This is a genomic window from Caballeronia sp. PC1 (genome assembly GCF_021353155.1).
GTDB lineage: Bacteria > Pseudomonadota > Gammaproteobacteria > Burkholderiales > Burkholderiaceae > Caballeronia > Caballeronia cordobensis.
This window is the reverse complement of sequence record NZ_JAJUBH010000003.1, coordinates 1429160-1543708: the sequence shown is the minus strand read 5'-3', so window position 1 is coordinate 1543708 and position 114549 is coordinate 1429160. Positions and strand designations below refer to the sequence as shown.

General features: G+C 64.0%; 111 protein-coding genes (2 of these 111 only partly in view). 32 read left to right on the top strand and 79 right to left on the bottom strand.

From position 1 onward, the window contains the following. The 6 genes from LY284_RS31620 to LY284_RS31595 all read right to left on the bottom strand — a co-directional run. Positions 1–550: the start of a CaiB/BaiF CoA-transferase family protein gene (locus LY284_RS31620; protein WP_233390228.1), read on the bottom strand. Its footprint begins 704 nt before the window's first position; the window shows 550 of its 1254 coding nt (coding positions 1–550); it begins with the start codon at positions 548–550; its stop codon lies beyond the left edge, outside the window. Between the two features lie 63 nt (positions 551–613). After that, on the bottom strand, positions 614–1042 hold the full coding sequence (locus LY284_RS31615; RefSeq protein WP_233390225.1) for a Zn-ribbon domain-containing OB-fold protein: 429 nt from the start codon (positions 1040–1042) through the stop codon (positions 614–616). A gap of 19 nt (positions 1043–1061) precedes the next feature. Then, entirely contained in the window at positions 1062–2273 is a 1212-nt protein-coding gene (locus LY284_RS31610; protein WP_045460732.1) for a thiolase family protein, read from the bottom strand. Positions 2274–2284: 11 nt separating this feature from the next. Then, positions 2285–2782 carry a MaoC/PaaZ C-terminal domain-containing protein gene (locus LY284_RS31605; RefSeq protein ID WP_045460735.1) on the bottom strand — a complete coding sequence of 166 codons (498 nt, stop codon included), beginning with the start codon at positions 2780–2782 and terminating at the stop codon, positions 2285–2287. 57 nt (positions 2783–2839) lie between these two features. After that, the gene (locus LY284_RS31600) at positions 2840–3982 is read right to left on the bottom strand and encodes an acyl-CoA dehydrogenase family protein (protein WP_045460737.1); all 1143 of its coding nucleotides are present in this window, start codon (positions 3980–3982) and stop codon (positions 2840–2842) included. A gap of 244 nt (positions 3983–4226) precedes the next feature. Next, positions 4227–5381: a CaiB/BaiF CoA-transferase family protein gene (locus LY284_RS31595; protein WP_233390223.1), complete on the bottom strand. Its 1155-nt coding sequence runs from the start codon at positions 5379–5381 to the stop codon at positions 4227–4229. 262 nt (positions 5382–5643) lie between these two features. Between LY284_RS31595 and LY284_RS31590 the strand changes: the two genes are divergently transcribed. Together LY284_RS31590 and LY284_RS31585 are read left to right on the top strand one after the other, a co-directional pair. Beyond that, positions 5644–6393, top strand: coding sequence for an electron transfer flavoprotein subunit beta/FixA family protein (locus tag LY284_RS31590; protein ID WP_233390221.1), 750 nt, complete (start codon positions 5644–5646; stop codon positions 6391–6393). Between the two features lie 16 nt (positions 6394–6409). Then, entirely contained in the window at positions 6410–7342 is a 933-nt protein-coding gene (locus LY284_RS31585) for an electron transfer flavoprotein subunit alpha/FixB family protein (protein WP_233390219.1), read from the top strand. Here LY284_RS31585 and LY284_RS31580 read toward each other — a convergent pair. After that, positions 7339–7632 carry a DUF2889 domain-containing protein gene (locus LY284_RS31580; RefSeq protein WP_309243231.1) on the bottom strand — a complete coding sequence of 98 codons (294 nt, stop codon included), beginning with the start codon at positions 7630–7632 and terminating at the stop codon, positions 7339–7341. The two genes, LY284_RS31585 and LY284_RS31580, sit on opposite strands and share 4 nt — an antisense overlap. A 197-nt stretch (positions 7633–7829) precedes the next feature. On the opposite strand from LY284_RS31580, the gene LY284_RS31575 reads away from it, so the two are divergent. Together LY284_RS31575 and LY284_RS31570 are read left to right on the top strand one after the other, a co-directional pair. After that, on the top strand, positions 7830–8621 hold the full coding sequence (locus LY284_RS31575) for an SDR family oxidoreductase (protein WP_233390218.1): 792 nt from the start codon (positions 7830–7832) through the stop codon (positions 8619–8621). Positions 8622–8634: 13 nt separating this feature from the next. Beyond that, positions 8635–9561 carry an alpha/beta hydrolase gene (locus LY284_RS31570; protein ID WP_233390216.1) on the top strand — a complete coding sequence of 309 codons (927 nt, stop codon included), beginning with the start codon at positions 8635–8637 and terminating at the stop codon, positions 9559–9561. 43 nt (positions 9562–9604) lie between these two features. On the opposite strand, the gene LY284_RS31565 is transcribed toward LY284_RS31570, so the two are convergent. After that, complete coding sequence (locus LY284_RS31565; protein ID WP_045460752.1) at positions 9605–9835, bottom strand: hypothetical protein; 231 nt, start codon at positions 9833–9835, stop codon at positions 9605–9607. 363 nt (positions 9836–10198) lie between these two features. Here LY284_RS31565 and LY284_RS31560 point away from each other — a divergent pair, with 363 nt between their 5' ends. Both LY284_RS31560 and LY284_RS31555 read left to right on the top strand, forming a co-directional pair. Continuing rightward, a complete protein-coding gene (locus tag LY284_RS31560) occupies positions 10199–11008 on the top strand; it encodes an enoyl-CoA hydratase/isomerase family protein (protein WP_233390214.1) in 810 nt (269 codons plus the stop codon). 98 nt (positions 11009–11106) lie between these two features. Beyond that, the gene (locus tag LY284_RS31555) at positions 11107–12531 is read left to right on the top strand and encodes an MmgE/PrpD family protein (protein WP_233390211.1); all 1425 of its coding nucleotides are present in this window, start codon (positions 11107–11109) and stop codon (positions 12529–12531) included. Positions 12532–12589: 58 nt separating this feature from the next. Here the strand turns inward: LY284_RS31555 and LY284_RS31550 are convergent, their stop codons facing one another. From LY284_RS31550 to LY284_RS31520, 7 genes are read right to left on the bottom strand one after another with little or no spacing between them, the layout of a single operon-like run. Next, a complete protein-coding gene (locus tag LY284_RS31550; protein ID WP_233390210.1) occupies positions 12590–14284 on the bottom strand; it encodes an electron transfer flavoprotein-ubiquinone oxidoreductase in 1695 nt (564 codons plus the stop codon). An 18-nt stretch (positions 14285–14302) separates the two neighbouring features. Next, positions 14303–15154: a CoA ester lyase gene (locus tag LY284_RS31545; protein WP_233390208.1), complete on the bottom strand. Its 852-nt coding sequence runs from the start codon at positions 15152–15154 to the stop codon at positions 14303–14305. A gap of 3 nt (positions 15155–15157) precedes the next feature. After that, entirely contained in the window at positions 15158–16354 is a 1197-nt protein-coding gene (locus tag LY284_RS31540) for a CaiB/BaiF CoA-transferase family protein (RefSeq protein WP_233390206.1), read from the bottom strand. A gap of 17 nt (positions 16355–16371) precedes the next feature. Then, the gene (locus tag LY284_RS31535) at positions 16372–17220 is read right to left on the bottom strand and encodes a MaoC family dehydratase N-terminal domain-containing protein (RefSeq protein WP_233390203.1); all 849 of its coding nucleotides are present in this window, start codon (positions 17218–17220) and stop codon (positions 16372–16374) included. Positions 17221–17257: 37 nt separating this feature from the next. Continuing rightward, a complete protein-coding gene (locus tag LY284_RS31530; protein WP_233390201.1) occupies positions 17258–18202 on the bottom strand; it encodes an electron transfer flavoprotein subunit alpha/FixB family protein in 945 nt (314 codons plus the stop codon). Between the two features lie 18 nt (positions 18203–18220). Beyond that, positions 18221–18970 (bottom strand): electron transfer flavoprotein subunit beta/FixA family protein, encoded by a 750-nt coding sequence (locus LY284_RS31525; RefSeq protein WP_014252381.1) that lies wholly within the window; start codon positions 18968–18970, stop codon positions 18221–18223. 21 nt (positions 18971–18991) lie between these two features. Further along, positions 18992–20164 carry an acyl-CoA dehydrogenase family protein gene (locus LY284_RS31520; protein ID WP_233390199.1) on the bottom strand — a complete coding sequence of 391 codons (1173 nt, stop codon included), beginning with the start codon at positions 20162–20164 and terminating at the stop codon, positions 18992–18994. A 111-nt stretch (positions 20165–20275) separates the two neighbouring features. Here LY284_RS31520 and LY284_RS31515 point away from each other — a divergent pair, with 111 nt between their 5' ends. After that, positions 20276–21205 carry a LysR substrate-binding domain-containing protein gene (locus tag LY284_RS31515; protein WP_233390197.1) on the top strand — a complete coding sequence of 310 codons (930 nt, stop codon included), beginning with the start codon at positions 20276–20278 and terminating at the stop codon, positions 21203–21205. Positions 21206–21245: 40 nt separating this feature from the next. Here LY284_RS31515 and LY284_RS31510 read toward each other — a convergent pair whose 3' ends face one another. Genes LY284_RS31510 through LY284_RS31485 form a run of 6 tightly spaced genes read right to left on the bottom strand, consistent with a single transcriptional unit; the run spans position 21246 to position 26996 of the window. Then, positions 21246–21932, bottom strand: coding sequence for a nitroreductase family protein (locus LY284_RS31510; protein ID WP_233390195.1), 687 nt, complete (start codon positions 21930–21932; stop codon positions 21246–21248). A gap of 46 nt (positions 21933–21978) precedes the next feature. Beyond that, on the bottom strand, positions 21979–23145 hold the full coding sequence (locus LY284_RS31505; RefSeq protein ID WP_233390193.1) for a CaiB/BaiF CoA-transferase family protein: 1167 nt from the start codon (positions 23143–23145) through the stop codon (positions 21979–21981). Between the two features lie 2 nt (positions 23146–23147). After that, positions 23148–24386 (bottom strand): CaiB/BaiF CoA-transferase family protein, encoded by a 1239-nt coding sequence (locus LY284_RS31500; protein WP_233390190.1) that lies wholly within the window; start codon positions 24384–24386, stop codon positions 23148–23150. A 37-nt stretch (positions 24387–24423) separates the two neighbouring features. Next, positions 24424–25590: an acyl-CoA dehydrogenase family protein gene (locus LY284_RS31495; RefSeq protein WP_077160938.1), complete on the bottom strand. Its 1167-nt coding sequence runs from the start codon at positions 25588–25590 to the stop codon at positions 24424–24426. 27 nt (positions 25591–25617) lie between these two features. Beyond that, positions 25618–26079 (bottom strand): MaoC family dehydratase, encoded by a 462-nt coding sequence (locus tag LY284_RS31490; RefSeq protein WP_053571389.1) that lies wholly within the window; start codon positions 26077–26079, stop codon positions 25618–25620. Between the two features lie 29 nt (positions 26080–26108). After that, positions 26109–26996, bottom strand: coding sequence for a CoA ester lyase (locus LY284_RS31485; protein ID WP_233390188.1), 888 nt, complete (start codon positions 26994–26996; stop codon positions 26109–26111). A 181-nt stretch (positions 26997–27177) separates the two neighbouring features. Here LY284_RS31485 and LY284_RS31480 point away from each other — a divergent pair, with 181 nt between their 5' ends. After that, positions 27178–28722 carry an MFS transporter gene (locus LY284_RS31480; RefSeq protein WP_233390186.1) on the top strand — a complete coding sequence of 515 codons (1545 nt, stop codon included), beginning with the start codon at positions 27178–27180 and terminating at the stop codon, positions 28720–28722. Between the two features lie 40 nt (positions 28723–28762). On the opposite strand, the gene LY284_RS31475 is transcribed toward LY284_RS31480, so the two are convergent. After that, positions 28763–29368, bottom strand: coding sequence for a TetR/AcrR family transcriptional regulator (locus LY284_RS31475; RefSeq protein ID WP_156903276.1), 606 nt, complete (start codon positions 29366–29368; stop codon positions 28763–28765). Between the two features lie 286 nt (positions 29369–29654). Here LY284_RS31475 and LY284_RS31470 point away from each other — a divergent pair, with 286 nt between their 5' ends. Further along, positions 29655–30548, top strand: a complete 894-nt coding sequence (locus tag LY284_RS31470) for an alpha/beta fold hydrolase (protein WP_233390184.1) — start codon at positions 29655–29657, stop codon at positions 30546–30548. Positions 30549–30568: 20 nt separating this feature from the next. Here LY284_RS31470 and LY284_RS31465 read toward each other — a convergent pair whose 3' ends face one another. Both LY284_RS31465 and LY284_RS31460 read right to left on the bottom strand, forming a co-directional pair. Further along, a complete protein-coding gene (locus LY284_RS31465; protein WP_233390182.1) occupies positions 30569–30982 on the bottom strand; it encodes a nuclear transport factor 2 family protein in 414 nt (137 codons plus the stop codon). A 15-nt stretch (positions 30983–30997) separates the two neighbouring features. After that, positions 30998–31267 (bottom strand): hypothetical protein, encoded by a 270-nt coding sequence (locus LY284_RS31460; RefSeq protein WP_233390180.1) that lies wholly within the window; start codon positions 31265–31267, stop codon positions 30998–31000. On the opposite strand from LY284_RS31460, the gene LY284_RS31455 reads away from it, so the two are divergent. Further along, the gene (locus LY284_RS31455; RefSeq protein WP_233390178.1) at positions 31244–32125 is read left to right on the top strand and encodes an alpha/beta fold hydrolase; all 882 of its coding nucleotides are present in this window, start codon (positions 31244–31246) and stop codon (positions 32123–32125) included. The two genes, LY284_RS31460 and LY284_RS31455, sit on opposite strands and share 24 nt — an antisense overlap. A 31-nt stretch (positions 32126–32156) precedes the next feature. Here LY284_RS31455 and LY284_RS31450 read toward each other — a convergent pair whose 3' ends face one another. From LY284_RS31450 to LY284_RS31440, 3 genes are all read right to left on the bottom strand, one after another. Then, complete coding sequence (locus LY284_RS31450; protein ID WP_233390176.1) at positions 32157–33479, bottom strand: aromatic acid/H+ symport family MFS transporter; 1323 nt, start codon at positions 33477–33479, stop codon at positions 32157–32159. Positions 33480–33758: 279 nt separating this feature from the next. Further along, positions 33759–34685 carry a LysR family transcriptional regulator gene (locus LY284_RS31445; RefSeq protein WP_233390174.1) on the bottom strand — a complete coding sequence of 309 codons (927 nt, stop codon included), beginning with the start codon at positions 34683–34685 and terminating at the stop codon, positions 33759–33761. A 71-nt stretch (positions 34686–34756) separates the two neighbouring features. Continuing rightward, a complete protein-coding gene (locus LY284_RS31440) occupies positions 34757–36010 on the bottom strand; it encodes a CaiB/BaiF CoA-transferase family protein (RefSeq protein ID WP_233390173.1) in 1254 nt (417 codons plus the stop codon). Between the two features lie 81 nt (positions 36011–36091). Here LY284_RS31440 and LY284_RS31435 point away from each other — a divergent pair, with 81 nt between their 5' ends. Further along, entirely contained in the window at positions 36092–37036 is a 945-nt protein-coding gene (locus LY284_RS31435) for an SDR family oxidoreductase (protein WP_233390171.1), read from the top strand. Positions 37037–37103: 67 nt separating this feature from the next. Here the strand turns inward: LY284_RS31435 and LY284_RS31430 are convergent, their stop codons facing one another. Continuing rightward, entirely contained in the window at positions 37104–37319 is a 216-nt protein-coding gene (locus tag LY284_RS31430) for a hypothetical protein (protein ID WP_233390169.1), read from the bottom strand. A gap of 287 nt (positions 37320–37606) precedes the next feature. Between LY284_RS31430 and ptsP the strand changes: the two genes are divergently transcribed. Next, positions 37607–40138, top strand: coding sequence for a phosphoenolpyruvate--protein phosphotransferase (ptsP, locus tag LY284_RS31425; protein WP_233390167.1), 2532 nt, complete (start codon positions 37607–37609; stop codon positions 40136–40138). A 24-nt stretch (positions 40139–40162) separates the two neighbouring features. Next, entirely contained in the window at positions 40163–41944 is a 1782-nt protein-coding gene (ptsG, locus tag LY284_RS31420) for a PTS glucose transporter subunit IIBC (protein ID WP_233390165.1), read from the top strand. A gap of 22 nt (positions 41945–41966) precedes the next feature. On the opposite strand, the gene LY284_RS31415 is transcribed toward ptsG, so the two are convergent. After that, positions 41967–43175 (bottom strand): benzoate/H(+) symporter BenE family transporter, encoded by a 1209-nt coding sequence (locus LY284_RS31415; protein WP_233390163.1) that lies wholly within the window; start codon positions 43173–43175, stop codon positions 41967–41969. Positions 43176–43246: 71 nt separating this feature from the next. Further along, the gene (locus tag LY284_RS31410) at positions 43247–44572 is read right to left on the bottom strand and encodes an MFS transporter (protein WP_233390161.1); all 1326 of its coding nucleotides are present in this window, start codon (positions 44570–44572) and stop codon (positions 43247–43249) included. Positions 44573–44929: 357 nt separating this feature from the next. On the opposite strand from LY284_RS31410, the gene LY284_RS31405 reads away from it, so the two are divergent. Continuing rightward, positions 44930–45436 carry a MarR family winged helix-turn-helix transcriptional regulator gene (locus tag LY284_RS31405; protein WP_200826401.1) on the top strand — a complete coding sequence of 169 codons (507 nt, stop codon included), beginning with the start codon at positions 44930–44932 and terminating at the stop codon, positions 45434–45436. Between the two features lie 22 nt (positions 45437–45458). On the opposite strand, the gene LY284_RS31400 is transcribed toward LY284_RS31405, so the two are convergent. The 13 genes from LY284_RS31400 to LY284_RS31340 all read right to left on the bottom strand — a co-directional run bounded on the left by LY284_RS31400 (position 45459) and on the right by LY284_RS31340 (position 59270). After that, on the bottom strand, positions 45459–47054 hold the full coding sequence (locus tag LY284_RS31400; protein WP_233390157.1) for an MFS transporter: 1596 nt from the start codon (positions 47052–47054) through the stop codon (positions 45459–45461). A gap of 31 nt (positions 47055–47085) precedes the next feature. Next, the gene (locus tag LY284_RS31395) at positions 47086–47709 is read right to left on the bottom strand and encodes an N-carbamoylsarcosine amidohydrolase (protein WP_233390156.1); all 624 of its coding nucleotides are present in this window, start codon (positions 47707–47709) and stop codon (positions 47086–47088) included. 17 nt (positions 47710–47726) lie between these two features. Further along, positions 47727–48761 (bottom strand): 2,5-dihydroxypyridine 5,6-dioxygenase, encoded by a 1035-nt coding sequence (locus LY284_RS31390; protein ID WP_233390153.1) that lies wholly within the window; start codon positions 48759–48761, stop codon positions 47727–47729. Continuing rightward, the gene (locus tag LY284_RS31385) at positions 48748–49596 is read right to left on the bottom strand and encodes an alpha/beta fold hydrolase (RefSeq protein WP_233390152.1); all 849 of its coding nucleotides are present in this window, start codon (positions 49594–49596) and stop codon (positions 48748–48750) included. The genes LY284_RS31390 and LY284_RS31385 overlap by 14 nt, the downstream gene beginning before the upstream one ends. Before the next feature lie 13 nt (positions 49597–49609). Continuing rightward, positions 49610–50362: an Asp/Glu racemase gene (locus LY284_RS31380; RefSeq protein WP_233390150.1), complete on the bottom strand. Its 753-nt coding sequence runs from the start codon at positions 50360–50362 to the stop codon at positions 49610–49612. 34 nt (positions 50363–50396) lie between these two features. Continuing rightward, positions 50397–51362, bottom strand: coding sequence for an amidohydrolase family protein (locus LY284_RS31375; RefSeq protein WP_077160955.1), 966 nt, complete (start codon positions 51360–51362; stop codon positions 50397–50399). Positions 51363–51434: 72 nt separating this feature from the next. Beyond that, positions 51435–52625, bottom strand: a complete 1191-nt coding sequence (locus LY284_RS31370) for a 2Fe-2S iron-sulfur cluster-binding protein (RefSeq protein WP_233390148.1) — start codon at positions 52623–52625, stop codon at positions 51435–51437. Between the two features lie 10 nt (positions 52626–52635). Beyond that, entirely contained in the window at positions 52636–53472 is an 837-nt protein-coding gene (locus tag LY284_RS31365; protein ID WP_233390146.1) for a xanthine dehydrogenase family protein subunit M, read from the bottom strand. Then, positions 53469–55874, bottom strand: a complete 2406-nt coding sequence (locus LY284_RS31360; RefSeq protein WP_014252412.1) for a xanthine dehydrogenase family protein molybdopterin-binding subunit — start codon at positions 55872–55874, stop codon at positions 53469–53471. The genes LY284_RS31365 and LY284_RS31360 overlap by 4 nt, the downstream gene beginning before the upstream one ends. Before the next feature lie 31 nt (positions 55875–55905). After that, the gene (locus tag LY284_RS31355) at positions 55906–56415 is read right to left on the bottom strand and encodes an aromatic-ring-hydroxylating dioxygenase subunit beta (protein ID WP_053571411.1); all 510 of its coding nucleotides are present in this window, start codon (positions 56413–56415) and stop codon (positions 55906–55908) included. Beyond that, entirely contained in the window at positions 56416–57708 is a 1293-nt protein-coding gene (locus LY284_RS31350; protein WP_233390144.1) for an aromatic ring-hydroxylating dioxygenase subunit alpha, read from the bottom strand. Further along, positions 57695–58939, bottom strand: coding sequence for an NAD(P)/FAD-dependent oxidoreductase (locus tag LY284_RS31345; protein ID WP_233390142.1), 1245 nt, complete (start codon positions 58937–58939; stop codon positions 57695–57697). Before LY284_RS31345 ends, LY284_RS31350 begins: the two co-directional genes overlap by 14 nt. 25 nt (positions 58940–58964) lie before the next feature. After that, positions 58965–59270: a non-heme iron oxygenase ferredoxin subunit gene (locus tag LY284_RS31340; RefSeq protein ID WP_014252416.1), complete on the bottom strand. Its 306-nt coding sequence runs from the start codon at positions 59268–59270 to the stop codon at positions 58965–58967. Positions 59271–59438: 168 nt separating this feature from the next. On the opposite strand from LY284_RS31340, the gene LY284_RS31335 reads away from it, so the two are divergent. Both LY284_RS31335 and LY284_RS31330 read left to right on the top strand, forming a co-directional pair. Beyond that, positions 59439–60341, top strand: coding sequence for a DMT family transporter (locus LY284_RS31335; protein WP_233390140.1), 903 nt, complete (start codon positions 59439–59441; stop codon positions 60339–60341). A 12-nt stretch (positions 60342–60353) separates the two neighbouring features. Further along, a complete protein-coding gene (locus LY284_RS31330; protein ID WP_233390139.1) occupies positions 60354–61478 on the top strand; it encodes a DSD1 family PLP-dependent enzyme in 1125 nt (374 codons plus the stop codon). On the opposite strand, the gene LY284_RS31325 is transcribed toward LY284_RS31330, so the two are convergent. From LY284_RS31325 to LY284_RS31310, 4 genes are all read right to left on the bottom strand, one after another. Continuing rightward, positions 61466–61741, bottom strand: a complete 276-nt coding sequence (locus tag LY284_RS31325; RefSeq protein WP_014252419.1) for a DUF3325 domain-containing protein — start codon at positions 61739–61741, stop codon at positions 61466–61468. The two genes, LY284_RS31330 and LY284_RS31325, sit on opposite strands and share 13 nt — an antisense overlap. Next, positions 61738–63315, bottom strand: coding sequence for a PepSY domain-containing protein (locus LY284_RS31320; protein WP_233391081.1), 1578 nt, complete (start codon positions 63313–63315; stop codon positions 61738–61740). Before LY284_RS31320 ends, LY284_RS31325 begins: the two co-directional genes overlap by 4 nt. Before the next feature lie 47 nt (positions 63316–63362). Then, entirely contained in the window at positions 63363–63650 is a 288-nt protein-coding gene (locus LY284_RS31315; RefSeq protein ID WP_233390136.1) for a DUF3649 domain-containing protein, read from the bottom strand. A 203-nt stretch (positions 63651–63853) separates the two neighbouring features. Continuing rightward, on the bottom strand, positions 63854–64105 hold the full coding sequence (locus LY284_RS31310; RefSeq protein WP_233390133.1) for a hypothetical protein: 252 nt from the start codon (positions 64103–64105) through the stop codon (positions 63854–63856). A gap of 82 nt (positions 64106–64187) precedes the next feature. Here LY284_RS31310 and LY284_RS31305 point away from each other — a divergent pair, with 82 nt between their 5' ends. The 5 genes from LY284_RS31305 to LY284_RS31285 all read left to right on the top strand — a co-directional run bounded on the left by LY284_RS31305 (position 64188) and on the right by LY284_RS31285 (position 67626). Then, positions 64188–64865 carry a dihydrofolate reductase family protein gene (locus LY284_RS31305; protein WP_233390131.1) on the top strand — a complete coding sequence of 226 codons (678 nt, stop codon included), beginning with the start codon at positions 64188–64190 and terminating at the stop codon, positions 64863–64865. A 71-nt stretch (positions 64866–64936) separates the two neighbouring features. Next, positions 64937–66067: a DUF3182 family protein gene (locus LY284_RS31300; RefSeq protein WP_233390129.1), complete on the top strand. Its 1131-nt coding sequence runs from the start codon at positions 64937–64939 to the stop codon at positions 66065–66067. Further along, positions 66064–66840, top strand: a complete 777-nt coding sequence (locus LY284_RS31295) for a S9 family peptidase (protein WP_233390127.1) — start codon at positions 66064–66066, stop codon at positions 66838–66840. The genes LY284_RS31300 and LY284_RS31295 overlap by 4 nt, the downstream gene beginning before the upstream one ends. 63 nt (positions 66841–66903) lie before the next feature. Beyond that, positions 66904–67446, top strand: coding sequence for a hemerythrin domain-containing protein (locus LY284_RS31290; protein ID WP_233390125.1), 543 nt, complete (start codon positions 66904–66906; stop codon positions 67444–67446). A gap of 36 nt (positions 67447–67482) precedes the next feature. Beyond that, positions 67483–67626: a hypothetical protein gene (locus LY284_RS31285; protein ID WP_233391111.1), complete on the top strand. Its 144-nt coding sequence runs from the start codon at positions 67483–67485 to the stop codon at positions 67624–67626. 32 nt (positions 67627–67658) lie between these two features. On the opposite strand, the gene LY284_RS31280 is transcribed toward LY284_RS31285, so the two are convergent. The 6 genes from LY284_RS31280 to LY284_RS31255 all read right to left on the bottom strand — a co-directional run bounded on the left by LY284_RS31280 (position 67659) and on the right by LY284_RS31255 (position 75226). Further along, positions 67659–67964 carry a hypothetical protein gene (locus LY284_RS31280; RefSeq protein WP_045460887.1) on the bottom strand — a complete coding sequence of 102 codons (306 nt, stop codon included), beginning with the start codon at positions 67962–67964 and terminating at the stop codon, positions 67659–67661. After that, positions 67961–68335, bottom strand: coding sequence for a phage holin family protein (locus tag LY284_RS31275; RefSeq protein WP_014252427.1), 375 nt, complete (start codon positions 68333–68335; stop codon positions 67961–67963). Before LY284_RS31275 ends, LY284_RS31280 begins: the two co-directional genes overlap by 4 nt. A gap of 171 nt (positions 68336–68506) precedes the next feature. Continuing rightward, a complete protein-coding gene (locus tag LY284_RS31270) occupies positions 68507–68938 on the bottom strand; it encodes a DUF3597 domain-containing protein (RefSeq protein WP_233390123.1) in 432 nt (143 codons plus the stop codon). Between the two features lie 55 nt (positions 68939–68993). Next, on the bottom strand, positions 68994–71726 hold the full coding sequence (locus LY284_RS31265; protein ID WP_233390122.1) for an ATP-dependent Clp protease ATP-binding subunit: 2733 nt from the start codon (positions 71724–71726) through the stop codon (positions 68994–68996). An 864-nt stretch (positions 71727–72590) separates the two neighbouring features. Next, positions 72591–73907 (bottom strand): MFS transporter, encoded by a 1317-nt coding sequence (locus LY284_RS31260; RefSeq protein ID WP_233390120.1) that lies wholly within the window; start codon positions 73905–73907, stop codon positions 72591–72593. A gap of 44 nt (positions 73908–73951) precedes the next feature. Beyond that, complete coding sequence (locus LY284_RS31255; RefSeq protein ID WP_233390118.1) at positions 73952–75226, bottom strand: glucarate dehydratase family protein; 1275 nt, start codon at positions 75224–75226, stop codon at positions 73952–73954. 166 nt (positions 75227–75392) lie between these two features. Between LY284_RS31255 and LY284_RS31250 the strand changes: the two genes are divergently transcribed. Next, the gene (locus LY284_RS31250; protein WP_014252432.1) at positions 75393–76097 is read left to right on the top strand and encodes a GntR family transcriptional regulator; all 705 of its coding nucleotides are present in this window, start codon (positions 75393–75395) and stop codon (positions 76095–76097) included. Positions 76098–76103: 6 nt separating this feature from the next. Here LY284_RS31250 and LY284_RS31245 read toward each other — a convergent pair whose 3' ends face one another. The 12 genes from LY284_RS31245 to LY284_RS31190 form a co-directional block, all read right to left on the bottom strand. Next, positions 76104–77366 carry an SRPBCC family protein gene (locus LY284_RS31245; RefSeq protein ID WP_014252433.1) on the bottom strand — a complete coding sequence of 421 codons (1263 nt, stop codon included), beginning with the start codon at positions 77364–77366 and terminating at the stop codon, positions 76104–76106. A 117-nt stretch (positions 77367–77483) separates the two neighbouring features. After that, positions 77484–78410 (bottom strand): LysR substrate-binding domain-containing protein, encoded by a 927-nt coding sequence (locus tag LY284_RS31240; RefSeq protein WP_233390115.1) that lies wholly within the window; start codon positions 78408–78410, stop codon positions 77484–77486. Positions 78411–78417: 7 nt separating this feature from the next. Next, positions 78418–79419 carry a LysR family transcriptional regulator gene (locus LY284_RS31235; RefSeq protein WP_014252435.1) on the bottom strand — a complete coding sequence of 334 codons (1002 nt, stop codon included), beginning with the start codon at positions 79417–79419 and terminating at the stop codon, positions 78418–78420. A gap of 49 nt (positions 79420–79468) precedes the next feature. Beyond that, the gene (locus LY284_RS31230; protein ID WP_233390113.1) at positions 79469–80239 is read right to left on the bottom strand and encodes a pyrroline-5-carboxylate reductase; all 771 of its coding nucleotides are present in this window, start codon (positions 80237–80239) and stop codon (positions 79469–79471) included. A gap of 15 nt (positions 80240–80254) precedes the next feature. Beyond that, a complete protein-coding gene (locus LY284_RS31225; RefSeq protein ID WP_233390111.1) occupies positions 80255–81748 on the bottom strand; it encodes an aldehyde dehydrogenase in 1494 nt (497 codons plus the stop codon). Positions 81749–81765: 17 nt separating this feature from the next. Beyond that, complete coding sequence (locus tag LY284_RS31220; RefSeq protein WP_233390109.1) at positions 81766–83097, bottom strand: FAD-binding oxidoreductase; 1332 nt, start codon at positions 83095–83097, stop codon at positions 81766–81768. 9 nt (positions 83098–83106) lie between these two features. Next, entirely contained in the window at positions 83107–83994 is an 888-nt protein-coding gene (locus tag LY284_RS31215; RefSeq protein WP_233390108.1) for a dihydrodipicolinate synthase family protein, read from the bottom strand. Between the two features lie 55 nt (positions 83995–84049). Next, on the bottom strand, positions 84050–85345 hold the full coding sequence (glyA, locus tag LY284_RS31210) for a serine hydroxymethyltransferase (RefSeq protein ID WP_309243224.1): 1296 nt from the start codon (positions 85343–85345) through the stop codon (positions 84050–84052). Positions 85346–85388: 43 nt separating this feature from the next. After that, entirely contained in the window at positions 85389–86270 is an 882-nt protein-coding gene (locus tag LY284_RS31205) for a glycine betaine ABC transporter substrate-binding protein (protein WP_233390106.1), read from the bottom strand. Between the two features lie 55 nt (positions 86271–86325). Further along, entirely contained in the window at positions 86326–87213 is an 888-nt protein-coding gene (locus tag LY284_RS31200; RefSeq protein ID WP_014252442.1) for a proline/glycine betaine ABC transporter permease, read from the bottom strand. After that, positions 87210–88496 (bottom strand): glycine betaine/L-proline ABC transporter ATP-binding protein, encoded by a 1287-nt coding sequence (locus tag LY284_RS31195; RefSeq protein ID WP_014252443.1) that lies wholly within the window; start codon positions 88494–88496, stop codon positions 87210–87212. Before LY284_RS31195 ends, LY284_RS31200 begins: the two co-directional genes overlap by 4 nt. A gap of 407 nt (positions 88497–88903) precedes the next feature. Beyond that, positions 88904–90658 (bottom strand): cytochrome c biogenesis protein DipZ, encoded by a 1755-nt coding sequence (locus LY284_RS31190; RefSeq protein ID WP_233390104.1) that lies wholly within the window; start codon positions 90656–90658, stop codon positions 88904–88906. A gap of 254 nt (positions 90659–90912) precedes the next feature. Here LY284_RS31190 and LY284_RS31185 point away from each other — a divergent pair, with 254 nt between their 5' ends. Further along, a complete protein-coding gene (locus tag LY284_RS31185; protein ID WP_233390101.1) occupies positions 90913–91491 on the top strand; it encodes a thioredoxin family protein in 579 nt (192 codons plus the stop codon). 64 nt (positions 91492–91555) lie between these two features. Here the strand turns inward: LY284_RS31185 and LY284_RS31180 are convergent, their stop codons facing one another. Next, on the bottom strand, positions 91556–92515 hold the full coding sequence (locus LY284_RS31180; RefSeq protein WP_233390099.1) for a bile acid:sodium symporter family protein: 960 nt from the start codon (positions 92513–92515) through the stop codon (positions 91556–91558). Positions 92516–92843: 328 nt separating this feature from the next. On the opposite strand from LY284_RS31180, the gene LY284_RS31175 reads away from it, so the two are divergent. Both LY284_RS31175 and LY284_RS31170 read left to right on the top strand, forming a co-directional pair. Beyond that, complete coding sequence (locus LY284_RS31175) at positions 92844–93353, top strand: DUF6622 family protein (protein WP_014252447.1); 510 nt, start codon at positions 92844–92846, stop codon at positions 93351–93353. A 153-nt stretch (positions 93354–93506) separates the two neighbouring features. Continuing rightward, the gene (locus LY284_RS31170) at positions 93507–94277 is read left to right on the top strand and encodes a DUF899 domain-containing protein (protein WP_233390097.1); all 771 of its coding nucleotides are present in this window, start codon (positions 93507–93509) and stop codon (positions 94275–94277) included. 4 nt (positions 94278–94281) lie between these two features. On the opposite strand, the gene LY284_RS31165 is transcribed toward LY284_RS31170, so the two are convergent. Continuing rightward, the gene (locus tag LY284_RS31165) at positions 94282–95166 is read right to left on the bottom strand and encodes an alpha/beta fold hydrolase (protein WP_233390096.1); all 885 of its coding nucleotides are present in this window, start codon (positions 95164–95166) and stop codon (positions 94282–94284) included. Positions 95167–95287: 121 nt separating this feature from the next. Here LY284_RS31165 and LY284_RS31160 point away from each other — a divergent pair, with 121 nt between their 5' ends. Beyond that, on the top strand, positions 95288–95650 hold the full coding sequence (locus LY284_RS31160) for a helix-turn-helix transcriptional regulator (RefSeq protein WP_233390094.1): 363 nt from the start codon (positions 95288–95290) through the stop codon (positions 95648–95650). Beyond that, positions 95637–96149, top strand: coding sequence for an SRPBCC domain-containing protein (locus LY284_RS31155; protein ID WP_233390091.1), 513 nt, complete (start codon positions 95637–95639; stop codon positions 96147–96149). The genes LY284_RS31160 and LY284_RS31155 overlap by 14 nt, the downstream gene beginning before the upstream one ends. A gap of 33 nt (positions 96150–96182) precedes the next feature. Here the strand turns inward: LY284_RS31155 and poxB are convergent, their stop codons facing one another. The 6 genes from poxB to LY284_RS31125 all read right to left on the bottom strand — a co-directional run bounded on the left by poxB (position 96183) and on the right by LY284_RS31125 (position 102072). Then, the gene (poxB, locus tag LY284_RS31150; RefSeq protein WP_014252452.1) at positions 96183–97904 is read right to left on the bottom strand and encodes a ubiquinone-dependent pyruvate dehydrogenase; all 1722 of its coding nucleotides are present in this window, start codon (positions 97902–97904) and stop codon (positions 96183–96185) included. Positions 97905–98190: 286 nt separating this feature from the next. Continuing rightward, positions 98191–98988, bottom strand: a complete 798-nt coding sequence (locus LY284_RS31145) for a transporter substrate-binding domain-containing protein (RefSeq protein ID WP_014252453.1) — start codon at positions 98986–98988, stop codon at positions 98191–98193. A gap of 38 nt (positions 98989–99026) precedes the next feature. Further along, positions 99027–99755: an amino acid ABC transporter ATP-binding protein gene (locus tag LY284_RS31140; protein ID WP_014252454.1), complete on the bottom strand. Its 729-nt coding sequence runs from the start codon at positions 99753–99755 to the stop codon at positions 99027–99029. Continuing rightward, positions 99739–100392 carry an amino acid ABC transporter permease gene (locus LY284_RS31135; protein ID WP_014252455.1) on the bottom strand — a complete coding sequence of 218 codons (654 nt, stop codon included), beginning with the start codon at positions 100390–100392 and terminating at the stop codon, positions 99739–99741. The genes LY284_RS31140 and LY284_RS31135 overlap by 17 nt, the downstream gene beginning before the upstream one ends. Then, positions 100389–101135: an amino acid ABC transporter permease gene (locus LY284_RS31130; RefSeq protein WP_014252456.1), complete on the bottom strand. Its 747-nt coding sequence runs from the start codon at positions 101133–101135 to the stop codon at positions 100389–100391. The genes LY284_RS31135 and LY284_RS31130 overlap by 4 nt, the downstream gene beginning before the upstream one ends. Positions 101136–101226: 91 nt before the next feature. After that, positions 101227–102072, bottom strand: a complete 846-nt coding sequence (locus LY284_RS31125; protein ID WP_233390089.1) for an NAD(P)-dependent oxidoreductase — start codon at positions 102070–102072, stop codon at positions 101227–101229. Positions 102073–102217: 145 nt separating this feature from the next. Here LY284_RS31125 and LY284_RS31120 point away from each other — a divergent pair, with 145 nt between their 5' ends. Continuing rightward, complete coding sequence (locus LY284_RS31120) at positions 102218–103006, top strand: FadR/GntR family transcriptional regulator (RefSeq protein WP_233390087.1); 789 nt, start codon at positions 102218–102220, stop codon at positions 103004–103006. 53 nt (positions 103007–103059) lie between these two features. Here LY284_RS31120 and LY284_RS31115 read toward each other — a convergent pair whose 3' ends face one another. The 3 genes from LY284_RS31115 to LY284_RS31105 all read right to left on the bottom strand — a co-directional run bounded on the left by LY284_RS31115 (position 103060) and on the right by LY284_RS31105 (position 106386). Further along, positions 103060–104409, bottom strand: coding sequence for an MFS transporter (locus tag LY284_RS31115; RefSeq protein WP_053571442.1), 1350 nt, complete (start codon positions 104407–104409; stop codon positions 103060–103062). Between the two features lie 232 nt (positions 104410–104641). Beyond that, positions 104642–105559, bottom strand: coding sequence for an SMP-30/gluconolactonase/LRE family protein (locus LY284_RS31110; protein WP_233390085.1), 918 nt, complete (start codon positions 105557–105559; stop codon positions 104642–104644). Further along, a complete protein-coding gene (locus LY284_RS31105; RefSeq protein WP_045460967.1) occupies positions 105556–106386 on the bottom strand; it encodes an NAD(P)-dependent oxidoreductase in 831 nt (276 codons plus the stop codon). The genes LY284_RS31110 and LY284_RS31105 overlap by 4 nt, the downstream gene beginning before the upstream one ends. Before the next feature lie 209 nt (positions 106387–106595). Here LY284_RS31105 and LY284_RS31100 point away from each other — a divergent pair, with 209 nt between their 5' ends. Next, positions 106596–107585: a LacI family DNA-binding transcriptional regulator gene (locus LY284_RS31100; protein ID WP_014252462.1), complete on the top strand. Its 990-nt coding sequence runs from the start codon at positions 106596–106598 to the stop codon at positions 107583–107585. Positions 107586–107654: 69 nt separating this feature from the next. Here the strand turns inward: LY284_RS31100 and LY284_RS31095 are convergent, their stop codons facing one another. Beyond that, the gene (locus LY284_RS31095) at positions 107655–108944 is read right to left on the bottom strand and encodes an MFS transporter (protein ID WP_233390083.1); all 1290 of its coding nucleotides are present in this window, start codon (positions 108942–108944) and stop codon (positions 107655–107657) included. A 357-nt stretch (positions 108945–109301) separates the two neighbouring features. Here LY284_RS31095 and LY284_RS31090 point away from each other — a divergent pair, with 357 nt between their 5' ends. Together LY284_RS31090 and LY284_RS31085 are read left to right on the top strand one after the other, a co-directional pair. Beyond that, positions 109302–110174, top strand: coding sequence for a DMT family transporter (locus LY284_RS31090; RefSeq protein ID WP_233390081.1), 873 nt, complete (start codon positions 109302–109304; stop codon positions 110172–110174). Between the two features lie 85 nt (positions 110175–110259). After that, positions 110260–112215: a methyl-accepting chemotaxis protein gene (locus LY284_RS31085; protein ID WP_233390079.1), complete on the top strand. Its 1956-nt coding sequence runs from the start codon at positions 110260–110262 to the stop codon at positions 112213–112215. 16 nt (positions 112216–112231) lie between these two features. Here the strand turns inward: LY284_RS31085 and LY284_RS31080 are convergent, their stop codons facing one another. Further along, positions 112232–112540 carry a non-heme iron oxygenase ferredoxin subunit gene (locus tag LY284_RS31080; RefSeq protein WP_014252466.1) on the bottom strand — a complete coding sequence of 103 codons (309 nt, stop codon included), beginning with the start codon at positions 112538–112540 and terminating at the stop codon, positions 112232–112234. Between the two features lie 10 nt (positions 112541–112550). Next, positions 112551–113630, bottom strand: a complete 1080-nt coding sequence (locus LY284_RS31075; protein WP_233390077.1) for a fatty acid desaturase family protein — start codon at positions 113628–113630, stop codon at positions 112551–112553. A 145-nt stretch (positions 113631–113775) separates the two neighbouring features. Between LY284_RS31075 and LY284_RS31070 the strand changes: the two genes are divergently transcribed. Then, positions 113776–114549 carry the 5' portion of a LacI family DNA-binding transcriptional regulator gene (locus LY284_RS31070; protein ID WP_233390075.1) on the top strand. Its footprint extends 279 nt past the window's final position, so 774 of the gene's 1053 nt are visible here — the first part of the coding sequence; the start codon lies at positions 113776–113778; its stop codon lies beyond the right edge, outside the window.

Sequence of the window (114549 nt, the reverse complement as noted above, 5' to 3'; positions counted from 1 at the left end):
ACAGCGCCATCGCGACCGCGTTGCTGGTCGCCATGCCGACGACGCGATCCGCGATCGCAGTCGCGACATAGTCCGGCGGGCCGTTCTTCCGGCTTTGCAGCACCGGCATGCCGACCGCGGCCTGAATCAGGTCGTCGTAGGCCGGGCGTGCGGCATAGGGTCCGTTTTGCCCGAACCCGAATGCGCCGCAGTAGATGATGCGGGGGTTGAGCGCGCGCACATCCTCGTAGGCGACGCCCAGCTTCGCCATGGTGTGCGGCCGCATGCTGTAAAGCAGGACGTCGGCCGCTTGCGCCATGCGCTTGAGCGTCGCGATGCCGTCCGGGTGCTTCAGGTCCAGCACGAGGCTGCGCTTGTTGCGGTTGAGATGCAGGAAGATGGGCCCCATACCGGGATGCCGGCTGGGTCCGATGTTGCGCGTGGTGTCGCCGTCGCGCGATTCGATCTTGCACACGTCGGCGCCCATGTCCGCCAGCAACAGCGATGCATACGGGCCCATGAAATTCGACGTGAGGTCGAGTATGCGCACACCGTCGAGTGGTCCGGCCATGTCTCCTCCGTTTTTATGGATGACCGGGCGGCCGCCGCGTTTGCGGCGCGCCGCGCGAGATTCTCAGGATGTCGAAGGAACGAACACCGGCAGCGTCTGTTCACCGCGCTGCACGAAGCGGACTTCGACGCGCTGGCCGATCCGTATCGCTTCGGGCGGCGCGTCGATCTGCGTGAACAGGTAATAGCCCTCGTCCATCCGGACGAAGCCGACCGTGTACGGCGCGATAGCGGCCCACACGGCTGTCGGGCCGCGCACAACCGTGCTGTGCGAATAGATCTCGCCAAGGCCGGACGACTCGGTCCAGCCAAGCGACTTCGCGCCGCAATGCGTGCAGAACGAATGGGCGGGCCAGACGGCTTCGTGGCAAGCGGTGCAGCGCTGGAACGTCAGCTTTTCTTCGGCCAGCGCGTCCCAGTAGGGCTGTGCGTCGAGCAGCCGGTACGGCTGCGGCCAGCTATTCGGTGTATTCGGCGAATGCGTTTCGGTCATGGAAGGTCTCGATCGAAAATCACGTTGCGGACGACAGGAGCAGCACGGCGCCCGCGGCCAGCATCCCGCCCGCGCCCTGCACCAGCACGGTTTGCGGGCGGCGCGCCGGCGCAAGCCCCAACGGCTGCCCGCGCAACTGCCTGACCGCCTCGACCATGCTGTCCATGTTGCACGAGATGCCGGGTTGCCCGAACGACAGCCAGCCGCCGTTCGTATCGGTGGGAAGGTCGCCGTCGACACCCGTGCGCCCTTCGCGATAGAGATCGATGCCACGCCCTTTTTTCGCGAAGCCCAGATCCTCCATCACGATCGGCCCCATGTGCGCGAAGTTCACCGAAATCTGCGCCATGTCGATGTCGGAAGGCGCGAGGCCCGACATCGCGTAGGCCTGCCGTGCCGCCTCGGCGGTGGCCGTGGTCGTGAGGTTCGGGAAAGCGCCGAGGCTGTCGAACCGGCATGCGCGCATGTTCATCCGGTCAGTCAGGTATTCGTGCGTCGTGGCCGACCCGTAACCGAGCAGGTAGACGGGATCGCGTGCGCCGCGCGCATTTTCAGGCGACGTCACGACGAGCGCACCGCCCGTTCCTCCGCCCCACGTCGAGCACATCCAGCGGCGTAGCGGCGTTGCGACATACGGCGACGACAGTACCGTCGCGCGGTCGATCTCGCCGAACTTCGCCTTCGCCGCGTGCGGATGATGGCGGCCCCAGCGCTGGTTCGCGATCGCGACGTCCGCGAGGTCGCTTTCGGCGATGCCGAACTCGTGAAAGTAGCGCTGCGCGGCTTGCGCATAGAGTGCCGGAATCGTCGGGCCGTAGGGAATCTCGAACTGGGGATCGGCGTCGGCTTCCGCGCCCATCGCGACCGCGTCGACGAACAGCTCCGTCGCGTCGCTCTGCAGGCACACCACGTACTCCGCGCGGCCGGCCGCGATCATCTGCGACGCGACCGCGAGCGTCGATGTCAGGCCTGCGCCGTGCATCGTCAGTTCGCTCGTGATCGTCACCGGCATCTGCATGTGCGAGATGAAGATGTTGCTCCACTGGGAACGCTTGTCGGCCCACGGCGAACGGCCCGTGAACACCGCGTCGACCTGGTCTTTGCGGATGCCCGCATCGGCGAGCGCGTTGAGCGTCGCCTCCGCGGCCAACTGCAATGGGTCCTTGCGATTCGCGCGGGATGCATACGCATCGCCCATGCCGATGATCGCCGCAACCGGACGAGGAGTCATGGCAATGCTCCTCAGACCTTGAACTCGGGTTGCGCTTCGGCGATCAGCAAGTCCAGATCCGCGCGCTTGCGCAGCATCAGCAGGCTCCATTCGCTGCGCTGTACGACCTCGCCGCGCTGGTTGTACGCCTGGATCAGCATCGTGCCAACCCCGAACTTCTCGTCCTTCTCTTTCTTCCCGATGATCTCGGCCGTCGCGTACACCGTGTCGCCGATCTTGACCGGATTCAGGAAGCGCATCTTGTCCACGCCGTAGTTCGCCTGGATCGCGGGGCCGAATTGCAGGAGGCCCGAGATCAGCGAGAACGTCAGCATGCCCTGAACGATGCGCTCGCCCCAACGCGTCTTCTCCGCGTACTCCTTGTTCGAGTGAATCTCGATCCAGTTTCCGGTGAACATGCAGAACATCACCACGTCGCTTTCGGTCACCGTGCGGCCGGGTGAGCGAAACTTCTGGCCGACTTCCAGTTCGTCGAGTGGGATGTTGATGCTGTTGTTGATGGCACTCATTACGGTTTCCTTATCAATTGAATTCGAAGGGCGCGTCGTTGGCTCGTTCCCTCGCCGTTACTGGCGCATCGATTTCGCGATGATGGTTCGCTGGATCTGCGAAGTGCCGCCGCCGATGGTCGATTGAATGCTCTCGCGCAGATAGCGCTCCATGTCGGCTTCCGGCAGGTTCGCGTAGCCGCCGAGCACCTGCATGCCGGTGAGCGCGCACTCCTTCAGCGTTTCCGAGCCGTAGAGCTTGGCCATCGATACTTCGCGGCTGCACGGCACATGATTCGCAGCCAGTTGCGCGGCGCGATAGCACAGCAGGCGCGCGGCATCGACCTTGGTCTGACAGTCGGCCAGCATGTGGCGGACGACCTGGAAGTCGTAGAGCTGATGATCGAACTGAATGCGCTCGTGCGCGTAGCGCGTGGCCGTCGCGACGGCCTGCTGCGCATTGCCCGTGTATGCGGCCGCCACCGCGCAGCGTTCGAGCTCCAGATGCTCCGTGATGATCTTCCAGCCCTGGCCTTCGTCGCCGAGCAGCGCGTCGCCCGGCACGCGCACTTCGTCGAGGAAGATTTCGGTCGTGCCGGTGGCATGACGCGAGAGCGTCGGCAGCTTGTTGATCACCATGCCCGGCGTGTCGTTCGGAATCAGCAGCACCGAGAGGCCCTTGTGCTTGTCGTCCGTACTCGTGCGCACCAGCATTGCGATCACGGTGTCTTTCGCCGCCGCGCCGCTGCACCACAGCTTCTGGCCGCTGACGATCCAGTCGCCGTTGCTGTCGCGGCGCGCACGCGTCTTCGTGTTGGCGGCGTCGGAGCCGGCATCGGGTTCGGAGATCGACACCGAGAAGCGAATCTTGCCGTCGATGAACGGCTGCACGTATTGCTTCTTCTGCTGCGGCGTGCCGAACTTGATGATGTTCATCGCGGTGAACGTCGGCACGAGCACCGAGCAAGCGAAGTCGAAACCGAACTTGCCGAGACCTTCGGCCATCAGCGAGTAATCGAAGATGTCGCCGCCCGAACCGCCCTCGGCTTCCGGAATGAGAATGCCGAGCCAGCCTTGCTTCGCGATCATGTCATACGCTTCGTACGGGTAATCGCGATTCATGTCGCACTTGCGCACGTATTCGACCGTGATCTCGTTGTCCATGAACCTGTTCACGGTGTCGAGCCACATCGTTTGCGATTCGTCGAGAAAATTAGCCATTAGTCTGCACTCCAGTTATTGACGTCTGCTGAAGCAGCCGCACGTTCATCGTGAAACGAGCTTAGAGCGTCAAGCGTCACAAACCAACTGACCGTTTCTGAAGTGACGATTCGCGTAATCGAAATCGGCTCGCAACCGGAGGGAGAAAGGATTCGATGCGCGGGGAGCGGAGAACATCCGGTGGAGAAAAAGCAGGCGCGCCCGCATGCGGAGCGGGCGCAAATGACGCGCTGCGGTTACGGCGTCACGCGATCGCGCCGGCCTCGCGCAGCGTGGCGAGTTCGACGGCGGTGAATCCCCAGTCGCCGAGCACTTCGTCGGTATGCTCGCCCGGCAGCGCCGGCCCCGACTGTATCTCGCCGGGCGTCCTGCTGAAACGTGGCGCCGGCGCCGGCTGGACGACGCCATCGCGCTCGACGAACGTCTGCCGCGCGCGCAAATGCGGATGATCCGGCGCTTCCGCGAGCGACATGACCGGCGCGATGCAGACATCGCGTCCCTCGGCGAGCGCGCACCATTCGTCGCGGGTGCGCGTGCGGAAGATCGCGGCAAACCTCGCATGCACCTCCGGCCATCGCGAGCGATCGTGCTGGTCCGGCATCTCTTCTTCGCGCAGACCCAGCATCGACAGCGTATTGCGCCAGAATCGCGCTTCGTTCGAGCCGACGCTCAACCAGCGGCCGTCGCGGGTCTCGTACACGTTGTACCAGGGCGCGCCCGAGTCGAGACGATTGCTGCCGCGCGCGTCCTTCCAGTAACCGCTCGCGAGCATGCCGTAGAACAGCGTCATCAGCGACGCGGAGCCATCGACCATCGCGGCGTCCACGACCTGCCCTTTCCCCGACCGCTTGCTCTCGAGAATCGCCGACACCACGCCGAGCGCGAGATACAGCGAGCCGCCGCCGAAATCGCCCGCCAGGTTCAGCGGAATCACGGGCGGCCCCCCGGCCACGCCGACCGAATGCAGCACGCCGCTCAGCGAGATGTAATTGATGTCGTGGCCCGGCGCGTGCGCGAGCGGGCCATGCTGCCCCCAGCCGGTCATGCGGCCGTAGACGAGCGCGGGGTTCGCCGCGAGGCACGCATCCGGCCCGAGGCCCAGTTTCTCCGCGACGCCCGGGCGGAACCCCTCCACCAGCGCGTCGGCCCGGCCGGCGAGCTTGAGGACCGCCTCGACCGCTTCCTTTCTCTTCAGATCGAGTGCCGCGCTGCGCCGGCCGCGATTGAGGAGATTGAAGCGCGGATCGCCGGGCTGGCCGCCGTCGTAACCCGGCGGGCGGTCGATACGAATGATATCGGCGCCAAGATCCGACAGCAGCATGCAGCAGAACGGCACAGGCCCTACGCCGCCCAGTTCCACGATCCTGATCCCTGCAAGCGGCCCTTTCGCGTGTTGCATCTTGAACGTCTCCATGGAAGTTCGATCAAGCTTACGCGGGTTAGACAGGCAGTCCAATTTCGAAATATCGAACTCGCACTTCGATGCGGTCGAAGCCGCGCATCGGGCATGACGTCGCGGTTGGCGGGCTTCTGAAGTACGGAACCATCGGGCGAGCGGGATTGACGCCACGCCGGCCGAACCGCCACTGTGAATGCCATGCGCAAGCTATGGCCGCTGACCCGGCTTTCGGTCGAATGTTGAAATGGAAAGGAGAGGCAAAGTGAAGGTATTGGTCCCCGTCAAGCGTGTCGTGGACGCGAACGTGAAGGTCGGCGTGAAATCCGATCAGTCCGGCGTCGATATCGGCAGCGTGAAGATGTCGATGAATCCGTTCGATGAAATTGCGGTGGAAGAAGCGGTCCGCCTCAAGGAAGCGGGCGTCGCGACCGAAGTGATCGCGGTGTCGGTCGGTGTCGCGCAAGCGCAGGAAACGCTGCGCACGGCGCTCGCAATCGGCGCGGATCGCGCCATCCTCGTTCAGTCGAACGACGGCGTCGAGCCGCTTGGCGTCGCGAAGGTGCTGAAAGCGCTGGTCGACAAGGAGCAGCCGCAGTTGGTGATTCTCGGCAAACAGGCCATCGACGACGACTCGAACCAGACGGGCCAGATGCTGGCTGCGCTGGCCGGCTTCCCGCAAGCGACGTTCGCATCGAAGGTCACGATCGCCGATGGCCGTGCCACCGTCGCGCGCGAAGTGGACGGCGGCACGGAAACACTGTCGCTGACGCTGCCGGCCGTCGTCACGACCGACCTGCGCCTGAACGAGCCGCGCTACGTGACGCTGCCGAACATCATGAAGGCGAAGAAGAAGCCGCTGGACACCGTGAAGCCGGAAGACCTCGGCGTCGATGTCGCGCCGCGAATCAAGACGCTGAAGGTGGCCGAACCACCGAAGCGCGCGGCGGGCGTGAAGGTGCCGGATGTGAAGACGCTGGTCGACAAGCTGAAGACTGAAGCCAAGGTGCTGTGAGAGGGAGCAGAAAGACATGACGATTCTGGTAATCGCGGAACACGACAACGCGTCGCTCAAGGCCGCGACGCTGAACACGGTTGCGGCGGCCGCAAAGATCGGCGGCGACATTCACGTGCTGGTCGCGGGTCACACTGCGCGGGGCGCGGCGGATGCGGCGGCGAAAATCGCAGGTGTCTCAAGAGTGCTGCTGGCCGACGCGCCACAGCTCGAAGCGGGCCTGGCGGAAAACGTCGAGGCGACCGCTCTGAATATCGCCAAGGACTATACGCACGTCCTCGCGCCGGCGACCGCATACGGCAAGAACATCGCGCCGCGCATCGCGGCGAAGCTGGATGTCGCACAGATCTCCGAAATCACGGCAGTCGTCAGTGCCGATACCTTCGAGCGTCCGATCTATGCGGGCAACGCGATAGCAACGGTTCAGTCGAGCGATCCGATCAAGGTCATCACGGTGCGCGCGACCGGGTTCGATCCGGCCGCGGCCGAAGGCGGGAGCGCAGCGGTCGAGACAATTGCCGCGGCGGCGGACACGGGCACGTCGCAGTTTGTCGGCCGTGAAGTGACGAAGCTGGATCGCCCGGAACTCACCAGCGCGCGCATCATCGTGTCGGGCGGCCGGGGTCTCGGCAGCGGCGAGAACTACACGAAGGTGCTGGAGCCGCTCGCGGACAAGCTGGGCGCAGCGCTGGGCGCATCGCGCGCGGCGGTCGATGCCGGCTACGTGCCTAACGATTATCAGGTCGGCCAGACCGGCAAGATCGTCGCGCCGCAGCTCTACATCGCGGTCGGCATCTCCGGCGCGATCCAGCATCTGGCGGGCATGAAGGATTCGAAGGTGATCGTCGCGATCAACAAGGACGCGGAAGCGCCGATTTTCAGCGTAGCGGATTACGGCGTCGTCGGCGATCTGTTCGCGCTCGTGCCGGAGCTTGCAGGCGAACTCTAGAAGCGCTGGGCCGCAAGCCTGCCAGGCGGCATGCGCTCACGTCTTTCGCGTCGCTCGTTCGCGCCCGGGCAATAAACGAACGGTGTCGCGGGCATCGACGTCGCCACCGCGTGAATCCTGAGCTCGTTATCGACGGTCAGTCTCGCGCACATGTTGTGGTACGGCGAGCCGGCGGGCAGCGTGCCGCGTTCGCGATCCACGCTGTCATACCCCTTCTCGTCGATGATTTCTCCTTCGATATCCCAAAGACCGTCGTCGCGCAGAAAGCCCTTCCAGGACCGGTTGAAAATCGGCGAAGCACGTGCGAGACACGCCCGGGCAAATCGCGCCGAATTTCAAAGTACGGCAAACGCGCGCAATGCGCGTTGACACGCTACGCGCCGGTTAGTCATCGTTGAATACCACAGCGAAGGAAGCGCCATGCCGTATCGGTCACGGATCGGCGGCAGGCGGCCTTCCGGAAGACACCTATTCAGAGGAGAGGTTCATGGATTTGCGCAGAAACGTGCTCGTGGTGGGCGGCGCCGGCGGCATCGGCGCGGCATGCTGCGCCGCGCTCGCATCGGCGTGGAACCCGATCGTGGCTGACCGGGACGAAGAAGCCGCACAACGCGTGGCCGCCGAAACCGGGGGGCGTGCTTATCGGCTCGATGTCGGCGACATCGACGGCATTGAGCCGTGCATCGAGGCCATCGAGCGTGAATGCGGCGACATCGACGGGCTCGTGTTCGCGGCCGGCGTGATCCCGCCCGCGCAGGGCCCGTTGCAGACCGACTTGTCGGCCTGGGACCGGATTATGGACATCAACGCGCGCGGCGCCTATGCAGTCTGCCGCTCGGTCGGGCTGCTCATGGCATCGCGCAGACGCGGCAGCATCGTGATGCTCTCGTCGCTCGCCGGCATGATGCCGACGCCCCATCTCGCCTATGGCCCGTCGAAAGCCGCGATGATCAATCTGGCCGGCGCCCTCGCCGTCTATCTCGGCCGACAGGGCGTTCGCGTGAATGCCGTCTCGCCGGGGCCGGTGCGCACGCCCGTGATCGAAGCCAGCTACGCGCGCGGCGAACGCGATCCCGCCGTGATGGCGCGGCAAACCGCGCTCGGCCGCGTGATCACGCCCGGCGAACTCGCAGGCCCGATCGCGTTCCTGTTGTCCGATGCGGCCTCGGCGATGACCGGCACCAATATCGTCGTGGATGCCGGCGCGACCGCGGCGCTGGGCTGGAACCTGTTCGGCGGTGTGGAGACCGTGCTGGACGGATTGCAATCTCGCCAATAAACAGGACTGCGTCATGAGCCTCGACCTCGAAACCCGCGCGTTCATGGACAAGCTCGCCGCGGCAGCATCGAAGCCGCGTCATCAGATGACGCCGGACGAGGCGCGCGCCGCGTTTGCGCGAATCAGCACGATCCTGTCCCCGGGCGCCGATGTGCGCACCATCGTTCCCCTCGATATCCCCGTCGAGGGCGGCATGCTCCGTGCACGCCTGTTCGTGCCGGACGAAAAACCGCAAGCCCTGCTCGTGTACTTCCACGGCGGCGGCTGGGTCGTCGGTGGCGTCGACGAATTCACGCCGCTCTGCCGGGAGATCGTGGCGGGAGCGGGCGTCGCCGTTGCGCTCGTCGAATACCGGAAGGCGCCGGAGCACCCGTTCCCGGGGCCGGTGCACGATGCATGGCAGGCGACGCAGTGGCTCGCCGCGCAACGGGCCGCGCTGCTCGGCGTCGAATTGCCCGTGCTCGTGGGCGGCGACAGCGCGGGAGCGAATCTCGCAATCGCGGTGACGCTGCTCGCGCGTCGCGCGCGCACCGTGCCGCTCAAAGGTCAGTTGCTCGTCTATCCGGTGACCGACTGCACGTTCGATCGACCGTCGTACATCGCACCGGAGAACCAGCTCCTGACGAGCCGCGAGGTGATGATGTGGTACTGGACTCACTACGCGCCCACCGACGCGGCACGGCAGGCGAGTCTCGCCTCGCCATTGCGGGAAGCCGATCTCTCCGGCTTGCCGGAGGCGATCATCGTCACCGCGGAACACGACGTACTGCGCGACGAGGGTGAAGCGTACGCGCAGCGCCTCGAAGCGGCTGGCGTGCCGGTTCATCATCTTCGTGCACAGGGGCAGATGCATGGTTTTCTGATGATGATCGGCGTGCTGCCCGGCAGCCGCAGCGGGCTCGGTTTCATCTGCGAACGGCTCCGCGGTCTCGTCGCGTAATCGCTACGCCGACGCGCGTTTCGAACGAAAGCGGCGGAGACGGCTACGCGATGCGCATCGTCGCGTGACGCGGCTGCGGCGGGAACACATGCCACGCGCCGTCTTCGTGCTGAAAGAAGCAGATCGCCACGTCGCCCGTCGATGCGCGGGCATCGATCCTCACACACCGTCTACATGCCGTGCGCCGCAGAAAGTGGATGCGAAACGGGATCGCGCCGTTCGGTGTCAGCCAACTTTCGATTGCGTCGCGCAAGGTCTTTCTCGTCACGTTCATCACCTTCTCCTGCTTTCAGCCACCCGCTGCACATGCCTGCGTCATGGTGCTTATCGTGCGACCTGCCGCAATCGGGCGTCAACGGCGCCGAGCGACGCGTTCCGTACTTTGATCAAACTACTCGATAAGTGATTCGGCACCGTGCACGCACACCTTACGAACATATGTTAGATTGAGAATCGAACGGAGGGAGAGGAACGGGAGGCATGCGAAATCCAGGCCAAGTTCCCGGCAGCGCAGATACCAGCGCCCATGAGGGGCAATGATCAAAGTACGGAACAACCGCACCACGCACATTGCACCATTCGATGCCGGCGAGTTCAATGTACGTCGCCACCGTTCAACTCAACTCTGGATTCACGCATGCGATACGAAGACTTTCAGTTCCTTCTGTTCGACCGTCAGGCTGACGGCGTATTGCTCGTCACATTGAACCGTCCGGAGGTCATGAACGCGCCCAACAACAGAATGCACTGGGAACTGACCCAGGTCTGGAGCGTGGCCAACGACGATCCCACGGTGAAGGCGATCGTGGTGACGGGCGCGGGCGAACGCGCGTTTTCGGCGGGCGGCGATCTGTCCGTGGTCGAAGAGATGTCGGCCAGCCAGGAAGCCACCATGCGCGTGATGAAGGAGGCCTCCGACATCGTCTACAACATGCTGGCCTGCGATAAGCCGATTATTTCCGCCATCAACGGGACAGCCGTAGGCGCAGGGCTCGTCGTGGCGCTGCTCGCGGACGTCAGCGTGATGGCGGAAGACGCACGCCTGACCGACGGCCACGCGCGTCTGGGCGTGTCGGCGGGCGACCACGCCGCCATCGTATGGCCGCTGCTCTGCGGCATGGCCAAGGCCAAGTACTACCTCATGACGGCGGATTTCATCGATGGCAAAGAGGCCGAACGTATCGGCCTCGTCACCTTCTGTGCGCCGCGTGCCGACGTGCTCGTCAAATCGCTGGCGATCGCCGCCAATCTGGCGCGCGGCAGCCAGACCGCCATCCGCGCAACCAAGAAGTCGCTGAATAACTGGATGCGCATGGCCGGACCCATTTTCGACAACTCGCTCGCCATGGAGATGCTGTGCTTCCTCGGCGCCGACGTCAAAGAAGGCGTGGCGGCCATGCGCGCCAAGCGGCAGCCGGACTTTCCCTCAGCCCGATTGCCCCGGTAGGCGGCGGCACAGACTGATACGCGGCTTCATGCCGCATTCGCAAATCTAACTAATATTAGTTATTGGAACGGCCCTGACCATTCGACAAGGAGACAGACATGAGCACCAACCGCGAAACGCAAGCTGACTCGCCATCCAACTGCCCTCCGCTGGAGCAGGCCGTCGTGCGCTTCATCCAGACGTTGAGATACGAAGATATCGACGCCTCCGCGCTCGCCGGCGTAAGCAGGCTGATGCGCGACCAGCTCGCATTGCAGATCGGCATCTCGACGATGCCGTGGTCCGGGCAACTGCTGAAATACGCCGTCGCCCAGCAGCGTCCGGGCAAGAGCCGCGTGAGCGCCTCCAGCCTCACCATGAGCGCGCCGGATGCCGCCTTCGTCAACGGCTCATACGGCCACGGTTTCGAGTACGACGACGCGCACGGCCCGAGCTACAGCCATCCGGGCAGTTGCGTCATACCGGCCGCGCTGGCCATCGGCGAGGAACTGGGTTCGTCGCTCGAAGAGGTGATCACCGCGATGGTCGCCGGCTACGAGGTCTATACGCGCATCGGCGTGCTGGCCTCGCCCGATCTTCTGCAGCGGGGCTTTCACCCGCATTGCACGCTGTCCAATCTGGGCGCCGCCGCGGTCGCGGCGAAGCTGCGCGGCTTCGATGCCGAAACCACGCTGCACGCACTCGCGATCGCTTTGAGTCATATGTCGGGCACGACCGAGTACACGTCCACGGGCGGCTCGATCAAACGGATTCACGCGGGCATCGGCACGCGCAACGGCATGGCCGCCGCCGATATGGCCAAGGCCGGCATCACCGGACCGCGCGCGTTCCTGAGCGGCAATAAAGGGTTCTTCCGCACCTTCCTGCAGCGTGCGGCCGGCGATGCCGCCGAGCAGCGCTTTGCAGCGGGCCGGCCGTTCGAGATCGGCACCGTCTGGCTCAAGGCCTACTGCGCCTGCTATTGCACACATGCCTACATCGACGCGCTGCGCCCGTTTGCCGCGCGCCGCGACGAGATCGCCGATGTGCACCTGAAGATCACGCCGCACTTCAACGTCGTGGTCGGGGCGGCCAACGCCAACGCTTACGAGCCGAGGAACATCGAGCACGTTCAATTCAGCTTGCCCATTCAGGCGGCATTCGCGTTGCTCGGCAAGGGCAACGGCTACGCGATCCATCGCGACTACCTGGCTGGCAAGATCGACATGACGCCCGTGATTGCCATGGCGCGCAGCATCCGCATCACCGAAGAGCCAGCGCTGGAAAAGCAATACCCTGGAAAGTTCGTGGCCGACGTGACCGTCACGTTCACGGACGGCAGCGCGGAGCATGTGTTTGTCGAAGACCCGATCGGCACCGATACGAATCCCATGTCCGAACGCGAGCAGGACGAGAAGTTCATGGAGCTCACAGGGGACGTACTGGGAACCGCGCAGGCAAAAAAGCTCCTCGTTACGCTGCGTGAGATAGTCCCGGCGATGAAGGCCGCCGACTTGATGCGCCTGTGCGCTACCGAGCAGTGATCGGGGGCTGAGCCGTCCGGGCGTTGCTCTGCACAGGGCCAAGCAGGGCGGCCCCGATCTACATCCCCGAGTAGTTGGGTCCGCCGCCGCCCTCCGGCGTGACCCAGACGATATTCTGCGTCGGATCCTTGATGTCGCAGGTCTTGCAATGCACGCAGTTTTGCGCGTTGATCTGCAGCCGCTTGCCGCCCTGTCTCTCGTCATCGACGAATTCGTAGACGCCCGCCGGACAGTAGCGCGCCTCGGGACCCGCGTAGCGAGCCAGGTTGACACTCACCGGCACGCCTGCGTCTTTCAACGTCAGATGCGCGGGCTGATTTTCCTCATGATTGGTATTGCTGATGAACACACTGGAAAGACGATCGAAAGTCAGTTTTCCATCCGGCTTGGGGTAGACGACCGGCTCGCATTCGCTGGCTGTCTTCAGGTATGCGTGATCGGGCTTGTCACGACGCAACGTCCAGGGCATACGGCCGCGCAGCACGAGTTGCTCGAAGCCGTTCATCACCGTTCCCGCCACGAGGCCGTACTTGAACCAGTTCTTGAAGTTGCGGTCCTTCTTCAGTTCCGCATGGAGCCAGCTCTTCCCAAAGGCTTCGGGATAGTCTGCAAGCTCGTCGTGCTGGCGGCCTGCCGCCACGGCCGAGTAGGCGGCTTCGGCCGCAAGCATGCCCGTCTTGATGGCGGCGTGGCTGCCCTTGATGCGGCTGACGTTGAGAAAGCCCGCGTCGCAGCCCACCAGCGCGCCGCCCGGAAAGACGAACTTGGGCAAAGCATTGATGCCGCTGGCGTTGATCGCGCGCGCACCGTACGACAAACGCTTCGCCGTGATTTCGCCCTTGTCGTTCTCGAAGTAGCGCCGAATGGCGGGATGGGTTTTCCAGCGCTGGAATTCCTCGAAAGGACTCAGGTACGGGTTCGTATAGCCGAGACCCGTGACGAATCCAACGGCGATCCTGTTGCCCTCCAGATGGTAAAGAAACCCTCCGCCATAGGTCTTGTTGTCCATCGGCCAGCCAGCCGTATGGGCGACGAAGCCAGGCCGATGACGCGCGGGATCGATCTCCCACAATTCCTTGATGCCGATGCCGAAGCTCTGCGGGTCGCGCCCCGCGTCGAGCCCGTAGCGCGCGATGGCCTGCTTGCCCAGATGTCCGCGCGCGCCTTCGGCAAGGATGGTGTACTTCGCGTGCAGTTCCATGCCGCGCTGAAAGTTCTCCGTCGGCTCGCCATCCTTGCCGACGCCCATGTCACCCGTTGCTACGCCCTTGACGGAGCCGTCATCGTTATAGAGCAGTTCCGCCGCGGCGAAGCCGGGAAAGATTTCCACGCCGAGCGACTCGGCCTGTTCCGCAAGCCATTTCGTCAGCGCGCCGAGGCTGATGATGTAGTTGCCGTGGTTGTGAGCGAACGGCGGCAGCAGCATGTTGGGCACGCGCATCGACGATTTCAGGCCGAGAAACACGTAGGCCTCGTCAGTGACAGGCTGGTTCAGCGGCGCGCCCCGCTCTTTCCAGTCCGGGAAGAGTTCGCTCAGCGCTCGCGGATCCATGATCGCGCCCGAGAGGATGTGCGCGCCGGCCTCGGAACCTTTTTCGAGCACCACGACCGAGATATCACCGCCCTTTTCCGCCGCCAGTTGCTTGATGCGGATGGCCGTGGCCAGGCCGCCGGGACCGCCGCCCACGATCGCGACGTCATACTCCATGGATTCGCGTGGGCCGTACTGCGCTAAGAGTTCTTCGCTGTTCATCGTGCCAGGTCTATGACTTTAGTTGCGTGCTGCGGCAATCGCTTCGGCTGCGCGTATCACGGGTAAATCGATCATCCGTCCGTCCAGCGAGAAGGCTTCTCCGCCGCGCTTCGCGGCCTCTTCGAGCACGCGCTCCGCCCAGACCCGCTCGGCCTCGGAATACCCCAGCGCCTCGTTCACGCCGGCCACCTGAGCCGGATGGATGCACAGCTTTCCGCCGAAGCCGAAGGCCCGTGCACGCCGGGCATCCGCCGTCAGACGGCCGGTGTCGCCCGTGTCGGTCGTCACGCCGTCGATGGGAGCCGGCAACCCGGCGCGACGCGCCGCAGCGACAAGGGCGTTGCGCGCGAAGGCAAGTTCCGGCTCCTCCGGCGAGGCGTGCATGCCGAGATCGAGCTGAAAATCCAGATGACCGAAGGCGAGACGCGCTACGTGAGGCTCGTGCGCGAGCGCATCGGCGGCATCGAGTCCGCGCAGCGATTCGATCAGCGCCACGATGCGCGCCGCCTCGCCAAGCTCGTTCGCTACGCCTCGCAGTGCGGCCGGGTCTTCCGACTTGGGTAGCATGACGGCCACGCCCTGCCCGACCCAGTCGCGCAGCAGCGCGATATCGGCACCGTGCCAGGGGGTGCCAGTGGCGTTCACCCGTACCACGGTGCGGGCCAGTTGCGCGGGAGCAAGCTGCGGAAGATGCTGCAGGAGATGCGCGCGCGCGCTGTCCTTGCTGTCCTCGGCCACGGCATCTTCGAGGTCGACGATGATGCAGTCGGCGCCCGAATCGAGCGCCTTGGCAAAACGCTCGGGCCGGGTGGCGGGCACGAACAGCAGGCTGCGCGCATGGCGCACGGCAGATGCAATGGTTGCGCCCATGTCTCAGATCACTCCGTCGGTTTGCAATTGGCGGATCTCGGCGTCCGAGCGGCCCAGTTCGCGCAGTATCTGTTCGCTATGCTCGCCCAGCGCGGGCACCGCACCCATGCGGGCATCGAAGCTGTCGACGGTCGCGGGCGGCAGCAGCGCCTGCAAGGGACCCGCGGGCGAATCGATGGAACGGAAACGCTGACGCGCATGCAGTTGCGGATGCGTCCACAGATCACCCACCTGATTGACGGCGGCATTCGCGATCCGGGCTTCGTCCAGGCGGGCGATCACGTCCTCGGCGGTGATGCCTGAAAAGCACGCTTCGATAACTTCCTTCAGCACCGCGCGATTCTCCACGCGACGCACATTGGCGTCGAAGCGCGGATCGGCCGCGAGTTCTGGGCGTTGCAGCACGATGTCGCAAAAGACTTTCCACTCGCGCTCGTTTTGCAGGCCGAGCATGACCACCTTGCCATCGCCCGCCTTGAACGGGCCGTAGGGATAGATGGTGGCGTGCGCCGCGCCATTGCGCCCCGGCGCCTGCTGGCCGTCGTAGGCGTAGTACATGGGAAAGCCCATCCACTCGCCCAGCGCTTCGAGCATGGAGACTTCCACGTGCGAGCCCGTGCCCGCGAGGTTGCGTTGCAGCAGCGCGCTCAGAATGCCCGTGTAGGCGTACATGCCGGCGGCGATATCGGCGATCGAGTTGCCGGCCTTGCTGGGCTCGTCGGGCGTGCCGGTGACCGAGAGAAACCCCGCCTCGCTCTGGATAAGCAGATCGTAGGCCTTCTTGTCGCGGTAAGGGCCGTCATCGCCGTAGCCGGAGATGTCGCACACGATCAGCCGGGGGTATTTCGCATGCAGCGTGTCCCACGAGAGGCCCATGCGCGCGGCCGCACCGGGCGCCAGGTTCTGCACCAGGACGTCGGCCCGGCCGATCAGTTCGGCCAGCACTTCTTGCGCGGCGGGCTGCTTCAGGTCGAGCGTGAGGCTCTCCTTGGAGCGATTCGTCCAGACGAAGTGCGAGGCGAGGCCGCGCGTGCGATGGTCATAGGCACGCGCGAAATCGCCGGTGCCCGGACGCTCCACCTTGATGACGCGCGCGCCCAGATCAGCGAGCTGACGTGTGCAGAACGGCGCGGCGATCGCATGTTCCAGCGTAATGACGGTCAGGCCGCTGAGCGGCCCTGGGCGGAGGGATTCCGACATGGCGTGTCTCGTCTCGGTTATTCGATTTGCGCGCTGGCCAGCATGGCCAGCTGGCCTTGAGCACCGCGCGCCCACAAACGCGCCGTGCCGCCTTCGAGCTTGCCGTTGACGCTGAACGGCGCGATGTCGAACACCGGGCTGACGGCCTTGAATTCGAAGCTGCGTATCGTTTTTTCCGGATGCGCGCGGCGCAGCGCTTCCATGAGCAACGTCGCGATCAGCGGTCCGTGCACCACGAGGCCGGGATAGCCCTCCTCCTCGATGGCATACGGACGGTCGTAGTGGATGCGGTGACCGTTGAAGGTCAGCGCCGAGTAGCGCATCAGCAGCACGGGATCGGGCGAAATGGTCTGCCCGAATTGCTCATCGACGGGTGCAGGCGCCGGTTCGGGCGCAGCCGCCCCGGCAGCCGGCGCGTCACGGTAGACGATGTCCTGCTCTTCGCGGATGGCGACGCCCTCTGAATCGAAAATCTCGTGCAGCACGGTCACGAACACCAGATGGCCGCTGCGCCCGGACTTGCTCTGAATGCTCTTGATCGTCGAGACGCGGCGGACCGGCGCGCTCACGGAAAGCGCGCGCAGGAACTGCAGGCGTCCTCCGGCCCACATGCGCCGCGGCAGCGTGACGGGCGGCAGAAAGCCGCCGCGCCGCGGATGGCCGTCCGTGCCGATATTGGACTGGCGCTCGCCCGGCAGGAAGTACAGCCAGTGCCACAGCGGCGGCAGCGTCCCGGGCAGCGACGAGGCATCAGGGTAGTCGAGCGTCGCCTGCATGAGACGAATGGGTGCCGCCGTGATCGTGTCCGCGCTTTCGTCGCTGCGGCCGACCCAGGCCTCGAAGGATTCAGGGGATTCGGAATTCATGCGGCCGTGCGCTCCATCGCGTTGTTCGTATGATGCATCACAAGGTCTGGGCAAGCTCGGGCACGGCCTGGAACAGGTCGGCTTCGAGACCGTAGTCGGCCACGCTGAAGATCGGCGCCTCGGGGTCCTTGTTGATCGCCACGATCACCTTCGAGTCCTTCATGCCGGCCAGATGCTGGATCGCCCCCGAGATGCCGACCGCGACGTACAGTTGCGGCGCGACGATCTTGCCCGTCTGACCGACCTGATAGTCGTTCGGTACGTAGCCCGCATCGACCGCGGCGCGCGAGGCGCCGAGCGCCGCGTTCAGCTTGTCCGCCAGCGGCTCCAGCACCTTCCTGTAGTTCTCGCCGCTGCCAAGGCCACGGCCGCCCGAGACGATGATCGCCGCGCCCGTCAGTTCCGGACGGTCCAGCTTCGTCATTTCGCGGCTGACGAACTGCGAAAGGCCGCTGTCCGCCGCCGCTTCCACCTTCTCGATAGAAGCGCCGCCGCCTTCGGCCGCCACCGCATCGAAACCGGTGGTCCGTACCGTGATCACCTTGACGGGGTCGCCCGACTGCACCGTTGCGATCGCATTGCCCGCGTAGACCGGACGTTCGAAAGTGTCCGGCGATGCCACGGCCGTGATGTCCGAGATCTGCGCCACATCCAGCTTCGCCGCGATGCGAGGCGCCACGTTCTTGCCCGCCGCCGTGGCCGGCGCGAGGATATGCGAGTAGTTCGACGCAGCATGTCGCACGAGCGCCAGGACCGTCGCCTCGACGTTTTCAGCGAGGCCCGCTGCGAGCTGCGGCGCATCAGCCAGCAGCACCTTCGCGACGCCCGCGATCCGCGCCGCGGCATCGGCCGCTCCCTGCGCGTCGTGTCCTGCGATCAGCACATGCACGTCGCCGCCGATCTTCTGCGCGGCGGCCACGGTGTTCAGGGTGGCGGCCTTGACGGTCGCATTGTCGTGTTCAGCAATAACCAGAATCGTCATGTCCGTAATCTCCGCCGATCAGATGACCTTGGCTTCCGTTTTCAATTTCTCGACCAGCGCTTTCACGTCCGGCACTTTCACGCCCGCGCTGCGCTTCGGGGGCTCGGCGACCTTCAGGGTTTTCAGGCGCGGCGCGACATCGACGCCGAGGTCCGCGGGCTTGACCGTCTCCAGCGGCTTCTTCTTTGCCTTCATGATGCTCGGCAGCGTGACGTAGCGCGGCTCGTTCAGGCGCAGGTCGGTCGTGACCACGGCAGGCAGCGTGAGCGACAGCGTTTCCGCGCCGCCGTCCACTTCGCGGGCGACCGTGGCCTTGCCGTCACTGATGGCGACTTTCGAGGCAAACGTCGCCTGCGGCAGATTGGCCAGCGCCGCGAGCATCTGGCCGGTCTGATTCGAATCGTCGTCGATGGCCTGCTTGCCGAGGATGATCAATTGCGGCTGCTCCTTGTCCACGAGCGCCTTGAGCACCTTCGCCACGCCCAGCGGTTCGACGCCGTCGCCCGCCTCGACGAGAATCGCGCGATCCGCGCCGATGGCCAGCGCCGTGCGCAGCGTTTCCTGCGCCTGCGCCACGCCGACCGACACCGCCACGACTTCGGTCGCCACGCCCGCTTCTTTCAGACGCACGGCTTCCTCGACGGCGATTTCGTCGAACGGATTCATGCTCATTTTTACGTTGGCAAGGTCCACGCCCGTGCCGTCGCTCCTGACCCTGACTTTGACGTTGAAGTCCACCACCCGCTTGACCGGTACGAAAATCTTCATGATGCGCAATCCTTCATTCGATCAGTAGGAACGGGGCAGTTGCAGCACGTGCTCGGCCACGTGTCCGAGAATCATGTTGGTGGAAATGGGCGCGACCTGATACAGGCGCGTTTCGCGGAACTTGCGCTCGACGTCGTATTCGCACGCAAAGCCAAAGCCGCCATGTGTCTGCAGGCAGGCATTGGCCGCTTCCCAACTGGCCTTGGCCGCCAGGTACTTGGCCATGTTGGCCTCCACGCCCGCATTCTGGCGAGCATCGATTTTTTCGCAGGCGCGCCAGCGCATCAGATTGGCGGCCTCCAGTTCGATGTACGACTCGGCCAGCGGGAACTGAATGCCCTGGTTCTGCCCGATCGGGCGGCCGAATACCTTGCGCTCGCTCGCATAGTCGCGCGCCTTCTCCAGGAACCAGTAACCATCGCCGATGCACTCGGCTGCGATCAGCGTGCGCTCGGCGTTCAGGCCGTCGAAGATCACCTTCAGCCCCTTGCCCTCGGTGCCCAGCAGCGCATCCTCCGGCAGTTCCAGGTTGTCGAAGAAGAGTTCGTTGGTCTCATGATTGACCATGTTGAGAATGGGCCGCACCGTGAGGCCATTGCCGATAGCCTTGCTCAGCTCGACGATGAAACACGAGAGTCCGTCGCTCTTCTTCTGCACCTGGTCGATCGGCGTGGTGCGCGCGAGCAGGATCAGCAGGTCGCTGTGCTGCACGCGCGAGATCCAGACTTTCTGACCGTTGATGACCCAGCGCCCGTCACGCTTCACGGCCGTGGTCTTGAGCTTCGTGGTATCGCTGCCCGTCGTGGGCTCGGTGACGCCCATCGATTGCACGCGCAACTCGCCCGCGGCGATGCGCGGCAGATAGCGTTGCTTCTGCGCCTCGGTGCCGCTGAACACGATGGTGTTCATCACGTACATCTGTCCGTGGCACGCGCCGGAGTTGCCGCCCGAGCGATTGATCTCTTCCATGATGACCGAGGCTTCGGCCATCGAGAGACCCGGGCCGTCATAGTCCTGCGGAATCAGTGCCGCCAGCCAGCCGGCTTTGGTGAGCGCGTTGACGAACTCTTCGGGATAGCCGCGCGCCTCGTCGACCTTGCGGTGGTACTCGGCCGGGAACTGATTGCATAGATCGCGCACGGCATCGCGAATTTCCTGGTACGGGCCGGGGGCGGAAAAAATGGAGGCGCTCATGAATCAGGTCCGGTAAGTGACTTGGGTTGCACCATCATAAGTTTTGATGGATATTTGAAAAAATAGAATTTCCTGATCGATTCATCATTTTTCGGTATCGAGCTATCCGCCATGGACCTCAAGCAACTGCGCGCCTTCGTCACCGTGGCCGAAACGGGGAACGTCACGCGCGCTTCCAGTCTCCTGAATCTCGTGCAGCCCGCCGTGTCGCGCCAGTTGCGGCTGCTGGAGGAAGACATGGGCACGGAGCTGTTCGACCGTAGCCGCCACGGCATGCAACTCACGGCTTCAGGGAAGACCATGCTCGAATACGCGCGCCGTATCCTCAATGAAGTGGCGCGCGCCAAGGCCGAGATTCAGCCGACCGAAGGGCCGGTCTCGGGCATCGTGAGCATCGGTCTGCTGGCGAGCACATCGGATCTCCTCGCCACGATGCTGGCGGGCGAGGTCGCGCGGCGCTATCCGCATATCCGCCTGCGCCTGACCATCGGGTACGCGGGGCACTTGCAGGACTGGCTCGAAGCCGGCGATATCGATGCCGCCCTCCTCTATGGGCAGAAGGAAACGCCCGCGCTGCAAGTGAAGGCCTTGCTGGAGGAAAGCCTGTGGGTGGTCGCCGCGCCGTCCGCGCAGCTCTCGCGCAAGCGGCCGATGGCGTTGTCGCGCGTCGCGCGGGAGTCGTTCATCCTGCCCGCCGCGCCACAGGGCCTGCGCGCGGTGATCGAACACGCCGCGGCCGAAGCTGGCGTGACGCTGCGCGTGTTTGCCGAAACCAATGCGCTGAGCGTGCAGAAAGAGCTCGTTGCGCAAGGTCACGGATGGACGATTCTTCCCGCCGTCGGGGTCACGGACGAAGTGGAACGGGGCCTGCTGAGCGCGGCTCCGTTGGCATCGCCGGGGCTCAAGCGCACGATCGTGCTCGCCGCGCCCAGCAGCCGGCAGGCCACGGCGCCCGTGCGCTGCGTCGTGGCGGCGCTGCTGGACTGCGTCAGGACCACATTCGACGATGGCCGCTGGCCGGACGCACGCTGGCTCGGTTAAACCGGGGCGATGTCAAGCCGTTTTCGCCCGTTCGCTTCGCTCAGGCGAAGCGCGCCAGATCGTCCACGCCCGCACGCGTGGTGCGGAAGCGGTTCACGGGGTGCTCCGGCTCCGCATAGCCGAACGAAATGCCGCAAATCATGTGCTGCGTATCGGGAATGCCGAAGTACCCGCGCACGAAATGCGCGTGGCGCGCCAGCGCCCCTTGCGGCGTGGTGGCGACGCCATGCGCGTAGGCCGCCAGCAGGAACGAGGCGATGAAACCGCCGGCGTCCACGAGCGCATACGGTCCGAGTTCGGCCGGCGCCGTGACGATCGCCACGTGCGGCGCATCGAACATGCGGTAATTGCGGAAGGCCTGCTCGGCGCTGCGCTCATTGTCTTTCGGACCGATACCCAGCGACGAATACAGTGCGAGCCCCGCACCGCGCCGGCGCTCGCCATAAATGCCCCGGTAGCCGGGCGGAAACGGCAGATCGGATTCGGTTTCCGGCTGGCTCTGGGCGCGCTGCATCAGCGCATTGCGAAAACGCTCCGTGCTCTCCGGCGTTTCCGTGATGACCAGTTGCCAGGGCTGCACGTTGCACCACGACGCCGAGCGGCTCGCCATGCCGACGATACTGCGGATCAACCCGGCGTCCAGCGCCTTGTTCTGATAGGCGCGACAGGTTGAACGGCCGGTGGTCAGGCGATCGAGCGCGGAGAGATCGAAAGTATGCGATGTCATATGAGTAGAGTCCTTGCCACTGCCATCCGGCCAACCTGCCGGCCGATCAGATGAACGCGCCTCGCGCGAGCCACGCCTGAACGCGCGCCTCGGGCAGCCAGTCCCGCAGCGCGGCAATGGCATTGTCGGTGGTCGATTCAGCCGGCGCTTCCGGCCGCGCCGCAGGCGTTCGCGAAAACCGCGGGCCGGGCGCCGGATGCGTGATGCCGTCGATGTCGATCAACGTGCCGCGCGCCTTGATGTGCGGATGATCCGGCGCTTCGTCGAAATCGAGCACGGGGGCGAAACATACGTCCGATTCACCGAGCAGTTGCGTCCATTCATCGCGCGTGCGTTGCCTGAATCGGGCGGCCAGCACCTGTTTCGCCTCGGGCCACTGCGCACGGTCCATCTGCTTTTGCAGCACCGGATGGTCCTGCAACCCGAGCTTTTCGAGCAACAGTCGATAGAACTTGCTCTCGATAGGGCCCACGCTCACATATCTGCCATCGGCACACTCATACACTTCGTAGAAGTGCGCGCCGGTGTCGAGCAGATTGGTGCCGCGCGCCTTGCCGAGCATGCCCGCCGCATGCAGGCCCATCATCACGGTCATGATGGAGGCCACACCGTCCACCATGGCCGCGTCCACCACCTGACCCTTGCCCGAGCCGCGCGCTTCTAGAACGCCCGCCAGCAGTCCGAAGGCCAGGTACAGCGAGCCGCCCGCGTAGTCGCCCAGTACGTTCAGCGGCGGCGTGGGCGCCTGCCCCGCCCGGCCCATGGCATGCAAGGCACCGGTGATGGCGATGTAGTTCAGATCGTGCCCGGCCACCTGTGACAACGGACCGTCTTGCCCCCAGCCCGTGACGCGCCCATACACCAGCCGTGGGTTGCGCGCGAGACATACGTCGGGACCCAGGCCCAGCCGCTCCATCACGCCGGGACGAAAGCCCTCGATGAGCGCGTCGGCGTCTGCGACCAGTTCCATCACCATCTCGACGGCGTCAGCGTCCTTCAGGTCGACGCGGATGGACTTGCGGTTGCGCAGCCCCAGGTCGAACTGCAGCGGACGCGGCGCGCCCAGGCCCGAAGGTTCCTTGCGATCCACCCGGATGACGGTCGCGCCCAGGTCGGCCAGGAACATTGCGGCCAGCGGCCCCGGACCGATGCCCGCTATCTCGACGACCTTGACGCCCGCGAGCGGACCGCGACGCGAAGAGGCTGCGGACATGTTCAGATCACTCCTTCGTCGCGCAGTCGTTGCAGCCGCTCGTCCGGCAGCTTGAGCAGCCCGCGGTATATCTCGTCGTTGGATGCGCCGAGTTCCTGGGCCGGCTGATCGAACTGCGCGGGCGTCTTCGAAAACCTGATCGGCAGACCCATGCCCATGGCATCGACTTCCGCGAGACCCGGGTGCTCCAGCTTCACCACCGCGCCGCGCTCCTGCAAGACCGGATCCTTCAGCACATCCAGCGGCGAGCGCACCGCAGCCGCGGGCACGCCGCGCTTCTCCTGCAATTCCCGAATGACTTCCGCCGTGCTGCGCTGCGTGGTCCACGCCTCGATCATCGCGTTGAGTTCGGCCGCGTGCTTCATGCGCGGACCCCGCGTGGCATAGCGCGGGTCCGCGGCCAACTCGGGCCTGCCCAGCGCTTCCATGAGGTTGCGGAACCAGTCGGGCTGAAAGGCGACCATCGCCACGTGGCCATCGAGCGTGCCGTACACGCCGAACGGCACGAGGCGATCATGAAAGTTTCCCGAGCGCTTCGGATAGCCATGTCCGACGAATACGTCGAAATGCTCCTCGGCCACCATGGACGACAGGCAATCGAGCATCGACACCTGAACGCGTTGCCCCACGCCTGTCTTCCCGCGATGAATCAGCGCGGCGAGAATGCCGTTGACCGCGTAGAGCGGCGCGACCAGATCGGCAATCGGCAGACCCCAGCGCGTGGGCGGCCCATCGGCGACGCCGGTCACATCCATGATGCCGGACAACGCCTGAACGATGATGTCCATGCCCTTGAGATTGGGGTAAGGGCTGGGTTCGCCGAAGGCCTTGATCGACGCATAGATGATCTTCGGGTTGGCCTTTGCCACGCTGTCGTAGTCGACGCCCAGCCGCGCCATGACGCCCTCGCTGGCGTTCTCGATGACCACGTCGGATTCCTTGGCCAGCTCCATGAACACCGCGCGCCCCTGAGCGGATTTCAGATCGAGCGTGATGCTCTTCTTGTTGCGCGCGCGGTTCAGGATGGTCAGCGACACCTCGTCTTCGCGCCTCACGCCGAAGTGGACGCCCTCCTTGCCGACATACGGCGGGTTGTTGCGCGCGATATCGCCGCCGCCCGGCGACTCGATGCGGATGACTTCCGCACCCATCCCGCCCAGCAGCAAGGAACCATAGGGCCCGGCGAGCGCCACGGTGAGATCGAGAACGCGAATACCTTCCAACGGTCTTGTAGCGGACATGCTTGTCTCCTGAACCTCCTGCACCGGCCTGCCGTGCTCAATACGACTTCGGCAAGCCAAGCTTACGCTCTGCGATGTTCGACAGAATGAGCTGCGGCGTGACGGGTGCGATGTAACCGATCCACGCTTCCCGCATGAAGCGCTCCACGTGATACTCCTTCGCATAGCCGAAGCCGCCATGCGTGAGAATCGATGTCTGGCAGGCGTTCATGCACGCCTCGGACGCCAGCAGCTTGGCGGCGTTGGCTTCGGAGCCGCAGGAGAGCCCCTTGTCGTAGAGGTCCGCGGCGGCGAACATCATATGGTTCGCGGCTTCGAGCTCGGCCCAGTTGCGCGCCAGCGGATGCTGCACGCCCTGATTCTTGCCGATCGGACGGCCGAACACCACGCGCTCCTTCGCGTATTGCGTCGCGAGCTTGAGCACGGCGCGGCCGATGCCGATCTGCTCGGCGGCGACCAGCACCCGCTCGGCGTTCATGCCGTGAAAGATGTAGCTCAGGCCCTTGCCTTCCTCGCCGATCAGCGAATCCTTCGACACCGGCAAGTTGTCGATGAAGAGTTCGTTCGTATCGACGGCGGCACGTCCGAGCTTGTCGATCTCGCGAATCTCGACATAGTCGCGGTCGAGCTTCGTGTAGAACAGGCTCAAGCCCTCGCTGTGCTTCTTCACGTCCTCGATCGGCGTGGTGCGCGCGAGGATCAGCATATGATCGGCCACCTGCGCGGTCGAGATGAATACCTTTTTGCCCGACAGCAGGAAGCTTCCGTCGGCCTGCTTCTTCGCCACCACCTTCAGCTTGGTGGTATCGAGGCCCGTGTCCGGCTCGGTCACCGCGAAACACGCCTTGTGCTCGCCCCGCGCGAAAGGCGGAAGCCACGCCTTCTTCTGCGCCTCGGTGCCGAAGTGCACGACCGGCTGAAGGCCAAAGATGTTCATGTGGATGGTCGAAGCCGCCGCCTGCCCGCCGCACTCGGCGACCGCGCGCATGAACAGCGCCGCCTCCGTCACACCGAGATTCGCGCCGCCCACGTCTTCGGGCATGCAGATACCGAGCCATCCGCCGCTGGCGACGGCCTCGAAGAATTCGTGCGGGAACTCGTGTTTCCTGTCCTTATTGCGCCAGTATTCGAGCGGGAAGTCGGTGCAGATCTTTTCGGCTGCGTCGACAATGGCAAGCTGATCGGGGGTGAGTTGATAGTCCATGGCGTCAAGTCTTCCTGCAGATATGAATCACGCTTCGTTGGCCGGTTGCAGCATCATCAGCCCCGTGCGCACGGCGGTGCATACGATCTCGTCGCGCTGATTCCTCGCGACGTGCCTGAAGGTGACGATGCCCGAGTCCTTTCGGCTCTTCGACAGGCGCGTCTCGACAATCTCCGTCTCGACGCGCACGGTATCGCCATGGAACGTGGGCTTCGGAAAGGCGATTTCACCGAATCCCAGGTTCCCCAGCGTGGTGCCCAGCGTGGTTTCGTACACGGTGATGCCCGCCACCAGCGCCAGCAGGAACATGCTGTTCACGAGCCGCTGGCCGTAGATGGAGTTTTTGCTGTATTCCGCGTCGATATGCAGCGGCGCGCAGTTGTAGGTCATGGCCGAGAACAGGATGTTGTCCGTCTCGGTGACGGTGCGGCGGATGGCATGCTCGATCACCATGCCGGGCTTGAACGCTTCGAAATAAAGGCCTGCCATTTTCTCTTCCCTGGTGTGCTGATCGGCGATCAACTGTTGAACGACTGAGCGAACTCGATGATTTCTCGCGCCGTCTTGGCGTGCGCAATATCGATGTGTTCGCCGTCGTAGATGCACGAGGCACGGCCCTCGGTCTGCGCTTTGTCCAGCGCGTCGATCATCCCCCGGTAGAAGGCCAACTCTTCGGCATCCGGACTGTATGTCCGGTTGACGATCTCGACATTGGACGGATGCAGCACGAGCTCTCCACTCATGCCCAACTGGCGATCATTGGCCGATGACACCTTGAGCCCTTCCAGATCGTGGACCTGTTGCCACACACCGCCTATCGGCAGCTTGCCCGCGGCCCGTGCCGCCATGACGATGCGTGACTTCAGGTATTGGGTTTCGCGGCCGCCCGGCGACCAGACGGTCTTGAGCGCGCGCGCAACGTCGGCGTTCTTGGCCGTCGCCCCCACGATGGCGGGCACGCGCTCGTGCTGGGCAATCTCGTAGGCAAGCTGCAAAGAGCGAGCGGTCTCCAGCAACGGAATCACCTTGGTATGACCTACCGGGACGCCCGCGCGGTACTCGGCCTCGGCCAGCATCGAAGAGACAGTGTGGATGTCTTCGGGACCGCAAGGTTTGGAGATCACGATGCCCTCGATCACGGGACTCACGACCGCCAGGATGTCGTCGAAGTCGTACAGATGAGCGCTGCGGTTGATGCGCACCCAGATGCGCTGCTTTCGCTCGGCCAGCCAAGCAAGCCGGGATCTGACGATTTCACGCGCTTCGGCTTTCTGCGCGGGCGGCACGCTGTCCTCCAGATCCAGGATCAATGCATCGGCCCCGGAATGGATGGACTTCTCGATCCATGTCGGCTTGTTGCCCGGCACAAAGAGAAAGGAGCGTATGGGTTTCATCTGCGTCGTCATGAGTGTCTGAGCCTGTTGATGACTTCATCGAACCGACGTTAGGCTATTACCTAACAACTGGTAGTTAGTTTGAAGCGAGAAGGAAAAGCTGTCATCGGGGGTTTACACCTAAGTTCTAAGCGTGCGCGTGTTTCCTTCGCAAGCCTGCACGTGCTCGCGCATGTATCGATCCACATCGCTCATGGATAACACTCATGGAACAACATCCAGACACGACACAAACTACCAAACATTAGGTAGTTTACTCGGGTCCGTTGCTGCATCTCGCACGAAGGCGACGGGCACGCAGATTCGATCACTTTGGAATGAACTTACTGGAGGAGAAATGAGAGACGCCATGAACGATTTGCCGTCCGACGGCGCCGGCACGACCGCGCACGCACGGACACGACCGTCCCGGGATCGGGTAGCCCACGACAGCGGGCGAGCCTGGTACATCCTATCGATACTCACGCTCGCCTATTCCCTGGCTTACATCGATCGCCAGATCCTCAACTTGCTGGTCGAGCCGATCAAGCATTCGCTAGCCATCTCCGACACGCAACTCAGCCTCGTCCAGGGTTTTGCCTTCATTGCCGCGTACCTGGCGGCCTCGCCGTTGTTCGGTCGTCTGGTCGATGTCACCAACCGGCGCAATCTTCTTCTGGTTTCCATCTGCCTGTGGTGCGCCTTCACCGCACTGTGCGGCAAGGCCGACACGTATCAGGAACTCTTCCTCGCGCGTCTTGGCGTCGGCGCCAGCGAGGCATGCGTATTTCCTCTCGCGCTCTCGATGATTGCCGATTGCTTCTCGGCCTCGCGGATTCCTCGCGCGATGAGCATCTTCATTCTCGGCCCCATGCTCGGCGGCGGTCTTTCGCTGGTCGCCGGCGGCTTCGTGATCCAGTTCGCGCGCGCTTTTCACGAGCAGTTCCCCGTCCTTGCGCAGTTTCAGACCTGGCAACTGGCCTTCGTGATCGTCGGGTTGCCGGGAATGCTCTTTGCACTACTCGTCCTGCTCACCGTTCGAGAACCCGTGCGCAGCAGCGTGATGAGCGAACGCGAAGACGAACGGGAATACACCACGGGCGCCTCCGCCGCCTATCTGTGGCAAAGACGCGGATTTTATGCGCGGATATTGCTTGGCGTCGGCATGCTCGCGATCGTTGTACTGGGCATGCCCGCGTGGATGCCCACGTATCTGATTCGCACGCATGGATTACCCGCGGCGCTCGTCGGTTTCCGTTTCGGTGCACTGGTGGTGAGCTTCGGCATCGCGGGCGCGCTGACCGGACCGTGGATTGCGCGTCAGCTCGAAAAACGCGGCTATGAAGATGCGCCGCTGCGCACCGCCGCCATATCCATGATTCCGATGCTCCTCTGCTGCGCGAGCATTCCGTTCGCGACGGGCGTGACGGGCGCACTCGCGGCGGCCGCCGGCACCGTCTTCTTCTTCAGCCTGCCCACCGGCTGTATGGGCGCGGCCTTGCAGCTCGTCGCCCCAAGCCGCATGCGCGGCACCGTCGGCGCGATCTATTCGTTTGTTGCTCAGTTGATCGGCTTTGGCGCCGGCCCCACGCTGATCGCGCTCCTGACCGATCGCGTGTTCCACGATCCCAAAATGGTCGGGCATTCGATCGCTATCGTGTGCGCAATCGCAGCGGCGCTCGCAGCGTGGCTGCTGCTGAGCGCGCTTCCGCATTATCGTCGCTTGCTGGCGGAAGAGCGGTCGGCGCAGGCGAGTTGAGACAGATACGGCGGCGGCGCGAACGAAGTCGGCCTGCCGTTCAGGATGAAGCGGCCAGCTCCTTCTTGCGGCCGCTGCGCCGCGATTTGGCCGCCGGCTGGACGCCTTCGAAGAACATCGTGATGAACTGATCGGCGATCTTGTCGAGGGAACCCTTCTTCGGATCGAACCACGTCTGAACGGAGTTGATAAAGCCGAGAACGGCAATACGGCACAGCGAGACATCGACGTCCTCGCGCAAGAAACCTTCCTTGCGCAGATTGTCGAAGACCGTCGTCCAGACGCGCTGATGCCGCTCCCGCCGCTTGATCTGGCGCTCGCGCACTGCGTCGGGCAACTGGCTCAACAGGCGGCCATGCGCCAGCGCGTAGTCCCCGAACTTCAGCAGCGCGCTCATCTGTCCGACGATCGCCGCCCTGAAGCGATCTTCGGCGTTCGCGTTCGGAGGCAAGGCCTCGAAATGCCCGTTGATATGCTGAAAGATGCTGTCCGCGCCGTGCTCCATCACCACATCGACAAGCTCTTCCTTCGACGAAAAGTGATAGTAGATACTCGCAGCCTCGATATTCGCCTGCTCCGCGATGGACCGCATGGTCGTGGCCGAATACCCTTGCGTCGCAAACAAGCGCGCCGCCAGCCGAAGCAGAACCTCCCGGGTATCTGCGCTAGGATTTACGTTTCTCTTTCGCACGTCTGTCTCTGCTCTTCGATGTCCTGGTTTCGCGGCCGTCCGGGCGCGCGCTGCACAATCTAATGTTTGTTTGAAAGATTACCGCATTTGGTCCGCGCCAGCTAGCGCGTTCATTGTACGGAACCCTTGGCGGCTGCGCATTGACACGCCGCCTCGGTTCGGAGAAGTTTCAGTACGGTAGGCCGCCGTCGGTTCCACGGCGCCGGCACGCCGTCCTTCACCCTCAATCCGAGGATTCCTGATGAAACGAGCACGCTCCGCGTCCGTCGCACCGAAGCCGCTGCATGCCTGGCCGGGTTCCGACGGTGTCCGCTTGGCCGGAGATACGTGGGGCCATCCCGGCGGACCGCCCGTCGTGCTGTTGCACGGCGGCGGGCAGACGCGCCACGCATGGGGCGGCACGGGCGAGAGGCTCGGCCGTGCCGGGTACTTTGCCATTGCCTACGACGCGCGCGGACACGGCGATTCCGACTGGAGCGCCCACGGCGACTACAGCCTCGATGCGCTCGCTGCGGACCTCGGCTGCGTGCTCGCGGCGCTAGACATACGCCGCCCTGCGCTCATTGGCGCCTCGCTGGGCGGCGCGACGAGCCTCGTGGCGATCGCGGAAAAACAGGTGGACGCGAGCGCGCTGATTCTCGTCGATATCGTGCCGTACTCCGAACCCGCCGGCGTCAACCGGATTCGCGCCTTCATGACACAGCATCCGGAGGGATTCGGTTCGCTCGATGAAGTCGCCGACGCCATCGCCCTCTATCGGCCATCGCAATCGCGGCGCCGCAATCTCGACGGCCTGGCGAAAAACGTGCGGCTCGGCGACGATGGCCGATACCGCTGGCACTGGGACCCGAAGTTCCTCGCAAGACCGATGGAGCCTCGCGCACGCCACGCGCGTCTCGCCGACTCCGCGAGACGCCTCGCACTGCCGACGCTGCTCGTGCGAGGCGGCAGTTCGGACATCGTGAGCGAGGCCGGCGTGAAGGAGTTTATCGAGCTGTGTCCGCATGCGGCGTACGTGAACATCGCGCAGGCGGGCCACATGGTGGCCGGGGACCGCAACGACCTGTTTGGCGACGCGGCCATGGACTTTCTCGCGCGGCAAGGCGGCGTCACGGGAACCGCCGCATCGAAGTAAGCGCGCGACGGACGCCGCGTTCAGATGGGAGGCGACTCCGGAGAGGCCGAAAAGTGGTGCTGGCGGATCTTCCATTCACCCCGCTGCTGCGCGATCAGGAGCGTCGTTCGCAGCCGGGAACGCGACTCGCGGCCGTCGCTGAGCATGAACAGAAACTCGCCGAAGCCTTGGGCGAGAAAGCAATCATCCGCGAGCGCAATGAAGTGCTGCTCCACGAGCTCCAGGGTGGCCGATTCGATCACCCCTTCATACGAAGCGAAATAGTCGTGAATCCCACTCGCGCCGATGGCATGTCCGGGCCTTCCGCCGAAGAACAGCGCGTCCTCCGTGTAAACCGCGGTCAGGGCTTGCGCGTTCCAGTTGCGCGCGGACGCGTTCCACGAAGCCTGGATGACGGCAAGCGCTGAGCGGGCCGCATCGGTGTCTCCCTTCATTGAGTCGTCTCCTGATCAGTTGAGCGGGCAGCTTTCTCTAGCATGACTTGCGCTCATATCCGGGTCAATTGATTCGATCACGCCGTTCCGTATTCTGAAACTCGCGTCGGGCGCTTGCGGACCCACACATAGCCGCAGCCCGCGCGTTGGCATCGCTCGCTCAAGCCTCTCATCCGCTTCAGAGTACGGAACGACCTGTTCGTCGTCGTTGACCCGCGCATGCTTTGCCTTGAAATTGGCCATATGGTCAAGAGCAGACAGATGAACATGCAGCTTCCAATTCATGCAAGCACGCGTCCGACAAGCGCGTCCCCACCGATGCACCGCTTGAGAAGCGCTGACGGCGTTCTCCTGGCTGGCGACTCGTGGGGCGACCCCAATGGCATTCCCGTGCTTTTGCTGCATGGCGCGGGACAGACGCGTCACTCATGGAGCCGGACGGGCATGATGCTCGGCCGAGCAGGATTCTTCGCCGTCTCATTCGATGCCCGCGGTCACGGAGACTCCGGGTGGCCAGTAGACGCAAACTACAGTCAGGCCGCCATGGTGCGCGATCTGGAAAGCATCGTGTCGTCGCTGGGCTTAATGCGTCCCGTGCTCGTCGGCGCTGCGACGGGCGGTGCGACCAGTCTGCTCGCGGTCGGGGAAGGTTATGTGGATGCGCGTGCCCTCGTTCTCGTCAACATCGCGCCGCAGGTGGAACCGGCAGGCGTGGCGCGCATCCAGTCATCGCTGCGGCGCGGGTCCGGTCGCGTCGAAGCGCGCGAAGATGCCGCTCACTCACCGAGTGCGTGCGTGCTGCGGCCGGACGACGAGCATCGCCATCGCCGGCGCTGGGACCCGCATTTCGTCGCATGGCCGCGTGACATGGGACGCCGTCGCCGGCGGATGTGCGCGTGCGCGCGCAAGCTGACCTTGCCTACGCTGCTCATGCGCGGTGAACAGTCGGACGTCGTCAGCGAAACGGGCGTCGCCGAGTTTCTGAGGCTCTGCCCACATGCCGACTATGTGACCTTGCGGAACGCGGGACACGCAGATGCGCTGGAAGGCAACGACGTATTTGGTGACGAGGCGATGCGATACATCATCAGACATGCAAAAGCTGAACGGCCGCGCACCCGGCGCCTATACGACTGCGCGTGACCGCTGTCTTCCGGCACTCAGCCCGTCCCCGTCACGTGCTTTTTGCTTCCACAAACGCGACTTCGCATGGCGCGGCTTTCGGTATCAGCGTCACAACCACGGCGGCGATCACGGCGGGAATCGCGAACGCATAGAAGTTCCAGTGATGATCGAGGTTCGAGCCGAGCACCCAGCCGCCGATCATCGGTCCGAGAATCGAGCCGATGCGCCCGAGTCCCTGTGCGGCGCCGATCGCGGAACCGCGGCACGATGCCGGAAAGTACGCGCCGATATAACCGTAGCCGAGCGTCACCGAGCCGATTGAACCGATGCCCGCACCGAACACCGCGAGCGTGAGCCACGCGTCATCCGGTTTCTGGCTCAGTACGAGGAGCGAGATCGCGCCGATGAGGAAGAACGGCACGAGCACACGCTTAGGGCCGAACCGGTCGGCGAGCCACGAACCTGTCAGGTTGCCCAGTACGGCGCCGCACTGCATCACCAGCAGAAACTGCAGCGACGACCCCAGCGCATAGCCCGATTTGCGCATCAACTGGGGCAGCCACGCGTTGAGGCCATAGACGACGAGTTGCCCGCAGAAGCACATCAGCGCGAATAGCAGCAGCGCCGAGCGGAATTCGGGCGATGTCAGCAGCCGATACCCTCGCGCGCCCGCAGCCGCGACGCGCGTTTGGCGATGTTGTTCTTCATCGCGCGAGAGTTCATCGAGATCGATCGCGTAGCGTGCCGCGAGCTCCCGCGCTTCTTCGGTGCGGCCACGGCCGAGCAGATAGCTCACCGATTCGGGCAGGTAGAACCACATGACCGGCACGATCAGCACGTACAGCGCGCCGAAGCCGTACAGCGGGCGCCAGCCTTGACTTTGCAGCATCGCGATGGCGAGCAGCGCGCACAGCACGCCGCCGACCGGATAGCCGGTGAGCGCGACCGCGCTGTAGAGCTGGCGACGGCTGCGCGGCGCGTATTCGATGACGAGCGCCACCGACGACGGCACCACCGCGCCCAGCCCGATCCCGGTGAAGAAGCGCGCAATGCCGAGCGTCTGCGGTGAATGGGCGATCGCGCAGAGCAGCGATCCGAGCGAGAACCACAATACGCCCGCGATAATGAGCTTGCGCCGTCCAATACGGTCGGCCATCGGTCCCGCGCAAATCAGGCCGACCATCAGACCGGCGAGCGTCCAGCTGCCGATCATCCCCGCGCTCGCGGGGCTCAGATTCCAGCCGGGTTCTTCCAGCAAGCGCGGAATGGTCGCGCCGTAGACGATGAGATCGTAGCCGTCGACGGCGATCGTCAGGAAGCACAGCATGACCACGAACAGACTGCTTCGTGTCGGTGATGAAGAAGGGTTCACATCGTCTCCTGTCCGTATATTTGGATGCCTGATGGCGGGCGATTCGAATGAGCCGTTCGATCCAGGCAGGTGAAATGAACCGACCTGGTGAAGACGCTTGAATCGCCGCTTCGATGTTCCCGAATTCCGCTACGGCCTGTCGATTCGAATGACGCGAATCGCCGATTCAAATCATTGCAATTGCCGGGCTGGGAGGGTGCGCCTAGAGTGCTTTTAGATCAGGCGATGACAGTCGCGTAGTCGCAGCGCGACGCTCGGCGCAATTCGAAGACTAATCGCTCACTCGCCGGCTGAAGCCGTGAGTTGCGTGATGAGCGCCCTCGTCGCAGGCGTGATCGACGCGCCGCGCTTCGTGCCGATGCACAGTTGCCGCTTCGCCCACGGTTCGTCCAGCGCCACGATCGCCAAGGCGGCGAGTTCTTCCTTCGGCAACATGCTCTCCGGCTGGATCGTCACCCCGAGCCCCGCCTTGACGAGACTGCGCGCCGCTTCGATTGTCGTCACCGTGTACTTCAGGCGCAGGTCCCGGCCAAGCGCGGCGGCCGCCTGCCGCAATTGCGTCATCATCGACGTGGTGGGCGAGATGCCGATCAGGTCTTCGTCGAGCAGATCGGGCGCGGTCACGCTGGCGCGTTCGGCGAGCGGATGTTTGCGCGGCACGATTGCGGCTAGCCGGTCCGTGCGGTATTCGACGATATCGAGCCCTTCGCGGCCAACGTCGTTAGTCGCATAGAACATCGCGAGATCGGCCTTGCCCGACAGCACCGCGCCGACGACGTTGATGTTGGCATCCTCGTGCAGATCGATCTCCACGAGCGGAAAGTCGCGCCGGAAGTCGGCAATCTCCCGCGCCAGAAAATGAACGATGATCGTGCTCGTCGAACTGATGCCGACCTGCCCGCGCACCCCCTCGGTAAATTCGGCGATCTCGCGACGCATGACATCGAAATTGGCGAACATCAGACGCACGTGACGCGCGAGCACTTCGCCCGCGGCGGTCGGCGTCATGCCGCCCGGCATGCGCTCGAACAACGCAATGCCCGCGACTTCCTCGAGGTCCTGGATGCGCCGTGTTGCAGCGGGAGGCGTGATGTTCTCGCGCTGAGCGGCGCGCCGCATCTGCTGTTCCTCGACGACCGAGAGAAACAGGCGCAGCGTGAACAAGTCGACGCGTCGCGTCAGTGTGTGGATGCTGAGTCCGGTCATGGCGGCTCTCCAATGGCTCAGAGCCTATGCCCGCCCTATCCGGTCGTCAATCGGCATGGAACCGGACACGCTCAGATCGCATGCTGCTCACGGAGCGCGCCGATCTGCGCTTCGCTCATGCCGAGCCAGTCGCGCAAGACGTCACGGTTGTGCTCGCCGAGCAGCGGCGGCACGTTGCTTTCCGGCTCGGGCACGTCGGACATCTTGATCGGGTTGCCTGCGACGTGAATGTTGCCCCACACGGGATCGTCGAGTTGCATCAGCATGTTGCGCGCGGCAACGTGCGGGCAGTCAAAGAGATCGGCTACGTCGTTGACCGTCGAGCATGGCACGCCGCCCGCACGAAGCAAGCCCAGCGCTTCATCGCGGTCCTTGCCGTCGAGCCATGCGTCGATATGCGCATTCAGCGCGGTCATGTGCTGCCGCCGGGATGTGCCGCTTTCGAAGCGCGCATCGCCGACGAGTTCAGGCCGGTTGATGACTTCGCAGAAGCGCTTCCAGATGTGCTCGCCAATCACCGCGATGACGATATAACCGTCCGCGACACGGTATGCGCCGAACGGTGCGGTGACCGCGTGCACACCCGGCGGTGCGACCTGTTTCGTCGCCGAATACATGGTGACCGAAATTTCGTTGAGCACGAGCGATGCATCGACCATCGAGATATCGACCTTCTTGCCACGGCCGCTGCGTACCCGATGAATCAGTGCCAGCATGATGCCGTGCAGTGCGAGATTGCCGCATTGAATGTCCGCGAGCGAAAAGCCGAGATAGACAGGACGGTCGCCGCTGCGTTCAGGACGATACATGAGGCCGCTCATCGCCTGTCCGACGATATCGAAAGCCGGCAAGTCGCCGTACGGACTGGGCTGGATGTCGCCATGACCGAAGCCGGAGATGGCGGCGTAAATCAGCCGCGGATTGATGCGACTGAGTTCCGCATAGCCGAGGCCGAGGCGATCCATCACGTTCGGCCGCAGGTTTTCCAGCACCACGTCCGCCTCGGCCGCGAGCGACTTGAAAACGCGCTTACCTTCAGGATGCTTGAGATCGAGCGTGACGCTCTTCTTGTTGCGGTTTGCGCGCAGGAACGACAAGCTGCTCGGCAGTCCGTCGATGCCGGGCTTCGTCGGGCTGGTGCTACGTGCAAAGTCTCCGCCGCCGGGCACTTCGATCTTGACGACTTCGGCGCCGGCATCGGCAAGCCACATCGAGGCGAACGGCGCGGCGATGAAGTTTTCCACGGTCAGGACACGAATGCCCGACAGCGGACGATCGGCTCCTGTCCCTTGCGTGACGCGCTCGGGTTGAACGGCGGCTTCCATGTCTTTCTCCTTCACTTGTCTGTTCTCTGCGATGTGCCTCGAATGCTACTCACGGCAATCTGCTGCGACTATTGACGGTTTGTGAAAGGGGCGTTGCAAACAAACGAACGCATTCATCAGTCGGCCATTCACGAAACATCAAATACATGTTCGAGAAACGGCAATCGCTTTGGACAGGACGCGCCTCTAGGATTTGACTTGTTAATCCATCGAAGGCGCAAAGCAATGAGCAATCTGGAAGGAAAGGTGGCCATCGTCACAGGTGGCACGGGCGGCATCGGGAAGGGCGTCGCGTTGCAGCTCGCGGCGGGCAAAGCCACTGTGGTGATCAGCGGGCGGAGCGCTGCAAAAGCGGAGGCGGTCCTCGCCGAACTGCGACAGACCGGTGCCACCGTCGATTTCATCGCAGGCGATGTGCGATCCAAAGAGGATATGACGGCACTGGCCGAAGAGACCGCGCGCAGATACGGCGGCATCGACATCGTCGTGGCGAACGCGGGCGGCAACGACGAGGAGGCACGCTCACCGCAAGTGCGTGGCCCGTTCGCCGAAATCGATCTGGCGCGCGTGGCGGCCGTTGTTGCCGAGAACACGAGCGCGAAGCTCTTTCCAGTTCAGGCGGCACTGCCCTTCATGCGCCCGCGCGGGGGGGGCAGCGTCATCTTCCTGACCTCTGAAGGCGGCCGCGTGCCGACGCCGGGGCAAACCGCCGTGTCGACGTTCGCGGGCGGACTGATCCGCGCAAGCAAGGTGATTGCCAGAGAACTTGCCCGCGACCGGATACGCGTCAACTGCGTTTGCGTCACGGTCGTGCGCGACAGTCCATCCTGGGAAGCCGTGTTCGGCGAGCAGAGCAAGGTATCCGCGCATCACCGCAAACAGTACGAGAAGATCGTCGCCGGCTGTCCGCTCGGCGTCGCGGCGCCGACGGATATCGGCCGCGTGGTGGCGTTTCTCGCTTCCGACGAATCGGCTTATCTCACGGGCGCAACGCTCAGTCCGACCGGCGGATTAACGGTTCACTGAAGCGCATTCAAATCCGGAGATGACAATGCGCGGCGCGCGTAACAGCGCCGCGCGACGTGCGGCCGCCTCAAACCCGCGACGCCTCCGCCCATTCGCCCCGCGTCACCGTATGCCCCACCACCAGCCCGAGATCGTAAGCCCGTTCGAGCGCTCGCCCGATGTCCTCGACGGAGCAGATCCGAATCTCCGCGCCCGCCTCGTCGAACGATTCGATACCCAGCTCATCCCGCGCAATCTCCATTAGCGGTTCCCAATAGGCCTCGGTTTTATTGCTGTAGATCATGATTCGCACTCCATTTACTTGCGTTTCGTCGAAAACAAGCTTAATAGGACTGCGGCGCGTTCGATGCGACGTATCGACGCGAATCGAGCGTCGTATCTAAAAATTCAACGTTTCAGAAACCGAATCAATTCGCCCGCGCGTTTAAAATCTCGCGCGCGTTCATTCGAGCAGCGAATCACGGACGGGTTGCCTATGATTAGCTCAGGCCTTGTCCAAGTCCTCGTGCGGGTCATCGTCTGGCACTTTCTGGGAATCGACCTCAAACCATCAAGGGACACACAATTCACATGAAAGCTCCTCAGCGTCTGGCACGAATCGACTTGATGGCGCCGCTTTCCGGCGTGATGGTGCCGATCGAAACCGTGCCCGATCCGGTCTTCGCGCAAAAAATGGTCGGCGACGGCGTATCGATCGATCCGACCTCCACCGAACTGCTTTCCCCGCTCGCCGGCAAGATCACACAGTTGCATCGCGCGGCGCACGCCGTGACGGTGACGGGCGAAAGCGGCCTTCAGGTGCTCATCCACATCGGCCTCGACACGGTGATGCTGCGCGGCGAAGGCTTCACGCCGCTCGTCAAGGAAGGCGACATCGTCACCACAGGCCAGCCGCTGATCCGCTTCGATCCAGTCATCGTCGGCGCGCGGGCCGTGAGCCTGCTCACGCAAATGGTCATCGCCAATGGCGAACTCGTCACCCGCTACCTGCCCGCGACCGGCCTCGTCACGGCGGGCCAGGACGTCGCGCTGTCGGTCGAGTTCGTCGGCGGCGCGCCCGAGGAAGCGGGCGCCGCGGCGTCCGGCGCGATCCGGTCCGACGACATCGCCCTGCCGAATCCGCAAGGCCTGCACGCGCGGCCCGCCGCGGTCGTCGCGGCGGAAGCGAAGAAGTACAAGTCCGATATCCGCATCGTGCGCGGCAGCGACATCGCGAACGCGAAATCGGTCGTCGCGTTGATGGCGCTCGCGACGAAGTTCGGCGACACGCTGCGCGTCGAAGCCGCCGGCCCCGACGCGGCCGAGGCCGCCGCCGTGCTTGCCCGCCTGCTCGCGTCGGGTTCCGGCGAAAAACCGGGCGACGCGCCAGCCGCCGCCGTGGCCGCACCGGAAACGGTCATCGCGAAACGCGCCGCGCCCACCGACGCGAACGCGTTCACGGGCGTGTCGGCATCGCCGGGACTGGCGGTCGGCAAGATCGTGCAGTTCCGCCAGGAAGTCATCGACGTGGCCGAAGCGGGCGAATCGCCGCAACGCGAGCGCGCGCGGCTCGACGCGGTACGGCACGAGGCGCGCCAGCAGATCGAGGCGCTCAAGGCGAAGCTCACCGATCCGTCGAAAGCGCAGATTCTCGATGCGCATCTCGAACTGCTCGACGACCCCGATCTGAACGATGCGGCCATCGCCGGCATCGGCGACGGCAAGAGCGCGGGCTTCGCGTGGCGCGCCGCGTTCGAGGCGCAGGCGGCCAACCTGGAGCGGCTCGACAACGCGCTCTTGCGCGAGCGCGCGGGCGATATCCGCGATGTGGGCCGCCGCGTGCTTGCGCTGATCGCGGGCGTGAAGCAGGCCCATATCGACGTGCCCGCCGACTCGATCCTGGTCGCCGAAGAACTGTCGCCTTCGGACACCGCCTCGCTCGACCGCAGCAAGGTGCTCGGCTTTTGCACGACGACCGGCGGCGCGACGAGCCATGTGGCGATTCTCGCGCGCTCGCTCGGCATTCCGGCGATCTGCGGCATCGACGAAGACGCGCTGAATCTGTCGGATGGCACGCTCGTCGTGCTCGACGGCTCGACCGGCAGCCTGCGCCGCAATCCGGGCGCGGACGAACTCGCGAAGGCCCGCGAACGCATCGAGCGGCAGGCGAAAAAGCGCGAGGAAGAGAAAGTCGCGGCGAGCAAGACGGCCGTCACGGCGGACGGTCATCGCGTCGAAGTGGCCGCGAATATCCGCAACGCCGAGGAAGCGCGCGACGCGGTCGCGGCGGGCGCGGAAGGCGTGGGGCTGCTGCGTTCCGAGTTCCTCTTCGACAATCGCGATACCGCGCCGTCCGAGGACGAGCAGGCCGCCGAATACTGCGCGGTCGCGGAAGCGCTCGGGCGCGAACGTCCGCTCGTCGTGCGCACGCTCGATGTCGGCGGCGACAAACCGCTCTCGTATCTGCCGCTGCCGAAGGAAGACAACCCGTTCCTCGGCCTGCGCGGCGTGCGCGTGAGCCTCGACCGGCCGGACATGTTCCGGGTGCAGTTGCGCGCGATCCTGCGGGCGGCGTCCATCGGCGATCTGCACATCATGTTTCCGATGGTCGCATCGATCGAGGAAGTCCGCGCGGCCAGAAAGATTCTTCAGGAGGAAGCCGGCGACCGCATGGCGAGCGTGAAAGTCGGCGTGATGATCGAAGTGCCGTCGGCGGCGCTGATCGCCGAGCCGCTCGCGCGCGAAGTCGATTTCTTCTCCATCGGCACCAACGATCTGACGCAGTACGCGCTCGCGATGGACCGCGGGCATCCGAAGCTCGCGAAACAGGCCGATGGCCTGCATCCCGCCGTGCTGCGCCTGATCGGCATGACCGTCGATGGCGCGCACAAGCACGGCAAATGGGTCGGCGTGTGCGGCGGCATCGCGTCGGACGCGATGGCGGTGCCCGTGCTCGTCGGCCTCGGCGTCGACGAATTGTCGGTCAGCGTGCCGGCCGTCGGCTCGATCAAGGCGCAGCTCGCGCGCCTCACGATGGACGAAGCCCGCACGCTCGCGGCACGCGCGATCACGCTGGGCACGGCCGCCGAAGTGCGCGCCCTGCTCGCGCCCTACGCGGAATAAGCGAACTCACAGGAGACCATCAACATGTTCAAGAACGCCTTCGGCGTCGTCCAGAAGGTCGGCAAGTCGCTGATGCTGCCGGTCGCGGTCCTGCCCGTCGCCGGTTTGCTGCTCGGCCTCGGCGCGACCGATTTCCACGGCTACGTGCCCGTCATCATCCTCGACTTGATGAAGAACGCGGGCGACGTGATCTTCGGCAATCTGCCGCTCATTTTCGCGATCGGCGTGGCGCTCGGCTTCACCGAAAACGACGGCGTGTCGGGCATCGCCGCGACCATCGGCTATCTCGTGATGACCGCGACGCTCGGCGTGATCGCCAAGGCGCAAGGCGTCGAGCCCTCGATGATCATGGGCATTCCGTCGATCCAGACCGGCGTGTTCGGCGGCATTCTCGCGGGCGGGCTCGCCGCGTGGATGTTCAACCGCTACTACAAGATCGCGCTGCCGCCCTATCTCGGCTTTTTCGCGGGCAAACGTTTCGTGCCGATCGTGACGGCGATCGGCTCGATCGTGCTCGGCGCGATTCTCTCGGTCGTGTGGCCGCCGATCGGCGGTGCGATCAATTCGTTCTCGCACTGGGCGGCGGTTTCGGACCCGCGCACGGCGGCGACCGTCTACGGTTTCGTCGAACGTCTGCTGATTCCGTTCGGCCTGCACCATATCTGGAACGTGCCGTTCTTCTTCGAAGCCGGCAGCTTCCTCGATCCGACGACCGGCAAGGTCGTTCACGGCGACATCAACCGCTTCTTCGCGGGCGATCCCACCGCGGGCATTCTGTCGGGCGCGTTCCTCTTCAAGATGTTCGGCCTGCCCGCCGCCGCCATCGCGATCTGGCATTGCGCGAAGCCGGAAAAGAAAGTCGCGGTCGGCGGCATGATGGTGTCGGCGGCGCTGACGTCGTTTCTCACGGGCATCACCGAGCCGATCGAGTTCGCGTTCCTGTTCGTCGCGCCCGTGCTGTACTTCATTCATGCGTGTCTCGCGGCGTCGGCGCAGTTCGTCGCCAATACGCTGAACATGCACATGGGGTTCACGTTCTCGCAAGGCGCGATCGACTTCCTGATGTTCAACCTGATCGGCAACAAGGCGACACATGCGTGGTATGTCTTCATCCTCGGGCCGATCTATGCGGGCATCTACTATTGCGTGTTCCGCTTCGTGATCAGCCGCTTCGATCTGAAGACGCCCGGTCGCGAGGACGATACGGTTGCGAGCGCCGCCGTGTCGTCAAGCGGTGAAGGCGGCCGGTCGCGCGATCTCGTGCTCGCGTTCGGCGGACGCTCGAACATTACGAGTCTCGATGCGTGCATCACGCGGCTGCGCATCTCGGTGAAAAATCCGGCGCTCGTCGACGACGCCCGGCTGAAGTCGCTCGGCGCGGCGGGTGTCCTGCGCGTCGGCAACGGCGTGCAGGCGATTTTCGGGCCGCTGTCGGAAAACATGAAAACCGACATGCAGGAGTATCTGAAGACCGCGGGCAGCGACGCGGATCTGCCGGCGGCGGGTGCCGCGGCCGTGACGGCGGACACGGTGCCGGCCGCAGCGACGTCAGCGCCCACGCAAGACGGCGCGCAACAGAAGGCGCGCGCCGAGAAGATTCGCGCGGCGCTGGGCGGCGCGGCCAATATCGTGAAGCTCGAACCGCTCGCGGCGACGCGGCTGCGCGTCGCGCTCGGCGATGCATCGCGTGTCGATGCCGCCGCGCTCAAAGCCGCCGGCGTACCCGCGACGCAATCGCTTGGCAATGGCGAGATGGATCTGATCGTCGGACTGGAAGCGGAAAATCTGGCGGGCGCGATGAATTGACGATGAGCGGACGATAACCGAGTCAAGCGATCGAGTCGCCCGCGCGTTGCTTCTCGATCGCGTAAAAGACAAAGCATCCCGCCACCACGCCCCAGAACGCCGCGCCGATACCGAGCAGCGTCACGTCGCTCAGGGTGACGACGAACACGATCATCGCGCTCAAAGGCAGCGCCGAACGAAACGCGGCGACGAAGGATTTTTCGAGCACGCCCGTCATCGCGAGTCCCGCGAGGATCGCGATATAGGTGCCGGGCAGGCTCGTCAGCAAGAACACGTATGCCGTGGCGAAGAGGCCGATCGCCACGCATAGCACGCCCGCGATCAATGCGCCGATGTAATGACGCCCGTGCGTGCCGCCCGACACGAGAATCGCGTTGCTCGGCCCCGCCAGCACCGAAGGACAGCCGCCGAACGGCGCGGTAATGGCCGTCAGCACGCCGCTCGTGATCGTCACGAGCCGCAGCGACGTGCGATAGCCCGATGCCCGCGTCACCGCAATGCCCTGCGCGTTCTGCACGAACAGCACGGTGATGAGCATCGGCAGCAGCAATTGCGATATCGCGTGGAGGTCGAAGCTCGGCGTGACGAGCGCGGGCGTCGCGATCCATGCGCCGCCGGTATGGCTCGGCAACTGGAAGCCTGTCGCGAAGAGCATGGCCGCGCCCGCGAGCATCGCGCCGATCAGCGGCGGAAGCGGCGCGGCATTGCGGCGCTCCAGCCACATCAGACCGAAAAACGCCAGCAGCATGGCCACGCCGATGAGCGGCGCGGCCACGGTCGAATGCACGACGGCCAGCACGTACTTGATGAAAAGCCCGGCGATCATCGCCATCACGATGGGCATCGGCACCCATCGGTCGAGCAGCGCGACGAGGTTCGTCACGCCGAGCACGAGCAACACGGCGGCGCAGACGAGATACGTGCCGACCGCCGCGCCGAAGCCGAATTGCGCAATCACGGGCGCGGCGAGAATCGCACCTGGAATCGTCCAGAGAAAAAGCAAGGGCTGGCGCGTCTTCCAGCTGATCGCAATGCTCGCCAGCCCATTGATGCCGATGGACGCAAAGAGCCACGACGACGTTTGCGCGAAGCTCAAGCCGCCTTCGCGCGACGCGGCGATGATGATCGCGACCGGCCCCGTCGCGGAGAAGCTCATGCTCGCGAACGCGAGCGAGAAGTACAAAAGCCACGACCGGGCGATGCCGGTCCTGGATGCGTCGCCAACGGACATGTATAGCGCTCGGAGAGAGCGATCCCGCGCCGCGTTCGATGCGGGATCGCAAGAGGTTCAGACGCCCGGCGTCAATGCGTGGCCGCCGCCTCGGCATGCACGGGCGCACGCCAGAGCAGCCCGATGATCACGCCGAGCACGCAAAGCGCGCCAATGTACCACGCAGGCGCCATCGTGATGCCCTGCCGCCCTACGAGGAACGATGCAATCGCCGGCGCGGTGCCGCCGAAAATCGCATACGCCGTGTTGTACGACAGCGCGAAACCGGTAAAGCGCACTTCCGGCGGGAAGCTCTTCACGATGATGTACGGCCCGAGCGTGATGGTCCCGATGAGAAAGCCGCCGGCGATATAGAGCGCCCACACCGACGTGCTACCCGACGCGAGGCCGATATAGAACGCGCCCGTGACGAGCAGCATCGCCGCGCTGCCGATCGCATACGCGCGGCCGCCGCCGATCTTGTCCGCGGCCCATCCCGCGAACGTGCTGCCGAGAATCAGACCGAAGATCGACCACGAGTTGTTGGTGAAGACGTCCTTTGCCGCGAAGTGGAATTGCGACTGCAGGAATGTCGGCGTGTAGAGAAAGTACAGCACGAAGATGCCCGAGAAGACCCACGTCGCGAGCAGCGAGACGATCACCGCGCCGCGATGCTCCTTCAGCACGACCGCGAGCGGCAGCCGCGCATCCGCTTCACGCTTGGCGCGCAGCGCTTCGAACACGGGCGTTTCCTGCAGGTAGCGGCGCAGATAGACCGAGATCAGACCGAATGCACCACCCGCGATGAACGGCAGGCGCCAGCCCCAGCTTTTCAGATCCGCCGGGTCCATGTTGCCGATCAGGAATTTCGCCGACAGCGCGCCGAGCAGAATGCCCGTGCACAGGCCCGACATCAGGAGACCGCAGGCAAGCCCGATGCGATCGCGCTTCACATGCTCCGAGCAGAAGATCCACGCGCCCGGCACTTCCCCGCCGACGGACAGCCCCTGCAAAACGCGGCACAAGAGAAAGAGCAGCGGCGCGACCATGCCGAGCGTCGCGTAACTCGGCAGCAGACCGATGAGCAGCGTCGGCGCGGCCATCAGAAACAGGCTCAGCGCGAACATTTTCTTGCGGCCGATGCGGTCGCCGAAGTGCGCGAAAAAGATGCCGCCGATCGGGCGCACGAGATAGCCCGCCGCGAAAATGCAGAACACTTCGAGCTGCGCGAGCCATTCGGGCGTTTGCGGCGGAAAGAAGACCGTGGCAAGCAGCTTCGTGAAGAACACCGCGACGATGAAGTCGTAGTACTCCAGCGCACCGCCCAGCGACGCGAGCATCAGCGTCTTGATATCGTTGCGGGACATCGACCGCCCTTGCATGGCGATGTCGTCCGTCTGTACGGGGGTAGAACTCATGTTTGGCTCCAAACTCTGATGAGGTGACGTTTAACGCATCCGCCAATTAATCAGCATGCTGATTATTCGGGCGTTCCAATCCGGCAAACGCACGAGCAGATCCGCTCTGATAGCTGCGCGACGCATCGTTCTGTTGACTTCGATCATTGACAACTTGCGCTTGCGCCATCAGCATTCGTCAGTACGCTGATGGATGATTTGTATCCGGAAAAAATTGGAAGCGCAACTCTGATTGCACCTACGATCTTTACGGCGTATCGCGCGCTTGCGCATGCACGCGTGCGGCACCGTTTGGACAAACACGGCGCACGAACGCTACACTCCCAAGTGACAGAACTTCTTCGAAAAAGGTTAAGGATGGGCACCGTTGCCGAGAAAAAAGCAGCCGTTTCCGACGACGGCATCGAAACCGGACATCTGTGGCAGCGCCCCGGATTTCTGATCCGGCGTCTCAATCAGATCCATATCGCGCTCTTCTTCGAGTGCTGCAAGGACTTCGCGATCACGCCGGTGCAATACGGCTTGCTGACGACGCTTTCCGAACGTCCGGGGCTCGACCAGACATCGCTGTGCGCGGAAGTCGGCGTCGACCGCACGACCATGGCGGACGTGCTGCGGCGTCTCGAAGAGCGCGGCCTCGTCAAGCGCGAGCCCAGCCCGCACGACGGGCGGCTCAAGATCGCGAACATCACCGCGAAAGGACGCCGCGTGATGAAAGACATGTACGGCAGCATGCGCGAAGCCCAGGTGAAGTTCCTGGCCCCGCTGAGTTCTGAAGATCGCGTTCATTTCGTGCGCATGATGATGCAACTGGTCGAAGGGAATAATCAGTACGGACGCACTTCACTCAAGCATTTCGATTGACTGTTGCGTGGGCTATTGCGCGCTATTGCGTAATGTCGCGGCGGTACGTCTCCGGCACAAAGAGCGCGCCGACCGCGAACGACACCACGGCAATCGCAATCGGATACCACAGCCCGAAGTAGACGTTGCCGGCCGCGACCGCCATCGCGGACACGACGAACGGCAGCATGCCGCCGAACCAGCCCGAGCCGAGATGGAACGGCAACGAAAGCGACGTATAGCGGATGCGTGCCGGGAACAGCTCGACCATGAACGCGGCCATCGGTCCATAAACCATCGCGAGATAAAGCAGCAAGAGCCACATCAGCAGGACGACCATCGGGGCGTCGATCTTGGCGGGGTCGGCGTGCGCGGACCAGCCCGACGCGACGAGCGCTTTCTCGAGTTCGTGCCTGTCGGCGCCTTGCACCACGAGCGGGCCGATTTGCGTCGATGCGCCCTCGCCCGCCCTTTGCGGCGCGCGATCATACGAGACGCCCGATGCGCTCAGAAACGAGCGTATGCGGTCGCACTCGGTCACGGGCGCGGAAAACAGCGTGAAGCGGCAATCGTTCGCGCGCACCGTACCGGGCGCGCTTTTCTGGAACGCTTCCAGCTGAGGATTCGCGTAGTGTGTAAGCGCGTGAAAGATCGGCTGCGTGGTCGCGGCGAGCAGGAGACACGCGAGCATCATGATCCACTTTCGTCCGATGCGATCTGATAGCCAACCGAACACGAGATAAAACGGGAACACCGCGATCAACGCGATCGCCAGAAAAAGATTGACCGTATTCGGCGCGACCTTCAGCGTGTTCTGCAGGAAATACATCGAGTAGAAATGCCCGGTGCCGAACACGACGCCAACGCCCGATGCCGTGCTGAACAGCATGATGAGCACGTACTTCAGATTCGCCCACTTGCCGAAGCTCTCCCCGATCGGCGACGTCGACAACCTGCCCGCCTGCTTCATGTCGCGAAACGTCGGCGATTCGGCGAGCTTCGTGCGCAGATAGACCGAGATCGCCAGCAGCACGATCGACACGAGGAACGGCATGCGCCAGCCCCAGCTCTGGAACGCGGCTTCGTCCATCGCGGCGCGGCTGATGCTAACCACCGCGATCGATGCGAGCAGCCCGAGCGTCGCCGTGGTCTGAAGCGAGCTCGTATAAAAACCGCGCCGGTCGGCGGGCGAATGTTCCGCGAGATACGTTGCCGCGCCGCCCGTCTCGCCGCCGAGCGCGAAGCCCTGCAAAAGGCGCAGCGCGACGAGCAGCACGGGCGCCATCATGCCGATCTTCTCGAACGAAGGCAGCAAGCCCACGCCGACGGTCGCGACGCCCATCAGCACGATGGTCGCCATGAACGTGTACTTGCGGCCGATGCGGTCGCCGAGCCGTCCGAAGAAAAGCGCGCCGAGCGGGCGCACGAGAAAGCCCGCGCCGAACGTGGCGAGGCTCGCGAGAAACGCGACCGTATCGTTGCCGCTCGGAAAGAACAACGTGCTGAACGTGCCCGCGAGCGCCGCATAGATATAGAAGTCATACCATTCGAGCAGCGCGCCGAACGACGACGCGAAGATCAGCGTGAACTCATGCCGCGTGACTGCGCGGTGCGAGCGCTCCGAAAGAGACGTGGCCATGTCGATTCCATGCGGATGAAAACCCGGACGATCAGAGATTCGCGAGCAAGTCGAGCGCTTCGTCGCGCGTCATGACGGCGGCATACTTTTGCGCCATGTCGAAGAGATTCGCTTCGTGAGGCGCGATGGCGCGATCGCCGACGCAGTCGGATAGCACGAACGGACGGAAGCCGTATTGCATCGCATCGACGACGGACGAGCGCACGCAGCCGCTCGTCACCGCGCCCGCGATCAGCAGCGTGCGCACGCCGTGCTGCGTGAGCCATGCCGCGAGGCCCGTGCCGAAGAACGCGGAGGGCACCGTCTTGCGCACCACGAGTTCGCCCATGCGCGGCGCGAGTTGCGGCACGATCGCGCTGTCGTGCGATGTTTCCTTGAGCGCGAGCAGGCCGGGCACTTTCATCGTGAAGACGTTGTGATCGGCGTCGTCATTGGCGAAAACGATGCGGCTGTGCGCGACCGGCCAGCCCTTTTCGCGCGCGTGCGCGAGCAAGGGAATCGTGTGCTCGATGGCCTGTGGAATATTGCCGCCGCCGAAGACTTCGGGATTCGCGAAGCCGTTCACCAGATCGACGATCAACAGACCGACCGGCGCTTGCGGTTCCAGCGTCGAGCCGAAGCTCTGGCGCTTGTAGGTTTCGATATCGTGGGACATGTCGGTGTTTTCGTGGGTCAGCGATCGAGTACGACGCCATTGCGCACGACGGGCTCGCCGTCGAGAAAGACATCGCAATGACGCAGCGGAATGTCGATATGGCAGGTGGTCGTGCGGCTGCCGCCTGCTTCGTTGTTCGGTCCGAGCGAGAACAGGAAATTGCCTTCGAACGCGCGCGCATCCATGCCGATGGTCGCCTCGCGGTCGTAGAGGCCGAGCGTCGACCAGTGCGCGCGCGGCTGCAACCCCCAGCCGATATGCGAGATCGCATACGCTTCCGGATCGTCGAAAGTCGCCATGTATTCACTGAGCAATTGCGCGTCGATGCCGCCATCGATGCGCTTGGCATAGCCTTCTTCGACCGTGAGTTCGATACGGTCCTGCACATAGCTCTTCTGCGGCAACAGAATGTCGCCGCGATCGATCACGATGCGCCCGTGCGCCTGATGGTCGTTCGGAAACGTAAGCGCGAAGCCGCTCGGCCAGTGATCCCAGCGGCCCGGTTCATCGACGAAACCATACTCCGCAATCGGCTCGAATTCGCCGAGCGGACAATGGAAGTCCGTACCGGCCGCCGACACGATGTGCATCTCTTTCGCCCGCGCAATGCGCGCCTGCGCGGCGAGCACGCGTTCGCGATCCGCGGGCGTGGGCACGAGACGCGTGAGCACTTCGGGCGGTTCCACGGCGAGCAGAATCTTCGTGCCCGTCTTGAGGATATCGAGTTGCTCGGGCGAAAACAGCAGCGTCATCAGGTCGAGCACGAGGTCGCTTTCCTTCAGCGCGGCGATCGCGGCGCGGTTGCCTGTCAAAGGCGTCGTGCCGAGGTACGCGAGCGAATCGCGGCTCAAGGCCTTTTCGCCGTTCACGGGCGGCAGATCGAGACGATTGACGATCGCGCCCATCGATTGCGTCGCGATCAGCGCGGTCGCGAGCGTCTGCGGATGCGTGGACGCGCTGGTCAGGATAGTGACGGTCTGTCCCGCTTCGAGGCGCGATAGCCTGAGCACCTTCGTCCATGCATCGACCATCTGATAGTCACTGACTGGCATGTCTGCCTCCTTCGTCGAACGTTGCAAGCGCCGCGCCGAGAAAATCGCCGAGTGCTGCGTAAAAGCCCGCTTCGTCGTCCCACGGGATCATGTGGCCTGCGTTTTGCACGCGCACATGTTCCAGTTGCGGCACGAGCCCGCGAATCTCTTTCACGTCTTCATCGCGCACCACGTCGCCGCGGCCCGCCGTCACGAGCAATGCGGGCATCTTCAGAAGCGGGAGATCGGCGTGAATGTCATCGGCATGGAAGCCTTCGAAGCTCGTGCGTATCGCGCGTTCGTCGCAGGTATGCAGCCATTGCGCGCGCAGTGCGAGCTGCTCGTTCGTCCATGTCGGGCAGAAGGCGCGCATCGCCTCCGCGCTCATGCCTTCGCGCGCCTGGCGAATCGAATCGATGTACCACGGCAATTGCGACGGATACGAACGGCGTCCCGGACCCGAAACCGGCGGATCGATCATGGCGAGGCGCGTCATGCCGGCCGGCTGCGAGCGCGCCGCGCGAATGCCGATGCGCGCGCCCATCGAGTGGCCGATCACGCTGTAGCGCTCGAAGCCGAGCGCAATGGCGAACGCGTTCAGATCGGCGGCTTGCGCATCGAGGCTGTAGTCGAGCGCATCGGATGCCGAGGACAAGCCGCGCCCGCGCACATCGAGCACATACGTATCGAAAGTCTTGCCGAGATGCTCCGCGACGAACGCCCACGTCACGGCCGGGCTCGTGATACCCGGCACGATGATCACCGGATCGCACCCCACGTGTGCTCCGCCAAAGCGCAGATAATGCTGACGGATGCCGTTCGCCTGAACGTTCGCGCCGTATAGATAGGTCGACATGGTCTTCCCCGCCTCAGTATGCGCCGGAAAGCAACGCGCCCGCGCCCGGCACGATCGCTTCGAGACCGAGCTGCTTGAGCATCGCGTAAGTAGTCGCGACGGCGGCGGTGACGACCGGCTTGCCCGTCATCGCCTCGACCTTCGCGATCACCGGCAGCGACGGCATCTGCACGCACGCCGACAGCACGATGGCATCGGCGTCCTGATAGCGCATCGACATGACGATATCCGGCAGGCGTTCGGGATCGTGACGGCCAACGTCGAGATTGTCGGGAATCTCCAGCGCGCGGTAATCGATCACCTCGTAGTCTTCGTTGCGAATGTAATCGACCACGAGCTCGGTCAGCGGCTTCATGTAAGGCGTCACCACCAAGACGCGCTTCGCGCCGATCACCTTCAACGCATCGACCAGCGCACCCGCGCTCGTGATGACGGGCGCATCGCCGCCATTGCCGATCGTGCATTCGTGCAGGCGCTTCTGCGATACGCGATGGTAGCCATGCCCCATCGCCATGATGGCGACGAGACATGCATAGCCGAGCACATCGACACGCGCGTCGGAAAGCTCGACCGCGCAGCGGTCCGATTCCGCGTCCATCGCGGCGAGTTCTTCCTTCACGACCTTCTTCATGCGCATGCGGCTCGAATGGAACGTGAAGCGCTCCGGGCGAATCATCTGGCGCGCGAGCAACATCGCGGGAATTTCGGTTTCCATCGTCGTGTTCGAGCTCGGCACGATCTGGCCGATGCGGTAAGTCTTCGTCATCTGCTGCTCCATGTCTCTGTGGTCTTCTGAAATCTCAAAGGCGGAAAATGCGTTCCGCGTTGCCGTGGCAGACGAGCGCGCGCGTGGCTTCGTCGAGCGGCGCGCGCTCGATGAATTCCGCTGCGAGCTCCGTCGATTCATACGGGTAGTCGACCGAGAACATCACCGCGTGCGCGCCCATCTCGCCAATCGCGCCGATGAGCGCGGGCGCCGAGCACACGCCCGACGTCGTGATCAAAATGTTCGTGCCGATGTACTCGGACGGCGCGCGTTCGAGCGTCACGCCATGCGAGTAGACCGCAAAGCGGCTATCGAAACGCCAGCGCAGGAACGGCAGGCCCTCGCCCATGTGACCGAGAATGATCTTGAGCTTCGGGAATCGATCGAATATGCCGCTGAACAAGAGGCGCAATGCGTGACTGCCGGTTTCGACGCCCCAGCCCCAGGTCGCGCCGGCGAGTTCCGGATGACCGTCGAGCACGCGCGGGTTCACGAAGGCATCGGTCGGATGCAGGTACAGGGGCACGTCAAGTTCCTGCATCGTCGCCCAGAAGGGATCGTAGGCGCGGTCGTCGTAATAGACGCCCAGCGTATGACCGTTGACGAGCGCGCCCTTGAAACCGAGATCGCGAACGGTGCGCGTCAGTTCGTCCGATGCCGCTTTCGCGGTATGCATCGGAAGAGTAGCGAAGCCGCCGAAACGCGATGGATGGCGCGCGATCTGTTGCGCGAGAAAGTCGTTGCTTTCCTTCGCCCGGCTGATCGCGAGCGCCGCATCGGGTTCGCCCTGCACGCTCGGACCGGTCTGCGAAAGAATCGTATAGTCGATGCCCGCGCGATCCATTTCGACGATGCGTTGCTCGTCGAAATCGCTCAGACGCGCGGCGAGATCGCGCAACACTTCAGGCGCGATATGCTGCGTGAAACTTTTCGAATAGCCCTGAAAACCCGGCGTGCCGAAGTGCTCTTCCAGGGCGATCTTGCGAATCCGCTTGCTCATTTGAACTCCATTTAATCAGTAGACTGACGATATAGCCGCAGGACGAACCATTGCCGGCTCGACCCATCCCGCTCAACCGCCCTTTCCAAAGAGTTGCCGGATACGCCCCCAGATGACGCTCCACACGAGGCTGCCCGCATTGAACTTCGCCGACGATGCCGACGCCGACGCCTCCGGCGCGGCATTGCCGCCGAGTTGCGCCGTGATGCGCGCGCCGAAATCCGCGATCATCCGCCGCACGAAATCCTTCACGAGCCCCGAGCGCGAGAACTGCGCGAGCGGCCCTTGCAACATGTATTCGAGCGTGACAGCCACGCGCGTTTGCGCGCCTTGCGCTTCGCTGCTCAATGCGTAGGTGACGTCGCCGTTCGCGCGTGAGCGGCTGATGTTGTCCTGCCCCGCGCCGCGCATAACGGCACGATGCGCGGCGTCGTCGCGCTCCAGCCGTGCCGCGCCCGCGAAGTTCGCCGACATCGGTCCGAACTTGATGGCGATCTTCCCTTTCACGCTTTCGCCGTCGTGTTCCACGAGTTCCGCGCCGGGCAAACACGACGTGACCGACGGCAGATCGCCCATGAACGCCCAGACCTTTTCCAGCGGGAAAGGCACGACGAAGCTGTCGTCGATTGCCGTCCAGCCTTTGCGTTGAGCGCCGGGCTGATCCTTCGATGCCGCGCTCGCCGCGACTGGCGCTTGCGGTGCCGCCGCGGGCGCCGCTGCGAACGTCTCGAACGCGGGCGCGCTGGCCGTTGCATCGGTGACTATCTCGCATGCGGCCGGCACGTCTGCGGTCGGGTTCTCCTTCAACTCCCGAAGCACCGCGCTGATCGCCGCGACGATGCCCATATAGCCCGTGCACCGGCACAGATTGCCCGACAGTTCGAGCCGGATGCGCGCTTCGTCGGCATCGGGGAAACGCCGCACGATATCGCGCGCGGTGATGAGCATGCCCGGCGTGCAGTAACCGCATTGCAGCCCGTGATGAATCGAAAACGCGCGACGCAGACGCTTCATCAGTTCGTCGTCGTCGAAGCCTTCGATGGTGCGAACCTTCTGCTGATCGCACGCCACGGCGAACGTGATGCACGAGCGGACCGGCTCGCCATCGACGAGCACGGTGCACGCGCCGCACACGCCGTGCTCGCAGCCGAGGTGCGTGCCGGTCAGGTTGTGCGTATCGCGCAGAAAGTCGCCGAGATGCACGCGCGATTCGATATCGCTGCGCACGGAACGGTCATTGATGGTGAGTTCGATAACGGACATTGCAATCTCTCTAAGCTGGATTCGCGTTCGATGCGCCGAACGCCTGCGCGAGGCAACGTTCGAGCGCCGCTGCATGAATCGACCGGTCGATGCTGTCCGCGTTGGGCATCGCGCTTGCCACCGCTTGCGCGAGGGCATCGCCGGTGGCGGCGGCCGGACCGCGCTGCGCGACCTGGCGCGCGAGATCGTCGAGCGCAGCGGGCGGACCATCGAGCGCGCCGAGCACGATGCGGGCGAGGCCCGAACGCGCGTCGAACGCGGCGGCCGCGCTCGCATGCGCGAATTCGCCGGTCTTGCGGCATAGCTTGTAATAGCCCCAGCGCAAGGTCGGGCCGAGCTTCGGCAGCAGCACCGCGGTAATGATCTCGCCCTCTTCGAGGCGCGTCGTGAACGCGCCGAGCATGAACTCGCTTGCGCGCACCTGCCGCGTGCCGTTCGCGCTCGACAACTCCAGACGCGCGTCCAGCGCCGACAACGCAAGCGGCCAGTCCGCGGCCGGATCGGCATGCGCGAGACTTCCGCCGATCGTGCCGCGATTGCGAATCGCGCGATACGCGATGCCGCCCGCCACATGCCGCATATACGGATGCCGCAGCAGCGCGTGCTTGCCGTCTTCGATCTCGGCATGCGTCACCGATGCGCCCACGCGCACGAACTCGCCCGCTTCGGCGACGCCGCGCAGATCCGCGATGCGCGATACATCGACCACACGCGCCGGCCGTGCAAGACGCAGATTCAGCATCGGTCCCATCGACTGACTGCCGGCTATCGGCTTCGCGCTGCTCAGTTCCCTGAGCGCATCGGGCAACGAAACCGCCCTCACATATTCGAACGCAGCGGCTTTCATCCTGCGATCTCCTGACTCAACTCGTTCTTGCTGGCGTGCTCGCGGGCCTTCGCCGCTTCGATCGCTGTGAGCAGACGGCGCGGCGTCAAAGGCGTTTCGGAGACGACTGCACCCAGCGGTACGAGCGCATCGTTCACCGCGTTGAAGAGCGCGGCGGGCGGCGCGATGGCCCCGCCTTCGCCCACGCCCTTCGCACCGAACTCCGTATAGGGCGACGGCGTTTCCATATGGATGATCGTGAGCGACGGCAACTCGGTCGGCCCCGGCAACATATAGTCGGCGAGCGTCGATGTAAGCGGCTGCGCGTTGTCGTCGTAAAGCGTTTCCTCGTAGAACGCCGTGCCGATGCCTTGCGCCGTGCCGCCGATGGTCTGCCCTTCGACGACCATCGGATTGATCATACGTCCGCAATCCTCGACGATCACGTAATCCAGAATCTCGACATCACCGGTCTTCGTATCGACGGCGACGGCCGCAGCGTGCGTCGCGTAGCTGAACGCGCCCGTATCGACTTTGGGCTTGAAGCCTTGCGTCGCTTCGAGACCCGCGAGATTCACGCCGGCGGGCAAACGCTCCGGACGCAGATACCATGCAGCCGCAATCTCCTGAATCGTCACGCGTCCTTTTTCGCCGATCACTTCGCCATGCTCGAAGCGCACCGCGTTCTCTTCTTCGCCGATCAGATGCGCACCGATGAAAAGCAGGCGCGGCAAGAGTTCGCGGCACGTCGCGGCGACCGCGCCGCCCGCCATCACGATGCTGCGTGATGCATACGTGCCCGTCGAATAGGGCGTGAGCGCCGTATCGCCATGCACGACCTTGATCTTGTGCAGCGGCACGCCGAGCACTTCGTTCGCGATCTGCGCGAGCGTCGTTTCCATCCCTTGCCCATGCGAGTGAATACCCGCTCGAAGTTCAAGGCCGCCATCCGCGGTGATGCGCACGGTTGCGAGGTCATAGCCCGGCACGACCGGCAAACCCCACGATGCGAACACCGCCGTGCCATGCGCCGACTGCTCCGTGAATGTCGCGAAGCCGATGCCGACAAGACGTCCATCCTTCTCGCCGGTCTTCTGGCGCGCGCGCCATTTCTGCACGTCGAGTTGCGCCACGGCGCGCCGAAGGCTTTCCTGGAAATCGCCGCTGTCATAGTGCTTTTTCACGACGTTCGTATAAGGCATGTCCGCGCCGCGCACGAGATTGTCATGACGCACTTCCCACGCTTCACGCCCCACCGCGCGCGCGATCGCATCCATCGTCAGTTCGATGGCGAAGCACACACCCGTGCGCGCGACGCCGCGATACGGCAGAAAGCCCGGCTTGTTGGTCGCCGCGCATTGCGTGCGGCAGCGATAGCCCGAGAAATCATAGGGGCCGGGAAGATTGCCGAGCGCCTGTCCCGTTTCGAGCCCGATGGTGAAAGGCCACGCCGAATACGCGCCGCCGTCGATGAGAAGATTGGCATCGAGCGCAAGCAGGCGGCCGTTCTTATCGGCATAGGCGGTGAGTTCGTAGTGATGCTGACGCGAGTTCGCGCCCGCGATCAGGTGCTCGCGCCGGTCTTCGATAAAGCGGAACGGCTTCTTGTAGGTGAGCGCGAGCCACGCAATGCAAAGTTCTTCCTGTTGAAGCACGCACTTGTAGCCGAACGCGCCGCCCACATCGGGCGAGATCACGCGCACCTGCGCATGATCGATGCCGAGACATTGCGAAAGCACCGTGCGAATCATGTGCGGCACTTGCGTCGATGTAATGACGACGAGTTGCGAATGCGTGTGATCCCAGTACGCGAGCACGGCCTTGCCTTCCATCGGCACCATGCATTGCCGCGCGAGATCGACCTTCTGTTTCACGACAACGGGCGCGTCTTTCGCGAGCTCGTCGAAATTCACGTCGGCCTTGAGATCAAGGAAGAGATTGTCGGTCCAGTGATCGTGCACGCGCACATCGGTGCGTTCGCGCGCGGTGAACGCATTCGCGAAGGCGGGAAGCTCGTCGAGATCCAGCTCGATTTCTTCCGCGATGTCTTCGGCGAGCGCACGCGTCTTCGCGAAACACATCGCCACGGGCTCGCCGACGAAACGCACTTTGCCCGACGCGAGCGGCGGATGCGATGAAGGCTTGTAGGTGGGCAGGCTCGAATCGGCGACGATATCGGTGGCGCCTTGCATGTCGTCGCGCACGACGACCTGCGCCGCATGGTTGCCAGGCTTGCCGATGCGCACGATGCGCGCATGCGCCACGGGGCTGCGCAGAAACGCGACTTCCTGCAAATCGGGAAACGTGTAGTCGGCGACGAACTTGCCCTTGCCATGCAGATGCCGTTCGTCCTCGCGACGCCTGACGCGCGCGCCGACGCCGCCGCTTTCGACCGGCGCTTCGGTATGTTCCGTATCACTCATGCGCTCTCTCCGGAATGGGCGTCCAGCGACATCAAACGGGATAGGCGAGATCGTTGGCGATCATCGCCGTGTCGTAGACCGCCTGTCTTTCTTTCAGCAGAAGCACGTTACCATTGCGCGCGAAGCGGTCAAAAAGCCTGCCCGCCTGATGCAAGGTGGTCGCGCCTTCGACCAGCGTTTGCAGCAGCATGTAATTGCTCTGCGCGACGATTTCCTCGTCGGTCGCGTTCAAGATGCGCACGTTCGATACGAAATGCAGCATCTGGCGCGGCGCGAACATCTGCGTGCGTGCAATCGCCACGGCGCGATCGCGCAGCATGTCGCGCCCTTCCGCATAGACGAGCCCGACCGGAAAGTTATTGACGACGTTCTCATGCTCGGTCACGCGATAAAGGCAGTTCTCGGTGAAGAATTCCGGCCACCGCTCGATATCGCCGCTATCCAGCGCCGCGCAATACTCGGCATGAAAATCCTCGACCGCGGCGCGTGCAATCAGCGCCTTGTCGTGAGCGATGTTCTGTTTCTCGAATCCTGGCAACATCTAGAACCCCATCACTTCACGGTAGTGTTTGTACATGGCGCGAATGGCCGCCTCGGAGATCAGGTTATCGGCCGTGCCGATCTTGTCGCCATCGAGCTTGATGATGCTGTGGTCCGTCACCGAGCGGCGCACGCCTTCCTGAACGAACTTCATCGCTTCGTTGTCTTCGAGGCCGAGAAAGCCGGCAGGCCCCATCAGATTGCCCTGGCGCAGACGGTGACGCACCATGTCTTCGCTGTCGTCTTCATAGCCGAACATCGTCCACAGCATGATCATGCTGTTGGGGCCGTTCGGCACGATATGGCGAACGCCGAGCGTGTTCATCTCGCGCTGCACGATAAGGTTCGGCCAGATGGTCTGCATCGTCACGGACCATTCGGAATCGAATTCCTTCACGAACTCCAGAAAGCGCTCGTCGCGCAAGGTCATGCCGTCGTGAAAGGAGCGCATCTCCTTCTTCTTGTCTTCGTCGATGGTCGCGTACAGCGAATCGCTTTTCGCCGAAGCCATCGTGCCGTGAATGCCGTACTTGCTGTCCGCGACCATCGCCGAGCGGTTGCCCGCCACGAGCAGGCCGAACACGACGAGAAACGAATGCAGCAGCGTCGCGTGATACGGGTCCTTCAGATTCTCGTGATACATCTTCCAGTTGCAAGGCAGCTCGTTCTTGTAGAAACCGAGCACGCGCAGCGGCTTGCCGTTGAACACGGCGTCGAAGTCTTCGAGGATCTCGGGCGTGAGATAGTCTTCGAGCGGCTCCATGTCGTGCGTAAATGACGCGAAGACCACGCCGTTGCGCGTCGCGACGGCGAGCTTGCGCAGACCGTGCGCGTCGTTGCGGAAGTCCTTCGGCATGCCGCCCAGCTTGTTCACGCCGCGTCTGAACGGCACGCCCTGCAGATTGCCCTTCAGGTCATACGACCATTGGTGATACGGGCACACGAATTCCTTGTTGTTGCCGCGGCTGTGGCGGCAGAATTCCGCGCCGCGATGCGCGCAGCGATTCTCGAACACGTTGATCGAACCGTCTTCCGCGCGCGACACGACGACGGGCGTCGGCCCCACATACGAGCGCTTGTAATCGCCCGCATTCGGCACTTCCGCTTCCAGCGCGACGAAGTTCCAGGTGCGGCCATGAAAGATCCGCTCGACTTCGCGCGTATAGACCGCTTCGCTCGTATAGACCCAGTCCGGAATGCATTGCAGTCCTTCTTCCGGCCACACGAGCCCTTCTATGGGCGGATTTTTGGTTTGCGGCGTATGGATGCCGATGATCGTTTCAGACGAGTACACCTTGATCTCCCGAGTGTGTTGAGCGAGTCAGCCGTTCGAGCTGGCGCAGCTTGACCGTGGGGTCCGCGAGCATGGCGGCGTCCACCGGCACGGCTTCTTCGACGAGCCGCCGGATCGCCCGCAGCTCGCCGCCCTGATTGATCGCGAGCGCCTGGACGATGACACCGTCACGCAGCCCCAGCAGAAGCGTCTTGCCCTCCATGCCCGCGCGTTCGATCCATCGATCGACGGCGCTATCGGGCAAGCCGAGCATCTGGATGTTCCAGTCGTATTGATCGGTCCAGAACCACGGCGTCGGTGCATATGTCACGGCATCGCCCGCGATGTTGCGCGCCGCGGCGATCGCCTGTTCCTGCGCGTTCTGCCACGATTCCAGACGCGTTGCGCGGTCATTCGCGCCATAAGGAAAGCGCGTGCAATCGCCGGCGGCATAGACATCGGCCGCCGACGTGCGGCAATGACGATCCACGCTGATGCCATTGTTCGTCGCGATACCCGCGTCTCGCGCGATATCGTCGTTCGGTATCTGGCCGATGGCGATCACGCACAGATCGAAGTGCGCTTCGCCAATCTGCACGCCGGTTGCGTGCTCGGCGATCTGCAACTGCGCCGCATCGAACACGAAGCGCACGCCATGCGTCTCGTGCTTCATGCGCAGGCGTTCGGAGAACATCGCCGGCAACGCACGGCTCAGCAAGCTCGATGCGGATTCGAACACACTCACATCGAGGCCGCGCGTTCGCGCACTCGACGCGAATTCAAGCCCGAGAAAGCCGCCGCCGATCACCGCCACCGAACGCGCCGTCGCGAGGCGGGCGCGCAGACGCATGGCATCGTCGAGCGTGCGCAGATAGAACGTATGCGGACCTTCGGGCGCATCCGGCAAGCGCCGTGCGCGTCCGCCGGTCGTCAGCAGACAATGGTCGTAGCGCAGTTCCCCGCCGCGTTCGAGCGTCGCGACGTGCCGTTGCGGGTCAAGCGCAAGAACGCGATCGTTCGACCATTCGATGCGCGCATCGGCATACAGCGCGGCAGCGTGCACCCAGCCTTCGAAGCAATCGTCATCGTCTTGCGCGACGAGCACGTCTTTCGACAGCGGCGGCCTTTCATACGGCGCGTGACGCTCGTCGCCGACGAGCACGATGCGCCCGTCGAAGCCGTGCGTGCGCAGCGCCTCTGCTGCACGCGCTCCGGCTTGTCCCGCGCCGATAATCAAAACGGTCTGCGTCATGTTGTTCGCTCCGCACTCGTTCGCATCAAAGATCGACGTAGATTTCGCCGCCTTCCACCTGCACGCCGTACACGCGGATCGGCTGCGTGACCGGCGCGCATTGCGCCGCACCCGTGCGGATGTCGAATCGTCCCTGATGCAGCGGACATTCGATGCAGCCGTCTTCCATATAGCCGTCGCTCAACAACGCGAACTGATGCGTGCAGACGTTGTGCGTGGCATGCACTTCGCCGTCGAGCAGATAGAGCGCGATACGCTCCTCGCCGATCGTCACGCCGAGCGGCTCGTCTTCAACCAGATCGGCGAGTTTCGCCGCGAACTTGAGCGCCATGTTTGGCCCCTTCGAAAATATTGTCAGTGTGCTGATGAATCTGATGGACGTATCCTAGCAGGACTTTTCCGCGAGTCAACCGGCCAAAAATAATGGCTTTCCCGTAGACGAACGGGCTTGCGTGCGCATGTGCGATGATTCGAGGCTCGCTCACGACCCGATTCCGTCATGCCGTCCACCAGCATCTCGCGCCCGAGCCCTCTGCCTCTCGCGAGCATTGGCTTCATCCTTGCTTCGATGCTTTGTTTCGCGATCGTCGATACGCTCGCGAAGGCCATCGTGCTGCGCTATCCGGCGAATGAACTGACCTTTTTCCGCATGTTGTTCGGGCTCGTTCCGGCTATCGCGGCATGCTGTGTCGGCGAACGTTCGCTGCTGGACCGCGTGCGGCGTCTCGACATCAAGGGACAGACATGGCGTGCGCTGACGCTGCTCGGCGCATCGGGTTTTTTCTTCGCGGGCCTGCCCTATATTCCGCTCGGCGAGGCCGTGGCCATCGCGTATTCGGAGACCTTGATCGTCGTTCTGCTCGCGCCCTTCATCCTGAAGGAACGGCTCACCCTGCGCGCGGCCATCGCGGCGTTGATCGGCTTCGCGGGCGTGCTGCTCGTCGTGCGGCCCGGCGCCGGCGAATCGAACTGGCTCGGGCCGGTGCTGCTGTTGTCGAGCGCATTGTGCGGCGCGCTGTCCATCATTCAGATCAAACGCATCCGTCCGACCGACGACTCGCGCACCACCGTGCTTTTCTTCACCGCTGTGGGCACCGTCGTCGCGGGCAGCACGCTCGCATTCGGCTGGAAGACGCCGACGTTCGACGCCCTGCTTTTGATGGCGCTGCTAGGTGCATTGGCGACGGTCGGCCAGATCCTGATGACGGTCGCGTTTCGACGCGCCGATGCCGGCACGCTCGCGCCCTTCAACTACACGAGCATCGTCTGGGCGGCGTTGTTCGCCTATATCGTGTGGGGCGAAACCATCGCGCCGCTTTCGCTTGCGGGCATCGCGCTGATCGTCGGCAGCGCGATCGCGGTCGCGTTGCAGCGCAAGATTCCTGAAGGCCCCATTGCATAACGCCATCACATCATGAATATCGAACAACTCGACACCCCCGCCGCGATCGTCGATATCGCGAAGATGCAGCACAACATCGATGCCATGCAGGCGCGCATGAATGCGCTCGGCGTGCGCTTCCGTCCGCATGTGAAGACGACCAAGTGTCTCGATGTCGTGCGCGCGCAGATCGCAGCGGGCGCTCAGGGCATTACCGTCTCGACCCTCAAGGAAGCGGAGCAGTTTTTCGCGGCGGGCATCACGGACGTGCTGTATGCAGTCGGCATGGTTCCCGCGAAACTGCCGCGCGCGATGGCGCTGAAACAGCAAGGCTGCGATCTGAAGATCATCGTCGATAACGTGGCGGCGGCAGCGGCGATCGTCGAGTTTTGCAAGACCGCCAACATCACGTTCGAAGTCTGGCTGGAGATCGATACGGACGGACATCGCTCGGGCCTCTCGCCCGACGACGATGCGTTGCTCGCGATAGCCCGCGTGCTTCGCGATGGCGGCATCGAAGTGGGCGGCGTGATGACGCATGCCGGGTCAAGCTACGAACTGAACGACCCCGAGGCGCTGGCCGCGCTCGCCGAACAGGAACGCGCGGGCTGCGTGCGCGCGGCGCAACGTCTGCGCGCGGCCGGCATCGCGTGCAAGACCGTCAGCGTCGGTTCGACGCCGACCGCGCTCGCCGCGAAGCATCTCGACGGCGTCACCGAAGTGCGCGCGGGCGTCTATGTGTTCTTCGATCTCGTGATGGCGAATGTCGGCGCGTGCGCGACGAGCGATATCGCGTTGAGCGTGCTCACGAGCGTCATCGGTCATCAGCCCGAGAAGGGCTGGGTCATCGTCGATGCGGGATGGATGGCGATGAGCCGCGACCGGGGCACGTCGAAGCAGGCGCGCGACTATGGCTACGGTCTCGCCTGCGCGCTCGATGGCACGCCGCTCGAAGGCTGCGCGCTAATCGGCGCGAATCAGGAGCACGGCATTATCGCGGTTGAACGGGCCGACGATCTCGCGCGACGCTTTCCCCTCGGCATGAAGCTGCGCATTCTGCCGAATCATGCATGCGCGACGGGCGCGCAGTATCCCGAGTATCGCGCGCTTGCGTCCAGCGGCGGCACCGTCGCATGGCCGCGCTTTCACGGCTGGTGATGCGCCACACGCTCGTACAGGATGAGTCCACCATACACGAGCCCCGCCGCAAGGCTCGTGCAGCCGCTATACGTGACGAGCCCGAGCGCCCATCCTTCATTTCCGACGACGAAGCGCAGCGCGAGCGCAAGGCCGCACCATCCGGCGATGCGAAACGCGCGCGATCGTCCGTCTGCAAACTCGCGCCCGAACAAGGCCGTTTGATGGCGGTCCATCGAGATCGCGAGAAAGGCGAATGCGATGACGCAGAATGCAATCGTCATGCGCTTTCCTTCTCGCGCTCGATCGCGAGCGGGCGCACGGCAGCGCGCTTTCCCGCAGGCTTCACACGCGGACGATGATGCGTCACGCGTATCGCCAGCAACGCATGCAGCGCGGCGAAGGCCCACATCGTCAGTTCGAAGCCCGCGAAAACCCAGTCGCCCTGCGCGACGCTGCGCCAGAAGGGTCGATCGGTCGTCAGCGCATCGAGCACGGGCAGCAGCGCGAGCATCGCGGCGGCAAGCCATAGCAACTCGATCCATGCACGCTTCGCGGGTCGCAGCAACGCGTACAGCAAGGTCGCGCCCCATGCCGCGAAAAACAGGTTGATCTCCGCGTTGTCGCGTGCGGCGATGTCGAGCGGCAACAGCCGATTGCCCCAGAGAAAGGCCGTCATTGCGACGGAAAGCCCGGCGATGCTCGCGATGTTCAAACGCTCGACGAGCCAGAAGCCGAAGTAGGGCCGCGCCGGATCGGGCAGCTTCTGACGGCGCTTCACGGTCCACATGACGAGCCCGGTGCCGACCATCGCCGTGCCCGCGAGGCTGACGATGAAATACAGCCAGCGCAATTGCAGGTCGCTGAAGCGTCCGAGATGCAGCGCGTACAGCACGCCGCGCGTTTCCGCCGCCGCGCCGACGCCGTCCTTCACGTCGATGAGCTTGCCCGTCACGCCATCGAAGAGCATGTACTGCGGGCTCATCGACACACGCGACGCCTCGCCGCGCGAGACGGCCACGCGCGCGGTGATGTCGCCGGGATTCGTGATCGTCACGCGGCCGGCCTTGCCGGCGCCCCAGCGTGCCTGCGCCTCGCGCACCATCGCATCGACGGGCGCGAGCGCGGCCTTCTGTCCGCCCGGCTTGCCCGGCTGGATGAACGCGCTGAGCTGCACTTGCATCGTCTGGCGTTCGGCGGGCGTCTTGAACGCGCTCTGCGCGCCCCAGGGCATATACATGGCCATCAGCGTGACGAGACCGGTGTAGGTGATCATCGCGTGAAACGGCAGGCCGAACACCGAGAGCGCGTTATGCGCGTCGAGCCATGAGCGCTGTCCCTTGCCCCATCGGAACGTGAAGAAGTCGATGAAAATTTTCTTGTGCGTGATGACGCCGCTCACGATCGCGACCAGCATGCACATCGCGCAGAGTCCCGCCAGCCAGCGTCCCCAGAGCACCGGCATGTAATAAAACTGGAAATGGAATCGATAGAAAAATTCGCCGCCGAGGGTCTTGCGCGCGCTCGTGCGCTCGCCCGTGACGGGATCGAAGCTCGCTTCCTCGAACGCGCGTCGTCCGTTCGCCACGCCGGGCACGCGCCAGAACGCGCCGACGACGCTCGAGCGCTCGTTCGGCAACTCGAAACTCCATTGCGGGCTGCCCGCGGCGATCGTGCCGAGCGTCGCGCTCACGCGTTGCGCGACGAGCGCCGGATCGGCCGTCGCGCGCTGATGCGGCTGCTCGGGACGCATCCATTGCGACGTCTCGTCCTTGAAATAGCTGACGGTGCCGGTCAGGAACATCGCGTAGAGAATCCAGCCGGCGAGCAGGCCCGCCCACGTATGCAGGTCCGACATGCTCTGGCGAATGCCGCGGCCTTGCGGCTTCGCGGGGGCGACGCGCGTCACGAAACGCGCCCTCCGGCCCACACGCTGAATGCCGCGAGCAAGAGCGGCACGGCGGCGATCGAGAGCCCCGCCCACGTGCGCCCGGCGCTTCGAACCGCGAAGACCCAGACGACCGCGCACGCATAGACGATGAAGCTCGCGAGCATGCCCGTCAGCACGGCTTGCGGCTTGTCCATCGGCAAGGCGAGCGCCGCCACGCTGGCGAGTGCGGCGAGCGCGTAGCCACCGAATATCGCGGCCACGATGCGCGACACGAGCGGCACGCGCCTGGCGATGGCGGTCATCGGCCCGTTTTTCTGGAAGGAAGCGTTCAAATTTTCGATGAAGGAGACGGGCGCGCAATCCGAAGCTCGCGCGCGGACGTCATTGATGCGAGCGCCGGTCAAGCCGGCGTTCGAAAAGTGTAAATGATAACCATTATTAATAACAGGCGCTCGGGCGCGTTGTCAAGTCAACGCTTAAAAGTGTCCGGGCATCAAAGGCGAGATTAGTCTTCGCCCTTGACCCATTTCTTTGTGGCCTGATAGCCGCGCTTCGAGGTATCCGCGATGGCATGGCCGGCCGATTTCGCGCCGTCGCCGATCGCGTGGGCGGCGTCGCGCGCCGCATGCCCGGTCTGGCGGCCGGCGGATTTGACATCCTCCTTGAACTGATGCGCACCCGACTCCAGGCTCGCGTGCGCGAGCGGACTGAGCGCGATCAGCAGGATCGGAACGACGAGCGAAGTGGTCTTTTTCATACCGGCGATTTTCGCATAACGCGCCGACGCTGGAACAGCGCTTGCACGCGCGAACGCATTCCCGTTTCTCTGGAGCTTTCGCATGCATATCGTTTGCCACATGATGTCGTCGATCGACGGACGCAGTCTCACCGATAACTGGAATCTCGATTTCGCGTCGCCAACGTACGAAGAGACGGCCGCGCGCTTCGAGGCCGATGCGTGGGCCTGCGGCCGCGTCACGATGCAGGAAATCTCGCACGGCAAGGATCGCGACTATCCGCGCGGACTGGCGAAAGGCCCGATTCCGCGCACGGACCACTTCGCGACGCGCGATGCGAGCCAGTACGCGATATCGATCGACCCGAAGGGGCGCGTCGCGTGGAAGCGCAGCACGGCGCTCGATTCGCATATCGTCGAAGTGCTCGCCGAAAGCGTCGAGGACGATTACCTCGCTCATCTGCAATCGATCGGCGCGTCGTATGTGTTCGGCGGCAAGGACGATATCGAGCTGAAGCGCGTCGTCGAGACGCTCGAACGCGAACTGAAGATCCGCAAGCTGATCGTCGAAGGCGGCGGACATATCTCCGGCGCGTTCGTGAATGCGCAACTCGCCGATGAAGTCAGCGTGCTTTTGATCCCGCTCGTGGACGGGCGCGAAGCCCATACGTCGTCGTTCGAAATCGCGATGGATGCGTGGCGCAAGCCCACGTATCTGAAGCTCGACTCGGTCGAAACGCTCGATAACGACGTCGTCTGGCTGCGTTATACGCGCAGATAGCATCTCGGCTATCAACCCGGAACGAAGCTTGCTGTAAGCACGCTGCAAGCGTCTGACACCGGAGCGCGCGCATGAAGGCATCGTCTGTCGATCACGGTCTGGTCGTGTTCGTCCACTGCGGCGGCAAGAAGGCCGCGGGCGGACAACATGAAATCGATACGCAGCGCGCCCTCGCCGTGCAGATTGCCCGGCTGCTCGACGCACCCTTTTGCGGCGAATTCGACGCTGCGCGGCGGCATCCGCATCCGTATCTGATTCCCGACGACACGCTCTCGCTCGACGACGCCGCCCGCATGGGTATCGCGCGCGAAGACGATTTTTTCGGCGGCGTGGTGCCGTATCCGTTCGTCGCAACGAAGGTCATCGCGCACGGACTGCCGCCCGGCGCGCGCGCAAAGCCGGCGGGATGGCCCGACGCGCTCGGCGAACGGATCAGCGATCTGGTTCTCCCCGGATATTCCGCATTTTCCCGCGACGATGCCCACGCCGCCGCCGCGCTGCTGTGGAAAGACGGCGCGGTTCGGCTCAAGCGTCCGTCGGGAATCGGCGGAAGCGGACAGGCCGTCATCGCGGATGAAAGCGAGCTCGCCGCGCAGCTCGACGATATCGGCGACGCGACGCTTCGCGCCGAAGGCGTGGTGCTGGAGCGCGACTTGCGCGACATCGCCACGTTCAGTGTGGGGCACGTGCGCGTACGCGCCCACGAAGCGAGTTACTTCGGCGTGCAACATCTGACGCGCAACAATCACGGACACAGCGTGTATGGCGGCTCCGATCTGGTCGTCGTGCGCGGTGGTTTCGACGCGCTGGAAGGCATCGACATGCCGGACGACGCGCGCATGGCAATCGGACGCGCACGCGCGTTCGATGCCGCCATTCACGACGCCTTTCCGGATTTTTTCGCGTCGCGCCGCAATTATGACGCCGCCTGCGGCGCGGCCGGCAACGGCGATCATGTCTGCGGCGTGCTGGAGCAGTCGTGGCGCATCGGCGGTGCGAGCGGCGCGGAAATCGGCGCGTTGCGCGTCTTCGCGAACGATCCCGCGCTGCGGCTCGTGCGCGCTTCGACGGTCGAAGCGTATGGCGACGACGTCGACGTGCCCGCGCACGCCTGCATCGACTATCGCGGCACGGACCCGCGCACGGGTCCGCTCACGAAGTTCCATACGGTCGATACGACCGCCGAAGGAGCGAGCGCATGACGGCAGACCGGCAGGAGATTCAGATTCCCGTCGAACGCGGCTATCTCGACGGCACGGTGGTCACGCCCGGGACGACCATTCCCGGCGTGCTGTTCGTGCACGGCTGGGGCGGCGATCAGGCGCAGTACATGGAGCGCGCGCGGCAGGCGGCGGCGCTCGGCTGCGTCTCTCTCACCTTCGATCTCACCGGCCACGCTCGCACCCGGGAAGCGCAGGAAACGGTGACGCGCGAAACCAATCTCGCCGACGTGCTCGCGGCCTACGACACGCTCGCCGCGCACCCGCTCGTCGATCAGACGTCGATCGCCGTGATCGGCAGCAGCTACGGCGGCTATCTCGCGTCGATCGTCACGTCGCTCAGGCCGGTTCGCTGGCTCGGTCTGCGCGTGCCCGCGCTCTATCTCGACGACGGCTGGACCATCGCCAAGCGCGCGCTGCACACCGAGCACGATCTGGTCGCGTACCGCAGGCGCATCGTGGCCGCGAGCGAAAACCGCGCGCTGCGCGCGGCCGCGGATTTCCACGGCGACGTGCTGCTGGTCGAATCGGAGCACGACCAGATCGTGCCGCATACGGTGCTCGCGAGCTATCTTCAGGCGTTTCTGCGCGCGCATTCGCTGACGTATCGCGTCATCGACGGCGCGGATCACGGCTTGTCCGACGAAGGCAGCCAGCATGCGTACACGGCGCTCGTCATCAACTGGCTGGCGGAAATGATCGGCGGACGGCGCGCGGGCAGCCGCGGCGAAGCGCCCGGACCCGCTGCGCGCTAACGCGGTCTCGGGTCCGCCATTTGCTGTGGATGGTGAGCATCCCACACCATCAAGGAGAACACGATGCCTCGCCAGACTCCCACACAAAATTCGACCTCCGCGACGAGCCGCGCCGCCCCGAGCCAGGACGCGATTCAACTGCTGATGGACGATCATCGCGCCGTCGAAAAGCTGTTCGATGCATTCGAAAAAGCGAAGGAGGACGACCTCGACGCGAAGGCCACGCTCGTGCGCCGCGCCTGCGAAGAGTTGACCGTGCACGCGATGATCGAGGAAGAACTGCTCTACCCCGCCGCGCAGGAAGCGCTCGACGAGGACGACCGGCCGGACGTGGAAGAAGCGTATGTCGAGCACTTTCTGGTCAAGGTGCTGATCGACAAGTTCACCACGCTGCGCGCGGGCGATAAGGGTTTCGACGCGACCTTCAAGGTGATGAGCGAGATGGTGCGCCACCACATCGAAGAGGAGGAGTCGGATCTATTTCCTAAACTGCGCAAGTCCGGAGCCGATCTGGACGCGCTCGGCAAAAAACTCATGCAGCGCAAGGAAGCGCTTGAATCGAAACTGCCGAAGGACGCGGGCGACAACACCATGCGCCTGCACTGACTCATGCGAAATCCCTGGGTCAAGAAGAATCCTTTTATGAGCATGTGGCTGTCCGGCGCGAACGCGGTCATCGGGAAAACGCGAGGCCGCGCGAGTGCGCAAGCGAAGCGGCAGGCGTCGTCCCTGTGGTCGGCGGCGCTCGCGCCGGGCAAGCCGAAAAAGCGCCGCAGCAAACGCTGAGGCGCTTTACTCTTTGCGCATTGCGCGAATCTTTATTCGCGCAATGCGTTCAGGAAATCGCCGAAGGCGCGGTGCGTCGATGCGCTCAGTCCCGCGCCCACCGCCGTCTGCACCGTGCGCCGCAGCCCGAGAATCGCCACGCCAACGAGCGCGAGCGCGATCAATTCCGCATTCGGCGTGCGCAGAAACCACGGCGCGGCGTTCGCCGAAGCCGGCGGCCGCACACGCGGCACGCGCGCGATGCGCACCGGCTCGTCGAGCGCGTGCGCCGCGACCAGTTCCGCGCGCGATTCCGCCATGCGCGCGAGAATCATCTCCTGTTGCACGGCATGCTTCATTGCGCCACCTCCCTGATCGTGTCGACATCGCGCCGCAACTGGTCGCGCAGCAATTGAAACGGCTCGGCCGGCTTGCGCGACATCATGACGATGACGGAGATCACCGCGACGGCGAGCCACGCGCCCGCGACGCACCACGCCGTCAGCACGAGATGCGGCGTGCCGACAGCGGTCACGATCACGGCGATCGATACGAACGACAACGTGAACAGCGCGCCGATCGTGAGCGCGACCATCGCGACGACTTCATGAAGCACGCGCTTCTTCGTTTCGGCGAGTTCGATCGGAATCAGCTCGCCATAATCGACGAGGCGCGTCGTGCAGAAATGGCCGATCCTGCGCCAGTTCGAGATCTTTCTCTGGATGGTCATCGTTGCGTCTCCAGCGAAGTTGAAGGGAGAGAGCGGGCATGCCATAACGCTCAGCACCGGCTATGCCAGCGCCCTCATTCGCTTTTGACGCGGGGTATCGAAGCGCCTTCGCGCTCACGCAAAAAGCCCCGGCGCGGGCCGGGGCTTCGACGTTCGGGCGCGAAAGACCGTTCAGTTTTTCAGATCGTCGGGCACCTTGCCGCCGTTGTCCGCGAGCTTCTGCATCACCTGCTTGTGCAGCCAGATGTTCATCGCGGCGGAGTCTTCGGTGTTGCCGCTGTAATGCAGTTCCGTAGCCAGTTCCTTGCGCGCGGAGAGGCTGCTGTCGAGACCGAGCAGCTTCATCAGATCGACGATCGACGTGCGCCAGTTCAACTGCTCGCCGTGGCTCGCCTGCATCTGCGTGAGCACCGCTTCGACGTCCACGGGCTGCTTTGGCGCGGCGGATTGCGCTGGCGTGGATGCAGCCGTCGATGTGGCCGGCGCGGCGGGCGCGGCGGCCGTGCCCGAGGCGGGCGCCGCAGCCTGGCCCGCCGGCGCGCCCGCCGCGGCCGCATCGTGGTGGCCGAAAATCTTGTTCATGATGTTGGAAAAGATGCTCATGACGCCTCCTTGTTGAAGTGAGTTCCCGCTATGCGCAAGCGCCGTGCCGAACCGCCTACGGCGTGGCCGGCGTGCCTTCTCCCGGCTTGTTCGCCAGCCCCGGCGCATCCACTATGAACGCGAGTTGCTTCGTCTCCGTGTCATACCGGCAATGCACTTTTGCCCCTTCCGCCACGTCGCCGCGCAGCATTTCCTTCGCCAGCCGGTTCTCGATCAACTGACGAATCTGCCTGCGCAGCTCGCGCGCGCCGAATTCCGGCCGATAGCCGACTTCAGCGAGATGATCGACCACCGATTCGTCGAAATCGAGCACGATATCCTGGCTGTGCGCCATCCGCTGCACCTGATCGAGCAGCAGCCGCACGATATGGCGCACTTCATCGCGCCCGAGCGAGCGGAACAGGATGATGTCGTCGATGCGGTTCAGGAACTCCGGCCTGAAGTGCTGGCGCAGCACGCTCATCACGCCGCTTTGCAGGGATGCGTCGGCGTCCGTTGCGCTTGCCGTGAAGCCGAGCGTCGCGCGCTTTTGTCCGGCGATCACATCGGAGCCGAGATTGCTCGTCGCGATGATCAGCGTATTGCTGAAATCGACGACGCGGCCCTTGCCGTCGGTGAGGCGGCCATCGTCGAACACCTGCAGCAGCACGTTGTACACGTCGGGGTGCGCCTTCTCGATTTCGTCGAGCAGGATCACGCTGTACGGACGGCGCCGCACGCGCTCGGTCAACTGACCGCCTTCGTCGTAGCCGACGTATCCCGGCGGCGAGCCGATCAGCCGCGACACCGCGTGGCGCTCCATGTATTCGCTCATGTCCACGCGCAGCATCGCGTCCTCGTCGCCGAACACGACTTCCGCGAGCGCCTTCGCGAGCTCGGTCTTGCCGACGCCGGTCGGCCCGAGAAACAGGAACACCGCGATCGGCCGGTTGCGCCCCTGCAAGCCGGTGCGCGCGCGGCGCACGGCATCCGACACGGCCTCGACCGCCTCGTCCTGCCCGATCACGCGCTTGTGCAGGCGCTCCTCCATGTTCAGGAGGCGCGCGCGCTCTTCCTCGGTCAGTTGCGTCACGGGAATGCCCGTGAGCGTCGCGACGATCTCCGCGATCTGCGCGACCGTCACCGTCGAGGTATTCATGCCAATGCGCTGCTTCCACGTATCCGTGTTCTCCTGCAACGCCTTTTCCTTCTGCGCGATTTCGCCGTCGAGCGCATGCGCGCGGTCGAACTGCTTGCGCGATGCCGCATAGTCCTGCTCGCGGCGCAACTGCGCGAGCTCGGATTCCAGCTCGAGGATTTCCGCCGGGCGCGACGTCGCCGAAAGATTGACGCGCGCGGCGGCCTGATCGACGAGATCGATCGCCTTGTCGGGCAGAAAACGCCCGGTGATGTATCGATCCGACAATTCCGCCGCGCCGACGATGGCATCGTCCTGAATCGTGACCTTGTGATGCGCTTCGAGCCGGTCGCGCAGGCCGCGCAGAATGTTGATGGTTTGCGCGACGGTCGGCTCGGCGATCAGCACGGGCTGAAAGCGCCGCTCCAGTGCGGCGTCCTTCTCGATGTGCTTCTGATACTCGGCAAGCGTCGTCGCGCCGATCAGGTTTAGTTCGCCGCGCGCCATCGCCGGCTTGAACACGTTGGCGATATCGAGTCCGCCCTCGCCGCCGCCCTGCCCCGCGCCGACGATCGTATGCACTTCGTCGACGAACAGCAGCAGCGTGTCGCGATTCGCGGTGATTTCCTCGACGACCTGCTTCACGCGCTCCTCGAACTCGCCGCGAAACTTCGCGCCCGCCACCATCGAATTCACGTTCAGTTCGATGAGCCGCTTCTCGCGCAGGGATTCGGGCACGTCGCCGTTGACCATGCGCTGCGCGAGCCCTTCGACGACCGCCGTCTTGCCGACGCCCGGCTCGCCGATCAGCACCGGGTTGTTCTTGCGCCTGCGCGCGAGCACTTCGACCATCGTTTCGATTTCGCGCGCGCGGCCGATGACCGGATCGAGATGCCCTTCGCGCGCGAGCGCGGTGAGATCGCGGCTGAACTTGTCGAGATTGGGCGTGCGCGAGGGCGGCCCTTCGCCGCGCGGCGGACCGCCCGCGCCGACGGTCTGCGCGGTCTGCTGCCTGAGCGCCTGCGGATCGACGTTCAGCTTGCCGAGCAACTGGCCCGCGAAGCTGTCGGGGACTTCGGCGAGGCCGATCAGCAGATGCTCCGGCGCGACATAGCTGTGACGCAGTTGCCGCGACGCGAGAAACGCACGATCGAGCGCGCTCTTCAGACGCGGCGACACGGCGATCATGCCGTCCGTGGGCGGCCGCGTGCCGTCGCGGCGCTGCGCGTTGGCGTCGATGTAGGCGCGAATCCCCGCCGGATCGATGCCGATGCTGTCGAGTATCGACCCGATGACCGCGTTGTTCGCCAGCTCGTACAGCAAATGCTCCGTATCGACGTGCGGGCAGCCGGACTGCACGGCGCGCTCGGCGGCGCGCATCAGCATTTCCTTTGCGCCGTCGCTGAAATAGCGGTCGATATTCGCGCCTTCGGTTTCGTTGAGCCGCGCCGCCGTGGCCTGATCGGGCGGCGCGGCGGCTTCGGGCGCGGGGGTATCGGCGGACGCGCCGCCCATGAAGAGCGATTCGAGCGGCGAGAGCGCGCGCTGATGACGCGTCAGCTGAGCGTAGTGAAAATCGCATACGTCGATGACGTGGCGCCGGCCGTTGCGCAGCACGGCGAGCCGCACCGTGGCGGGACGCGCGGCGCAGACGTCGCACAAGTGAGCCATGTTCGGAGTCCTCGATCGTTGGGCGTGCGCCCGGAGATTGAAGGGGGTGCAACCGGTGTTCCAGCGACGCGGAATAAGGCTTGCTTGATGGCCTTGACTGTCGGAAGCAGCACGAAACACGATAACGCGATTTCCCCACCCTCACAGCAACCCTGCCAAAGCGCGCTCATGCGTTGGTGGTATGAGCTACGAGCAAGCACTGTTCCGTTTCGGAAGGCTTTAGCGGTGGGTCCCGTATTCGCGTCGGTCTATTAGCACTGCCCCTGTGCGGGGCGGCACCTACTTTCTTTGCTGCTGCAAAGAAAGTAGGCAAAGAAAGCAGCTTCTCCCAGCCTAAGCACTTCATGCCGGCCGCGGCACAGGCGATTGGCTGAATGGAACCCGGAGTAGCGAGTGCCCCCACAAAACTCGCGCGGCTTGGATCGCGCACGGTCTGACAAGCCGTAACTTTGAACGCGCTGGTTCAGCACGAAATAGCTTCGGCACAGCGCTACGCGCTGCCGTCGGGTATGCAAGGGAAACCATGCGCACGCACACGCATACACGCGTGACCGGTCGGCCGCGAAGCGGGCCGGAGCTATTTCGTGCTGATCCAGTATGTTGTGCGGCGCGACGAGTCAGACCGTGCGCGATCCAAGCCCGGCACGGCAACGAGAACACTCGCTACTCTGGGTTCCATTCAGCCAATCGCCTGTGCCGCGGCCGGTGTGAAGTGCTTAGGCTGGGGAGAGCTGCTTTCTTTGCCTACTTTCTTTGCAGCAGCAAAGAAAGTAGGTGCCGCCCCGCACAGGGGCAGTGCTAATAAACCGACGTGAATGCAGGATTCCACGACAACAACAACGACAAAGACAACGACAACAACAACTACTTCTGCACACCTGGCCGCAGGCCAGCCCCCCCTCGCCCCACCTTCGGCGCCATGCGCGCAAAAAACACCACCCCCGCCGCCAGCACCGACATCGCCGCGAGCCCGGTCAACCCGCCCGTAATCGAACCAGTCTTCTGCTCAAGAAACCCGAAGGTCGCCGGCGCGACAAACCCGCCGAGATTGCCGATCGAATTAATGAGCGCAAGCACGGGCGCCGCGATACGCGCATCGAGATACCCTTGCGGAATCGGCCAGAACAACGACGACGCCGCCTTGAAGCCGATCGCCGCAAAGCAGATCGCGACGAACGAATACACCGGGCTGCCGAGGCCGGCCGCATACATACCCGCCGCCGCGATCAGCAGCACGCACGCGACCCACGCCTGCTGAAACTTGAAGCGCGCCGCGAGCGCCGCGAACAGATACATCGCGACGATGGAGATCAGCCACGGAATCGAGTTGAACAGGCCGACCTGAAAATCGTTCAGATGCCCCATCTTGCGGATGATGCTCGGCAGCCAGAAGGTCGCGCCGTAGATCGTCAGCGAAACGGAGAAATAGATCAGGCAGAAGATCAGGATTTGCGGATCGCGCAGCAGCGCCCATGCCGACGGCGTCTTCACATGCACCGCATCACGGCGGCGCTGTTCGTCTTCGATTTCGCCGACGATCGCTTCCTGCTCCTCACGCGTGAGCCATTTCGCATCGCGCGGCTTCGAATCGAGCCAGAACCACACGAAGCCCGCGAGCACCACCGAGGCCAGGCCTTCGATGATGAACATCCACTGCCAGCCATGCAGCCCCGCGCCCTGGATCAGCATCAGTCCGCCCGATATCGGGCCGGAGAACACCGACGCCAGCGCCGAGCCGCTCAGGAAAATCGCCATGGCCTTGCCGCGTTCGTCGCGCGGCAGCCATTGCGTGAAATAGAACACCACGCCCGGAAAGAAGCCCGCTTCGGCCGCGCCGAGCAAAAGGCGCATGGCATAGAACGAGGTCTCGCCCTGCACGAAGGCCATGCCGGTCGCGGCGAGTCCCCACGTGATCATGATGCGCGTGAGCCACGCCTTCGCGCCGAAACGCTGCATCAGCATGTTCGACGGCACTTCGAACACCGCGTAGCTCACGAAGAAGAGCCCCGCGCCGAGCCCGTAGGCCGCCGCGCCGATGCCCAGATCGGCGCTCAGGTGCTGACGTACGAAACCGATGTTCACCCGGTCGATGTAATTGACGATGAACATCACGACGAAAAGCGGCAGCACGTGCCACTTGATCTTGCGAACGGCGCTCGACAGCGCGCTGGAAATGCTCATGAGGTGTCTCCTGGATGGGCGCTGCGAACGCTGTTTTTTTCGACTTAGAAGCGCGGATTCTTGCCGGTGAACTCCGGCTGATACTTGCGCATCTGCGAAAGGTCGTCGCGATTGCGCACGCCGCACGTCTTGTACTGCTCGTGCAGTTCGGCAAGCTTCGCGCGGTCGAGCTCGACGCCCAGACCCGGCGTGGTCGGCACGCGCACCGCGCCGTTGTCGAACACGACGCGCCCGCCCTTGATGACTTCCTCTTCCTGCCACGGGTAATGCGTGTCGCACGCATACGTGAGGTTCGGCACGCTCGCCGCGACGTGCGTCATCGCCATCAGGCTGATGCCGAGGTGCGAGTTCGAATGCATCGACATGCCGAAGCCCCACAGCTTGGCCATGCGCGCGAGCGTCTGCGTGGCGCGCAGGCCGCCCCAGTAATGATGATCCGAGAGCAGCACCTTGATCGAGCCCATGTTGCAGCCGCGGCGGAAGTCGTCCATCGTCGTGATGACCATGTTGGTCGCGAGCGGCAGCTTCGTGTGCTTCTGCAATTCGGCCATGCCTTCGAGGCCGGGGCACGGGTCTTCGTAGTATTCGAGGATTTCGTCCAGCTCGGGCGCGGCCTTGATGCTGGTTTCGAGCGTCCAGTTGGCGTTCGGATCGAGACGCAGCGGCATGCCCGGAAACGCCTTCGAGAGCGCCTTCATGCAGGCGATTTCATGCGCGGGCTCGAACACGCCGCCCTTCAGCTTGATGCTCTGAAAACCGTACAGGTCGATCATGCGGCGCGCCTGCGCCACGATCTGCTCCGGGCTGATGCCCTCGCCCCACGCATCCGGTGCATACGGCTTATCGATATGCTCCGCGTACTTGAAGAACAGGTACGCGCTGTACGGCACGGCGTCGCGGACCTTGCCGCCTAGCAGATCGACGACCGGCGCGCCCACGATCTGCCCTTGCAGGTCGAGCATCGCCACTTCCAACGTGCTGATGACCTTCGGCGCGTTCTTCGCCGCATGCGAGCCGGGCGCCAGTTCGAATTCGACCGCGCCGGGCGTCGCCTTGATCGTCGCGCGCACGCGTTCTTCCATCTGATTCAGGTCGAAGGGCGACAGGCCGATCACGAGATCTTTCGCCTGATCGAGCACGCGCAGCATCGGCTCGTCGCCATACGTTTCCGAGATGCCGACGCGCCCGTCGCTCGTCTCCAGTTCGACGATCGCGCGCAGCGCCCACGGCTCGTGGATGCCCGCGGCGTTGAGCAACGGGCCGTCGCGAAAGGCGATCGGCGTGATTCGAACCTGTTTGATGACGATATCGCGGGACATGGAGGTTTCTTCCGGGAGTAGCGAGAGTAACCGCATGGTAAAGCACTAATACATTAGTGCGTCAGTCGGGTTAACGCCGATGCGCGCCAATTGCCCCAGGCTTACCGATCGGGCCTTCGCGCGGCTATAGTACTAATGTTTCAGTCGCCTTTCGTCCGGGTCCTCCATGAATAACGCCGCTTCCTCCGCCTCGGTTCATCGCCTCGACCGGTCCCGCCATGCCGCGCCGCAAGTGTTCGAGCGGCTGCGCGAGATGATCCTGTCGCTCGAACTGGCGCCGGGCACGGTGCTGTCGCGCACCGAACTCGCGACCCGCTACGGCCTGAGCCAGACGCCCGTGCGCGACGCGCTGATGAAGCTCGGCGAGGAAGGGCTCGTCGATATTTTTCCGCAGCACGCGACCGTCGTGAGCCAGATCAGCGTGGCGTCGGCGTTGCAGGCGCACTTTCTGCGCCGCTCGATCGAGCTGGAGGTCGTGCGCACCCTGGCGCGGGAGCACAAGGCGTCGCTGATCGCGCGGCTGCGCGCGACGATCGCGGAACAGATGGAATGGCTCGATCCGCAGGACGTCGAGCGGTTTTCAGCGCTCGATCAGGCGTTTCACCGGCAAATGTACGAAGCCGCGGGCGTGCCGCAACTGTGGGATCTGGTGCGCAGGCTGAGCGGCCACATCGACCGGCTGCGGCGGCTGCATCTGCCGGTCGAGGGCAAGACGATGGCCGTAGTGCGCGACCATACGGAAATTGTCGATGCGATCGAAAAAGGCGACGTCGAGGCCGCCGATGCCGCGTTGCGCAAGCATCTTTCCGGCACGCTGAGTCAGGTGGACGAGATTCGCACGCGCCACCCGACTTTCGTCACCGATCATTAAGAAGCTTCAGACGCCGTGCGCATTCAGGCGCGCGGCGTACCAGCGCGAGAACTGATCGACATAGCTCTCCGTGAACTGCGAAAACACGCCCGGCTTGTAGGCCGGATCCTGCGTGCCTTCGTGCGTGATTTCGACCAGATGCTTGTCCTGCGCGTTGGTCGCCATCCACACTTCGGTCAGATCCTTGATCTGATAATCGACGCCCTCGACGGCGTCCGCATGCACGAGCCATTTCGAGCGCACGAGCGTCTTGTCCGGCGCAAGCGGGATGATGTAGGACACCACCGCGTGATCGCTCATCACGTGCGTCCACGAGTTGTGCGTCCACAGATGCGTGTCGCCGAGATCGCGCCGCGTGAGATCGCCGAAGAGTTTCTGGCACGCGACCTTCGTGCTGATCGTCTGCGATTCGCCGTGACCCGCGATCACGAGTTGCTGCGTTCTGAATTGCGTGACGGCGTCTTCGTCCAGCCATTCGACGGTCGCGCTCGTGAAGCCGTCGCGCTCCCAGCTCGCCTGACACGCCGCGTTGCGTTCCTTGTAGGCTTCGAAATCGCGCAGCGATTCCTCGGTGAGATTGTCGGTGCAAAAACCGAAGTCTTCGGGCAGGAACGACGCGGTCAGTTCCGGATGCGTCGCCGCGCAGTGATAGCACTCGCGATTGTTCTCGATCACGAGCTTCCAGTTGCCCTGCTCGACGATCTCCGACTCGAACGCGATTTTCGTATTCGTCAGGTCGTAGGGCGCGAAGCGCGGCGCCATCGCGTCTTCGAGCTTCGAGATATCGGCGGGCGCTTCATCGGCGAGACACACGAAGATATGCGTGCCGACGATGCGCGTATGCACCGGCATCAGGCTGCGGCACGTCGGGTCGAAATCCTTGCCCATGTGCGACGCGTGGCGCAGGCTGCCGTCGAGATCGTACGTCCACTGGTGATACGGGCACACCAGCATGCCGACGGTCGACTTGCCCGCTTCTTTCAGACGCGCGCCGCGATGCCGGCACACGTTGCGATATGTGCGGATATTCTCGTCGTCGTCGCGAACGATGATGACCGAAGCGCGGCCGATATCGACGGTCGATACGTCGCCCGGCTCGGGCACGTCCGAGGTCACGCCGACCAGAATCCAGTGCTTCTGGAAAAACACGTCGACGTCTTTCTCGAACACGTCCTGCCGCCCGAAAAGCTCGCCCGGCATGCCATGCCCGGGTTCGCGGCTGCGGATCAATTCGCCGTGAGACTTGAATTGGATTTGCACTTCGGACATCGTCGTTCTCCACGTTCAGGGGAGCGGGACTTCGAATGGCCCCGCGATATCCGAGAGTATTGGATCGCGCGAAAACAGCGTCAATGCGCTTTATTTTCGGCGTCGAATTACTTTGAGTTATGCGTCGGCGCCTTCGCGCAGCCAGTTGATCAGGCCGTCGATGGCAGGCGTGATCGTACGGCCGTGCGGCACCACGACGAAGTACGATTCGGGCGGTTTGAACGACGCCACCGGCAGCCTGACGAGCTCGCCGCTCGCGAGCAGATCGTGCACGAGGCGGCCCCAGCCGAGCGCGACGCCCTGACCGTAGCGCGCGGCCTGGATCGCGTCGGTATAAAGGCTGCAGCGCAGCGCGAAATTCAGCCGCATCGGACGAAAGCCCACCGCGTTGAACCACGCTTCCCAGCCCATCCAGCCTTCGGTGGTCGAATCGGATTCGACCAGCACGGCGCTCGCGAGCGCCTCCAGCGTGTCCGGCTCGGAGCGTGCGGCGAGCCACGCCGGCGAGCAGACGGGAAACACTTCCTCGTCGAAGAGCAGCATCGCCGTGCCGTCGGGCCAGGTGCCGTTGCCAAAGCGCACGGCGACATCGATTTCCTTGTGGCGCAGGTCGGCCGTGAACATCTGCGTGGACAGGCGCAGTTGCAAATCGGGATGCGCCGCCTTGAGCGACGCGAGGCGCGGCAAGAGACGGAAATGCGAGAACGCGGACGTGGCCGCGAGCACGAGTTCCTGTTGCACGGGCCCGCGCGCGAGGCGGTCGAACACGCTCGCGATTTTCTGCATCGATTCGGCGACGACGCGGTACAGCGCCTCGCCTTCCTCGGTCAGTTCGATCGCGCGATGCAGACGCCGGAAAAGCCGCTGGCCGAGCGTCTCTTCGAGAAACCTCACCTGCCGGCTCACGGCCGCCTGCGTCACGCCCAGTTCGTGCGCGGCGAGCGTGAAGCTGCCGAGCCGCGCGACCGCTTCGAACTCGACGAGCGCCGTCACCGACGGAATCAGCCGCCGGTATCCCTTGGGTTGTTCGATGGCTGTTTTCATGCCGCGCTCACAGCACGGCCTTCGATTCGGCCGCGGGCCATCCCTGCATCATGGTTGCGATTTCTTCGTCGAGCCACTGGCGAAACTGCAGGTACTCCGGGCGCGACTTCGCGTTGCGATGCGTGATGATGTAGTGGTGACGGTCGTGGAACACGAGCGCATCGTCCACGGGGCGCACGAGCTTTTTCTGCTCGACCTGACGATGCACGAGATGATGCCAGCCGAGCAAGGTGCCCTCGCCCGCTTCGGCCTGCGCCACCAGCAAACGATAGTCGTTGCTCTCCAGATCGTCGTGCTGGTCGAGACGCTCGGAGCCGTCGCCCTGCTGATACCAGTTCTTCCACACGCGCCAGTCGACGTGCTCGCATACTTGCGCGCGCCCGAGCAGCGAAAGGCTCAAGGTGGGATGCGCGAGCAGATCGAGCGGCTTCAGCGTGCGCCCGTGAAAATAGCGCTCGTGAAACGGCACGCTGCACACCGGATAGACGATATCGTGAAAGAGCGGCTCGACTTCGTATTCCTGCTCGCGCGGCGGATTCTTCGTAATGATGACATCCGGCTCCATGAGATCGTCGAGCTCCATGAAGTGCTCGGTCACCATCACATGAAGGCGGATGTTGGGAAAGCGCTGGCGAAAGGCGGGCAATCGGAACGAAAGCCACAGCGCCGAAAACGTATGCGAGATGCACAGCGTGAGCGCATGACGATCCACGCGCCTCACCGCCTGCGCCGCCTCCGCGATATTCATGATCGACAGATACGACGCGTTGTAGAGAATGCGGCCCGCGTCGGTCAGCGCAATGTGCCTGCCCGTGCGCTCGAACAGCGCCACTTCGAGTGTGTCTTCGAGTTCCTTGATCTGCCGGCTCACCGCCGCCTGCGTGACGCACAGCACTTCCGCAGCCTGCGTGAAACTTTCATACCGCGCCGCGGTGACGAAGCACCGGAGCGCACGCAGCGAGGGCATCTGGGCGAGAAGCCTGTCCGCGAACTGCTGTTTCTTCTGCATGTGAATCACCTTCCAGGGCTGGCGATTTATCGAATTTTATTTTGCCCGCTCATCCGCGCCCTTGAACGCGGCGCATGATCTTGTCGAGCGCCTCCGAATAATGCGCGAATGTGCCCCGCTCCGACAACTCGCGCCAAAGCTGCTCGTTGAGGCCGCCGGGCGTGCTCGCATGCCCGATCATCGCCGAGAAAGGCGTTTCGCCTTGCGTCGTTTCGTGAGCAAGCCCCACATGATAGCCCGCCAAAAACGAACGGGCCGACGCATACGGCAGCCCTTGCGCGACGAGCCACGACGCCTGCTCCTCCAGGAGCGCGAAGAAGCTCGCCATGGTCGCCGTGACGGCGGAGAGTGCGTCGAACTGATGCTCGTCGTCGACTTCGACCGCTTCGCCGAGGGGCGCGAAGATCGCGGCCGCGATGCGGTCGCGCGGGCAGATCGCCGTGCTGCCCTTGCCCGCCGCGATCGCCGGAAGCGGCACCGCGCGCACCACGCGCGCGGAATGGCGCACGAGTTCGCGAATCCGGTCGAGCGGCATGCCCGCAATGAAACTGATGACGTGATGCCGCGCATCGAACGCGAGCGCGCCCAGAACGTCAGGCGCGATCTGCGGCACGACCGCGAGGCACACGACGTCCGATGTATCGAGCACGTCCTGATTGCTTTCGCACACCTCGACGCGCGCATCCAGTCCGGCCAGTTGCGCCGCGATCCGCGCATTGCGTGGCGATAACGCGATGCGTTCGAAAGGAACGCCGAAACGGATCATGCCGGTCACGATCGCCTGAGTGATCGTGCCGGTGCCGATGAAGCCAATGCGCATAGTGCCTCGTCTGACTTAGTCGAGCTTGAGCCAGGTCGTTTTCAGCTCGCAGTATTGGTCGTGCGCGTAGACCGATTTGTCGCGTCCGCCGAAACCGGACTGCTTGAAGCCGCCGAAGGGCGTCGAGAGATCGCCTTCGCCGAAGCAGTTGACGGTCACGGTGCCCGCACGAATGCGTGCCGCGACTTTGTGCGCCTGATTCACATTGTCGGTCCACAGCGATGCCGCGAGCCCGTAGCACGTATCGTTCGCGATGCGCACGGCCTCGTCGATATCAGCATATTCGATAAAGCACACGACCGGGCCAAAGACCTCGTCGCGCGCGATGCTCATGTCGTGCGTGACGTTGTCGAAGATGGTCGGCTCGACGAACCAGCCGCCCGATTCCTTGAGCGTGGCGTTGCCGCCGCAGACCACGCGCGCGCCTTCGGCCTTCGCCTTCTCGATGTGGCTCAGCACCTTCTCGTAGTGCTTTTCCTCGATGAGCGAGCCGAGCTTCACGTCGGGGTCGAGCGGATCGCCGGTTCTCCAGCCTTCCAGTACGGCCTGCACTTTTTGCAGCAGTTCGGCCTTCTGACTCGAATGAACCAGGATGCGCGAGCCTGCGCTGCAGTTCTCGCCCATGTTCCAGAACGCGGCGGCGACGGCCTGTTCCGCGACGGCGTCGAGGTTCGCGACATCGGGCAGCACGACTTGCGGATTCTTGCCGCCGCATTCGAGCACGACGCGCTTCAGGTTCGTATCGGCGGAATAGCGCAGGAAGCGCTTGCCGGTCTCGGTCGAGCCCGTGAACGCGATGAGATCGACGTCCGCATGCAGGCCGAGCGCCTGGCCCGCGCTTTCGCCGAAACCCGTGACGACGCTGAACACGCCGGGCGGCACGCCGGCTTCGTGCGCGAGATCGGCGATGCGCAGCGTCGACAGCGACGTCTGCTCCGCAGGCTTGACGATGACGCTGTTGCCCACGGACAGCGCCGGCCCGATTTTCCACGCAAGCATGAGCGCCGGAAAATTCCACGGCAATACCGCGCCGACGACGCCGATCGGCTCGCGCGTGATCATCGACACGACGCTCGCGCCCGACGGCGAGAGCGCGTCGTAACGCTTGTCCGTGACTTCCGCGTGCCAGCGGATGCACGCGGCCGATTCCGGAATATCGAGCCCCATGCATTCGCTGATCGGCTTGCCGGCTTCGAGCGCTTCGAGCAGCGCGAGCTCTTCCGCGTTCTCGTCGATGAGTTGCGCGAGACGCTGCAGCACCGCCTTGCGATGCGAAGGCGCGGCCTTCGACCACACGCCCGACTCGAACGCGTCGCGCGCCGCGACGACCGCGCGGTCGATGTCCTTCGCGTCGCACTTCGCGACTTCCACGAGCACCTTGCCCGTGGACGGATTCAACGTGCCGAAGGTTTCATTCGATGCCGCATTGCAGCGTTGTCCCGCGATGAACGCCCGTCCGTCGAGCGACAGGTTCTCTGCCTTGCGCTGCCATTCCTTAAGCGTCGTCATGTCATGTCCTCACAGAATCAAAGTTCGGCGCCCGCCGAAAATTCCTTCACCCAGATCGCCGCCGATACCGCGACATCCGCGATCGGCCGCATCGGCAGCGAGCGTGGATGCGGCTGCCTCAAAAGCTGATCGATCAGATCGTTCGATTGCCCCAGCGCATGCTCGGCGATGAGCTTGCCCGCGGCGGATCCGCGGCTCAAACCCAGCCCGTTGCAGCCGACGGCTTCGTACACGCCGTCCTCGCGCTGGCCGAAGAGCGCGCCGTTGTTCGCCGACAGGCACAGCGCGCCGCCCCATGTGTATTGCAGTTCGACATCCTTCAGCATCGGAAAGCGCCGGTCGAACGAGCGCTGATGCAGATGCTTCGATTTCGCCAGATCGTGTTCCGAGACGGACAGATTCGGCCGGAACGCGAAATGGTTGCGCACGCAGATGCGGTTGGTCGCGAGACGGCGCACGGTGGTGCCCATCGGGTCGGCGGGAATGAGCGCCCATGAGTTCAGGCCGCCGAGCCGGGCGATCTCGTCATCGTTCATCACGCGCGACATCGACGCGAACGTGTACACCGGCAGCAAGCCGTTCGGATGGCCGCCGAAGGTCGCCGCATAGGCGTTGGTGCACAGCACGACGTGCTTCGCCTCGATCCTGCCGTTCGCAAAGCCGAGCAACTTCGCGGGCCCGCGCGTTTCCATGCCCTTCACCGCACTCATCTCGAAGAGCGTCACGTTCGCGGGCTGCGTGGCCGCGAGACCGCGCATCAGCGCCGCGGGCTGGACCGTGCTGCATCCCGGCGTGAACAGCGCGCTCCGATAAAAGTGCGTGCCCGTCACCTTCGCGATAGCGGCTTCGTCGAGCCATTCGCAAGGTTCGTCGATGCGCGCGAGGCCATCGGCGAAATGTGTCAGCGCGGCATGCCCTTTCTTGTTCACCGACGCGTGATACTTGCCGTCGTCGCGCCAGTCGCATTCGATGCCATGCTGCTTCACGGTGCCGCGCACGTAGTCGATGCCGTGGCGTTGCAGCCGCACGTCCGCCTTGTCGGCCTCGACGCTGCGCGAATAGCTCTCGCTGCTGATGTCATGCGGCAAATCCACGAAGAAGCCGGAATTGCGGCCCGCCGTGGTGCGCCCGATACGATCGGCCTCGACGAGCGCAATCGACGCCTCCGGCGCCAGTTCGGCGAGCCGCCGCGCCGCGCACAAGCCGGTGATGCCGCCGCCCACCACCACGTAGTCGAAGCGCTGCTCGCCCGTCACGACATTCGCGGGCACGACTGCGGGCAAGCTTTCCCACCAGCCGTTGACGCCATCCGGTGCGGGAAACCGCACGAACTCCAGTTTCGAGGCCATGCCAGTGACTTACTGAGCGTTGCGCAGCAGGGGTTGAACGATCCTGGCGAAGGCGCTGCGTTCTTCGTCGTCGAGCGTGCCGAGCGGCGCGCGAGCGTTGCCTACGCGCGTGCCCGCAAGCTCGCAGCCATAACGCACATATTGGATGAACTTGCCGCTGCGTTCCAGCAGTTCGAGCACTGGCAGCAGTTGCGTCATCAGCTTGCGGCCGGTCTTGAAGTCGCCCTCTTTCACGCACGCGTCGAGAAGGGCAGTATGCGCTTCCGGCAGGAAGTTCGATGCGCCCGCCACCCAGCTTCGCACGCCCCACGCGAAAAATTCGAGCGCCTGGTCGTCCATGCCGCAACTGAGCACGAAGCGCTCCGGCAGATGCGTCGCGAGATGATGCAGATGCGCGATATCGCCGGTGCTTTCCTTCATCGCGGCGAAGTTCGGGCGTTCGAGCAGCTTGTCGAGGATGTCATCGCCGATGGCCGTGCCGGTGCGCGCCGGGAAGTTGTACAGCATGACCGGCATGTCGAGCGCGTCGTCCACCTTCAGCAGGTGAGCGAGCAATTCCTGCTGCGTCGGCTGCGCGTAGTACGGCGCGGCGACCAGCAATGCGTCATAGCCCGCGCGCTTCGCTTCCCTGCCGAGCCGCAGGACTTCGTTCGTCGTGGTCGCGTTGATGCCCGCGGTGAGATACGTCTTGCCACCGACCGCGGATGCCACCGCATCCAGCGTCTTCACGCGCTCTTCGAAGCTGAGCGCATAGTACTCGCCCGTGGTCCCGCCGACGCCCAGGCCCGCGACGCGGCCAACGAGACTGGCGGCATGCTTGCCGAGCATGTCGTAATCGATTTCGCCGTCGGCCTTGAAGGGAGTGACCAGCGGGGTGTGTACGCCTTCGAAGCTCATGTTCGTCTCTCGGTTGGGTGAATCGTGTGAAGCGATGCGCGATGCACGTTACGCGTCAGACGAGCGCTTCCGCATGCGCGTAGATCGGATACAGGCTGCACAGATCGCGCACGCGGGCGCGCACCGCGCGCTCCACATGCTCGTCGCCGTTCGGTTCGCGTTCCAGCGAGGACAGCACGTCCAGGATCATTTCGCCGACCTGCTCGAACTGCGCCGCGCCGAAGCCGCGCGTCGTCGCGGCGGGCGTGCCGAGACGAATGCCGGACGTGACCGTGGGGCTTTCGGTATCGAAGGGAATGCCGTTCTTGTTGCAGGTGATGCCCGCGCGTTCCAGCGCCTTTTCGGCCTGCGCGCCGGTCAGGCCCTTGCCGCGCAGATCGACCAGCAGCAGATGGTTTTCGGTGCCGCCCGTGACGAGGCTCAATCCGCCCGCCTGCAGCACCTTGCCGAGCGTTTGGGCATTGCGCAGCACGCGATCGATATATGCGCTGAATTCCGGGCGCAGCGCTTCGCCGAACGCGACCGCCTTGCCCGCGATCACATGCATGAGCGGTCCGCCTTGCAGACCGGGAAAAACCGCGGAATCGATTTTCCTGGCGATGTCGCCGTCGTTCGTCAGAATGAAGCCGCCGCGCGGGCCGCGCAGCGTCTTGTGCGTCGTGGACGTGACGACATCGGCGAACGGGAGCGGATTCTGATGCCGTCCCGCCGCGACGATGCCCGCGATATGCGCCATGTCCACCATGAGCCGCGCGCCGACGCTATCGGCGATCTCGCGGAACGCGGCGAAATCGAGCGCGCGCGGATACGCCGAATAGCCCGCGATGATCAGCTTAGGACGATGCTGCTCCGCGAGCCGCCGCACTTCGTCGTAATCGATGCGCAGCGTGTCCGGGTTCACGCCGTACTGCACCGCGTCGAACCACTTGCCCGACAGCGCGGGGCGCGCGCCGTGCGTGAGATGGCCGCCCGCATCGAGCGCCATGCCCATGACCGTATCGCCCGGCTTGAGCAGCGCGAGCATCGCCGCGCCGTTCGCCTGTGCGCCCGAATGCGGCTGCACGTTGGCGAATCCGGCGTCGAACAATGCGCTCACCCGGTCGATGGCCAGCGCCTCGATGCGATCGACATGCTCGCAGCCGCCGTAATAACGCCGCGACGGATAGCCTTCCGCGTACTTGTTCGTCAGCACCGTGCCCTGCGCTTCCAGCACCGCCGACGACACGATGTTCTCGGAAGCGATCAGCTCGATCTGCGTCTGCTGACGGCGCAACTCCAAAGCGATCTCAGATGCGATCACGGGATCGTGGCTCTGCAGGCTTTCGCCAAAGAAGCGCGAATACTCGTTCACGGCAATACTCCGAAGCGGTCGTGCGATAGGTGCAAAGCCAGGCTTACTGCTGCAGCCAGGCCTTCACCTTGTCGGGATGCGCATCGACGAACTTCTTCGCGGCCGTCGCGTAGTCGTTGGTCGAATTGCCTTCGAACTCGATCGCTTCGACATCCGCGAGCGTCATCTTGAAGTGCTTGAAGAACACATCCGCGCGCGGGAATTTCGTCGCGAACTGCTTCGAGGCGAACGCGTGAACCTGCTCTTCGCCGCCGAGCGTGCCCTTCGGGTCCTTCAGGTAGCGCATCTGCCACTTCTGGAACAGCCAGTGCGGGCTCCACACCGTCGCCACGATCCACTGCTTCGAACCGTACGCGCGCTGAATCGACGCCAGCATGCCCGCCTCGCTCGACGATTGCAGCTTGTAGCCGGACAGGTCATAAGCCTTGATCGTCTTTTCCGATGCCTGCATGAGACCGCCGCCCGGCTCGATGCCCTGAATCACGCCGTTCAGTTGCTTCTGCACTTCGGGCTTCTTCAGGTCTTCGATGGACGACAACTGCGATTCGGGCACATACGCGGGCACCGCCCAGCCGTTCTTGCCGCCGGTATAGATGATGCCGACGTCGTCGAGCTGATCCTTGTAGCGCGCGACATACTGGCCGTGCGTCACGGGCAGCCAGCCGCCGACCATGATGTCGAGATCGCCGCGCGCCACACCCTGATACTGAATGCCGATATCCGCCTGAACGAACTGCACCGGCTGCTTGAGCTGCGTTTCGAGCACGTATTTCGCGACGTTGGCGACCGCGAGCACGTCGGCCCAGTTCGTCACGGCGATCTTCAATTGATCGGCGGCCATCGCCGGGTTGGCGGCGACCCCGAACGCCACGATCGCCGGCGTCGCAATCTTGACGATCAGGGATTTGATGAGACTCTTATTCATTTCGGACTCCGTATCTGACAATTCGGTGTTTGAGATGGGCAACGACGCTGGACTTTCAGGTTTGCGCGGCCTTGCCCGACGCCGCCGGCTTGACCGGCGTGGACACGACCTTCTTTTTCTTCTTCGACTTCACGCCGAAGCTCTCCGTCAGGCGATCGAGAATGATCGCGAGCAGCACGACGCCGAGTCCGCCTTCGAAGCCGATGCCGATATCGAGCCGCTGAATGCCGCTCAGCACGTATTCGCCGAGCCCGCCCGCGCCGATCATCGAAGCCACCACCACCATCGAGAGCGCCATCATGATGGTCTGGTTCACGCCCGCCATGATCGACGGCAGCGCGTTGGGAAGCTGAATCTTCCAGAGCAGTTGCGCATCCGTGCTGCCGAACGAGCGGCCCGCTTCCAGCAGTTCCTCGCGCACCTGCCGGATGCCGAGCGTGGTGAGACGCACGACAGGCGGCATCGCGAAGACGATCGTGGCGATCACCGCGGGCACGCGGCCCAGACCGAACAGAATCACGGCGGGAATCAGGTACACGAACGCGGGCATGGTCTGCATGAAGTCGAGCAGCGAACGCAGGACCACTTCGACCCGCTTGTTGCGCGCCCCCCAGATGCCGAGCGGCACGCCGATCACGAGACTGAAGAAGGTCGCCGCGATGACGAGCGCGAGCGTCGACACCGTCTGCGCCCACAGGCCCATGTAATTGATCGCGTACAGCGCCAGCCCGACGAACACCGCGAACACGACGCCTTTTCTCCACAGCGCGAGGCCCATGAGAATCACGAGCATGGCGATGAACGGCACCGCGCCGAGCCCGTCTTCCAGCACCTTGATGACCGCGCCGAGGCCGGCCGAGAACGCGTCGAAACCGCCGCGAAAGTGCGAGAAAAGGAAGTTGACGATGTCTTCGGCGAACTTTCCAAAGATCCCTGAATTCATGCTGCCCTCCGCTCCATGACCTGCTTGAGAATCGTGCGGCAGGACACCACGCCCGCGAGTCTGCCTTGTTCGTCCGTGACGGGCACGTCGTGCTCCTGATTGAGCGCGATGGCCGCGAGTTCGTGCAAATCGGTGTCGAGCCTGACCGCCGCGACGTCGTGAAGCAACGCGTCGCTGATCGGGCGCGTGCCGGTCTTGTGCAGCGACGCGGGCGTCACGCAGCCCTGATAACGGCCCGCTTCGTCGCAGACATAACCGCACTCGGCGCCGCTGTCGATCAGGCTGTTCAGATAGCGTTCCGACGGCGCGCTCGTGTTGCACGCGATGAGACCGCGCTCCACCTTCGTCATCAGGCTCGATGCTTCGAGGAAGCGCGAGACATCGACATTGCGGAAGAAGTCGCGCACGTAGTCGTCCGCCGGCGACTGGATCAGCTCGGCGGGCGTGCCGACCTGAATCAGGCGGCCGTCCTTCATGATGCCGATGCGCCCGCCGATCTTCACCGCCTCTTCGATATCGTGCGAGATGAAGACGATCGTGCGCTGCTCTTCCTTCTGCAGGCGCAGCAGTTCGTTCTGCATTTCGAAGCGGATGAGCGGATCGAGCGCGGAGAACGCTTCGTCCATCAACAGCACGGAAGGATTCACCGCCAGCGCGCGAGCAAGGCCCACGCGCTGCTGCATGCCGCCGGACAATTCGCTCGGCAAGAGCTTCTCGTACGAAGCGAGGCCGACGCGCGTCAACGCGGCGCGCGCCACCTCGTAACGGTCCGCTTTCTTCTTGCCCGCGACTTCGAGGCCATACGCAATGTTGTCGATGACGCTGCGGTTCGGCAGCAGCGCGAACGACTGGAACACCATCGCCATTTTTTCGCGGCGCACGGCGCGCAGTTCGGGCACGCTCATCGGCGCGATGTCGCGGCCTTCGAGAATCACCTGGCCGGAGGTCGGCTCGATCAGGCGGTTCAGCAGACGCACGAGCGTCGACTTGCCCGAGCCCGACAGGCCCATGATGACGAAGATTTCGCCCGCATTGACCGACAGGCTGACATCGTCGACGGCAACCATATTGCCGGTTTGCGCGAAGATTTCATTACGGCCGAGGCCCTGGTTCAGAAGCTCCTGAGCGCGCTCCGGCTTCGCGCCGAAGATCTTCGAGAGGTTTTTGACCGTAAGGATTTCGGTCTTGGACGCCGCAACAGCGCGCGCCGCCGATTCGGTTCCTGAGTGCGAGGAAACCGGATTCGTGACGTCGTCGGGTGCGAGGGTTAGGTTGGGAATCATCGGGTCATTCCACCTAGCAAGTTCGAAAAGGGAAGCGGTTGCAATGACGCTTCGGACTGGACGCTGCCGTTGCATTCCGGCGTTCATTGCGTTGAATGAAGCGTACATGGCCAATTTCGATCGCCCACCGACATTTTCTGAGCGCTTTTCAATACTTTTGGTAATGCGAACGCGCGCCGCAGCCGCTGCTTAAAAAGCGCGATTGGCAGAGGGAATGCCGCAGCGCCAATATCGGCAAGGCTTTCCGGGCGGAAGGCTCACAGGTTCGGCGCGGCTTTTATGATCCGCGGCGCAATTGAAGCTAGGGAATGCACCTAGACTGCACCGCCTGGATAACTTTTTCTGTGGTAAACGCGCCGACGCCGCGCTATCTGGCGCGGCGTCGAAGCGCAAAAACACGGCGTGTATCAGCCAAATGTAAAGCTATACGCCTGCGCACCGGAATCGAGAAACTCGATCTGGAAGGTCCGGTCCTCGACCGCTCCAGTCTGCCGCACGAGCTGATACAGACGCGCGCTCGTGACGACGCCGCTGCCATCGGCGGCCACGTCCGCGCCATGCGATGCGCCGGGCGCGGCGCCGTCGATGGTCACGCGAAAACGCACCGGCTTGCCGTTGGCCGAAGGTGCGAGCACGAGATGCAGATCGCGCGCATGGAAACGGTAGGCGATGCCCGCGCGCGGCCCCGCCGTCACCGCCGCTTCCCCGCCGACGTTCCACTGGCCCGCCAGCGCCCACTCGTTGAGCGCGAGTTGCGTCGGCAAGGAATAGGCTTCGACGGCATCGGGCCTCACGCGTTGCGGCGAAGCGAAACCTTGCGCCTGCTTATAGCCCACGTAGGTCTCGCCCGAACCGATGTTCGCGGCATCGGCCGCCGCCTGCGCGCCGCTCGCCTGGACCGCTTGCGCATCGTGTGCGGGCGCCGTCTTGCCGTTATCGGCGAGCAGGCTTCGGATCGCGTCCTCGGCCTCGCCATAACCGCCTTCGCCGAAATGATGAAAGCGCACGCGCCCTTGCGCATCGACGATATAGAACGCCGGCCAGTACTGATTGCCGAATGCGCGCCAGATGCCGTAGTCGTTATCGATCGCGACCGGGTAGCGGATATTCAGGTTCGCGAGCGCGCGCTTCACGTTGCCCGTGTCGCGCTCGAAGCCGAACTCAGGCGTATGCACGCCGATGACGACGAGCCCGTCGTCGGCATAACGTTGCGCCCACGTCTTGAGATACGGCAGCGTGCGCAGGCAGTTGATGCACGAGTACGTCCAGAAGTTGACCACCACGACCTTGCCGCGCAATTCATTCGCGGACAGCGGCGCAGAGTTGAGCCACGTCGTCGCGCCGTCGAGCGAGGGCAAGCGGCCTTGCACCGGCAGCGCGGCCTGTGTCGACACGCGCATGATGCGCGCGCGCTGACCTCGGTCGTGCGTCGCCTGTTTCGTCTTCAACGCGCCGACGAGCCTGCTCTCGATGCCGTTCGTCGGTGCGCCGGGAATCAGCGCGAGCACGCGCGTATCGAGGCCCGTCGCGATGGCGGCGACCGTCAGCAGCACCAGCGCGCCCATCGCGCGGCGCACGTGTTCGCCGATGCCGAGCGAGCGCTTCACCGTGTCGAGCGCGCGTTTGCCGAGGCTCGATGCAATCGCGAGCGAACTCGCCGCGCCCGCCGCATAGGCTGCGAGCGCGGCAGCCGTATGCCAGCTCGCGCCGTGCAGGGCCGCGCCCGTGAGAATGACACCGAGGATCGGGCCCGCGCACGGCGCCCACAGCAGGCCGGTCGCGGCGCCGAGCAGCATCGACGACGCGATGCGGCGCGTTGCGCCCTGCGTCTCCGAACGCGCGACGATGCGATCCGCGAGCGCCGACAGCGGGCGCGTGAGCCGGTCGGCGACGGACGGAAACAGAAGCGCCGCACCGAACAGCGCGAGCGTCGCGAGCGCGATCCAGCGGCCGTACTGGCTCAATTGCGCCGCGCCCGCGAGACCGGCGAGCCCGAGTCCCGTGGCGAGCGCGAACGTGCCCGCCAGTCCGACGAGCAACGGCAGGCGATCGGTAACGAAAGGCTTGTCCGAGCGCGCGAACACGAACGGCACGACCGGCAGGATGCACGGACTCAGCACGGTGAACGCGCCGCCGAGAAAGGCAATGACGATGAGTGACATGAGATCGGTTCCGTAGAGAGCGGGATGTCATGTATTTCAGCGCCCTCGTGTATCGCGGGAATGTCAGAAACGGCGCGTGGTGCAACGGCGTGTATCGGACGCGCCGCCGGATACATGCCGATACAAACGCGCGGCGCTTTGTATCTCAACGTATCTGGCCGCATCCGCGACACATGCCGATGCAATTCGCCCGCAGACGCGATACATGCGCGCGTTTCAATACGCTTCATCGTCGATTCAAAAGGAGAACCGCCATGTTCGATCGTCTCAAGATCGCCGCCGTCGCCACCGCGATGACCGCCGCGCTCGGCGCCGTCGCCGCGCTCGCCGCTTTTTCATCGACCGGCATTGCGGCCGGGGTGCAAGCCACGCAGCCGCAGAACGGCGCGCAGGCGCCCGACTTCGCCGGCATCGACAACTGGGTCAACAGCGCGCCGCTGGATCTCAAGCAGTTGCGCGGCAAGGTCGTGCTCGTCGATTTCTGGACCTTCGATTGCATCAACTGCGTGCACACGCTGCCGCATGTGAAGGAGTGGTATTCGCGCTATCGCGACAAGGGGCTCGTCGTGGTCGGCGTGCATACGCCCGAATACACGTTCGAGCGCGATCTCGGCAATCTCCGGAACGCCGTCAAGAAATACGGCATCGAATACCCCGTGGCGCAGGACAACCGGTACGCGACCTGGAACGCGTACAACAACCAGTACTGGCCCGCTCTCTATCTGATCGATCAGAACGGCAAGATCGTGTATAGCCACTTCGGCGAAGGCCGCTACGCGCAGACCGAAGACGCGATCCGCGGCTTGCTCGGCCTGAGTGAGAAGAAAGGCTGAAAACGCACGTTCCGAAAAAAAACGCGTCCGATGTGGGCGCGCTTTTCGTTTTTTGCGGAACCGTTCATCCCTGCCGGACGACGCTTCCCTGCGCATCTTCATCGCGCGTCGAGCCTTTCGCCGGGCGTCCGGCCCAGTAGCCCGCGAGCATCGATCCCGAGAGGTTGTGCCACACCGAGAACAGCGCGCCGGGCAAGGCCGCGATCGGCGTGAAATACAGCTTGCCGAGCGTCGCCGCGAGACCGGAATTCTGCATGCCGACTTCGATCGCGAGCGTGCGGCACACGGCCTCGTCGAAGCCGAGCAAACGGCCGCCCCAATACCCGCCGAGCAGCCCGATGCCGTTATGCAGCACCACGCCCACGGCGACCACCATCCCGACCGATGCAATGCTCTTCTGCGTGCCGCCGACCACCGCCGCGATGATGAGCAGGATCGACACCATCGACACGAGCGGCAGCACCCATTCGATCTTGCGCACGAGCTTGCCGAAAAAATGATTCACGACGAGGCCGATGACGATCGGCAGCGCGACGATCTGCACGATGCTCATCAGCATGCCGTGCACATCGACGGCGATGGACGCATCGACGTAAAGCCGCGTGAGCAGCGGCGTGGCGAAGACGCCGACGAGCGTGGACAGCGCGCTGATCGTGACGGACAGCGCGACATCGCCGCGCGCCAGATAAATCATCACGTTCGACGCCGTGCCGCTCGCCACGCTGCCGACGAGCACCATGCCCGCGGTCAGATCCGGCGGCATGTGCAACGCCTTGGCGATGACCCACGCGGCAAGCGGCATCACGAGGTAATGCAGGACGATGCCCGCCACCACGGGCGCGGGCCGCGTGAAGACGCGCCTGAAATCGTCGATGGACAGCGTGACGCCCATCGACAGCATGATGATCGTGAGCAGCGTCGTGACGTGCGGTGCGATGCCCGTCACGGAGGCAGGCGCGCTATAGGCGGCGACGGAGACCAGCACGGCCCAGAGCGGGAAAAGGCGGGTGATGCGGGCAAGCATGAAAGGCGATCCTCGAATGTCGTGGCGTGTCGTGTCTTGGGTTTCAGCGGGCGAAAGCGGCGGCGCGCGGGATGACCGGACGGTCGCAGACGGACGAAAACGGCCTTCGTGAGGCGCATGCCCGCCCCGAGGGCCGTGCGCACGGGTCGCGCGCGCTTTTCGGCCGGATGGCGGGCAGGCGCGCATTTTACCCGGCGCGCGGCGCGTTTTCTGAATGCGCTTAATTCGGGAGATCGCGCGGTGTGGGCGAAGCGCCGCGCCGTCATCATTCGCGGCTAATTCTCGGGCGGCATCATCCGCATCAAACAGCTATTTGAAGGAGATGATCATGTCGCTATTCGCCATCATCCAAGGCACGCCGACCTGGGTCTGGGTGCTGCTCGCGTTCCTGGTTTATCGCGGCGTGAAGGCGTTGCAAACCCGAACGACGCCGCTTTCGAAGCTCGCGATCATTCCGCTTATTTTCGCGGGCATGGGCATCGCGCATCTGATCTCCGCGCCGCTCGCGGGCTGGGCCGCCGTCGCCGCGTGGGTCCTCGCGCTGGGCGCAGGCTTCATCGGCGGCGTGTTCAATGCGAGCCGCACGCGTTTTATCGTCGATCCGATGGCGCTCACCGTCATGTCGCCGGGCTCGGTCGTGCCGCTCGTGCTGATCCTCGCCACGTTCGCGACGAAGTTCTGGCTCGGCTTCGAACTGGCGACCGTGACGAACGTCGCGGCGCTCGCGAACTACGTGGTCATCGATGCCGCCGTGTCGGGCGCCGTCGCGGGCATGTTCGCGGGCCGCTTCTACACGTACTGGAAAGCGTTGCACGCGCTGCGCGCGTCGTGGGCCTAGCCGTTCCCGCGCATCTTTCTTCCTGCGCCTGCCGCCCGCCATCACGGGCGGCTTTTCGTTTTTGCGTCACACTTGTTACTCCCCCGGCATCCGATTTCGAGTTCAGACTTAGCTCACGGCACACACCGCCCAACTCAGGAGGTTGCAAACGCCATGACCACATCAGACGAAAAAGGAATGCGCACGCCGCCGGTCGTATCGAAGGACGAATGGGACGCGGCGCGCGAGAAGCTGCTCGTCAAGGAGAAGGAACAGACCCGCGCACGCGATGCGCTCGCCGCCGAGCGCCGCCGCATGCCGTGGATGGCCGTGCAAACCGATTATGTGTTCGAAGGCCCGAATGGCAAGATCGGCTTGCTCGATCTGTTCGATGGCCGCCGCCAGTTGATCGTCTATCGCGCGTTCTACGAGCCGGGCGTATTCGGCTGGCCCGAACACGCGTGCCGCGGCTGTTCGCTCGTGGCCGATCAGGTTGCGCATCTCGCGCATCTGAACGCGCGCGACTCGACGCTCGTGTTCGTCTCGCGCGCGCCGCAGGAGGACATTGCGCGGCTCAAGCAGCGCATGGGCTGGGAGATCCCGTGGTTCACGCTGACGGATCGCTTCGATGCGGATTTTGGCGTCGATGAATGGCACGGCACCAATGTGTTCTTCCGCGATGGCGAGCGCGTGTTTCGCACCTACTTCCTCAATAATCGCGGCGACGAGCAGATGGGCAATACGTGGAATTATCTCGACATCACGCCGCTGGGCCGTCAGGAACTTTGGGAAGACTCGCCCGAAGGTTATCCGCAAACGCCGACCTACAAGTGGTGGAACTGGCACGACAGTTATGTCGACGACGCGCCGCCCGACAGGAAATGGGTCGAGATATCCGATGCGGGCGAGGCGGCGTTTCGCGCCGAGAGCGCGAAAAAGAAATAGCTTTTTATCGATGCGCGATCGGCAGATGTTCGATCGCGCTCATGAACGTCAGCCATTCGGCGACGATCGCCTCGGGCGCGTCGTCCTGCATCAGATGCCCTGAGGCGGGCACCCGCGTGAAGCGCGCGCCCGCCATGCGTGACGCCAGTTCGACGCCCCGCTCCACCGGTATCCATGCGTCCTCTTCGCCCCAGAGTATCGATATCGGGCACGTCAACTCGCCATAACGCGACTGGACTTCATCCGTGTAACGCTGGTCCATCTGCGCGATCTGCCGATAAAACGCGGTCTGCCCGCGCTCGCCCGTCCACGGCTCCGTGTAGATGCGCAGCGTCTCTTCCGGCAGACTGCGATGCGCCGCGCCTTGCAGATAAACGTCGAGCATCGCGCAATGCATGGCCGGCGGCACGCCCGCGAACGCCGCTTCATGTTGCCGCACGTGGCGCACGAAAGGCGATCCCCACGGCGCGACGGCGACCGGATCGACGAGCATCAGCGAACGGTACGCGCAGCCGTTCAAAAGCGCCGCTCGAAGCGATGTCGAGCCGCCGAAATCGTGCGCGAGCACATCGGGCAATGCGCCGTGCCAACCGCTGCGCCAGTGTTCCAGCAGCGCCGCCAGCACGCGATTCTGCACGCCGAGCGACACGTCCTGTCCGTCGCGCATATCGGACGCGCCATAGCCGAGCAAATCGAAATAGTGAACGCGGCGCGAACGTGCCGCAATCGGTGCGATGCGCCGCCATACCTGCGATGAAAACGGCGTGCCATGCACCATGACGAGCGGCGCGCCCTCGCCGATCGCGCCGTAGCGCACGGCTTGTCCTTCGAAGTCGAAAACGTGATCGAGCGGCAATGCGTCGCCCGATGGCCGATTCGTTTCGCCCATGATGCCTCCTTGGAACTCGAACCATGAGCATAGAGCACACTTCGGAATGGCGCACTTGACGGCGGCACTATCCGTTTATATATTCCTTATTAGCTATATAACCGGTCAGCCATAGAAACGCATGCGCGAAGCGGACTTGAATCAGGTTTTCGCGGCCCTCGCCGATCCCACGCGCCGCGCCATCGTCGCGCGTCTGGCGAACGGCGAGGCCACGGTGAATGAACTCGCCGAGCCATTCGAGATGACGCAGCCTTCCATTTCCAAGCATCTCAAGGTGCTGGAACGCGCGGGGCTGATCTCGCGCTCGCGCGCCGCGCAGACGCGCCCTTGCCGTCTCGAGCCTGCCGCGCTCGGTGAAGCCGCGGGCTGGATCGACGCGTACCGCTCGCTTTGGGAAGACAGCTTCGACAAGCTCGACGCGTTCCTCAAAACGAAGCCGAAAAAATCATCGACATCGAAAGGAAAGAAACATGCCGCAAAGTAACGACACCGCCAAGGACATCGCCGCCTTCGAAATGAACCGCGCATTCGACGCGCCGCGCGAACGCGTCTGGCAGGCATGGAGCAGCGCGGAGCAGATCGCGCGCTGGTGGGGGCCGAAGGGATGCACGCTGGACTTGCGCCGCTTCGAGTTCCGTCCGGGCGGCTTCTTCCATTACGCGATGAACTTCGCGAATGCGCCCGCGATGTGGGGCCGCTTCAACTATCGCGAGATCGTGGAGCGCGAGCGCATCGTCTGGCTCAACTCGTTCGCGAATGAAAACTGCGGCATCGCGCGCGCGCCGTTCAGCGACGATTGCCCGCTTGAAATAGAAAACGCCGTGACCTTCAGCGATATCGACGGCAAGACGCGGGTGGCGCTGCGCGCGAAGCCGTTCGGCGCGATCGAGCAGGAACAGCGCTATTTCGACGCCTTGCGGCCTTCGCTCGAACAAGGTTATGGCGGCACGCTGGATCAACTCGCCGACTTCCTGCGCGGGTAAAAAAAGCGCGGCCCTGAAGGCCGCGCTTCACACTCAACGCAGGTTCGTGCGCGCGAGTTCGACGATCTCGTCGCCGCGCCCGCTCAGGATGGCTCGCAGCATATAGAGGCTGAAGCCCTTCGCCTGCGCCAGCTCGATGGTCGGCGGCATGGCGAGTTCATGCTTGGACGTGACCACATCGACGACCGCCGGGCCCTTGTGCGCGAACGCTTCACGCAACGCGTTCTCGAGTTGCTCCGACTCTTCCACGCGCACCGACCAGATGCCCGCGCCCTTCGCGATCTGCGCGAAGTCCGTCTTGCTCAGATCGACGTTCGTGTCGACCAGGCCCGCGGCCTTCAGTTCCATCGAGACGAAACCGAGCAGACTGTTGTTGAACACGACGACCTTGATCGGCAGATCGAGCTGCACGGCCGAAAGCAGATCGCCGAGCAGCATCGACAAGCCGCCATCGCCCGATAGCGACACCACCTGACGCTGCGGATGCGCGGCCTGCGCGCCGAGCGCTTGCGGCATCGCATTGGCCATCGAGCCGTGATTGAACGAGCCGTGCAACTGGCGCTTGCCGTTCATCGTCAGATAGCGCGCGGCCCAGAGTGTCGGCGTGCCGACGTCCGCGGTGAAGATCGCGTCCTCGGCGGCGATGTCATCGACGAGCTTCGCCAGATATTGCGGATGAATCGGACGTCCCGGCGCGGACGGCGTCGCGAGGTCGTCGAGCCCCTTGCGCGCGCTCGCATAGTGCTTGAGGGCATTGTCCAGGAAACGGCGATCGTCCTTGCGCTGCAGCTTCGGCAAGAGCGCGGCGACGGTCTCCTTGACCGTGCCGACGAGGCCCATCTCCAGCGGCGCGCGGCGCCCGAGTTGCGAGCCGCGCCAGTCGATCTGCACGATCTTCGCTTTCGGCGGATAGAACGGACGATACGGAAAATCGCAGCCGAGCAACAGCAGCGTGTCGCACGACATCATCGCGTGATAGCCCGAGCTGAAGCCGATGAGCCCGGTCATGCCGACATCGAACGGATTGTCGTACTCGATGTGCGGCTTGCCGCGCAGCGCATGCACGATGGGCGCGCCGAGCGTGTCGGCGAGCGCGACCACTTCGTCGTGCGCGCCCGCGACGCCGCTGCCGCACATGATCGTTACCGCTTCGCAACCGTTCAAGAGGCCCGCGAGCTTGTCGAGTTCGGCTTGCGCCGGCAGGATCGCGCTCGGCGCGCTCGCGGTCCAGCGCGCCGCGAGGTCCGGGCCTTCGCTCAGGGCAACATCGCCCGGCAGCACGATCACCGCCACGCCGCGCTGCTCGATCGCCGCGCGCATCGCGCGTTCTAGCACGCGCGGAAACTGCGACGCATTCATGACGAGCTCGACGAAGTGGCTGCATTCCTTGAACAATTCGGTCGGATGCGTTTCCTGAAAATAGCCGAGGCCGATTTCCGTCGACGGAATATGCGCGGCGATTGCAAGCACCGGCTGATGATTGCGATGGCAATCGAAAAGACCATTGATCAGATGCAGGTTGCCCGGCCCGCAACTGCCCGCGCATACGGCGAGCTGGCCTGTCGCCGCGGCGTCCGCGCCGGCCGCGAATGCGGCAGCTTCTTCGTGACGCGTGTGCATCCAGCGAATCGAGCCTACACGGTCGAGGCTGTATGCGAGTCCGTTCAGGCTGTCGCCCGTCACGCCCCAGATACGTTCCACGCCCGCTGCGGCAAGTGTCTGCGCCAGATAGTCGGCAACCGTGTGTTTGGCCATGATGGTTCCTGTAAAGGGATTCCTGTGAATGGCGGATGCTCGCGCGGCGTGCGGTGCGCGAGGCATGCTTGATGGTTCAATGCATGCAGAATTCAAAACGCAGGGGCAGTGTACGACGGAGAAGCGCGAATTGTCCCGAACGGTGCCGAAGCCCCGCGGCCGGGCGATTTGGCGCGTACGGACGACGCACCGGGAAGAATGTTGTATGCGAAATGCATGGCGCACTCGGAACAGCGTGTTCCGAGTGCGCGCGGTGGGTGAGGCTCGATCCCTGTGACGCTAGCGCTTAGGCACCCTTGCGCACGCTATCCGGCAGATCGCGACCGTGATACTTCTTGTAGATGGTGTTCAGATTGCCGTTCTTCTGATTCGTGTTGACCCAGTTGTTCACCCATTCCTTCAGGCGCGGCTGATCCTTGTTCATCGCGATGCCGAGGTCGAAGTTCTTCTGCTCGAACTTCATCTCGATGTTGCGTTGCGGCGCGCGATGCTGCATTTCCTGAAGGTTCGACGGCGTGCTCGAGAAGACATCGATCTGGCCCGTGACCATCGACGTGATGAGCGTCGCATCGTCTTCGTAGCGCTGAATCTGCGCGCCCTTCGCCTGCTGCGTCGTGAGCGTGTCGTTCACCGTTGCGCGCGTGAGGCCGATGGTCTTGCCGTCGAGGTCCGCATAGTCCTTCACCTTGATCGTCTTCAGGCCGCCGACGATGATCGTGATCACCGCATACGGCATGGAGAAATCGACCACTTTCGCGCGCTCGGGCGTGATCGACAGGTCGGCGATCACGAGGTCCGCGCGCTTGGCCTGCAGCGTCGGAATGCGCGCGGCGTTCGTGATCTGCACGAGTTCGAGCTTCACGCCAAGGTCTTTCGCGAGCGCGGCGGCCGTATCCACGTCGGAGCCGGCGGGCTTGAGGTTTTCATCGGCATAGCTGAAAAGCGGCGTGCCCATTGCGATCGCGACGCGCACGACGCCCGCTTTCTTGATGTCGTCGAGTTGATCGGCCATCGCGCTGTGCATCGCGCCTGCCATCATCAAGGTTGCGAGGGCTGCGCGTGCAATGATTGTCTTTGCTTTCAAGTCGAGTCTCCGTTGTTATCGATGTTGCGTTAATTGAATCAAAGTCCGTTATCCAGAAATGCCCGTAGCTCGGGCGTGCGCGGCGCATCGAGCATGCTGCCGTCGCCCACTTCCCACACCTTGCCCTGATGCATGTAGATGATGCGATCCGCCACGCGCTTCGCGAAGGCCATTTCGTGCGTCACGAGCAGCATGGTCATGCCGTCCGCCGCGAGGTCTTCCATCACGCGCAACACTTCGCCCGTGAGTTGCGGGTCGAGCGCGGACGTCACTTCGTCGAACAGCATCACTTTCGGCGACATGGCGAGCGAGCGAGCGATCGCCACGCGCTGCTGCTGTCCGCCCGACAATTGTTCGGGATAGGCATCGGCCTTCTGGCCGAGACCGACCTGCTCCAGCACGTTCATCGCGATGCGTTTTGCTTCATCGCGCGGCATCTTTTTCACATGCCGCAGCGCGAGCATGATGTTCTCTTCCACCGTCAGATGCGGAAAGAGGTTATAGCTCTGAAACACGATGCCCACTTCGCGGCGCAACAGATGCAGATCGACTTTGGGATCGTCGACGCGAATGCCGCACACTTCGATTTCGCCCTTGTCGATGGTTTCGAGCCGGTCGATGCAACGCAGCGCCGTGCTCTTGCCCGAGCCGCTCGCGCCGATCACGGCGATCATCTCGCCCTTGTTGACTTCGAAGGACACGCCCTTCAGAACGTGATTGGAGCCGAAGCTCTTGTGAATCTCGCCGACCTTAACGATTGCTGACATTGAGCTTGTTCTCCATCGATTGGCTCCAGCGCGAAAGCGGATAGCACAGGACGAAATAGAAAGCGCCGACCAGTCCGAAGATGAGGAACGGCTGGAATATCGAGTTGTTGATGATCTGGCCGGCGCGCGTCAGTTCGATGAAGCCGATCACCGAAGCGAGCGACGTCATCTTGATGAGCTGCACGAGAAAGCCGACCGTCGGCGGCAGCGCGAGCCGCATCGCCTGCGGGATGATCACGAGGCGCAAGGTCTGCCAGCGCGTGAGCGAGAGGCATTCCGACGCTTCCCACTGTGGCTTGGGCATCGCTTCGATACAGCCGCGCCAGATATCGCCGAGATAAGCGCTCGAATAGACCATCAGCGCAAGGCCCGCCGCGACGAGCGCGGGCACCTGATAGCCGTACACCGACAAGCCGAAGTACACGATGAACAGCAGGATCAGCAGCGGAATGCCCTGAATCGCCTCGATATACACGAGCGCGGCGCGCGCAAGCCATGCGCGCGGCGAGATGCGCGCGAGCATCACGCCGAAGCCGCCGATGCCGCCGAGCACGAACGCGAGCACGGAGAGGACCAGCGTCCAGCCGATCGATTGCACCAGATAGACGAAGTGCGAAGCCGTGAATCCGCCGCTCATGCCGCACCTCCGGGAATGACCGTATCGATGCGCTGCGAGTCGGGCGGCGTCTTGCCCGCGCGCTTCGCGGCAAGGCGGATCGCGCGGCGGCGCTTGAAAAGATGCTCGCCGACCTGCCACGCGACGAGCTTGATGATCAGCGACAACACCAGATACAGCGCCGCCACGACGATGTACGTTTCGAGCGAGCGGAACGTATCGGACTGCACGGTGTTGGCGACCGCGGTGAGTTCTTCCGCGGAGATCTGCGAGGCAATCGCGGATGCCTGCATCATCAGCAGGAACTGGCTCGTCAATGCGGGATAAACCTTTTCGATCGACGGCTGCAGCATCACATGCCAGCCGATGCGCCACTTCGACAGCCCCAGGCATTCGGCGGCTTCGATCTGGCCGCGTGGCACCGATTCCAGCCCGGCGCGAATGATCTCGGCCGCATAGGCGCCGATGTTGATCGTCATCGCGAGCGCGGCGGCGGCGAAGGTCGGCATGCGCAAGCCGATGCTGGCGAGACCGAAGTACAGCAGAAAGATCTGCACGAGGAACGGCGTGTTTCGCACCGTCTCGATGTAGATGATGCACAGACGCGTGAGCACCGGCACCTTTGCACGCTTGGCGAACGCGACCAGCATGCCGAGGATCAGGCCGAAGAACACGGCCACGCACGTCATCTTGAGCGTGAGCCATGCGCCTAGCAGGAACGTCGGCCAGTACGGCAGGAGCGGTGAGAAATCTAGAGAAAACATGGCGGCGAATGTCCCTGTGATGTTTCAATGCGGCCGGCGCTGGATGTATGACGACATACTACGAATGCCGTGATATTGCATGTTGCATGCATTAAACCGGATCGAACGGGCCCGTCACCGTGAACGCGCCGCCTTGCAGCACGGCCACCGGATCGGTCGGCGCGGGCGGCGGCGTCGCTTCGACCTTTTCGCGGAACGGCTCGGACGATTCGCGCGGCACGAAGCCCAGATGCGCGGCGCAGCGGTTGTCCCACCACGTATGCGCGTTCGCGGACATGCCGAAGACGATCGTGTGCCCCACGTCCGGCGTGAAGAGGCTGCGGCGCAACAGATCGTGGAAGTCGTCGTAGCTCATCCAACTCGCCATCATGCGGCGGTCCTTCGGCTCCGGAAACACCGAGCCGATGCGGATGCTCACCGTTTCGATGCCATAGCGGTCGAAATAGAGTTGCGCCGTGTCCTCGCCGAAGGACTTGGACAAGCCGTAAAAGCCATCGGGACGCTTGCGCGCGGTCGCGTCGATTCGTTCGTCCTGCCGATAGAAACCCGTGACGTGATTCGAGCTCGCGAACACGATGCGCTTCACGCCCTGACGGCGCGCCGCTTCGTAGAGGTTGAACACGCCCTTGATATTGGCTTCGAGAATCTCTTCGAAGGGGCGCTCCACCGACACGCCGCCGAGATGAACGATCGCATCGCAATGGCTGGCGAGCGCGTCGACGGCCTGGCGGTCGGCCAGATCGCACGGAACGACTTCTTCGTGAGGCGCCGCATCGCCCGGCAGCACACCGGGCAGATCGGAGATACGCACCTGCCGCGCGAATTCCGCGACACGATGCCGGATCGCCCGCCCGATGCCACCCGCGGCGCCCGTCAGCAGCAAACGGTCGAATTGCGCGGCGGCGTTCGTGGAGGGCGTGCCTTGTTGTTGTTCCATCGAGTTGTGTCTCCGTCGAAGCTGTCGGGCTAGGGATTAACCCTGCACGCAACTTCTTGTACGTTGTCATATCACTGCATGACGCATATCATCATTTGCCGAACGATTTGTCAATGTGTGTAAAACCCATTCCAACGAGAACGCCGTGACGCTATCGCCCGACTTTCATGCCGACACGCTGTCCACCTCTTCCGCCGCTGCCTCCGCCGACGCATCCGCCGCATCGCCCGGCACGCGACGCAGCCTCACCGCGCAACTGGTCGATGCACTACGTACGCAGATCGATTCGAAGGAAATGAAGCCCGGCAGCCGCCTCGCGACCGAAGCGGAGATGGTGCAGCGCTTCGGCGTGAGCCGCACGGTGGTGCGCGAGGCGCTCTCGCGCCTGCAGGCGGCGGGACTCGTGGAGACGCGCCATGGCATCGGCACGTTCGTCAGCGAAGCGGGCGCGTCGCCGCTCCTGCAGCTCGATCCCGCCGATGTCGCCGGCTCGATCGATGCGCTCGCGATTCTCGAACTGCGCATCAGTCTGGAGACCGAATGCGCGGGACTGGCCGCCATGCGTTGCGATGCGGCGCGCCTTGCGACGATGCGCTCAGCCCTCGCCGATTTCGCGCAAAGCGTCGGCAAGGCAAAGGATACGATCGCGCCGGATCTGCGCTTTCACATGGAGATCGCGCATGCGACGAACAATCGCTACTTCGTCGAGATCATGGAGCATCTCGGCACGCGCATGATTCCGCGCACGCGCCTCACCGCGACGCCCATTCCGCACGATCAGTACGCGGACTATCTGATGCGCGTGAACCGCGAACACGAGCAGATAGCGGACGCCATCGAACGCGGCGACGCCGATTCGGCACGCACCGCGATGCGTCTGCATCTGATCAATAGCCGGGAGAGATTGCGCAGGGCGCAGGCTTCGGCGGAGTGAAGGTGAATGACCGGCGCCAAGGACCGCGCGGTCCTTGGCGCCGTTGCAACGCGTCAGCGGGCCGCCATGTTCGGCTCGCCATCCTCGATGTCATGCGGATGCGCTATCGTCTCCAGCGCCGAATCATGATGCAGCAGCAACACCGCCGCGACGCCGACCATGCCCGCGCCGGCGAGGCACAAGAGACCCGCGCCGAAGCCGCCCGTGCTGTCCTTGATCCAGCCCATCGCATACGGACCGAAGAAGCCCGCGAGATTGCCGAGCGAGTTGATCGCGGCGATGCCCCCCGCCGCCGCCGCGCCCGAGAGGAACGACGCCGGCAGCGTCCAGATCACCGGCAGGCAGCCGAAGATGCCGAAGCCCGCGATCGACAGCGCCACCATCTTCAGGACCGGATTGTCGAGTCCCGCCGAAGCGGCGATGCCGCCCGCCGCCACCATCAGCGCAATCGCGACGTGCCAGCGGCGTTCCAGCTTGCGATCCGAATGACGTCCCCACAGCACCATGCTGATCACGCCGACCACATACGGCAGCGACGTGACGAAGCCGGTCTGCAGATTCGTCAGGCCGAACGCCTTCACGATCTGCGGCAGGAAGAAGCTCAGGCCATAGTTGGTCGCGTTCGCGCCGAAGTAGATCAACGCGATAGCCAGCACGCGCGGATTGAAGATCGCTTCCTTCACGCTGAACGAATGCACGGCCTCGCGATGCGCCCGCTCGTGCGCCTGCCGGTCGACGAGCCAGTCGCGCTCTTCCTTGGCGAGCCAGTGCGCATCGGAAGGCTTGTCGGTCAGATAGAAGTAGACGACGAAGGCAAGCAAGAGCGCGGGAATGGCTTCGATCAGATAGAGCCATTGCCAGCCCGCCATGCCGTTGATGCCGTCCATCTGCAGCAGCGCGCCGGAGATCGGCCCGCCGATCACGGTGGACAGCGGAATGGCCGCCATGAAGTAGCCGACGACGCGCCCGCGATACTTCGCCGGAAACCACAAGGTCAGCAGAAAGATGATGCCGGGAAAGAAGCCCGCTTCGGCGATGCCGAGCAGAATGCGCAGGCCATAGAAGACATACGCGTTCGACAGACCCGTCGCCTGCGCGATATGCGGAATGTAGGCCATCGCCGCCGCGAGAATGCCCCACGTGAACATGATGCGCGCGATCCAGCGGCGCGCGCCGAATCGTTCGAGCAGCAGATTCGACGGCACTTCGAAAAAGAAATACGCGATAAAGAAAATGCCGGCGCCGAAGCCGAACATGCTCGCGGTGAAACCGAGCGCCTTGTTCATCTGCAACGCCGCAAAGCCGACGTTGACACGGTCCAGATAGGCAATGAAATAACACAAGATCAGGAACGGCACGAGGCGAACCATCACGCGCTTCATGGTGCGGGCTTCAAGGTCCATCTATGTCTCCTCCGGATAGAAGAATCAGTCGATCGCTGGTGCTCGATGCACCTGCGGGAGACTACTCTTTAAGGAGGAACTACAGCATTGGTGTTTGACCTTGGTATCGGTTCCGAAGCGGGACGTAGGCCACATTTCGCTGCGCGCCAAGGCGGTGCGCCAACTGCCTCGCATCCCAAAGTATGCGAAAAAATTGCAGGACGGGGCGGCCTCGCGCCCCGCCATTCGCAATTTATGCGACCGGTAACACACCCGCGTAATCCGGCTCCGGTAAGCCTTGCACGCCGGGGTTCAAGGCAAACACATAGCCGTCGTCTTCAGTGGCATTCGTTGCCGGACGAATCGTCGTCACGAAGAGCGTCTTCAGGTCGCTGCCGCCGAATGCGCACATCGATGGCTTGCTCGCCGGCAAGGCGATTTCGCGATCCAGTTCACCTCGCGGCGTGAAGCGCAGCAGGCGGCCCGCATCGTTGGCGCAGGTCCAGTAGCAGCCATCCGCATCGACGGCCGCGCCATCGGGACGTCCCGCGTAGTCGTGAAGATCGGCGAACACGCGTCGCGCGCCCGGCGCGCCGGTGTCGGGGTCGAAGTCGAAAGCCCAGACGAGGCGGCGTTGCGGGTGCGAATCGGACAGATACATCGTCCGGCCATCGGGCGACCAGGCGAGACCGTTCTGCGTGATCAATCCCTCGACGACGGGTGCGGACAACGCGCCCTTCTCGTCGAACCGGAAGAGCGCGCCCGCGGTGCTTGCGAGCGACATGTCCTGCACCATCGTGCCGGCCCAGAAGCGCCCTTGCCGGTCGCAGCGGCCATCGTTGAAGCGCATGCCGGACGCGGGGAACACCGGCGCGGCGAGCTTGCGGGCGCGCCCTTCATGCGCATCGTGCGCATCGGCAAGCGTCACGCTGAAGATGCCGCTTTCCATGCCCGCGACGACATGCCCGGCCGCATCGAACGCGAAGCACGCGACCTGCTCCTCGAACGCCCATTCCGTGCGGCGGCCACTGCCGACGTCGAGCCGGACGATACGCCGCGCCGGAATATCGACCCAGTACAGCGCGTTGTCTTGACCGCGCCATACCGGACATTCGCCGACCGTCGCGCGGCCGCCCGCGTCGAGCCGCTCCACGCGCGCCGTCGCGCTCATCGCTTGCGCTCCATCGGTTCGCCGAGCACGAACGGGCCGCCCTGGAAACGCTGCGCGGGATCGTCGCGCTCGGCGCTCGGCGCCGCTGCCGGAAAGAGCCCGTTGAACTGCGCCGAACTGTCTTGCGGATTGAAGCCGATGAAGCCCGCCTTCGCGTTGTCCCACCACTTCACCGGATTGTCCGACGCGCCATAGACGACCGCGTGACCGACGCGGTTGGTGAACAGCGAGCAGCGCACGAGCTCGATGAAATCGCGGTAGCTCAGATACGTGACCAGCATGCGCGGATTCTTCGGTTCCTCGAACGACGAGCCGATGCGCAGGCACACCGTCTCGATGCCGAAGCGATCGAAGTAATAGCGCGACAGCGATTCGCCGAAGCACTTGGTCACGCCATAGAGGCTGTCCGGGCGCAGCGGCGAATCCGCGTCGAGCACCTCGGTGACGGGATGAAAGCCGATTGCATGGTTCGAGCTCGCGAACACGACGCGCTTTACGCCGTGACGGCGCGCCGCTTCATAGAGGTTGTACGTGCCGCGAATGTTCGCTTCGATCAGATCGTCGAACGGTGCGTCGATCGAGATGCCGCCGAGATGCACGATCGCATCGACGCCTTCGACCAGTTGCATCACCTTGTCGCGATCCGCGAGATCGACGGCGCTCACTTCTTCGTGAGCCGCCGCGTCGTCGAGCGGTGCGATATCGGAGAGCCGCACGACGTCGGCCCATTGCGCGAGCGCGCCGCGCAACTGGCGGCCCAGATTGCCGGCCGCGCCGGTCAGAAGCAGGCGCTTGAACGGTTTGCCGGCTGCGTTTGGCTGATTCATCGAGACTCCTGTCGAATACGTGGTGTTGCGTTGAAAGCAAAAAGAAAGAAAACGTTTTCGGGACTATAGCGATCCGCCGGGCGCACCGTCAATCGGCACCTGGCATGCAAAAAACCAGTACGGTTCGCATGCATAATGCAAGATGGGATGTCATCGTTTCCAGAATTTCTGCGACAATCCGTAAACACTGCGAAAACGTTACCCTCGGAATGAAAAAAATTTCCCCGACCATTCGCGACGTCGCCGCCGCAGCGGGCGTGTCGGTCGCGACCGTGTCCAAGTACATCAATGGCGCGCAGCGCTTCTCCGCGCCCGTCGAGGCCAAGCTGAAGGAAGCGATCGAATCGCTCGGCTATCGCTCGAACCCGCTCGCGCGCTCGATGATCACCGGCAAGACGCGCACCATCGGCATCACGATCCTCGACATCAGCAATCCGCACTTCACGCATGTCGTGAAGGGCGCGAACCGCATCGCGCTCAGGCACGACTACACGCTGCTGCTCGTCGATATCGACGAGAACCAGGCGCGCGAACGTCCGCTCATCGAAGCGCTCGCGCAGCGCGTGGACGGCCTGCTCGTCAGCTCGCGCCTCGCCGACGAAAACGCGCAATGGATGCTCGATCTCGACAAGCCCGTCGTGCTGTTGCGCAACGCCGAACTGCCGATTCCGAGCGTCGGCATCAACAGCCGTCTCGCGACTTACATGCTCGCGCGGCATTTGCTCGATCTCGGGCATCGCCGCATTGCGTACCTCGGTTTCGAGCATGCGCGCATCAACGATGAACGGATTCGAGGCGCACGCGACTGTCTCGCCGAAGCCGGGCTCGAACTCGATATCTACGAGGCGCATGCGCCCACTTCGCTCGCCGGCGAACAGGCCTGCTCGCGCGTGATGCTCGGCCCGAAGCGCCCGCAGGCGGTCATCTGCTACAACGACCTGATCGCGCTCGGCTTCATGAAGGAAGCCGCGTCGCTCGGCATTCGCGTGCCGCAGGACGTCTCGGTGACGGGCATCGACAACGTGCCTTACGGCGCGTACGCCGCGCCCGGCCTGACGACCGTCGACATCCAGAGCGAGAAGATGGGCGAACTGGCGATGCAGAAGCTCATCGACGCCCTCGCCGGTCATCCCGACCCCGGCAACTCCATGTTCGAGCCGCGGCTCATCGTGCGCGAATCGACTGCCGCGGCCGCATGACGCGCGCCGCGCCGCCTGCGTAGTGCGGATGCGGGCGGCGCGGCGCATGTCTCGACGCATGATGGGCGATTACGCCGAGAGCTTCGCCGGCTTCATCTTCGGCGTGAGCAGGTGCATGATCCCGAAGGCGATGAGATATGCCGATGCGCCGATCGCGAACAGCACCCAGTAGTGCCCCGTGCGTTGCAGCACCTGGCCGATCACTTCCGAGAACAGCACGCCGCCGATCGAGCCGGCCATGCCGCCGATGCCGACCACCGCGCCCACCGCACGGCGCGGGAACAGGTCCGATGCCGTCGTGAAGAGGTTCGCCGACCAGCCCTGATGCGCGGCCGCCGCGAGACCGACGATCGCCACCGCGACCCACAGGTTCTCGGCTTGCGAGACGAAGGCGATCGGCAGCACGGCGCAGGCGCAGATCAGCATCGCGGTCTTGCGCGCCGCATTCACGGTCCAGCCCGCACGCAGCAGCGCCGACGAAATCCAGCCGCCGCCGATACTGCCGATGGTGGTGATCGCGTAGATCACGACCAGCGGCAGACCGATGTGCTGCATGTCCATGCCGCGCGACTCGTTGAGCCACTTCGGCAGCCAGAAGAGATAGAACCACCACACCGGGTCCGTCAGGAACTTGCCGACGATGAACGCCCACGTCTCGCGCTTCTTGATAAGTTCCTTGAAGCCCGGCGCGCGCGCCTTTACGTTGACGGCATCGGCGGCATTGGTTTCGTCGCCTTCGTCGGCGATTTCGTCGTCATGCGCGCGGCCGTCCGGCTGGCGATACATCACGAACCACACCACGAGCCACACGAGCCCGATCGCGCCGACCATCACGAACGCCGCGCGCCAGCCAAAGGCCACCGCGAGCGCCGGAATGAGCGCGGGCGCAAACACCGCGCCGATGTTCGCGCCGGAGTTGAAGATGCCGGTCGCGAGCGCGCGTTCGCGGCGCGGGAACCATTCGGCGGTGGTCTTGATGGCCGCCGGGAAGTTGCCGCCCTCGCCGATGCCGAGCAGCGCGCGAACCATCGCGAAGCCCATCACGGAGCCGACAGCCGCATGCAGCATCGCGGCGATGCTCCAGATGAACATCGCGAGCGCGTAGGAAATCCGCGTGCCGAGCCAGTCGACGATGCGTCCGAAGCACAACAGGCCGATCGCATAGAACGCCGAAAACGCGATCACGATGCGGCCGTACTGAACCTGCGTCCAGCCGATGTCGTGCTGCAGCATCGGCGCGAGCAGACCGAGAATCTGCCGGTCCATGTAGTTGATGACCGTGGCGAAAAAGAGCAGCGCGCACACGGTCCAGCGGTAACGGCTGGCGGTTCGCGCGACGCCGGCAACGACAGTGTTCATTAAAGTCTCCGGACGCGGCGGCGCTCGTCGTGCCGCGTTCTTTGTTGCGTGGAACGGCGACGAGCGCCGTGGACGGTGGGCTTCGCGCGGACGATGACGCCGCGCTGGCCGGTCTGTCTTGGAAAACGTTTTTTCGAAGAATAGTGCGTTTGCTGCCGACTGGCTATCCTAGTGTTTGCCCTAATTCTGCGCGCACGGCCGCCAGATAGCGCCCGTAGCGGCAATTCCGCACGGGCGTTTTCGAGATGTTTTGAGTTAATCGTTTTTCTCTCCGCGCGGGCGGCTTCGAACCGAACGGGCGCGCCTGTATGATCACAACCCGCCGGACGACAACAACGAACAACAAGCCCGCCTCCCATGCCTGATCGCCTCAAAGGCTTCATCTATCTGCTCGTCACCGCCACCGGCTGGGCGCTGAACTGGCCCGCCATGAAAGTGCTGCTGCGCGAGTGGCCGCCGCTCTTCTCGCGAGGCGTCGCGGGCATCGCGGCCGCCGTGCTGCTCGGACTGATAGCGAAACTTGCCGGCGAAAACCCGCGCGTGCCCGCCGCGCTCGTGCCGCGGCTCGTGCTGGCATCGGCGATCAACGTCTTCGCGTGGATGGGCTTCTCCACGCTCTCGATGAAATGGCTTTCGGTCGGCGAAGGCGCGCTGCTCGTCTACACGATGCCCATCTGGGCCATGCTGCTGGCGTGGCCCATCGCGAAGCGCAAGCCTTCGATTGCGGGCTTTTGCGCGCTCGCGCTCGGTCTCGCGGGCGTCGTCGTGCTGCTTTCCGCGCACGGGCTCTCCTTCGATGGCGGCAAGCTCGCAGGCGTCGCGTTCGCGCTCTCGGCGGCGGTGTTGTTCGCGCTCGGCACGGTGATCTCGCGCGCGCCGCTGCCTATCGCGCCGATCTCGCTGGTCGCGTGGCAGGTCGGCATCGGCTGCGTGCCGATGACCGTGCTCGGCCTTCTGATCGAGCATCCGGTGATGTCGGCGCTCCGGCTCGACGGCTGGGCCGTGCTCGTCTACATGAGCCTGGTGCCGATGGCCGTGTGCTACCTCGCGTGGTTCGCGACGCTGCGCCACCTGAGCGCCGATGTCGCCTCCATCGGCATGCTGCTCGTGCCGATCATGGGCATCGTCGCGGCAGCGCTCGCGCTCGGCGAGCCGCTCGGCGCACGCGAAGCGATCGCGATGGCGCTGACGCTTTCGGGCGTCGCGCTGGCGATGAGGCAACGCCGATAACATCGAGAAGAGAAAAAATTAAAGGGCGACACAATTTCTGCCGATAAGAGCCGAGACAACTACTCTTATCGTTCAGTCATTCCCCATGCCTCGTAATACTCTGGCCCGCATGAACGTCGGGACCAAATTCGCCGTGCTCGCGTGCGCGCTCACGGCCGTCGTCGTCGCCTTTTTCACCATCGCCGTTACGCGCAGCGCGGGCGAGCAAGTCGACGCGCATGCACTCGCGCGCGTCGAAAGCGAGAATCGCTCGATCGCGACGATGATCGGCCTGTTCGACAAGGCGGTCAGCGCCGAAGTCACGCGCTTCACGACGATCTTCGCGCATCGCCTGCCCTCGACCTTCACGCTCGACGAGACGCGCACCGTCGACGTCGGCGGCGTGGCGGCGCCGATCTTCCTCGCCGGCGACAAGCCGCTGAACAACGACTTCGCGATTCCCGATGCGTTTCTCGAAGAGAGCGGCGCGATCGCGACGATCTTCGCCCGCACCGGCGACGACTTCGTGCGCGTGACGACTTCGCTCAAGAAGCAGGACGGCACGCGCGCCATCGGCACGCTGCTCGATCGCAAAGGCCCTGCCTATGCGCCGATGATGGCCGGCAAGTCGTATATCGGCATCGCGGCGCTCTTCGGCAAGCAGTACATCACCGAATACCGCCCCGTCACGGATGCATCGGGCCGCGTGATCGGCGCGCTTTTCGTGGGCGTGGACGTGGGTTCCGAACTCGCCGCGCTGCAAGACGGCATCGCGAAGCTCGTGATCGGCGCGAGCGGCTATCACTTCGTGGTCGATGCATCGAACGGCGCGAATCGCGGCAAGCTGCTGGTGCATCCGGGTTCGAAAGGCGAGCTCGCCGACGAACGCGTCGCGCCCTTCAAACAGATGCTCGATTCGCATGAAGGCAATCTTGCGTTCGACGGCGCCGATATCGCGGGCGCCGATGCGCGCGTGCACGGCGGCATGAAGGAAATCGTCTATATGTCGGTGCCGCAGTGGCAATGGATGATCGGCGGCATCGCGTATCGCGACGAACTGCTCGCGGACGTCCACGCGAGCCGCAACCGCTTCCTGATGCTCGGGCTCGCGGTCGTGGCGCTGCTCGTCGGCGTGCTGCTGTATGCGGTGACGAAGCTCGTCGGCCGTCCGATCGATGACATCACGCGCGCTTCCGAACGCATCGCCGCGGGCGATCTCACCGTGCGCATCGACAGCGCGCGCGAAGACGATATCGGCCGCCTGATGCGTGCGATCGACGGCATCGCGCGCGGGCTCGCGCAGATCGTCGCGCAAGTGCGCAGCGCCTCGGCCGACATGAATGAAGGCACCGCGCGCATCGCGTCTGGCAGCAGCGATATCGCGACGCGCATCGCCACGCAGGCGGCGAGCGTCGAGGAAACCGCCGCGAGCATGGAGGAAATCACTTCCACCGTGCAGCAAAACGCGGCGAATACGGCGCAGGCGGGCACGCTCGTCGCGTCGGCATCGACCGCGGCGCGCGCGGGCGGCGAGGCCGTGGAACGCGTGGTCGAAACGATGGGCGAGATCGATAAATCGGCGCGGCGTATTGCCGACATCACCGCGACCATCGAAGGCATCGCGTTCCAGACCAACATTCTCGCGTTGAACGCGGCGGTGGAAGCGGCGCGCGCCGGCGAGCACGGCAAGGGCTTCGCCGTGGTCGCATCGGAAGTGCGCGCGCTCGCGCAACGCAGCGCGGCGGCCGTCAAGGAAATCGAGGCATTGATCGCGGAATCGGCCTCGAAAGTCTCGCACGGCTACAAGATCGCCGAGCAAGCGAGCGGCACGATGAACGGCATCGTCGAGCGCGTCTCGCGCGTGAATGCGATCGTCGATGAAATTGGCGTCGCGTCGCGCGAACAGGCGAGCGGCATCGAGCAGGTGAACAGCGCGGTCATGCTGATCGGCGAGGCGACGCAACAGAACGCGGCGCTCGTCGGTGAAGCGGAACACGCCACGGCCGAGTTGCGCGATCAGGCCGAGCGTCTCGCGCGCGCCGTCAGCATCTTCCGCGTATGACGCATCGATCGCGCTTTCAGACTTCGATGAAGATGCGCCCGCCCTCCACTTTCGCCGGATAAGTCCGCAACTTTTCGCAGACGGGCGCGCATAGCGGGCGGCCGTCGCGAATATCGAAGCGTCCGTTGTGCTTCGGGCATTCGATCACGTAGTCCATCACGAAGCCTTCGCTCAAGTGAACGTGCTCGTGCGTGCACAGGCCGTCGCTTGCATACACGGCATCGTTCATCCGGTAGATCGCAAACGTGCGGCCATCGTGATCGAAGCGCATCACGTCCTCGTCTTCGATATCGTTCAATGCGGCGGCGTCGATCCATTGCGTCATGGCATTCCTTTCAGGCTTGCGTCGCGGCGGGCATGGGCCGCTCGACGTGATACGACGGATCGCGCGTCTGCCGCACGAGCGCCGGAACGATCTCCGCATACGCCGCGAACGTGCTCGCATAGGGCGGCGGCATGTCGTCTTTCACCGCTTCATGCAGACGGGGTAGCGCGTGATAAGGCACCATCGGAAACATGTGATGCTCGACGTGATAGTTCATGTTCAGATAGAGAAACCTGAACACGGGATTCATCATCACAGTGCGGCAATTCTTGCGGTGATCGAGCACGTTCTCGGGCATGCCCGCATGCTGCGTGAGGCCAAAGAATAGATAGAGCCATGCGCCGTACAAGCTCGGCAAGCCGATATAAAGCAGCGGCAAGACCGAACGAAATACGATGCAGGCGGCGATTACGACTGCATAGATCGCAAGCCACACGCGCGCTTCCAGGATCACTTTCGGCCATTCCGACTCGGGCACATAAGTCTTTTCCTCTTCACCGATATGACCGAACGCCGATGAAACGATCTTCGGCGCTTCACCTGCCGCATGCTTGAGCGCAAAGACGTTCAGCGCGATGCTCAGCCAGTCCGTGGGCAGCGGCACGGCGATTTCCCTGTCACGCCCGACCACGAGCGTGTCCGTATGATGGCGCGCGTGACTCCAGCGCCAGATGGTCGGGCGGCGAAACACCTGAAACGACGCGACCTGATACAGCGCCTTGTTCATCCACGATGTTTTGAACGCCGTACCGTGCCCGCTCTCGTGCCAGCGTGAATCGGCGGGGCCGCAATACAGCGTGCCGTAGAGCAGAAATGCGGGCACCGCCCAGAGCGATTGCGCCCGCCATGCGAACAACGCAAGCACGCCCGCCGCAACGATTGCCGCGTACCAGAGCAGCGTGTCGCGTATGGCGCGTGCGTCGCTGCGTTGCATCAGGCTCTTCATGACGGGACGCGGTACCGCGCACTTGTACCACTGCGCGTTCACGAGACCAGCCGCTTTCGCGCGTTCTCCCGCGCCGCCAATCAGCCCGTAATCGCGATGCCTATCGCTCGCGCCGACGCCTTCGCCTTGCCCGGATTCCATCATTGCACCTCATTCGATGATGGGAATACATCATTGCCTGTCGATGGAACGATGATAGGAGCAAGCGCTTCGATGAGGCAACGATCGCCCGCATTTGCTATCTTTAAGCATCATCGCGCGCTTTGAAAAACCATCATTTACATCAAACATGAGCAAGCGTCCCACACTTCAGTCCGTGGCCGAGGCCGCGGGCGTCAGTCCCGCAACGGTGGACCGCGTGTTCAACGGGCGCATCAGCGTGCGTGAAGGCACCGCGCTGCGGGTGATCGAAGCGGCGGAACGCATCGGCTATCACGGCGCGGCATTGATGCGGGAGCGCCTGCGCGCGCAACGCGGCGAGCGCCACGAGCGGTATGCCCTGGGCTTTTGTTTGCAAAAGCGCGCCGATCCGTTCTATCAGACCTTCGCGCGCATTCTCACGGACGCGGCCGCGCGTCACGAACCCGAGCATTGCACCGCCGTCATCGAGTACATGGACGAACTCGATCCGGCGTCCATCGCGCGCACGCTGCTCACGCTCGGCGAAGAAGCCGACGCGCTCGGCGTGGTCGCGGTCGATCATCCGCATGTGACGGCCGCGATCGAAACGCTTCATGTCCAGGGCAAACCGACGGTTACGCTGCTGTCGGACCTCAGCGCGCCGTTGCGAGCGGGCTATATCGGCGTGGACCCGCGCAAGAGCGGACGCACGGCGGCGTGGGCCGTGAGCCGTCTCACGCATCGCGACGAGGGCACGGTCGGCGTGTTCGTCGGCACGCCCCGCTATCTCGGCCAGGAAAGCTGCGAGATCAGCTTTCGATCGTATCTGCGCGAGCATGCGCCCAGACTTCGTGTGCTCGACACGCAAATCAACCTCGAGGACAAACAGCTCGCCTATGAAGCGACCCTCGCGATGCTCGCGCGGCATGCCGATCTCGCCGGG

Coding starts and splice junctions, on each gene's coding strand:
- LY284_RS31565 (WP_045460752.1), bottom strand. CDS start 9,835: ATGAACGTGACGAGAAAGACCTTGCGCGACGCAATCGAAAGTTGGCTG.
- LY284_RS31085 (WP_233390079.1), top strand. CDS start 110,260: ATGCCTCGTAATACTCTGGCCCGCATGAACGTCGGGACCAAATTCGCC.
- LY284_RS31245 (WP_014252433.1), bottom strand. CDS start 77,366: ATGTCCGAAGTGCAAATCCAATTCAAGTCTCACGGCGAATTGATCCGC.
- LY284_RS31530 (WP_233390201.1), bottom strand. CDS start 18,202: ATGACGATTCTGGTTATTGCTGAACACGACAATGCGACCGTCAAGGCC.
- LY284_RS31235 (WP_014252435.1), bottom strand. CDS start 79,419: ATGCAGAAGAAACAGCAGTTCGCGGACAGGCTTCTCGCCCAGATGCCC.
- LY284_RS31205 (WP_233390106.1), bottom strand. CDS start 86,270: ATGAATAAGAGTCTCATCAAATCCCTGATCGTCAAGATTGCGACGCCG.
- LY284_RS31615 (WP_233390225.1), bottom strand. CDS start 1,042: ATGACCGAAACGCATTCGCCGAATACACCGAATAGCTGGCCGCAGCCG.
- LY284_RS31175 (WP_014252447.1), top strand. CDS start 92,844: ATGTCGCTATTCGCCATCATCCAAGGCACGCCGACCTGGGTCTGGGTG.
- ptsP (WP_233390167.1), top strand. CDS start 37,607: ATGAAAGCTCCTCAGCGTCTGGCACGAATCGACTTGATGGCGCCGCTT.
- LY284_RS31460 (WP_233390180.1), bottom strand. CDS start 31,267: ATGAATTGGAAGCTGCATGTTCATCTGTCTGCTCTTGACCATATGGCC.
- LY284_RS31220 (WP_233390109.1), bottom strand. CDS start 83,097: ATGGCCTCGAAACTGGAGTTCGTGCGGTTTCCCGCACCGGATGGCGTC.
- LY284_RS31305 (WP_233390131.1), top strand. CDS start 64,188: ATGCATATCGTTTGCCACATGATGTCGTCGATCGACGGACGCAGTCTC.
- LY284_RS31365 (WP_233390146.1), bottom strand. CDS start 53,472: ATGAAAGCCGCTGCGTTCGAATATGTGAGGGCGGTTTCGTTGCCCGAT.
- LY284_RS31230 (WP_233390113.1), bottom strand. CDS start 80,239: ATGCGCATTGGCTTCATCGGCACCGGCACGATCACTCAGGCGATCGTG.
- LY284_RS31315 (WP_233390136.1), bottom strand. CDS start 63,650: ATGACCGCCATCGCCAGGCGCGTGCCGCTCGTGTCGCGCATCGTGGCC.
- LY284_RS31200 (WP_014252442.1), bottom strand. CDS start 87,213: ATGAATTCAGGGATCTTTGGAAAGTTCGCCGAAGACATCGTCAACTTC.
- LY284_RS31430 (WP_233390169.1), bottom strand. CDS start 37,319: ATGATCTACAGCAATAAAACCGAGGCCTATTGGGAACCGCTAATGGAG.
- LY284_RS31110 (WP_233390085.1), bottom strand. CDS start 105,559: ATGAGCGCGACGGCGCGCGTGGAGCGGCTCGACGCGGGCGGCCGCGCG.
- LY284_RS31265 (WP_233390122.1), bottom strand. CDS start 71,726: ATGGCTCACTTGTGCGACGTCTGCGCCGCGCGTCCCGCCACGGTGCGG.
- LY284_RS31550 (WP_233390210.1), bottom strand. CDS start 14,284: ATGAACAGCGAAGAACTCTTAGCGCAGTACGGCCCACGCGAATCCATG.
- LY284_RS31195 (WP_014252443.1), bottom strand. CDS start 88,496: ATGATTCCCAACCTAACCCTCGCACCCGACGACGTCACGAATCCGGTT.
- LY284_RS31140 (WP_014252454.1), bottom strand. CDS start 99,755: ATGTCAGCAATCGTTAAGGTCGGCGAGATTCACAAGAGCTTCGGCTCC.
- LY284_RS31275 (WP_014252427.1), bottom strand. CDS start 68,335: ATGACCATCCAGAGAAAGATCTCGAACTGGCGCAGGATCGGCCATTTC.
- LY284_RS31520 (WP_233390199.1), bottom strand. CDS start 20,164: ATGAGCGCCTCCATTTTTTCCGCCCCCGGCCCGTACCAGGAAATTCGC.
- LY284_RS31090 (WP_233390081.1), top strand. CDS start 109,302: ATGCCTGATCGCCTCAAAGGCTTCATCTATCTGCTCGTCACCGCCACC.
- LY284_RS31480 (WP_233390186.1), top strand. CDS start 27,178: ATGGATAACACTCATGGAACAACATCCAGACACGACACAAACTACCAA.
- LY284_RS31555 (WP_233390211.1), top strand. CDS start 11,107: ATGAGCACCAACCGCGAAACGCAAGCTGACTCGCCATCCAACTGCCCT.
- LY284_RS31585 (WP_233390219.1), top strand. CDS start 6,410: ATGACGATTCTGGTAATCGCGGAACACGACAACGCGTCGCTCAAGGCC.
- LY284_RS31135 (WP_014252455.1), bottom strand. CDS start 100,392: ATGAGCGGCGGATTCACGGCTTCGCACTTCGTCTATCTGGTGCAATCG.
- LY284_RS31255 (WP_233390118.1), bottom strand. CDS start 75,226: ATGTCCCGCGATATCGTCATCAAACAGGTTCGAATCACGCCGATCGCC.
- LY284_RS31455 (WP_233390178.1), top strand. CDS start 31,244: ATGAACATGCAGCTTCCAATTCATGCAAGCACGCGTCCGACAAGCGCG.
- LY284_RS31525 (WP_014252381.1), bottom strand. CDS start 18,970: ATGAAGATTTTCGTACCGGTCAAGCGGGTGGTGGACTTCAACGTCAAA.
- LY284_RS31370 (WP_233390148.1), bottom strand. CDS start 52,625: ATGTCCGTTATCGAACTCACCATCAATGACCGTTCCGTGCGCAGCGAT.
- LY284_RS31390 (WP_233390153.1), bottom strand. CDS start 48,761: ATGCCAGTCAGTGACTATCAGATGGTCGATGCATGGACGAAGGTGCTC.
- LY284_RS31505 (WP_233390193.1), bottom strand. CDS start 23,145: ATGTCCGCAGCCTCTTCGCGTCGCGGTCCGCTCGCGGGCGTCAAGGTC.
- LY284_RS31130 (WP_014252456.1), bottom strand. CDS start 101,135: ATGTTTTCTCTAGATTTCTCACCGCTCCTGCCGTACTGGCCGACGTTC.
- LY284_RS31355 (WP_053571411.1), bottom strand. CDS start 56,415: ATGTTGCCAGGATTCGAGAAACAGAACATCGCTCACGACAAGGCGCTG.
- LY284_RS31115 (WP_053571442.1), bottom strand. CDS start 104,409: ATGGACCTTGAAGCCCGCACCATGAAGCGCGTGATGGTTCGCCTCGTG.
- LY284_RS31345 (WP_233390142.1), bottom strand. CDS start 58,939: ATGACGCAGACCGTTTTGATTATCGGCGCGGGACAAGCCGGAGCGCGT.
- LY284_RS31560 (WP_233390214.1), top strand. CDS start 10,199: ATGCGATACGAAGACTTTCAGTTCCTTCTGTTCGACCGTCAGGCTGAC.
- LY284_RS31160 (WP_233390094.1), top strand. CDS start 95,288: ATGCGCGAAGCGGACTTGAATCAGGTTTTCGCGGCCCTCGCCGATCCC.
- LY284_RS31125 (WP_233390089.1), bottom strand. CDS start 102,072: ATGGAACAACAACAAGGCACGCCCTCCACGAACGCCGCCGCGCAATTC.
- LY284_RS31485 (WP_233390188.1), bottom strand. CDS start 26,996: ATGACGACGCAGATGAAACCCATACGCTCCTTTCTCTTTGTGCCGGGC.
- poxB (WP_014252452.1), bottom strand. CDS start 97,904: ATGGCCAAACACACGGTTGCCGACTATCTGGCGCAGACACTTGCCGCA.
- LY284_RS31415 (WP_233390163.1), bottom strand. CDS start 43,175: ATGTCCGTTGGCGACGCATCCAGGACCGGCATCGCCCGGTCGTGGCTT.
- LY284_RS31335 (WP_233390140.1), top strand. CDS start 59,439: ATGCCGTCCACCAGCATCTCGCGCCCGAGCCCTCTGCCTCTCGCGAGC.
- LY284_RS31510 (WP_233390195.1), bottom strand. CDS start 21,932: ATGACATCGCATACTTTCGATCTCTCCGCGCTCGATCGCCTGACCACC.
- LY284_RS31500 (WP_233390190.1), bottom strand. CDS start 24,386: ATGTCCGCTACAAGACCGTTGGAAGGTATTCGCGTTCTCGATCTCACC.
- LY284_RS31185 (WP_233390101.1), top strand. CDS start 90,913: ATGTTCGATCGTCTCAAGATCGCCGCCGTCGCCACCGCGATGACCGCC.
- LY284_RS31270 (WP_233390123.1), bottom strand. CDS start 68,938: ATGAGCATCTTTTCCAACATCATGAACAAGATTTTCGGCCACCACGAT.
- LY284_RS31325 (WP_014252419.1), bottom strand. CDS start 61,741: ATGACGATTGCATTCTGCGTCATCGCATTCGCCTTTCTCGCGATCTCG.
- LY284_RS31215 (WP_233390108.1), bottom strand. CDS start 83,994: ATGAGCTTCGAAGGCGTACACACCCCGCTGGTCACTCCCTTCAAGGCC.
- LY284_RS31570 (WP_233390216.1), top strand. CDS start 8,635: ATGAGCCTCGACCTCGAAACCCGCGCGTTCATGGACAAGCTCGCCGCG.
- LY284_RS31190 (WP_233390104.1), bottom strand. CDS start 90,658: ATGTCACTCATCGTCATTGCCTTTCTCGGCGGCGCGTTCACCGTGCTG.
- LY284_RS31155 (WP_233390091.1), top strand. CDS start 95,637: ATGCCGCAAAGTAACGACACCGCCAAGGACATCGCCGCCTTCGAAATG.
- LY284_RS31395 (WP_233390156.1), bottom strand. CDS start 47,709: ATGTCCCACGATATCGAAACCTACAAGCGCCAGAGCTTCGGCTCGACG.
- LY284_RS31440 (WP_233390173.1), bottom strand. CDS start 36,010: ATGGAAGCCGCCGTTCAACCCGAGCGCGTCACGCAAGGGACAGGAGCC.
- LY284_RS31170 (WP_233390097.1), top strand. CDS start 93,507: ATGACCACATCAGACGAAAAAGGAATGCGCACGCCGCCGGTCGTATCG.
- LY284_RS31080 (WP_014252466.1), bottom strand. CDS start 112,540: ATGACGCAATGGATCGACGCCGCCGCATTGAACGATATCGAAGACGAG.
- LY284_RS31600 (WP_045460737.1), bottom strand. CDS start 3,982: ATGGCTAATTTTCTCGACGAATCGCAAACGATGTGGCTCGACACCGTG.
- LY284_RS31105 (WP_045460967.1), bottom strand. CDS start 106,386: ATGAATCAGCCAAACGCAGCCGGCAAACCGTTCAAGCGCCTGCTTCTG.
- LY284_RS31445 (WP_233390174.1), bottom strand. CDS start 34,685: ATGACCGGACTCAGCATCCACACACTGACGCGACGCGTCGACTTGTTC.
- LY284_RS31095 (WP_233390083.1), bottom strand. CDS start 108,944: ATGAACACTGTCGTTGCCGGCGTCGCGCGAACCGCCAGCCGTTACCGC.
- LY284_RS31410 (WP_233390161.1), bottom strand. CDS start 44,572: ATGAGTTCTACCCCCGTACAGACGGACGACATCGCCATGCAAGGGCGG.
- LY284_RS31075 (WP_233390077.1), bottom strand. CDS start 113,630: ATGATGGAATCCGGGCAAGGCGAAGGCGTCGGCGCGAGCGATAGGCAT.
- LY284_RS31280 (WP_045460887.1), bottom strand. CDS start 67,964: ATGAAGCATGCCGTGCAACAGGAGATGATTCTCGCGCGCATGGCGGAA.
- LY284_RS31595 (WP_233390223.1), bottom strand. CDS start 5,381: ATGCAACACGCGAAAGGGCCGCTTGCAGGGATCAGGATCGTGGAACTG.
- LY284_RS31250 (WP_014252432.1), top strand. CDS start 75,393: ATGAATAACGCCGCTTCCTCCGCCTCGGTTCATCGCCTCGACCGGTCC.
- LY284_RS31330 (WP_233390139.1), top strand. CDS start 60,354: ATGAATATCGAACAACTCGACACCCCCGCCGCGATCGTCGATATCGCG.
- LY284_RS31300 (WP_233390129.1), top strand. CDS start 64,937: ATGAAGGCATCGTCTGTCGATCACGGTCTGGTCGTGTTCGTCCACTGC.
- LY284_RS31100 (WP_014252462.1), top strand. CDS start 106,596: ATGAAAAAAATTTCCCCGACCATTCGCGACGTCGCCGCCGCAGCGGGC.
- LY284_RS31610 (WP_045460732.1), bottom strand. CDS start 2,273: ATGACTCCTCGTCCGGTTGCGGCGATCATCGGCATGGGCGATGCGTAT.
- LY284_RS31240 (WP_233390115.1), bottom strand. CDS start 78,410: ATGAAAACAGCCATCGAACAACCCAAGGGATACCGGCGGCTGATTCCG.
- LY284_RS31470 (WP_233390184.1), top strand. CDS start 29,655: ATGAAACGAGCACGCTCCGCGTCCGTCGCACCGAAGCCGCTGCATGCC.
- LY284_RS31465 (WP_233390182.1), bottom strand. CDS start 30,982: ATGAAGGGAGACACCGATGCGGCCCGCTCAGCGCTTGCCGTCATCCAG.
- LY284_RS31490 (WP_053571389.1), bottom strand. CDS start 26,079: ATGGCAGGCCTTTATTTCGAAGCGTTCAAGCCCGGCATGGTGATCGAG.
- LY284_RS31540 (WP_233390206.1), bottom strand. CDS start 16,354: ATGTCGGAATCCCTCCGCCCAGGGCCGCTCAGCGGCCTGACCGTCATT.
- LY284_RS31535 (WP_233390203.1), bottom strand. CDS start 17,220: ATGAATTCCGAATCCCCTGAATCCTTCGAGGCCTGGGTCGGCCGCAGC.
- LY284_RS31545 (WP_233390208.1), bottom strand. CDS start 15,154: ATGGGCGCAACCATTGCATCTGCCGTGCGCCATGCGCGCAGCCTGCTG.
- LY284_RS31290 (WP_233390125.1), top strand. CDS start 66,904: ATGCCTCGCCAGACTCCCACACAAAATTCGACCTCCGCGACGAGCCGC.
- LY284_RS31260 (WP_233390120.1), bottom strand. CDS start 73,907: ATGAGCATTTCCAGCGCGCTGTCGAGCGCCGTTCGCAAGATCAAGTGG.
- LY284_RS31340 (WP_014252416.1), bottom strand. CDS start 59,270: ATGGCGCTCAAGTTCGCGGCGAAACTCGCCGATCTGGTTGAAGACGAG.
- LY284_RS31400 (WP_233390157.1), bottom strand. CDS start 47,054: ATGGCCACGTCTCTTTCGGAGCGCTCGCACCGCGCAGTCACGCGGCAT.
- LY284_RS31495 (WP_077160938.1), bottom strand. CDS start 25,590: ATGGACTATCAACTCACCCCCGATCAGCTTGCCATTGTCGACGCAGCC.
- LY284_RS31385 (WP_233390152.1), bottom strand. CDS start 49,596: ATGTCGACCTATCTATACGGCGCGAACGTTCAGGCGAACGGCATCCGT.
- LY284_RS31285 (WP_233391111.1), top strand. CDS start 67,483: ATGAGCATGTGGCTGTCCGGCGCGAACGCGGTCATCGGGAAAACGCGA.
- LY284_RS31380 (WP_233390150.1), bottom strand. CDS start 50,362: ATGACGAAGACTTACCGCATCGGCCAGATCGTGCCGAGCTCGAACACG.
- LY284_RS31165 (WP_233390096.1), bottom strand. CDS start 95,166: ATGGGCGAAACGAATCGGCCATCGGGCGACGCATTGCCGCTCGATCAC.
- LY284_RS31605 (WP_045460735.1), bottom strand. CDS start 2,782: ATGAGTGCCATCAACAACAGCATCAACATCCCACTCGACGAACTGGAA.
- LY284_RS31515 (WP_233390197.1), top strand. CDS start 20,276: ATGGACCTCAAGCAACTGCGCGCCTTCGTCACCGTGGCCGAAACGGGG.
- LY284_RS31405 (WP_200826401.1), top strand. CDS start 44,930: ATGGGCACCGTTGCCGAGAAAAAAGCAGCCGTTTCCGACGACGGCATC.
- LY284_RS31375 (WP_077160955.1), bottom strand. CDS start 51,362: ATGAGCAAGCGGATTCGCAAGATCGCCCTGGAAGAGCACTTCGGCACG.
- LY284_RS31320 (WP_233391081.1), bottom strand. CDS start 63,315: ATGTCGGACCTGCATACGTGGGCGGGCCTGCTCGCCGGCTGGATTCTC.
- LY284_RS31360 (WP_014252412.1), bottom strand. CDS start 55,874: ATGAGTGATACGGAACATACCGAAGCGCCGGTCGAAAGCGGCGGCGTC.
- LY284_RS31310 (WP_233390133.1), bottom strand. CDS start 64,105: ATGAAAAAGACCACTTCGCTCGTCGTTCCGATCCTGCTGATCGCGCTC.
- LY284_RS31295 (WP_233390127.1), top strand. CDS start 66,064: ATGACGGCAGACCGGCAGGAGATTCAGATTCCCGTCGAACGCGGCTAT.
- ptsG (WP_233390165.1), top strand. CDS start 40,163: ATGTTCAAGAACGCCTTCGGCGTCGTCCAGAAGGTCGGCAAGTCGCTG.
- LY284_RS31180 (WP_233390099.1), bottom strand. CDS start 92,515: ATGCTTGCCCGCATCACCCGCCTTTTCCCGCTCTGGGCCGTGCTGGTC.
- LY284_RS31225 (WP_233390111.1), bottom strand. CDS start 81,748: ATGACGACGCTTAAGGAATGGCAGCGCAAGGCAGAGAACCTGTCGCTC.
- LY284_RS31575 (WP_233390218.1), top strand. CDS start 7,830: ATGGATTTGCGCAGAAACGTGCTCGTGGTGGGCGGCGCCGGCGGCATC.